We start from the raw sequence: 105,479 nt of genomic DNA, 5'->3' as shown, positions 1-105,479 counted from the left end.
GAACGGGACTATCCAGGACGGCTCCGACGCCGTGATCACACCAGCCACAGCAAGATCATCTCATCTGTGACCGGCAGTTACGGGACAACCCTTAGGCGCGGAACTCGTCCGGACCGGACACACCATCCAGCGGCCGCCTGCCTCGTCCCGGCCCGCGATCCCCCGCAGCCGCCGGCCCCGGACCCCCGTGCGCGCGCACCGCGTCCTGGACCCGCTGCTGCTGGAGGTCACCGACTGCGCCGCCCTGCCCGAGGGCGCCGCCTTCACCGAAAAGCTCAACAAGGCCGCCTACACGGCCGGAGGACTGGCGGCCGCCGGGCACCTCGACGAACACACCGCGCGCACCCTGCTGCGCGAGGCCGCCGAGACCGCGCGCCCCTGGCAAAGCACCCGCAACGAACGCATCATCAACGACGCCCTCGCCGCCGGGTCCGCCCGCCCGCTCCACCTCGAAGGACGCTCATGAGCAGCGCCGAGACGCCGCGCTTCGACGCCACCGCCGCTGCCCAGCAGATGCTGGACCTCGAACAGACACACCAGCCGCCGGCCGCCCTGCCCGCCCAGGCCCACACCTCCCCCCTCGCCCCGCCGACACCGTCCTGGGCCTTGCCGGCACCCCTGCCCGCAACCCTCACCGACCGCGGCAACGCCAAGCTGTTCGTCAAGCTCTACCGCGATCAGTTCCGCCACGTCGAAGGCCTGGGCTGGTTCTGCTGGGACGGCTACCGCTGGAAGCGCACCGGCGGCGAGAAAGCCGCCCTGTGGGCCGCGGGCGAGATGGCCGAAGACATGCCCGACACCGACCCCCGCGGACTCTTCAGCGACCGCGAGCTCCACCACCACAAAAAGCGCACCCTCTCGACCACCGGCATGAAGGCCCTCCTCACCCAGGCCAAAGCCTCCCCGGACCTGTCCGTCGACCCCGACACCCTCGACGGCGACCCCTACGCTCTATGCACCCCCGCCGGCGTCGTCGACCTGAACACCGGCCAGCTGCGCAAGCCCGATCCCACCCGCGACTTCCACTCCCGCGCCACCAGCGTCGCCCCCCAGCAGACAGGGACACCACGCTGGCACCGCTTCCTGTACGACACCTTCGGCGACGACGCCGAAGGCCAGGAAATGATCGACTTCCTGCACCTGCTGCTCGGCTACTCCATCACCGGCGATGTCGGCGCCCAGGTCCTGCCCTTCCTCCACGGCCACGGCAAAAACGGCAAGAGCGTCCTGCTGGACGTCATGATCCAGATCCTGGGCGACTACGCGGACGCCGCCCCGCCCGGATTCCTCATGGACCGCGGCGCGTTCTCCGAGCACTCCACCGAACTCACCGAACTCCACGGCCGCCGCCTGATCGTCTGCAGCGAGCTCAAGCCCAACGACAAGTTCGACGAAGCCCGCGTTCGCCTCCTGACCGGCGGAGACAAGATCAAAGCCCGCCGGATGCGGCAGGACTACTTCTCCTTCAGCCCCACCCACCACCTGTGGCTGCTCGGCAATCACCGCCCCGAGGTCTCCACCGGCGGGTTCGCGTTCTGGCGCCGTATCCGCCTGCTGCCCTTCGAGCGCACCGTCCCCGACCACCGCAAGATCGACAACCTGGCGCTCGAACTCGTCCGCGACGAAGGCCCCGGCATCCTGCAGTGGCTCATCGAAGGCGCCCGCCGCTACCTCACCACCCGTGACAACCTCGAAGGACCCGACCGCGTCCGCATCGCCACCAGCGCCTACGCCAACACCGAGGACCACATCGGCCGCTTCCTCACAGAATGCTGCACCCGCGACCTCGAGGCCCAGCCCGACCTGCGCGTCGAACAGGGCCTCCTGTACGCCGCCTACGCCTCCTGGTGCAGCACCGGCGAAGGCATCCGCCCCGCCGGAACCCGCGCCTTCGCCACCCGCGTCAGGCAGGAAGTCGGCCTCGCCTCACCCACCGACATGATCAAATCCAACGGCCGCAAGTACTACCCCGGCCTTGCCCTGCTGGACACCCCCTCATGAACCAACTCCCGCCCCCCTCACGCGAACTGCCACACACCAGCCCCGGCCCCCAGCCGTCTCTACCCACCCGCATGCGCCCCACCTACCATGGAACCGCAGGGCCACGTCCAGAAGCGGGCGGAACACCACACCACGAGGCGGGCCGCCGGCCGGCCCAGCAGACGAAGGAGGGGCAACAGCCATGAGCTCGCTACTGACCGAGGGCGATCTCACCCACGAAGAACACGTCGTGTGGCTGGAAGACCCCGAAAACTTCGACTACGTCCGCCAGGCCCTCGACAAGACCCGCCGCCGCAACACCAAACCCCCCTACGCGCGCGACGGCCGCATGGTCGGCTACGCCCTCCTCGACGACCAGGCCGAACCCGACCCCGACAGCGGCCTGTACAAACGCCGCGTCTTCTTCCTCCTCCCGCACGACCGCGACAGCCTCCCCGGCGGCCTCTACCGCGAAGGCGCCCCCGGCGAAGCCGTCGACCCGCGCACCATCGAGGTGAAGAAGGTGGGGGAGAAGACCCCACGCTCCCAGAGCGGACCGGCTGCCATAACCAGCTCCCGCTCCTGACCGATCGCGGACGGGTACGCGGTCGCCTTACTGATGGTCAAGCCCTTCAACTGCCCTGGGTCGAGGTCCATGGTCGGCGCGTCTACGGGTGCTCGGAGACCAAGCTCGGCGACAAGTTCGACGAGGGGAGGGCGAAGTTTCGCGACGGTCCGCCGACTCCGTCGGCGGAAACTTCGAGGTTAACGTTTAGGTCAGCGCGGCCAGATGAGACCACCAGGCGCCGTCATAGGTCCGGCGCGGCGGGCGGCCTTCCGGACCGGGCGATGCGACGTCGACCGAGCCACGGCGGACCGCTCACGCCTCGCAGGTCACATGGCAGGCGTACGGCTATGACGGCGTCAGCATCAGGGAGCGGGAGACCGGCCGTAGCCCGGACGCATGTCAGGTGGCCTGTGGCTTTGTAGGTGAGAGTCACCGACCAGAGCCACCCGGCCCAGATATTCTCCTGCCAGCAGGCAGCGCAATGGGGGAGGGCTGGTCCGCATGCGGTTCATCTTCGTTCACGGGACTGGAGTGCGCCGGGAGCGCTTCGACAAGTTGGCCCCCATCGTGGCGTCGGGCTTGACCGCGCGCTTCCCCGGCTCAGAACTCGTGCCCTGTTACTGGGGGGATGCTTTTGGCGCGGACCTTAGTGCCGGTGGTGCTTCGATACCGGGGGTGGACGGGACGCGTGGCGTGGCGGCGGTCGGCCCGCTCGACCATGAGATCGCAGAGTGGCTGCTCCTGCTGATGGACCCGCTCTGTGAGTTGCGTGTCCTGGCGACGACCGCGCCGGCGGGCGACGAAGGGCTGCAGATGCCGGGCGTCCGAGCTGCGGGGGAGGAGATCGCTGACCGGGTCGCCAAGCTGCAAGGCGACCCTCCGCCTGGCGAACTGACGTTGTTGCTCCAATCCACCGGTATCGCGGCGAGCTACCCGGCAGCCGTCGAAACAATTGCAGGTTCGTCGGAGTTCGCCGGCGCATGCGATGTGGCTTCCGATGCCCTGGCCGTCCGCGAACTCGCAGCGACCGCATCCCGCGCGGTCGTCGCCCAGGCGCTCAGCGCAGCCGGGAATGAGGCTCTGTGTACCGGTGATGAGCGAGACAGGCTGGTGGACCTCGTTGGCGCTCAGCTGGGCGGCACTGGGCGCTTCCCGGGCGGCCGCGTCGCGGCCGTACTCGGCGGGTTGGCCCTGCGGCTGACCACTCAGCCCGCACTCGATCATTGGAGGGCGCCGCTGACCACCGGATCGGCACCGGCGCTTGGCGACATCCTGCGGTATCAGACCCGTGGTCGCCCCCTCCGCGACTATTTGGAAAGTGTGATCAAGGAGAGCTCTGAGCCGACTGTTGTGATCGGGCACAGCCTGGGCGGCATCGCTCTGGTGGACCTCTATGCGCTGGCGGCCATCGACCGGAGACCGCTGCCGGAGGCTCAACTACTGGTGACTGTCGGCTCGCAGGCCCCCTTCCTGCATGAACTGGGCGCCCTCACCGGATTGCCACCGACTGCCGGACTGCCACCTGGTTTCCCGCGTTGGCTCAATGTCTTCGACCGCAAGGACCTCCTCGCGTACCGGGCCGAACCGGTCTTCCCGGGAGACCCCCGGGTCATCGACCATGAGGTGAGCAGCCGGCAGCCATTTCCCCTCAGCCACAGCGCGTACTGGAAACTCGATGCACTGTACGACCGGATTGCGGAGGAGATTGAGGCGCCACGGTGATCTCCGACGGGAACGAAGAGATTGATCCGCACCGCGTCTTCGCACTGGTCGTGGGCATCGAGTCATACGGCATCAGCCACCAGTGGGACCTGCCCGGCGCGGCTCGCGACGCCATACGGTTCGCCGAGTGGTTAACCGGCCCCGCCGGCGTCCCAGCCGAACAAGTGAACCTGCTCCTCTCCCCCCTTGACCGGACCCGGCAAAAGACAGCGCACCGGAGTTACCTCTCGCCGACTCAGGAGAACGTCGAGCGAATCCTCTTCAAGGAACTGCCGGCGTGTGACGGCGATCTGCTATGGATCTACTGGGCCGGACACGGCTACCTCGACCAGACCCACCAGATGCTCCTCCCGTACGCGGACGCGACCCGTGACTGGACTGCCCATCTCAATCTTGAGGCGGCGCTGCGCTGGTGGAAGGGATCCGGACCAGCCGACGACCGGTTCCGCCGCCAGATAGCGATTGGCGACGCCTGCCGGGTCGACGCTCGCGCGGCGCGTGGGCTCAACTTCGGCGAGAAAGACTACGGGGCACGCCCACCGGCCCCGGAGCGCCGCCAGCTCACGCTATACGCCTCGCACGCCGGTGAGGTCGCACAGAACCTCGCCGACCGGGGCGCCGGCCAGTTCACTGACACCCTGATGCGGCGGCTTACCAAGACCACCCTGCACGAGAGCGTGCACGGACTCGTTGGCATCGCCCGCTCCGTACAGGCCGACTTCCAGCTGCTGCGCACCCAGGGACTGGCCTGGCAGCACCCGCAGTTCGTTATCGGCCGCGACTGGAGCGGTTCCACGATCTTCGGGGATCGCTGGACCGATCCCGACTTGGCGGGACCCGGAGCCCCGTGTCTCGACCAGCTTGCCTGGAAGGAACTCGTACCGCTCCTGCGCGGGCGCATGCCTCCCGCCCACACATACGACGCCTACCGCTGGGCCTTCGACATCACAGGCTGCGCCTTTCCCGCCCACCGCGGCCTCCCGTCCGGCGGCCTGATGGCTATCGCCCACGACCTCGACGCCCGGCAGGGCAGACAGCGGCACATGCCCCTGGCTCTGCCCTTCATCCGCTATCTCGCCGCCCGTTCGCTGGAACCTGCATGGACACAAGCGGCTGATGCCTGGGTCGACACCACCCACGAACGCCTCGGCTCGGCACCCGTCCCAGCTCCTCCCGAGCCAGATCCGGAACCTCCGGGTCTGCATGTACAGCTGACGGAGGACGCGGAAAGCGATGGCGCCCACTGGGTATGCATGTGGCTCCACCGTGAGGGAGCCTTCGAAGCTGTTTGGGAGTCCGACCGGCCCCTGGTGCTGACGGAGGTGCAAGACCGCCTGGCCCATCAGTTGCTTGCAGAGCATGCGGTTGGGCCGGTGCGCATCGAATTCCACGTACCGTACGGGCTGCTGGAGGAGGAATTCGAGTGCTGGCGGCTGCCCATCGGCAGACGAGGCAAGGAGATCGAACTCGGCTGTCACTACGAAGTCCTGGTGCGCTGCCCGGACGAACGCAACGGTGTGGCGGGGGAGGCCTGGCGGCGCAAGTGGCAGTGGTTCAAGACCCATGGCGGCAGTGATCCGAAAGCCGTGCACGAGCTGGGCGACGGCGATGTCTGCGACAACCTGGGCGTGGTTCTGCAGGCCACTGACCCGCCGGTGTGTGTGCTGGCCGAAGTCTCCGAGAGCCACCTGGTGGACACGCTCGACGCTGTACTGGACGCCGGAGTGCCCATCGCTGTCTGGCCACGCCGCGGATACGCAACACCAGCCCGCGGCGGTCTGATGACGGTCCTTGCCGGCACAGAGCGAATGGACGTCGGCAGGCTTCCCGGCTTGCTGAGGGCACTGCGTATTGCCGTGCCCGGAGGTCAAGCGGACGGGGTGCGACAATCCTCGTTCTCCGTGGCACTGATGTGGGACGACCCCGAACGCGTACCTGAAAGGCGGCCGCTGTCGTGACAGCGAAGGAATGGTGGATCTACCAGGGCCCGGGAACCATCCAGCAGAAGAACGAACGACTGGCCGACCAGCGACCCCCCTGGCGGGACTTCATGGGAGTACGGGATCCCGACTACACGCCGCCGGGCGTCGACGACCCCGCCTGGCAGGAGACGCACCACCGAGGCACTGGATATGTGCCGGACACTGCCGAGAAGGACGCGGTCAATACAGCCCTGTATCTGCGACGACCGCTGCTGGTCACCGGAAAACCCGGCCTCGGTAAATCCACCCTCGCGTACAGCATCGCCGCCGACCTGGGACTCGGCCCCGTACTGCACTGGCCGATCACCAGCCGCACTGCTTTGCGCGATGGCCTGTACCAGTACGACGCCATCGGCAGACTTCATGACGCCAATCTCCGCAACCTCCAGCAAACACCTGCCATCCCCATCTCCCCGTCCATCGCGCCTTACCTCCGCCTCGGGCCGCTGGGAACTGCGCTGCTGGCGCAGGACCGGCCCCGGGTGCTACTCGTCGACGAGATCGACAAGAGCGACATCGACCTGCCCGGCGATCTACTCACGGTCTTTGAGGAGGGCGCGTTCGAGATCCCCGAGCTAGCGCGGGTTGCGGCACAGCAGCCGGAGGTGAGGATCAGCACTCACGACGATCCACAGGCACGGGTGCGAGTCGAGCGCGGCAAGGTGCAGTGCCGGTCTTTCCCGGTTGTCATCCTCACCAGCAACGGAGAGCGGGATTTTCCGCCACCCTTCCTGCGCCGCTGCATCAGACTGCACATGGAGCCGCCAGGAAAGGAGAAGCTGACACAGATCGTGCGGCAGCGACTGGGGCTGGACTCCACCTCCGACCAGCACTACCAGGAACTCGTCGACGCCTTCATCGACCGACGCATGGACGGCGACCTCGCCACCGACCAACTGCTCAACGCAGTGCAACTGCGCCTGAAGGGAGCATGGCCCGACTCGGACGACCACACACAGTTCCTGGAGACCGTATTGCACCGGCTCACAGGACCCTCGTCAGCGTGAGGACCCTCTGGTGATCGAGGAACTGCTCACAGCACTGGTCGAATCGGGCGCCGACGCAGGTCCGGAGGAACTGGCAGACATCCTGTGGCTGGCCACGCACATCAGCACCGAAGGGCGGCAAGCCCCCACGACTGCCAGCGAACCGCCGCCCGATAACGCACAGTTGAGCGCTCCGCCAGCCACTCCAGATCAGGCCGACAGCAGATCCCAGGCCAGCGAACGCCTCTACAGCGCCACGCCCAAGCAGCACGCGAGCGCGGCCGATTCGAATGCTCTCAGCGGCGAAGCAGTCCTGGTTCGGCGAGCCATGGCCCTGGATAACCCTCTCGGCGTTATGCGGGCACTGCGCCCCCTTGGCCGCCGAACCGTACCCGGCGTCACCAGGATGGAGCTGGACGAGGAACTCAGCGTCGACAACAGTGCCGAACAGGGCATCGTGGTGCCGGTCCTGAAGCCGCAACGCGGTCGCTGGCTCGACCTAGCCCTGGTCATCGACACACACCATTCGATGCTGCTGTGGCACGACCTTGTCAGCGAGCTGTGCCGCACCATCGCTCAGACGGGCATCTTCCGCGACGTACGGGTGTGGTTCCTCAGCGGTACCGAGGCGGGAGGCACGCCGACTGTCGCCCGCGCGGCCGGCGGTGACTCCCGCCGCCCGCAGGAAGTGGCCGATCCGTCCGGACACCGTCTGGTCCTGGTAGTCACGGACATGGTCGCTCAGGGCTGGAGCGGCGCCAACCTTGAGGCTGTCCTGCGGCAATGGGCAGCGCACAACCCGCTGGCCCTCCTGAACGTGCTTCCCCGCCGTCTATGGAGCCGGGGCGCGGTGCCCCCTTCGGGACTGCTCGTGAGAGCCGCTCGGCCAGCGGCCCCCAACGTATCGTGGCGCCTGGCTGCTACAGCGCCACGCGGTGGTCGCGATCGGTTGAGCAGCAGGCGCCGAGACCGCGAGCGGCTCGCGGGCAGCATTGCCATCCCCATGCTGGAAGCAACCCCGACGGGACTCAGGGCACTGGCATTGCTGGTCGCCGGCGAAGGACGCTGGAGCAGGCTGCCAAGTCTGACGATCAGCCGGACGCCAACGAGTGTGGAGCCAGCAGCGGCTCCAGTCCTTTCCTCATCCCCGAAGCCCGACGTGACACAAGCCCTTCGCCGCTTCCAGGAGAGCGCGTCGCCCATCGCCCAAGAGCTGGCGGGCTATCTGTCCGCCGTTCCGCTGACCCTTCCCGTGATGACGCTCGTGCGCCGGGCCATGCTCCCGCACTCCGAACACGGCCACATCGTGGAAGTGGCCCTGGGTGGGCTCTTTGAACCCTGGCAGGGCGGACACCGCACGCTCGACATGGCGCACCATCAGTTCGAATTTTTGCCCGGAGTCCGCGAGGCACTACTCGGCGCCCAACTCCGCCAGGAGATCACCACCGTTCAGGAGCTCGTCCGCCGGGACGTAGCTGAGTACCTCCAACGGCTGCCACAAGGGCTCGGCGGTGACTTCCCGGCCCTGCGCACCACGGCCGATGACTCGGGAACGCGGAAGATCGGCCTGGGAGCCATCCCCTTCGCACAATCAGCCTCGCCCCGCGGGACGCCGATCTCGCAGACACAACCACTATCGCTGGGCATACACACAACAGCGCTTGCGGGCGATGAAGCGGATCAGATCTCAACATACGTAGAGCGTGAGCACGATGCTCCCTTGCGAGACATCGTCCACGCAGGCCCCTGGCAGGAGCGCCGCACAGTCCTTGTTCTCGTGGGCAATGAGGACTCGGGTAAGACGCGCTCTGCCTGGGAGGCAGTCCGCACTCTTCCGGAGGGCTGGGTTTTGTGGGCGCCTCCTACAGCCCAGGATCTAGAGATGGGGATGCCGCTGATCCGCCCAAGGACGGTGATATGGCTCGACAACCTGGAGCGATTCTGGGGGGTCGACCTTACTCAGTACGACGGCACGCAGCCGCCAGTCATGATCGTGGCTACCATGCGGTCCCATTACTGGGAACGCGCGAATTCGGACGTTTTCAAAAGACGTGCGATTGTCATCCACGTCCCCGACCGCGTGAGCGAACGGGAGGCAGCGAACCTCGGCCGCCGGCCATCCCGAAGCACACTACTCCAAGAGGCCAAGGCGCAGTTCGCATTTAGAATCCCCGGCGGTGCCATGGCAATGGCTTCTTTCCATGTGCCCGGGGACCATGCGCACCTTGTAACGTACAACCGCACGGACGCGATGGCACGAACTTGGGATGTGGAGACGGGCCGTACGGTCGGCACACCTTTTAGATTGAAAGCATCTGGAATCGTGGCAATCGCCACTGTCCCGCAGCGTAAGGGCTCCCCACTCATCGCGGGGATCAACTACGCGGGGGAAGTGCGTCTATGGGATTCACGCGACGGAAGTTCACTCGGCATCCGATACGTTATTCATCCTGCAGGCGTTCTGTCGATGACAGGATTCCCGAACGCAGATGGATCCCCGCTGCTTGTTACAACCGGATACGGCGGGAGGGTTCACCTCTGGGATGCAAGGAACGGCACTCCATTCGGCAGAACAAACTGGACCGGCACATTCCCCGGACGCGCCATGACTTCCCTTGTTGATTCAACTGGGCGACGGCACCTAGCAACAGCGGACTATAGCGGTGCCGTGTGGCTATGGGATCTGCAATACCAACCCCCAGCTCACCGTGAAATATGCGCCATCCGCCCGCCAGAGGTATTGGCTATGGCTGGCATCGACAGGCCCGGTCAGCACAGTCTTCTCGCCACCGTCGGATATGACGATGTCATTCGGGTGTGGGATCCTCTCGCAGCGCCTAGTTCTAGCCGACCCAAAGCTGATGATCCCTCTTTAACGAGTGATCGTGGGTTCTGGTCGTACAAGGAGATCGCGGCGCTCATCGAGGTGCAGCCAGACACCGTGCGGTCGTACCGCAAGCACGGACTGCTGCCGCCGCCCGACCACGTGGAGAGCGGAAAGCCCTACTGGTACACGGACACTGTCCGGACCTGGGTGGCCTCTCGTCTAGGAAGCCGCGACCCCAGAGCCGACTGAGTCGTAGCGGGAGAGGGGGCCCAGCTGCCCGATGATCCGCGCCTCCCGCGCCAGGTCGTACGGCGCCCGGTCGACTCTCCCGCGGGGCACGGCCCGCCCTCGCTCGCGGCCCCCGACGGGGGCATGCCCCCGCTGACCAACAGGGGCGACAACGTGGCCAATGCACGTTCGAGGGCGGCATAGTTGGGAGATGGCCGATGACACAAGAGGCAGTCACGTCGTGTGGATTTCGCTGGCTTCGTTGCTGAACGCCACGCATGCGCTCGTCCGGTCGCTCACAGCGCGGGACATCAGCCGACTCAGAGTCCGATCCGGTGAACACCTGGCCGCGATCCTCACCACCGCTTTCTTCGGCCGGCCTCCCACAGGGATCGAGCCGGGGGATGGGCCAGACCTGGTCTTCGCCGCGACCGAGGAGGGCAAATCCCCGGCCGTTCTTGTTGAGGTCAAGTCCCTGCCCGGTGAGTTCCGCCGGTACGAGGCGAGGTTGGAGCAGGCCGGAGATGAGGCGGAGCAGGCACATCAGGTCTCGGTCACCTCGGTCAACGATGTCCTGACCGACCATTGCCTCCACTGGATCGAGGAGGCGAAGGGCCAACTCGCCCGGAAAGCGGCTCTCGGAGCCCACGTGGCCAAGCACGTCTTTCTCATTGCGCACTTCCTCGACTACCCGACGGTGGAGTGCCTGGAGAACGAGGTCTTTTTGGCCCACACCCTGGCGCCCTTGCCTGATCTTGGCGATGTGGACGTGGTGTGGCTGCTCTTTGCGCCGACCCATCTCGTCGTTTGGTCGGTGCAGGACGGGCAGTGGTCGGATTCAGTGTTCACCGGCGCGGACCCGGCTGATGTGGACTTGCTCCATGGTGTGGGCGGACACATGACGTTCCTTCAGGATGTCGAAGCGCTGTTCCTGGAAGAGATCGGATATGACAAGGGATCGCCGTACCTCTTCGCCCTGGACGCGGGACCCGCAGAGGAATGAGACTCGGTCTACCCGGCGCCGGAGAACGCGATGGGACACGAGGCGACTGGGGTGACGGACTCGGCTCGGGAAAGGTCGACGATCATGGCGACACCGTCAACCTTGACCACAACCGCGCCCCGGCGGGCCGAGACGACCTCCCCGCACAGTGTGGTGGTGCCTTGCCGGATCATCAGCCCGGGAGGGTCTCTGGGAGGGGCGTACCAGGTCACGCCGACCGCCGTGACGAGCAGGGCTGTGCACAGGCACGTCAGGGTGATCCCTGTAGGGCCGCTACGGGATCTTGCTTCTGCTCCGTCGGCCCTTGTACGAGTAGAAGGTGATGACGCCCGCGGCTGCTTCTGTGTCGGCGGCCGCCTAGTGCGGTGATCCGCCGGTGCCTGATGATCACTGCACGAGTCGGCGGTCCTCACTACCCGGCCGTGATCAGCCACGAAGGGTTTCTGCGTCTCGCCGCCGACGGTGGATCAGCTCGTCAGCGTGGGAAGTCGCGGTGGTACCGATGACGCCACTCGGCGAGTTCGGTGAGTGCCTGGTCCACGGTGATGTTCCGGAAGGCTGGTGCCAGGCGGGCGCGTAGGTCCGTGTCTGCGGAGATCTCGGCGAACAGTCCGCAGTCGTCTTCCCCCCAGCGGCCTACGAACAGGTACCGCCCTGGCCAGGGCATGATGGCACGGCGACGCGGGGCGGCGCTGTCGTAGGCGAACAGCGATGCCAAGAACTCGAAGCGGTCGCAGGCGGCATCGACGGCTTCGTCGTTCGGCTCGACGCTGCGGAGGACTTCCGCCGTTTCTTGGCGCAGGTAGTGGGAGGCGGGGTACTTCCACGCTTGCTGGGGGTCGAGCCGGCAGAATCGGTCGAGGCTGTTCTTGGGCAGTACATCCCAGGAGTTGAGAAAGATGGCTGCCTCTTCGGGGTCCTGGCGGAGGGGTGATTTGAAGACGGGTCTGGTGAGGATGGTTCCGATGAATTCCTCGCGCCCGGCGATCACGGCTGCGACGCCCATGGTCCAGACAGCGAGAAGCGCGGGGTAGTGGCGGAGTGCTTCAAGGGCTCCGTTGTGGCTGGCGGGGAGTGTCTGGCGTAGGCGGGCGAGGCGTTGGACGGTTCGTACCCACAGGGCGTCGTGTGTGCCGTCGTCGTGGAAGGCGCCTGCGGCTAGGAGGTGCAGGAGGGTGTCGGCGTCGCGTCGGTAGCCGGCGGCGTTCTGCTCGAACACGTCACCGTGCAGCGGGTAGTTGTTATGTGTGGCACGACTGATCACCAGGTCGGTTGCCCGGGTGACGAGATCGTGTGCGGCGTACTGGGTCGGCCAGGGAGCGCTTGAGCTGGGCGACGGCCATCTCGCGCGTAGGCGGGACCTCGGCGAGTTTGTCCAAGGCGTCGAGGCGCCGTACGAGGTCGGGGAAGAACTCGTCGGCTGTGGCACCGGTGATGACGGCCGCGCCGTGACGGGCTGCCAGATCTTGCGCGTTGGCGCCTGTGGTGCCGTACTGCGACCAGAACATCGGGTAGCGGCGGGAGCGGAGCCCGGTGATGGCTTCCACCAGGGCCTTGTCCCAGTCGGCGGACCAGCCGCAGATGATCAACCCGTACTCGTCGAAGACGCGCTCGAGGAAGGCTGCCTGGTCCGCGGGGTAGGTGCCGAGTTCCTCGTCGGTGTTGAGCGACTCGTAGTCCAGGTAGTCGCCGTGCACCTTGATGACCGTCACGGCCCGGTGCTGCAGGGGTGCTGCGCTGGCGTACTCCTCCGGCCGGTGGATGACTTGCGGGGTGATGCCGGCCTCCTCCAGCGCGCGCTCGGTGAGCCGGTCGAAGTTGGTGGTGATGATCACCCCGATGCTCCCGCGGCGCACGAGTTCGGCGATGGCGCGGTGCGCTGCGCCGGGCCGCTTGTCGTCCGCGTCGTCAGGATCGGCGTCGAAGTATCCCGACAACAGCGCCTGCCGCGCGGCGGGGGTGCTCCCGAGCGAGGCGAGGAGCGTGGAGTACCCGAGGGGGCCGGTGCCGTGGGCGTCCCACCAGGCCTCGGGATCCTGCGCGGCGTCCTCGCCCGCTGTGCCGGATTCCGGTTCGTCCGCGGTGGCTGCCCTGCGGACCAGGTCCGTGACGACGCCCCAGCCGGTCTTGATCCCGGCGCCCATCGAGACGCCGGCGCCCAGGAGAAGGGCGTACACGCGCGGACTGGTGTGCACGCTGGTGGCCAGTGCCACCATGGGGTCGAGGGCGTTTCCCGGCGGAACCACCAGTGCGGCAGGGCTCGTTGGTGTACTGCTCGACGTCATGACGGCGGTGCCCCTTCCCGGACCGTAGCCGGGCCCGGGGCCCGGTGTTTCGGAGGCCAACTCTATCAAAGTTTACGTCACTCTGACGATAATGGGAGGGTCTGCGGTATCCGGCCCTCGTCATCTGGTGGGTAGCCACTTCATGTGACAAATCCGCGAAGGATCACTGTATGAGTGATGCGTTGCGCTGCTGGTCTAGTGATCGTTGCGGGATCTCTAGTCGTCGTGGCGAATTGACCTGAGCTGGGATTTCCGTGGAGGTTGAAGAGCCAAGGGGCCCTCTGAAGTGCTAGTTCAGTGATCGTTCCGGAATCCAGTGATCGTCGAAAGATTCGCTATTGCCGGGTGGAGTAGGCGGAGCGAGTCTGTGCTGGTCAGAGGGGTGTGGGGGAGTGAGGTGGGCCGAGAGCGCGGCTGTGGGCATGGTCGGTGGTGACAAGCTGGTTGGCTGGCCTCGTGCAAGGTGTCCGTCGTACCGTTTCCCGGTGTGTGTCAGTGCCAGCTCCTGGGCTGTGGACATGACGTCAGCGAGGCCCGAGCGTTCGGTCGGTGAACTCCTGGGCGATCTCGCCCGGTTGCATCTGGGCGCCTGGGTGGCCGGCGACGCGGCGGGCTTGGACGAGGCCTGGACCGACGGCATCCTGCCCGACCTGGGATTCCGGTACGGGGCTTACGAGTTCTGTACGAGTGGGGCTGCGCCGCCTGACCGCACGAGCTCCCGCCCGCAACACCGTGCTGTCTTTCACCGTCTCCACGGCATGGCAGAGGGCCGACCTGGTCGCAGGTCGGCCCTAAGGGTTGGGCCGGGTGCTGCCACGCACGCCGTGCCCGAAGGTTCTGTCCCGATCGGTAGGGAGGAGTCCGCAGCCGCCGGGGGAGTTGGAACCTGTCATTTGGAGCGTCGCATCCCTGCCTGTAGGGGTGCAAGCGCGCCGTGCCGAAGCTGGGTCGCAGGCGCATCAATCGTACGGAGCTCCGTACACCGCGCGAGAACATTGCAGGTCAGCGGGGCTGATCCGCGTGGATTGCTTACGGAGCCTGCCAACAGAACTGCCAAGGGGCCCGTAGACGCATCAACTGCTGGGTCCCTGCAGGCGGTAGGGCACCATGGCACATAGACCCCTTGGACGTGCCACCGTCCAGGTGTGGTGAGGAGTCCGCAGCCACCGGCGGCAACACGCACGAGTGCAGCCGCCTGATCAACAACAGGGAGTTCGCATGAGCCGCAAACGCCATGCCGCGGGGGGCCGTACGCCCGCCCCGCACCGTCTCACCGGAACCGAGACCGCCGTCATCATCGTCATCGTCCTGACCAGCATCGCACTCGCGTGGGGCGGCATGGATCCGGGCACCGTCCTCCAACCGCTCGCCGGTGCCGGTCTGATCGCGGTGGGGGCCGTGGTGACACTGCGCTTCGGCCGCCGGGTCCCGTTGTCCCTGCCGATAGTGTGAGGGGGCGTCATGGGACGTCCTGAGAAGCCGATCGCCACGCTCAACCTGGGTCTCCTGACTCTCGCCGGGTGGCTGCGAGAGATCCGTACCAACGCCCAGCTCACGTATGTCGAGCTCGCGGCGAGGACGGGCAACGCGTACTCGGCCACCACGCTGCAGCGCGCTGCGAGCGGCAAGCGCGTCCCGCGCCTGCCGGTGGTGGAGGCGTATGCCGTTGCCTGCGGCGGATCGCTGGAGCAGGCCCGTCGCCGCTGGCGCCACGCGCGCGCCGTGGAGCACAGCGCTGCGCTTGCGTTCGGTAGCGCGCCCCGACCCCGACTGGTCGAGAATGCGGCGGAACTACGTGCCGCTCTGCGCGAGATGTACCACCGGGCTGGTGCGATGCCACTGCGCGAGATGGAACGCCGGGCGGGCCTGGGGCGTCTGCCGCGCAGCACGATGCGCCGCATGCTCGAGGGCACCACCATGCTCAGCAAGGACCAGATGTTGGCCTTCCTCACGGTCTGTGACGTGCCCGAGCGTGAGCACCAGGACTGGTTGGACGCTCTGTCCCGGGTGTGGGACAAGAGGCACTCCTGGTACGACAACGAACTCTTCAAGAACCTGCACAAGCCCAACGAGTGGAACCATCGGATCGAACGCAAGCCCCCGTCAGGCCGGGGCCGCTCGACGAGCAACGCGGACGCGCAGCGTTCGCAGATCGCTCGCGGCCGCCCTGCCAACAAGAACGGAAGGCGGCTGAAGCTCGGTGTCGCGACTACCGGGTAAGAGCGATTGAGCACGCCGGTGGGCGGCCTCGACCTAGAGGCCGCCCACCAGCGAGGCTGAACGCGACCGTCAGCGGCGGTCGGTGGGTGCGGCCGAGTCCGCAGGGGGCAGCTGGCGCCCCCGCCGTGGTCCAGGTGGCCGGAGACGAACAGGGGGACTGAGAGGTCCTGCGAGTCTCGGCACGCCTTCTGATACGTCGTAAAATCGGAGAGGCGGCCGGGTGAACCATCCGCTCAATCTTCGAGTTTCGAGGAGAGCGTTTATGGCGCCGAACATACCCCCCGCAGCAGCTCGACAGGTTGCCGATGCCCACGGTGGGCACCTCTCCGCCTTCATCCAACGTCGCTCGCAGGGCATCGGGCAGCAGTGTCCCTGGGATCTAATCACCTTCGATGATCCGACGGACGAGCGTCTGTCTGCCGCCGCCTGGATCATTGCCGACGCGATCATGAGAGCCCGTACCGGTCTAGACACCCCCGCATATGATCTTTGGCGCAACGCCACCCTGGCCGGTACGCCTCTGGCTGAGCCGAGCAAGTCGCATGTGTTGTCCTACGCCAAGCCCGTATTCAGGCCGAGCCCGGGGAAACTGAAGGGGAAGAGCCACGGCGTGCCCGGATACGTCAGCGAATGGCTGTGGTACCTCCTGACCGCCGAGCTCCCGCCGGAGACGGACCGGACCGTCGAGATCCTCCTGGTGCCCTCGACCACCGTCACCGACAGCGGCGTCGACGGTTTCATCATCCACCGTCTCACAGGCACCCCGGCGCAGTTCGAGTACCGGATGTGGGAAACGAAGAAGTACACCGGAGCCGATGATGACGTCGACCCCACCATCCGCGGCGCCTGGCAGCAACTGCACACCAACGGCGCTGACTATCTGGCAGCCATCGCCTGGGGCGACAAGCACCTCGCGCCGGACAGCCGCGGGTTTATCAGCACTCTGGTACCACGATGGCTCAACGCTGACCCGAGCAGTAATGGCGGCGTCAGCGTCGCCATCAACGAGAGTGCCACCCCCGACAAGGCATTCCACACCTCGCACGACCATCTGCCCACCCATACTCACCCAGGAGCCTTGAACGGCCTGATCGTGGCCGTTGACGACTTCGAGGCATTCGCCACCACCGTCCGGGAGTATGTGTGGACCGCACTGTAAACCGAGATGTCCTCGCCGCGGCACTCGGCGACTACCGCGCGGGGCTACTTCCGACCGCCGACGAGCTGATGTCCCTGATCGCAGGCGCCGAGATCGCCGCTGTGCGTTCCAAGTTCGACATCTCCGACGAGCTGTTGCGCACCGCCTGGTTCCTCCACGGCATCACCGCCGCTGCCCCCGACACCCCTCAATACAACGCCCGCCAACTGCGCGAGGCCTTCGCCGTCAGCGCACACATCTTCGACCTGGCTTTGGCAGACGAGCGCCGCGACATCATCGAACGACTGCGCCTGGCCTTCGCCGCGCAGATTGGATACCGGCGCTGTGAACAGGACCCCAACGCCACTGCAATCTTCCACCGCGTCGCCCGCTTGGTGCGCATCGATGAGGATCTGCCCGACCACATCGACACGCTTGCGGTCGAGGCCGGGGTCGCCTTCCTCGGCATGCAGCGTGCCCAACTCAACCTTTCCTTGCGCACATGGCGGCGCCAGCTTGCGGACTTGCGCCGCCTGACTGAGCGCCCTTCTCTCAGCGGCACAATGTACGGTCCCGCTGAGGCTGTCATCGAAGCCGTTTACCACCTCAACCGGTTCCTCTCATTCGGCTGGAGCGACGAACTCGATCGCGCACGGGACCATCTGTGGTCGGTCGTCGACCACCGTGTTGGCGGCGGTGACCTGTGGGCCCGCTGGATCGCATCCCACCTTCTGGAACTGCTCGACGACCTGGCTGCCAGCAGCCTCTACACTCTGCTCCCTGACGGAACGCCCCCCGCCGTCGCCCGTACCTTCGCTCTGTCTGATCCGGCCGTGCTAACCCTGTGGCCACCCCAGCGCAAGCTCCTTCATCTCGAACACGGCAACCCGCTCGACCCAGCCACCAGCCGCAGCCTTATCAGTGTGCCTACTAGTGCAGGCAAGACCCTCATGGCGCAGCTCGTGGTCTGCTCCCATCTTGCGCGCTCACCGGGCCGGGTCATCTACGTGTCTCCACTGCGCAGCCTTGGCCGTGAGATGCGCCAAGCCCTCCGCGCCCGACTGCGCCTGCTCGGGCGCCGCCTGGCCGCTGAACAGCCCGACTTCCCCGCGGCCGACCGCGATACCGACATCGCCGCAGACCTGGAGATCCTCACCCCCGAACGTCTGATGCATGCTCTGCGTCACGACCCCGTGCAGACCCTGCAGGACGTAGGTCTGATCGTCATCGACGAGGCTCACCAGATGGCGCAGGACCGTCGCGGCTTTCTCCTGGAAGGCATGCTCGCCTACTGCCAGGTTCACCCGGCAGCTCCGCGCATGGTCCTCCTGTCCGCTGCGATTGGAAACCGCGCGGCCCTGGCTACCTGGCTGGCCCCTGATCTGGCAGAGGGCCACGTGGTTTTCAGTGACGACTGGCGCGGTCCCCGCCGATTGCACGGCATGCTGTCACCGAAGTACATCTCTGCCGACGTCGTCCGCACACCCCGGACAGCCAGCAAGAATCATCCGGGCACCACCCGTGCCACCGTGCCCGTCGCTATGAGGATGAGCCTGCGGCCCACCGCTACCGCGCGGCCCACCGAACTCGTCACAGGGCCGCTCGGGACACGCAGCTTCGACGAGGGGAACCCGCCGAAGTGGAACCGGGAGACGAGGCTGAGCGGGACCGCGGACTACAGCCTGTTCGCCGCCGGCGCCGCATATCTCACCGGTGCCGGCAGCGTCCTCATGATCGTCGGAACACGCAGGGACGCACGCAACACCGCCGTGGCCATCGCCGAGCACCTGCCTGAGCGACCCCAGGCCGCTCAGATCACCGCCTACCTCGCCGATACACTCGGCCCTGAACACCCCCTGGTCTCCTGCGCCAACAAGGGCGTTGCCTACCACCACGCTGGCCTGCCCGACGACGTCCTGTATGCCATAGAGGAGGCCCTGCGCGCCGACCAGATCCGCGCCATCGCCAGCACCAGCACGCTCACCGACGGCGTCAATCTCCCCGTACGCACCGTCATCATTCACAGCAAGGTCGGCGAGGACTTTCTGGCCTATGCCGGCCAACGGCGTATGTCATCGGCTCAACTCCTAAACGCGGTGGGCCGGGCCGGACGCGCGGGGCGCGAGAGCGAGGGCTGGATCCTGCTGACCCGGCCGCGGAAACCCACCAACAACGACTTCGATCTCATGACGCCCGGCGACGACTACCTAGACGTCACCTCAGCCTTGGTGGACGAGAGTGCACTGACCCAACTTGCTGAAGCCGAAGACCTCCTGCGAGAGAGCGCTGACGCGATCTTCGATCTCGCCGGCACGCTTGTAGCCGACTTCGCCGCCTACGTCTGGTTCACCCTGGACGCCCTATCGGCTCTACCCACCCTGGTCGCACCGGACGAACCATTGCGGGCCGTGCACCGCCTCCTCGCCATGCAGCAGCTTGACCCGGAGATCCGCGAACGCTGGCTGAACCTGGCCAACCACGTCGCCGACCAGTACCGAACCGCCGACCCAACCACGCGCCGGTGGTGGACCACGACCGGCACCAGCCTGGGCACCGCCCGCACCCTGGACCACCTGGCCGAGACCCTCGCCGGCGAACTTCTCTCCCAGGCCGATCCTCTCGAACGCGAAACCAATGCTCTCCTGGCAGCCCTCGGCCTGTCTGAGGAATGGACACTTCGCCAAACCCTCGACTTCCTCAACGAGCACCGCGTGTACGACGAACTGATGGCGCTCCCGGAAGCCGAGGGCTGTTGGTCCTTCACTCATCGCGAGGTTCGAGGCGATTCAGTCCTCGTCGACATCTCACGAGCCATCAACGACTGGATGGAGGGCGGCACGATCCCCGCCCTTGCTGCTGCCTGGCTGCCCGACATCTCCCGCGAATGGGCACTCGAACAAGCCGTTGAGAACATCAGCCAGACTTTTGAGCACGTCCTGTCGTGGACGCTCGGTGCGCTGATTAACCTCGTGAACAACCGTCTTCTGGCCGGTGGAGCGCCCATGCGTCTGCGCAGCGACGCCGCCTGGTACCTGCGCCACGGCGTCGACACCGAGCAAGCCATGGCCCTGCTCACCGCCGGAATCGCCTCCCGGCGGCTGGCATACCTCATCGGTGAACAGGCCCAGCTTGAGGACATCCCCGCTACGGAGCTGCGCCCCTGGCTCACGGACCTGCACATCGACGGCTGGAAGCGGGAGTTCGCCGCAAACGAGAACGAGATCGCCGACCTCCTTGAGTACGTACGTCAGCGCCGAGACCTGTTCACTGAACTCCTCGACCACAACCAGACGAGCATTCCCGTGACCGTGGTCGAGGACATCGAGGCCGTCTACCCAGAAGTCACCGTCACGACCGCGGGACCTGGCTCCGTCCCCATGGTCGTCAGGTTGCGTGAACGGCAACTGGCGACTGTCCCAGCCGACAGCCACACCGACGTCGCTGCGGTCCTCGAAAGCGGCCTGGACATCGCTTTTGCGCTCCGTGAGAACCACCTACTCCTGCGGCGGGTCCAGAGCTGAGGAAAATCGATGGCTGCTGTGGCTGCCCTTTCCTTCATACCCTGCCTGGCCTTCGTCCGGATCACTGTCGCCGACTTCCCGCACGGGTCGGCGACAAGCTCTCCGTGTCGACGGTGAACACCAGGGTGAGGACCAGGCGCTGTGCTCAGGTACTCCACCGGACTGAGCACGCCCAGGGTGGAGCGAGGTCGCCGACCAGTACCGAACCGCCGGCCCAACCACGCGCCGGTGGTGGACCACGACCGGCACCAGCCTGGGCACCGCCCGCACCCTGGACCACCTGGCCGAGACCCTCGTCGGCGAACTTCTCTCCCAGGCCGATCCTCTCGAACGCGAAATCAATGCTTTCCTGGCAGCCCTCGGCCTGTCTGAAGAATGGACACTTCGCCAAACCCTCGACTTCCGCCCCGCTGACAGGTGGCTGGCAGAGCAGGGCGTGGGCGAGGCAGGCGCCGTTGGGCGGTCCGCGTGCTGGGGCCGTACCCGGTCCTCCTCGCTGGCCCGGGCCAGGCCGGGATGTGGCTGGCACCGGCACCGGGGGAGTCAGATGGTGTTGAATTCCGCTACCGCCGCCGTGGCCCGCTGGTCTGCCTCTGCTTGCAGGGTCTCCCAGTCGGCGGCTGCCTGGCGTGTTCCCGCCGCGAGGACCGCGGCGCGTACTGCGGTGCGGACATCGCCGGGACCCACCCGCAGCCCGGCCTCCCTGAGGCCCTGGATTTCCGACAGCGCCTGCGCGGCGTCCTGGTCGAGGTCGGGGGCTGCCCCGGCTGGCGGACCCGCGGCGTCCCGGCACAGCACGATGACGTCGATGCGGTTGGGCTCCGCCGCTGCGGTCTTGGAGAGACTGGTCGCCACTTCGGCGATCACGGCGCGGGTGGTGGTGACGGTGAAGCCGGCGTCGGACAGCGACCGCATCAGAGCGCACCAGCCCGTGGTCTGCGACTGATGGAAGCTGAACAGGAGGCAGCCGCCGGGTTTGAGGACGCGCCGGCACTCTCGCCAGACGCGGGCTGCGGTGGCTTGGAATCCGTCAGGGGCGGCGTTCTGTACTTCTTGGACGGCCCGGGTGCTGGGTATGTCCGGGTAGCCCTGGTAGGGGCGCATGGCGCTGAGCCAGGCGTGGAAGAAGTCGGCAAGTTCCGAGTAGTGGACGTTGTCGACGTAGGGGGGGTCGGTGACGATGAGGTCCACGCTGTCGTCGGGGATGTCCGTGCGCGAGGCGTCGCCGGTGGTGGTGTAGGCCGTTGTGGGATTTCGTACGAACTGCTGCCACGTCGTGCTCAGGGGGCGGGCGACGGGCAGCGAGGACTGGTCGGTGGTGAGGATCCGGTTGGCCTCGGCCTTGAAGTCCAGGGGGGTGTTCTTGTACTGGGCCGCTTTGTGCAGCCGGGTGAGGACCCCGGAGAACCCGGCCGATCCCCCCTGGGCGCCCCAGGGGTCTCCTTCGACGCTGCACCGCTCCGGTCGCAGTACGTGGTTGTGGAAGACCGAGCGGACCGGGCCGGTGCCTTCCCCTTTGTAGGAGCAGAAGAGGTTGTGGTGTTCGACGGTTCTGCCGAACGATGCGATGAGCGCCTCGCGTTCCGCGGAGCCCCCGGGGAGATCGCGCAGCGCCGCGCCGATCAGTCCGAGGCTGTAACGCTGGCGTTCGTTGAAGAACCGTTCCCAGGAGTCGTACCCCCAGCGCAGCGCCTGGACGGTGCTGATGCCTTCCTCCAGCGCGCCGAGCGGGCGTACGAGCTCATCGGGGGATGTGTCGGCGAGGGACTTCGCCGCCTTGTCGTACAGGCAGAGGTCGAAGTCGTCGATCGCCCGGTACTCACGCTGGCCGTCGGCGCGCAACACCAACTTCGCGTACATGCGCCGCTCCGGGACGGCGCCGTTCAGCGCAGCAATGACAGGGGTGCGGTGCCCGTGACGGCATGTCATGAACCTTCCGCGTGCGGCCCCTTGGAACGGGAAGGTCAGGCTGCAGGCGGGGCAGTGCCCCCTCTCGTCCTTGCTCAGGTCGGTGACGCAGATGCCCCGGCAGCCCGGGCATACGGCTTGGGCGCGGGGGAATCGGCGCGGGTACGCATGGCGGGCGAAGACCCGGGTGGTGAAGAGCTCCACGTCCTCGCCGCACTCCGGGCAGTACGCGAGGGCCACCCAGAAGTAGTGCAGGACCGGTTCGTTGGAGACGGTGCGGTGCAGTTCCTGGACGGGACGGGCGCACTTTCTGACGACCTGCCCGAAGAGGTCCGCGAGCACCTCTAGATCCCATGGCTGCAGCGCCTGCCGCTGGGTGAGCGTCGCGACGGGGTTGATGTCGCGGCCGACGAGGGCGGCCCCGAGTTTGGCCGCCTCGACAAGAGTGGTGCCCGATCCGGCGAAGGGGTCATAGACGACGAGCCCCCGCAGTCTGGCCGCGGCGTCGGCAACGGAGTCGTCCGGTCCGGACACGGCAGCCAACAGTAAGTGGCGTGCGACGCTGCCCAGGCGCCTCGCCCACCACTTGTGCACGTAGGTCGCGGGCCGGTGCACCTCCTTGCGCCACGACTCGTGCTCGGCGATCCGGCTCCACTCCACTGGCGCCGGCCCGGCCTCGAGGAGTGAGACCGGGGGGATGCCCGCCCCTGGCTTCTCGTTCATGTGTACGCCCCCGGTGGTCCGAACCCGGATCCACCGCCCTCGGATTGGGCCAGGAGCAGGTGACGGCCTGTCAACGTGCGTTACTGTAACGGCAGGTAGTGGGGGGATACCAGGTGGGTGATGGCGCGCGTGACGTATCTGGACTGTCTCGTCCCTCCCGACGCAGACCCGGCCGACTTCTTCGAGCGAGTGCAGGCCCTTCGCATGACGGACCGCGGCCGCACCGTCGATCTCGGCCCGCTGGACCGCGCCACCCTGACCCTGTTGTCCCACGCATTATCGAGTGATCAACGCAGCGTGTACCTGAGCCTCCCGCGCGGGCGCCACGACATGGCCGTGCTGATCGGGATCTACCTCCAGCTCATACGGCGCGGGGCAGAGCTGACCGGCCGATCACCTTGCCCGGTCCCTGACGGACCGGTGGTGATCGTCGGACTGCGCACCAACGTCACCGTACGGCTGGCACAGCTGGCGATCGGCAGGCAGAACCTCTCGCGAGCCCTGCGCATGCAGAGAATCCGCGGTGACGGGCGGGTCGTCGACCTCCAAGGAAAGATCACCAGAGCTGTCGACTCGCCCTCGGGGCTGTTCTACCTCAACACCGCGCTCGGCAGGCCCTCGCTGGGGACCAGCGTCGGCACTGTCGTCATCGACCGCACCAGCATGGCCAACGACCAGTCCTGGGAACGCGCGTTGGCCTGGGCGAGTGAGCACGACGCCGCCCGCGTCGTGGCCGTGGCCGACCTGGGCACCCAGCCGGGCAGCAGCCGGGCCTGGACGCAGTGGCCGTGGACTCCCGCGCTGCGCACCGACGTGCGGCACACTCTCGGGCACCGCCCCGCATACGGCCCCCTGACCAGCAACGCCCTCCTCGCCCACCGCCCGGCAGCCGCACCAAGCGCGGCGGTATACCGCCACGAGCAGCTCGCCGAGCTGTACCGGACGGTCGTGATGGGTGTGGTCGCAGCACGGCGTGTCCACACGTTGGAGCCCTGGCCACAGCCGATCGCCGACGCTGTGCGTCTGCTCAACCTGCTGTGGTCCAGCTGGGGCTCGATCGGGAGGCAAGACGCCTGGCAGGTGCTGATGGGGCGCGGCAGCGGCGCACGGGCGCTGGCCCGCTCGGTGTCCCGCGGGACATTGGAGGGCCGGGCCGGGCCGTGGGGGCTGTTCCGCGAGACCCAATGGCCCGACCTCCGGCGCGCCGTGCTGGACTTGTATGAACTGCTGTACGACGGCAATCCGCGCTGGGACCTGCTGCTTGCGCTGATCGATTGGGCGCGGGCCGATCGGGCAGGCGTCCCCGTTCTCGTCCGCACCCGCTCCCGCTCGGCCGCCGCGGCTGTCGCCGAGGAGCTGGCAGACGCACTCGGCGGTGATGCCGACTCCCTGCTGCTCGCCCCCCGGCCCGGGCCCGCCGCCGGCGGGGGAGCCGGTGCGCTGCACGTGATGCCCTATACGGAACGCCTGGCCTGGGACGCCTCGCCGAGGTTCGAGCTTCACCTCGGTGTCCCCTCGACCTTGCGCACCGGCGTGCTGTTCTCCGGTGCTGCCGATGAACACGTCGCCGTGGTGGAGCAGAGCGAGTACACGTGGCTGGAGCGTTCGGCCGGCCGCGCGCTGCACGGCTGGCACGAGCAGATACGCCAGACTGCCGCGGTGCTGAGGCTGGGTGAGGTACCGCAGCTGGCGACGCCCCCGCTGCCCGTCCCGTACGGCCCCGTCGACCTCTCCGGACCGTCCTCCGCATCAGACGATTCACCCCAGCGTGACAGCCGGATCGCCCTCGACCTCTCGGCGCTCTTCGAGGACTACGACGCCCCGGCCAGGGCCATCAGCACCCCGGCGGCCCCCGGCCGCGGTGCCACAGCGGTGGCGGCGGACGGCCCGGTGACGGCCACGGCCGTGCTCACCGAGCCCGAAGGGGCGGTGCTCTGGCTGCGCAGTGACGAGCAGGTCGACGTCCTCATCGGCCAGCGCTACGCCAGGGTGCCCGTGGCCGCACTCACCCCCGGCAGCCGGCTCCTGCGCGCACGCGGCGACGGGCAGTCCAGACTCCACGACCGGCTCGTCATGGTGATGCACGACAGCGCCGAGGTGACCGCCATGGACACGATGATCGGCTTCTTCCGCCAAGCCATCATCGCCGTGCACGAGCAGCGAGGGTCGTGGCCAAACGTGCTCACCGCCCTGAAGAACCTCGGGAGCGAGGTCTCGTCATGGCAGGCGGTGAGCAAATGGGCCGACGGCAGCGTCATCGCCCCGGAGGACCCCCAAGACATCCACCGGGTTGCCCTGCTGGCCCGGGACACCCGCCTGACCTCGGGAGGCACGTGGCAGCGCCTGGCCCGCATGGCGGAGGAACTACGCCGCTTACACCGGGCGCTGGGCCACACCGCGGCGGCGGCGATGACCGAGGCCGCACGGGGCACGGAAGGCCCCGCGCTGCGCCAGCTGAAGACACTGTGCTCCGGGATCGACGTCTCGGAGGTCCTCGAGGAGTTCGACCTGGTCGTCGTCCGCCGCGTCGGCGGCCAGAAGAGCGTATCCGCGGCCGCCCTGGGCCGCGTGCCAGGCCCCCGCAGCGCAAGCAGCTCACCACAGGAGGCGCCGTGAACGATGCCCGCAACAACCCGCTGGCGCCGCACCCCGACAGTGCTGCGGACAACCAGCGGGAGACGGTGCTGATCGACCACCTGACGCACGTCCTCGCCGACAGGCTCGCCGACCGCAACGGCGCCCCGCACAAACCCCCGTGGACACCACGCGACCACGTGGTCGTCGGAGTGCTGCCCGCCGTCGCGGTCCCGCCGCGACACCTGTCTGCACCAGACGAGGCGACGGCCGACCCGAGCCGCCGGCCCGTCGAATCCCTGCGCGGCACACAAGCGCCCCCGGTCCTGGCACTCGACTTCCGGGTGCACACCGCCCCCGGCCGTAGGACCGCGCAACTCGCCGTCCACTGCCGATTCGCCCTCTACCTGGAAGACATCGCCAGCTACGCCGAGCACATGGAGTACCTGCGCGGCGACGAAGACCCCTCCGACGCACAGACCCGGACAGGAGAGCTGCTGGGCGTCTGGCGCCGCCACGACGTCCACGTGCCCGACCTGGTGATCGACGTGCCGCTCGGGGAAGGCGACCTCGATCCGCACGCGCTCAGCGAGGCCCAGCAGGAGCTGGACCAGGCGGTCCGCCGCGCGGTGGACGCGCACTTCGCCCGCCCCGAGGCCCGTCGCCCGCTCACCGCGGGGCCGCAGGGCCGCCAGGGGCGGCGCAGGCGCAACGTGCTCCCCGCGGAGGCCATGGCCGACGAGGAGGCATTCCACCACCACGTCGCGGCACTGCTGGACCGCGACGCAGCCCCTTGCGCACCCCAGCTGGTGCTGTCCGCGCACGCCCAGGCCCTGGACGGCGGCGACCACCTCATACGCGTCTCCCTGCACAACCAGAGCGACACGGCGCAGAGCGACTGGCAGGACCTCTCCGTGTACGACTGCCGCTTCGCTGTCCTTCCCGGGGACGGCATCAGCATCGTGCCTCAGCGCTTCCACCTCGCCCCCCGCGACTACCGCCTGGAGGAGCTGGCGGAGGTGATCGGTCGCGGCACCGGCTGCGCAGCAGTTCCCCACGGCGTCGGCCTGCGGACCGAGACCCTGCCCGTCCACGTCCAACGCACCGTCGTGCCTCGCCAAGCCGGGGTGCGGCACCCGCGGTGGCATGAGCTCGCCGACGACCCGGCCCCGATCCTGGACTCCGTCGAGGTCGCGATGGCCCGCTACTCCCGGGAGTTCGCCGCCGCCTGCCGTGCAGCTCAGCAGCTGCCGCACCACAAGGCCATCGAAGCCGACCGAGCCCAGTTCGACGACGAGGCCAAGCGGTTCGGCCTCGGCCGCGAGTGCCTGGACCTGGACCCGGACCTCAAACTCGCCTTCCAGCTCGCCAACGAGGTCTTCGCCCGCGTCAACGACGGCCGTCCATACGACAGTTGGCGTCTCTTCCAGCTGGTCTACATCGTTTCCCACCTGCCGGCCCTCGCCGTGCGCGAACACCCGCAGCGGGCAGACCTGCGCGCTGAACTCGACCACACCGACGTACTGTGGTTCCCCGCAGGCGGCGGGAAGACCGAGGCATACCTGGGACTGATCCTCACGGCCCTGTTCTACGACCGGCTGCGAGGAAAACACGCAGGGGTCACCGCCTGGCTGCGCTTCCCGCTGCGCATGCTCAGCGTGCAGCAACTCGACCGCACCCTGCGCATGCTGATCGCCGCCGAAGAACTCCGCGCCGAACGTCGGATCGGATCCCCCCACGACGACCCTTTCGCGCTCGGCTACCTGGCCGGCGGGGCGGGCAGCCCCAACGACCTCCACTGGGAGCGGGGCTGGTGGCGCGGCTGGGAGACCGAGGCCGCCGCCACCCGGACGGGGACCTTCGCCGAAGACCACCTGCGCGACCGGCTCGTGATCACCTGCCCCTACTGCGAGCGCGACAGCGTACGGCTGCGCCTGGACACCGACGCGGTCCGTCTGCACCACGAGTGCGCCGCCTGCAAGCGGATCCTGCCCCTGCACGTGAGCGACGTCGAGGTCTATCGCACCCTGCCCGCGATCGTCATCTCCACCGTCGACAAACTCACCGGGCACAGCTGGTTCCCCGAGTTCACTGCGTTCCAGCACGGACCGAGACACCGCTGCGCCGAGCACGGCTACTTCTCCTTCCCGCGTTTTGGAGCCTGCCTGGCCGGACCGAGCCACTGCACCGCGCCGAGCCAGGGCTACCCGCCAGCCCGCCCGATCAAGGACCCGGTACCGGCACTGACAGTGCAGGACGAGATGCACCTCCTCAAGGAGGAGCTCGGCGCGTTCAACGCGCACTACGAAGGCATGATCGCTGAACTCCAGTCAGGAGCAGGCAGCGGCCTGCCCAGCAAGATACTGGGCGCCTCCGCCACCATCGAGCAGTACCAGGACCAGCTCCGCCAGCTCTACGGCCGCCGCCCCCGCGCCTTCCCCGCACCGGGATGGACACTCGGCGAGAGCTTCTACACCACCACCCGGCCCGACTTCCGGCGCGTTCACATCGGCGTGCTCCCGCACAAGCGCCGCAAAGCCGACGTCGCCGCGATCGTGCAGGGCGAGCTCCTCACCGAGATCGCCCGGCTCCAGGAAGAGCCCAAGGCCCTGCGCGAGCGCCTCGCCCTGCACGGGCTACCCGACTCGGACCTCCCACGGCTCCTCTTCCCGTACGAGGTCTCCTTGGCCTATGTGAACAGCAAGCAGCACGGCACCCAGCTCGACGAGGAGCTCGGCCAGCTCTCCGACGACCTGCAGCACGCCGGACTCGACCGCGTCGAGCACGCAGTGCTCACCGGCGAAGTCCCGGTCCCCGACCTCGCCGCGGCCATCGCCCGGGTCCAACGCGAGCACCTGGACACCCCGCGAGGAGAGCGGCTGCGCGCCCTGGTCGGCACCAGCGTGCTCAGCCACGGGGTGGACCTCGAGCGTCTCAACCTCCTGGTCCTGGCCGGCATGCCGCCGACCGCCGCCGACTACATCCAGGTCACCGCCCGGGCCGGGCGGACCCACGCAGGCCTCGTCGTCACCGTCTACGACCCCGTCTCGCGCCGCGAACGCTCCATGTTCTCCAACTTCCTGAGCTACCACCGCCTGCTCGACCGCATGGTCACCCCCGTGCCCGTCAACAAGTACGCCTACTTCGCAGCCCGACGCACCCTGCCTGGCATCGTGCTGGCGCTGCTCCACGACGCCGCCCGCGACCCCGCGCTGAAGCCACCACCGGAAGGAGCTGACTACTCCAAAGACTTCAAGCGCTGGTGGAGCGCCCAACGACCACTTCTCGACCCCTGGCTGGAACGACGCATCCCAGCCTGCTATCGCGAGCGTGTGGAGGGCGTCAACGGGCGCGGCCTGGAGAACGACCTCGTTGCGCGGATCATGGACACCTGGCGGCAGGAGGAACGCCCCAACCTCAACAAGGGCGCAGAGGAAAAGCGCACCGCCTACCTGTTCCTCCAACAGCCGCTCACCAGCTTCCGCGACATCGACAAGAGCACAGAGTTCCAGTCACTGACCAGCAGCCAGGACGCCTTCAAAGCGCTCGCCACCAACACCGCCGACAGCAAGGGGGGCGAGGATGAACCGCAGCCGTAGCCAGGCCATGACCGCCTTCCTGCCCGGTGCGGTCTTCCGCCACGAACAGCGGCTGCGAGGCAGGGTCCAGGCAGTCGACGGGGACGTGGTCAAAAAACTCAACGAAGACGTCATCTACGACGAAATCTCCCGCTACCTGGAGCGCTGGAGCGAAGACGCCAGAGCCGCCCTGCCCGTGCCGCAGGGCCGACTACGGCAGAATTTCGTCCTGGTCAGTCCCGACCTCGTCCGCTTCGAGGTATTCCCGCTCGTCCTCGAATGCGTCCGCCGCTCCTGCCGCCGCGTGCGCACCTACGTGAAGGCCCAGCAACTCGCGGCCGACCCCCGGTGCCGCACCTGCAGCGCACCGCTGCGGCAGCTCCCGTACTTCAACGCACACAACTGCGGACGCATCCGCCCCATGTACGTGCCCAAGTGCCGTGTTCCCGCGCATGGCTACGACCACATCGTGTTTGAGAACACGGGAAGCTTCGTCACCGCCCTCTGGCGCTGCGTCGGCCCAGGCTGCGGCGGCGCGAAGCTCCAGGGCACCTCGCAGTCCCCCTGCGGCTGCGAATGGAAGGACGCCGCCGGCCGAGCCATGATGCGGGCAAGGACGTTCAACGACACCCGCGCCTACCAGGTGCACGCCCTCCAACTCGTCAACATCGACAACTCCGAGTTCCGGCAGTACCAGCGCCACCCCCAGCGCGGCCGGATCGCGGCCGCCCACTATCTCAACCTGATCGACTCCACGGCCCAGGGCCTCGGCGACGCCGCCCAGACCGTCACGGTGCCGCGCCTGTCCCCGCAGGAATGGCAGCAAAAAGAACAACAACTGCGCCAGATCCATATGGGGGAGGAGGCAATCGAGCAGATCAGAAGAATGATGGGCCCCGAGGAGAGCGGCCTGGCTGCTCTGCCCAGTACGGACGCCGATAACGCGCGGTGGGAACTGCTCGGTGCAGACCGCCCCTTCGTGGAACGCGCAGCCGTCTTCGACCCCGCCCAGATCCAGCGCATCACCCTCGACGACCAGTGCGCACGCTTCGCCGAGCTCCAAGACCGGCTGGCCCAGCAGACCACGGAACGCGCCCGCGAGCAGGCCCGCACCTTGGGGATCGCAGAGATCGCGGTCACCTGGGAGTTCCCCGTAGCCCGAGTCGCCTTCGGCTACACCAGAGAAGAGCACGAGCCCGAGCGGGGTGTCCTGACCGGCTTCCACAACAAGTACCACCACGACGGAAAGTACCCGGTCTATGTCGCAGCATCGGACACCGAAGCCCTCCTAGTCACCTTCTCCGCACGTTCCGTCCTGTCATTCCTGAACACCAAAGGACTCGCCGTCGGGACGGCCGAAGACGAATCGGCGGCCCGCCGACGGCTACTGGAACTGTTCACAGACCAGGACAACCCGGAAGCCGCCCGCGCGGCAGCAACCGTACACACGGTCATCCACACCCTCGGCCACCTCCTGCTTCGGTCCCTGGACGACGGCCAAGTAGGACTGGCCGAGAACACGCTCGCCGAATGGGTTGTCACGAAGGCACTCACCGTCGCCATCTACGCCGACAACGTCCGTGAATTCACCCTCGGATCACTATGGACCCTGCTCAGCAACCGCGTGCTCAGCTGGCTGGAGAGCACCGCCGACTCGGTGCTCAGCTGCGAGAACGACCCGCTGTGCCATCAGTCCTCACCACGCTGCTGCGAACGCTGCGTCTACCTCACATTCGGCTGCCAGCTGTTCAACGACGACCTCGACCGGGGCCTCGCCGCAGAGTTCCTCCGCCACACCGCCGCCTCGAGCCACACATGACCGACGACCTGCGACCGCTGGTCCCGCTCGCCCAGCTCCTGGAGCGCCTCGCGGGCAGCTACGCGGCAGCCGCCGAATGGACACGGGAGATCGCTAGAGCTGACACCCTTGACGCCCTCCGCGTGCACGGGGTCGCAGACGATCACGCTACCGCCGTACGCCAGCTCGCCGCCGAGTGCGGCCTACTGGGCTCAGACCGGCAGGCAGGGCTCGTCCCTGCCCGCCTCTCCCAACTCCAGGTGCTCCTGGACGTCCTGGACGGCCTTGATCCACCGCCCGCAGCACCACCATCCGAGCGCCCCCTGGTGTTCACCACCCCCCGAGCAGCCGCCCATCTGGTGACGCCCCCCGTCCGGCGCCTGGACCTGCTAGTCCAGGACGTCATCGCCGGAGCCAACAGCGAACTCCACATCGGTGGCCCCTTCTGGAACCGCTACGGCTGCGACCTGCTGCGCGAGGTCCTGCTGCCCGCTGTCGCCGAGCGCCAAGTCGCCGTCCACTTCTACGCCCACGACCCGAGCAGCCGGGCCCAACCCCTGACCGACCTCGTCAAAGACTGCGCCGACTACGGAAGAACGTCCTTGTACTGGTGGACCGGGGCCAACCCCGGCATCATGCACGCAAAGTTCGTGGTCGCCGACCGCGCCACCGGCTACTTCGGCAGCGCGAACCTGTCCTCCCTCGGTCTTCAAGAGCACTTCGAGATCGGCATGGAACTGGGAAGCACCCAGGCATCCTCACTGGTGGACCTGTGCGCCCGGCTGCGCCAGGAAGGCTTTTTTGCCCAGGTCACCGAGGGGCCGGGACGCGCACCGGACCCGCTCGTGCTCGTGGAGACCGCAGACGGGAAACGCCGCTTCGGCCAGCTGCGGTCCTGGCACACCACCAGTGACGGCCGTCGCGAAGCGGACGTGCTGTGCCGCCTCTCGGACGACGCTCCGCGGCCAGCCAGAGTCCGCGTCGATGAGAGCCGCATCCGGCTCTTTCCCGGGGTCGATTACGCCAACGTGCCGGCAGACGGCGCTCGTGCGGGCGGCGGCGAAACCGGATCCACCGGGTAGTTCATGACACGAGACGAACGGCCCGCTGCCCGCCATGGCTCGTTTCAGGGGTCGAGGTCGGCCCGGCTTCACGGCTGGTTTGCGGCTGGTTGCCAGGGGCCGAGCTGGGTTGTCGCGGCTTTGAGCTCTCTCTCGGTGATGTTCTCGCTGCCGCTGTGGATCGCGATGACGGCGGCGGTGGAGATGACGTAGGTGAGGGCTTTGAAGTAGCCGCCGGTGAGCTGGTGCAGTTGGGCGGCGTGCTTACTGAGGGCGTTTTCCTCGAGCCGGTACAGGCTCAAGTCGGCCTCGAAGCTCGCCAGTACGCGCCGGAATACCTCCTGCTCCTTGACCTTGGTGCCCAGGGGCAGGGGGTGCAGCCACGTCACCGGCAGCAGCGCGGTGGGGGAGGGCGAGACGGGATCCGCCGGGCGGCCCGCCTGTTCGAGCCGTACCCGGTTCTCCGCGCTGACTCGGGTCAGGTCCTGGGCCAGGATGCGGGCCTGGTGCAGGAGGTGGCTGGCACCGGTGCCACAGAAGATGAGCGAGATGCCCAGCTTGTCGCGCAGGTAGTCGAAGTAGGGCAGTACGTTGGCCAGTTGCTGCGGCGAGGCGCGGTTGATGTCGTCGAGGAGCAGCAGGCGGGTCTGCGCCGTCTCCAGGACGTAGTTGACCGGCAGGGTCACGTCCTGGTGCCTGCGCATGTCCAGGACTTCCGCGAGGCTCTTCGGCTCGGGGTTGAGACCCAGGTACGAGCCGATCTCCCAGATCCAGTTCACCCTCAGCTCCGGGTCCGCGGGGGTGGTGATGTGGACCACCGGGATCGTGTTGGGCTGCCTGCCGTTCGTGGTGGTTTCGATCTCCTGCTGGGCGGTGCGTCCGATCGCCCGCAGCAGACAGGTCTTGCCGGTGCCCGCGGGCCCGTCGATGACATGGTCCATCAGGCCCTCACGGCTCCCGCTGTTGCGGTGGACCGCCTCGACGACCGTCTTCTGCATGTGCGTCATCGCGTCGGTGGGCACCATCCGCAGGTGCCGGTGGTAGGCGATGGCCTGTTCATCCGTCTTCCTGTCCTCGGTGGGACTGCTGCCCGCCGCCAGGACGGGCGGGTTCACCTCCTCGTCGACGAAGTGGGTCCAGCCGGTGAGCTGGAACAGCGGCAGAGGCCGCATCGGGGTGTCCCTCAGCTGCTGGCGCAGGCGGGCTTCACGCTTATCACGCAGTTCGACGGATGCCTTCATCACTTCTCCCTCATCACAGTTCCTGCCTCGACACCGGCAGACCGCCCCCGGGCCGGAGGACGCAGTCCGCCCCCACGAGTGCCGGACTGCGGCTGCGTCGGCCTCTGCCACCCGTCGCCTACATCTCCCATACGTCGCTCTCGTCCTCGTCACTGTCATCACCATCCGGATCGGGGTCGTCGAGGAGCTCTGCGTCGACGATCTCGCCTACAGATGCCGGTGCTTTGGCCGTGAGGGCCTGCGGCCCGCTGCCGTCGCCGTCGTCGGGGAAGAGCGCTGCGAGCGGATGCGGAGCCTGCCCGCTGTCCGAATTCGGCCCCACGTCGTCGTTGCCCGCGGGCAACGACGACGTGGCGGGTGCAGAGGGGGGCGCCATGGGGGAGATGGGCTGTGCCGGGTAGGGCCGCAGGGTCGACAGGTCGAACTCCTCCAGACTTGCGTACGGGTCCTGGGACGGTTGCTCGGTCGCCAACTCCAGTCCCTGGAAGAGCGGTTCGGCCCCGGTGCGCTTGGGCGGCGGTCTGCGGCTGCGCCGCCTGCGGTCGCGTTGCGCCAGGGACAGGGCGATCGCCTCCTCGTCCTTCGCGCTTCCGCCTGCCGCGCGGTGCTGCTCGGCGTGTTCCTGCCACATGTCCGCGGTCCACGGATCGTGCAGCAGGTGCCGGAGCCGGAAATCGCAGGTCACCCAGGTGTCGGCCGTGTGGTCGTACAACCACACCCGCTCGGGACGGTAGGGGTTGAAGCGGCATTCCCGCTGCTTCTCCCGGCCGGGCAGCTTCGAGTCGCCACGCAGGAGGATTTCCCGGTAGTGCCCGGCGTCCTGCGCGATGGGCTGATAGGTCCGATAGTCGATCATGAAGCCGCCCTTGCCGGGGATGACCCACTGCCGCAGCAGGAAGAAGCGGTTCTGGGCGGGGGAGAGCGGCACCGCACGGTAGCCGCTGCGGGCCACCTGGACTGCGTACATCTCGTTGGGCGACAGCACGACGCCTGGCCGGAACGGGTCGCGCAGCCCCGCGTCGGGGGTCTGCTGGTACTCCAGCGCCACCCACTCCTGGGCCATCTGCTGGAGCTCGGCGATCGTGTACAGCGGCATCCGGTCGATGCCGCGGCCGCGTTTCTTGTGGCTGCGGCCCTGCCAGCCGTGCGTGACGTGCTGACTGAAGCGGTGCGCGAGGGTGACGAAGAAGTGCTCGGGGAGCGGCTTGTCGGTCGGGGTCTTCTTGCGCGCCGGGCGGCGGGCGATGCGCAGCCGGTCGCAGACCTCGGTGAAGTGCTCGCTCACATAGGGGCTGCCCTGGTCGTAGATGATCAGCTCGGGGCGGATGACAGGGCGGGCGGCGGTGGCCTCGGTGAACCGCTCGTCCGCCGCCCGCAGCGCTCCGAACGGCAGACTGGAGGCGGCGGCCGCACTCAGCGGGTCCCAGCCGGGCATCACCGGCCAGGGCGCGAGAGCCTGGGCCAGCATCAGGGTCAAGTCGATCGCCCGGGTCGCCTGGCCCGCCTGCCCGCTCTCGGCGTCCCGGGGACGGCTGGGTGTGATCATCAGCGCGCACGCGCTGTGGTTGGCCACATCGATGAGCGTGGTCAGCTCCGTGGCGGTGGGCCGGCCGTCGTCGCCGCGGGCCAGAATCCGCAGCGGCGTGGTGTCTGCCTGGGTCACCTGTCCCGGCCGCAGCACGACCTCGCGCCCGCCATGGGGCAGCGGCGGCGTGGAGGCCAGAGCGGCTCGGGCCCGTGTCGGCTGGTCCAGGGCATCGGCCAGGCCGGACTCCTTCATCCGCAGGTAGAAGGTGGAACGGGAGGGCAGCAGAGCCGCCACGGCAGCCGAGCCGAGTTCCTCGGCGTACCGCGAGTGCAGCAGGTCCTCGACTTCCTCGCGGATCACGTCGATGGTCACGTCCGACGCGTGTGCGCGCCGGGCCACCACCTCCTGCATGGCGGTCAGACACCGCGGGTCGGTGAAGCCCCCCGGCCGTTTGTCCCGCGGCCCGGGCAGCAGGACGACCGGGTTCTCCCCGGCCGCTTTCCACTTGCGCCGCTTGTCGGCGAGGGTGTGGGCGGAGCAGCGGACGCCGTCGGCGGCCAGCCGCGCCGACATCGCGGCGCACCGCTGGGCCAGCGTCGTGCCCGGCCCGAATCCCCGCGCATGCTCACTCCTGCCCGGCGCCAGACCGGTGTCGATCTCCACCATGCGCGCCTGCCACAGCGCGGCCTCCTCCTCCCGGCCCTCCTGCCGTCCCCACCCGCCAAGGGCCGCACCGTCCGCGACCGGTGCCCCACCGCCGCTGACGACGGCGAAGTCCTCCGCGCCCACCAGCCACCGGTACGACACCGCCCGGGGCACCTCCTGGCCGCCGTCCTGCGGCACCAGCGTGACCTGCGCCCCCTGCCACGCCACCACTTCCCACTCGCGCCCCTGCCAGCGCACCCCCGCCCCGATGGACAGCGACCCCGCAAGCCGGCCCTCACCTGACCCCGCCATGCGCCCCCTTCCGCCTTCAGGCCGTCCAGGCCGCGGCGTCGGGCAACAGCGGCCGCGCGATATCGAACAGCAGCCGCCGTTGCCACAGCATCCGGTAGGCGAGGTCCAGACCCGTCAGCTCGTCCAGCCCGCTCGCCGCCACCCCCGCCCGCAGCCCCATCGGCTCCCTGAACGCCTCCAGCAACGCCCGCCCCTGGCCGTCCTCATCGCCTTCCGGGAACCGGTAGCCGGCCAGCCACCCCAGATTGCGTCCACGCACTCCCGACGGCTCCCGCACCTGCCGCACCCGCCACCCGGCCGCCCGCGCCACCTCGTCAATCACCTGAAGCCTCACTGAGGGCAGGCTCTCCCGGCCGGACGGCCTCAGCACCAGCACCTCGCGCACGCCACCGGCCGTGCGGGCGAGGAAATCCGGGCGCCACCGGCGAAGACGGCCCCCCGCCCGCCACCGCAGCTCCACTGGCCCGGCACTGAACGCCGCCCAGCCCGGCTCGAAGTCCAGTTCCACCGCCAGCCGCCACTGCCGCAGGCTGCCGCACACCACGGTCTGCTCCCGGGTCGCCACCGGCCAGTAGGTGATGATGCCCTTGCGGCCCCGGTAGGGCACCGGCTCGCTCACCGGCCCGAACTCCTCCAGCGCCACCCCCCGAAGCCCGGCCGCGCCGCACGAGTGCACCGGCCCGTACGGCTCGCGGTACAAAGCCACGACGCCCTGCCCCGCGCCCGGCACCGTCTCACCGTCCACCAGGTCGCCGGGGGCGCGCACCGTGCTCACGCCGCCCACCTCTTGTCGCGCCGCAGCGCGGTCCCGCGGGCCTGCCCGGCCGCCAGTTCCTCCGGTTCCAGTCCCTGACCGTGCATCAGTCGGCGCCCGAATCCGCCCGCCACCATCGGCCTCCGTACCGGCAGCGGCCGACGAGAGCCGGATCGCCAGTCCTCCTCCACCTGTTCACCCACCCCTCTGGCCTGTTCCGGGTGATGCCGCTTGCGGCAGCCCGGTATCCCCATGCTGCGCCGCGCCGCGCTACGAGAACGTCACCGCCCGCCGGATACGCCTGAAAGGGTGAACAGGCTGGCGAATAGGGAGGGCGCCGGGTAGTGGCCGCCCGCGTCGTGCGTGTCGGTGTGGCTGTTGAACTCGCCCGCCAAGAAGCCGACTTGGCTCTGCGGGAGGTCTCCTGCGCCGATCAGTCCCGGGAAAGAGAGAAGAGGTCCAACTACGGGCGAACGCGCCTGCGGTTCCCGGTCCAGGGCGTGTTGCCTGGTGTGGCTGAGACGGCAGGTGTATGCAGACAGGAAGCCTGGTTCACGCGGTCCGGGCGGGTCGGGGGGTGAGCCGGTGACGGGTGGAGCGTACGAAGAGCTGTCGCAGACGGGCGAACCCGGGCCGAAGACGCTGGAACTGCTGCTGCGCATGGTCCACCAGGTGCGCCGTGCGTCGGGGTTTCCCCCGCCCGAGGGATACACGCAGTGGAGCGACGACGCGGCCTACGACGTGATCACGGCCATGCTGACCCGCGAGGGCGCAGGCCAGAAGTTCGTGACCGCCTGCTTCGCGCTGGCCATCAGCGAGGCCACGCTGGAGCGGCTGTTCCTCGCGTCGATCAAGAACTTCCTCATCGACGAGGCGAAAAAGACCCCGCGGGGCAAACTGCGGCGCCGCATCGCCCGGCTGATGAGCGAGGACACGTCCTTCCGCCGCAGGCCGGGCTCCCCGCCGCGGTGGGCACTGAACGGCCTGCCCGAGGACGCGGTGTGGCAGGGCGACCTCGACGATCTCATCGCCGAGGCCTCGCGCGTGGACGGCGTCGGGATCACCCGCTGGAACCGCTCCGGGCCCACACCCCGTAAAACGGTCCAGGCCCTCATGACCGTTCTCATGCAGGTCCTCCGGCACGCCCAGGGGGCGGTGCGGGAGGAAGACCTCGCCAAGGTCCTCGAGTCACGGTTCGGGCTGTTGGCCCCGGCCCGTTTCGCCACGCTCTTCGCCGACGACGGGGCATTCGTCGATCCGGCCGAAACCGGCACGGTGGCGACCCTTGCCGACTCCACGGGCGCCGGCGGCGACGCTGAAGACATCTGGCAGCGGCTGACTGCCAACGAGCGGCTACTGCTGCCCTACCTGGACGAAGACGCCCATCATGCAGCGCAGCTGCTGGAGATCGGACAGGCCCAGGCCGGGGCCGTTCTGGCAGGGCTGAAGGAAAAGCTCCGGCTTGCCCTGTCCGAGGACAGGGACCGAGAAGCGGTCATGCGAGCGCTGCTACGACGCTGCGAGGACCCACCCCCTGAGCCGCCCCTGTGACGTCGTCCGTATCCAGTGAGAAGAGAATGCGCAGATGGACCACAGCCGAGGAGAGGGGGAGACACGATGAACCCTGCCCAGAGCAGCGCCTACGAGCGGCTGGTAGCTGCTGCGGCGGGACTGAAAGTGCCCGCCGCCGTCCGGGAGGTCGCCACTGCGCCGCCCCGGGATCCTGAGCCCAGCCAGATCTGGAGAGCGGTCTGGGCCGACACCATCCAGCTGCTGGTGATCACCGCGGTCGCAGACGACACGGTGCAGGCTGTTCCAGTCTCCTTCGAACGCTACGCCGACACGGACACCCTGCTGCTGCCCGCCGGCGCCTCCACACTGGAGCAGCCGCTGGCCCTGTGGTGGGGACTGCAACTGTCCCTGCCCTGGTACGTGCTGGACCGCCAGATCAGCCAGTTGACCCTGCCACTGCCCGCCTCCACGGGCCCGACCCTCCCCCACGAGGTGCCGCCGGGCGCGACATGGGGGAGCACCACGCCGCACCCCACGGCCGCAGCGGCCGAGTACCGGGCCGTCCTTGCTGACGGCCTCGCGGAACTGAGCGGCGCACAGTGGGTGCCACACGGATCGGGGGTCCTGCCCGAACTGCTGCAGCGCCGAGGCATCACCATCAAACAGCTGGCCTCACAACTGGGCCTGCAGCCCCCCCACGCCCTGGCGGTGTGGCGGGGACAAGCACCGCTCGCGCCCGAGCAGGCAGAAAGCCTCGCCGCAGTACTCGGTGTTGGCGCCGATGAGGTCCTGGCGGCCAATCCGGCCCTGCCCGCCCCCGTGATCCACGAACTCGGCCGCCCCTCGCGCCGCCCCCAGGTACGCGCCCTCGCCACCCGCACCGCGACGAGCGAACCCGACGCCCGCCGCCGAGCCGCCTTCGGAATCTACGCCCTGGCGGCACGCCAGGAAGGCAGCACCACCGACTGGGGTGCGAGAACGGACCGCTACTTCGAACTCCACCTGCACTAGCGAGGTCAGCTGTGGTCAACTACGTACTCGCAGCCACTGCACGTCACCAGGCCACCGCGATGCTGGCGGAACTGGAGACGCACACCCCGGGCGCAGCGCAGCGCCTGGCGCGCTCGGCCTTCACCGAACTGCAGACCTGGCCGGAGCTGACCGTCGACCTTGTCCCCGAAAGCCAGGCCGGTTCCCGCTGCAGTGTGGCAGGCGCCTACGACGTCGGGCCGCCTGCGCGGATCTCCGTCGCCGAGGCGGCCAGTCCCGCCCGCCGGGACTTCACCGCCCTGCACGAGCTGGGCCACCACCTCCAGAAGAACAGCTTCGACCTGATGACGGCCTTCGAGAGCCAGTCCGACGGCGGCCTGCAGCTGGAGGACGCGGCCTGCGACGCCTTCGCCGCCGAGATCCTGCTGCCCACCCCGCTCGTCGACCACCACCTGGATGCCGCCGGCCCCACCGCTGACACGGTCGCCGACCTGTGGCGGGCGGGAGCCGCCTCCCGCATGGCCGTATGCGTGCGCGCCGTCCAGCATCTGCCCGCCCCCGGACACATCCTCCTGCTCGATGACGGCGGCCGAATAGCCTTCGCCGCCTCCCACGGCCTGCCACCCCTGCGCCGAGGAAGCTTCCAGGGCGACATCCCGGTCATCGACCGGGCCCGCGCCTCCGGCCCCGGACGCGCGCAAGGGCGCACCCAAGTCCGCTACCGCGACGGCATCCTGGGACGGGAATTGCACGCGCAGACCGCGCCGATGGGCGGCTACCTGGTCGCCGTCCTCGTCACCGACTCCGCCCCCTGGCGCCGCTTCACGCCCCCCACCAAGGACACCGGCCCCCAGGCAGGCGACTACCTCTGCGCACACTGCGACGAGGAGTACCGCTCCTTCGATCCCGCCTGCTCCGCATGCCGCGTCCCCCACTGCCCCGAGTGCGGCCGCTGCGCATGCACACCGCGCGTGAACGAACGCCTGTGCCCGGGATGCTTCATCAAGCATCCGCCCGCGATGTTCGCCGACGGCAGCGACCGCTGCCTCGACTGCTCCTGACACCCCGCCAGCCCCTCCAGGACACTCCCGTTGCGCTACCCGCGAGTTACGTCGTCCGTCCCAGGCGAAGCACCCCGCACCCGGGGTGACGAGTCCCGGCGCCGGCTCCGGAACTCCGTCGGGCAAGGCCGGCAGAAGAGAACCATGGCCATCCAGATCACCGCGGTACGCCTGTCCGGCGGCACCATGCACGAGCACATCACCCACCTGTGGTGGACCGACCCGGCGGACGGCAAGACCGGCGACAACACCCGGGCGCAGATCGTCACCTGGATCGAAGATAAGAACGGCCAGGCCTACACGAGCGATGCGGGCGGCCACCGGGCGGAGGTCGTCGTGGTGACCCCGCCGCGCGGCGAGAAGTACCTGCAGACCCGCGCCGACGGCCGGTTGACCAACAACCTCCTGGCCCTTCCCCGCCGCTGAGCACTCCCGCCCTGGGGCGGAGGAGAGGGCCGGCCGGGCCGCTCCTGGGGTGCACTGCCCCAGTAGTGGCCCGGTCTTCCGAAGAACTTACGGGCCGTCACGGACTGCTTCTCGGCTGCCGTGAGAAGGCTTCGGATCGTGCGGCGTCTTCGCCGCGCGGAGAGTGCGCGGGCAGCTCCCACCGGACCTCGCCGCTGTCGTGATGATGGTGCCAGGCGGTCACGAGGCGGGTGCGGACCAGTTGGTCGAGGAGGTCCTCCAGTTGCTGGGGCGGCTGCCCGCACTGGTGGGTGAGGGCATCGAGCTCGCCCCCGCCCGCCCCGGCAGTGCTGTGAGCGGCGAGGGCGAGTGCGGTCAGCCGCAGGGCGGAGGGCAGGGCGGGCGAGAGGGCCAGTGGAGCGGGTTGCAGGGCCCATTGGGCGGCGCGGACGCGCCCGGTGCGTCCGGGGGCCTGGTGGAGGACGGCGGCGTCGAGCAGCTGTGCCTGGACGGGGGAGCATCTGCGGCTGGGGCGGTGCAGCCAGCCGGCGTGCTCCAGCTCGAGCCACAGCTCCGCGCGGCCATGAAGCCGCATGCCGCGCAGGAACCCGTGGGGCAGGCGGATCTGCCCGTGGCGGTCGGCGCGCAGTGCGCACTGCAGGGCGAGCAGCCGGGCGGCGGGGGAGGAGAAGCGGGGCAGCGCTGTGGCGAGGTAGGTGAGCATTTCGCGTACGCGCTGCTGTTCTGCCGGGCCGAACGCGGGCGTGTTGCGCGCAGGGCGCGCCCTGCCGGCGGCCGGCAGGGCGCGGCCGGTGCCGAGCAGCGTGGGCGGCACGACGGCGGTGTGGCTCATCGCCGCCGCGCAGGCGGCGCAGGCATCGGCCAGCCGCCATGCGCGCCCGCTGCGGTCGCAGGTCAGGGCGAGCAGGACAGGTCCCGCGCAGCCGCGGTGGCGGGGGTGCCAGTGGCAGCCTCTCGTCCGGCACTGGCAGGTGCGCAGATGCCCGGGCAGCGCGTCGGCGCGGGCGTGGCGGGCCAGATGGGTGAGGGCGGCCGAGCGGGCGGAGGTGGCTGGCAGGACAGGGCTGTGTGCGCAGCGGGGACAGGTCAGGGCCGGCCCGCCCGTCTGCGGGCGCAGGTGCACCGTCCAGATGCGCTGCACCGTGGCGTGTGTGCTGGCAAGCCGCATCGGCTCGTTGTTCCTCCGTTCTGGTCCGCGTCGGCCTCGCGCGGTGGCCTCCCGGACGTACGCGGGAGCCGCCCGCACCGTAGTGCAGATCCCTGCACTCGCGCAGAGCGGGCGCCCGGCGCGCCCACCTGCACTGATAGTGCAGAAATCCGCACTGACAGGGCAGGTGTCTGCACCGTCGGATGGTGGGGTGACGATCTTGCCGCCCGACCCGGACCGCGACGCCCTGCGTGTGACGCTGGCGCGGCTGAGGAACGCGCGCGAGTGGACCTTCGACGAACTCGCCGGCCGCAGCGGCCTGGCCCGGCGCACGCTGATCGACCTCGAACACGGCCGAGCCGCCGGCACGGTCACCACCTGGCACGCCCTCGCGCACGCCTTCGACGTCCCCATCGAGCACCTGCTCGGCCCGCTCTGCGACAACCACACCCCGCCCGGATCCAAGGGGGCCTGACCTCCACCGCGCCAGGCCCGGCGCGCGGCGTAAATCACCCGGACCGGCGAACACGTGCAGAACGCGCGTGCGGTGCATCGTGCTGGCGTTCGGTATCGCTGGGCCGCTCGGGGGACTGTCCGCCCGCCTGCCCCGCTCCAGGGGCGTGTCGCTTGGCACCGTCCTCGCTATGCGCCCCAACTCCGCCCCCACTGGCTGCCACTGGGACGGCGGCCCCCGCACGGTGCCGGTACGCCGTCCGCTGCGAGTGGCCGCCACCAGCCCCAGCCGTCTGCTGCGCGCCGGCCAGAGCGGCCGCTGCCGCCGCTGCGGCAACCGCATCGACTTCTACCAGCGCGCCGACGGGCGGCCCATCGCCCTGCATCCCGCCGAACTGACCGCCGTTCACGTCCCCGGCTCCTGCCGCTGGCACCTGAGCTCCGGCATCGCCCACCCGCACGGCGACGGCAGTGCATGGTGCCGCATCCCGCACGCTGTGCTCTGCCCACGGCGCACGCTCACCTGCCGGATCGGCCCGCCTCTGGAGTCGGTGCGCCGCCAACTCGCTGTCCGAACCCGCCGTCTGATCGACACCGGCGCCTTCACCCCCACGCTTCCCCCCGCCAGTGCGGCGCCCGCCGACACCGACCGCCCCGCCCGGCCGGTCGTGCGGATGCTGCTGGGCTGCTACCTCGCTGAGGGCCCTGTGGAGGCCATCCGCTGCGTAGCCCAGACGAACCACCGCCACCGTTGCCTCCGCCCCGTCCTGGCCCCGGACAGCCCGGCTGGAGCCTGGAGACTGCTGTCCATCGGCCCTCGACGCGGCCAACTCGTCCTGCCCGCACAGACGATGGCTGTCTACGACCTCAGCTGGCTGCCTCACGCCGAGCAGCGGCGCTGGCGTATCCAGCGGTGCCCCGCACACGCCGTCACCCACGGCGCCGCCGACCTGACGCTGGCCGGATGGCAGGTCTTCGATCCCCTCCGGCACGCAGTGCACATCCGCACCCGTCTCCCGCACGACCCCGGAGGCGCGGCATGACGATGGCGCACCACGCCCTGGAAATCGCTCTGACCCGATCCCTCACCGCGACCGAACTCCATCACGCCGCCCGCACGATGCCGCTCGCCGCCAACCACGACGCCACCCGGCTCATGACCGTCGTACGCGCCAAGACCCCGGGAAAGGCCCTCACCCGACTGCGCCGCCGGATCGGCACACAGCTGCCCATCGACGTCATCACCACGCACTACCCCGACCGAAGCGGCAAGATCCTCCTCAACGTGGCCTTCCCGCGCGCCGCACACACCGCTATCGCGGCGGCGGCCGACCGCGCAGCACAGACCCCTCAACGCTTCGTGGAGCTGGCCCTTTACCGGGCCCTGGCCCAGCACGCCAGCGATGAGGCCGACCGCCTCGACTGTGCCGTGCAGCAGCTGCTCGCCCACACCACCCCCGCCCATCTCGTCGCGGCCGTCGGACACGCCCTGACCCGCACTTCCGGAGCCGCGCCGTGCTGAAGCCGACCGACGAACAGGCCGCCGCGGCCGACGCCTTCCACGCCGGCGATCACCTGGCCCTGCAAGCCGGCGCGGGTACCGGCAAGACCACCACGCTGGCCCAGCTCGCCCACGCCACGCGGCGCCGCGGCCGCTACCTCGCCTACAACCGGGCCATCGCACAGGACGCCACTGCCCGCTTCCCCCGAAGCGTCCTGTGCAAGACCGCCCACGCCCTGGCCTACGCCGCCGTCGGCCACCGCTACGCCCACTGTCTCAACGCCCCCCGCCGCCCCGCCTGGCAGACCGGGCAGGCCCTCGGCATCACCAAAGCCATCCGGATTGGCGAACGCGATCTGTCACAAAGAACGCTCTCCAACGCCGCTCTGCGTACGGTGGCCCGCTTCTGCCACAGCGCCGACCCCGTCATCACCCGCCACCACGTCCCACGCCTACGCGGGCTGGAAGACCGCGGCCTGCACGCCGAACTCGCCGCCCACATCGTGCCCTTCGCCAGCAAGGCGTGGAACGACCTCCAGCACCCCGGCGACGGCGCGGTCCGCTTCGACCACGACCACTACCTGAAAATCTGGGCCCTCACGGCCCCGAAAATCGACGCCGACTTCCTCCTCCTCGACGAGGCCCAGGACACTAACCCCGTCGTCGAACAGATCTTCCTCAATCAGCGCAGCCACGCCCAACTCGTCATGGTCGGCGACTCCGCCCAGGCCATCTACCACTGGCGCGGCGCCAAGGACGTCATGACCGGCTTCGACGGCACCCAACTCGCCCTGTCGAAGTCCTTCCGCTTCGGCCCTCAGCTCGCCGAGGAGGCCAACCGCTGGCTGGCCATCGCCGACGCCCCGATCCGCCTCACCGGCAGCGAGAGCGTGCCCACCGACCTCGGCCCTGTCACCCGGCCCGACGCGGTGCTGTGCCGTACCAACGTCGGTGCCATGGCCCAGGTCATGGACCTCCTGGCCGCCGGATACCGGGTGGCCCTGGTCGGGGGCGGAGACAGCCTGCGCGCCCTGGCCCTGGCCGCCCGTGACCTGAAGGAAGGTCGCCGCACCACCCACCCCGAACTCGTTCTGTTCACCGCCTGGGGCGACCTGCAGGACTACGCCGCCCACGACCCGGCCGGACGTGACCTGCAGCCGCTGGTCGACCTTGTGGACACCCTCGGCACCGACGCCATCCTGGCCGCCGTCGCCCAGCTCGCCCCCGAAAACCAGGCAGAGGTGACCGTCTCGACCGCCCACAAGGCCAAAGGCCGCGAATGGGCCCGCGTGAAGATCGCCGACGACTTCACCCCGCCCCCGGACAGTGACCAGCAGGACGACACCGGCTGTGCTCTTCCAGGCCCTATCGATGACGGTGAAGCCCGCCTCGCCTACGTGGCCGTCACCCGCACGCGCAGATGCCTCGACCTCGGCGGCCTGTCCTGGATCAACCAGCATCCCGACGGCGGTGGCGTATCAGGCGGCCCCGCGCCGGTCCCCGGTCCTCTCCCGGAGGCGTTGACGCCCCGATGTGTCGCACAGCTCCGGTAGGCATTTCGCTCCCCGGCCCATACCCACTGCCCGGTGTCGGCGAAGCCCAGTGTGGCGAGATGGCGCGCGGCGTCGAGGCCGTCCGCTGTCCACAGACGGCCCCGGGCAGGCTCTTGAAGTCATGGACATCAGTTCGCAGGGTATCGCCCGGAACAGCAGGAAGACGCCGCGTTGCGAGCGTCACGATGCCTTCCTCCACCCGGAAGAGCAGGCCGAGTTGGCCGCACGATTCCCGGCCGGTCACCAGGCGCAGATGACGTTCCTTCTGGCCTGTTATGCCGGCAACGCTTCTGTGGTCGCTGCGCTCTTGGGCACCCGGGCGCGTACGGTGCACCGTCACTGCCGCAGATGGCCGCCACCGCCCATGCCTCGGCTGCGCCGGGCCCTGCGCCGCCGTGTCCTGGATCTCGTGTGCCCGCGATGCCTGTCCGATCGTGCGGTGGAAGAGGCGCGTTGGGCGAAACGGGAAGCCCGGCGCGCGGCCCGACGGATTCCGCGTGATCGGGGTGGCCTGGATCGCTGCCACCCACGTGCCCGAGAACCTTGAGCTCCCTCAGGAACTGAAAGCTTTCCTGCATTATTAGTACTGAAAAGCTTTCTTAGATGCGAAAGTTGCATCAGATCAGGTAGGCTGGAGGTATGGGACTGGCCTTGGAGGAGTCGTTGCGGCTGACGGTGGCCGCATTGATGCAGGTGACGGGTGACTCGCAGCGGTCGGTCGCGGGGGTGCTGGGACTGACGCAGACGCAGGTCTCGCGCCGGCAGTCGGGTGCCGTTTCATGGAGTCTGCGCGACGTCGACGTCCTGGCCGCGCACTACGGCATCAGTGCGCTGGACCTGCTGGCGGGTCCGACCAGAGCGTGCGAGGTGCTGCCCGCCGACCGGCGCCGTTCCGCCCGGGCCGAGACGAAGGGGACAGGCCGGTGAGCGACTTCGACGCGATCGACTCGCTGCTCGACGCCGTCGGCCCACAGGCCGAACTCCCGCCCTGCCAGGTACGCCGCGAGCTGCGGGAGCGGGCCCGGCTGTCCAAGGCGCAGGTGGCACGCGCGCTCGGCGTGAGCCCGTCCACCCTCAGCGGGTGGGAGAGCGGCCGCGACCCGGCCGGCGAGGTCCGCACCAAATACGCCTACCTGTTGGAGGGACTGAAAGCCAAGCTCGCCACCGCCACCGAGAACACGGCGATGCCGGCTGAGGAGCAGCCCGTGGCGTCGGGCACTGCTGCGGCGGCCGTCGCCTCTTCGTCTTCGCTGGAACCCGGCCAGGACGAGGACGAGGTGGAGCTGCTCGCCGTGCCCGAGCCGTGCGTACTGTGCGGCCGTCCCGCCGAACAACGCGTGGCGGGGTTCGCTCAGCACCTAAACCCCTCCGAATGCCAGGCAACGCCCACCGAAACCCCGAAGCATCCGCCCACCGCGCCATCTACCCAGGCCCAAGAGCCGCGTACAACACGCCCGCCCCGCTCGTCCGGCGGGAAAGATGCGGCCCCGCGCGGACGGTCGTTCCAAGAGCCGTCCGGGCCGGGCGACGTGATCCACGAAGCGGTTCGCGCCGCGCTGGCCGAGCACCAGGGCGATATCGAAGCCGCGAGCACCGCCCTGCTGAAGCGGGCCATCCCGGACGCGATGCGCCTGCTGGACGAGACCCGCAAGGGCGCCCGCTACGACGTGATCGCCCACCCCTGGATCCCCGACATCCTCAAGAAGCAGACCTCCAAGGGCGCCGACCAGATCTGGGAGGCGCGCCCCAAATGGACCCGCACCGCCCTCCCGCCCGGCCAGAACGAGGTGACCGCACTCGACATCAACGGCGCCTACCTCTCGGCGCTCAAGACCCACCTCCCGCTCGGCCAGCTGGAACACTCCACGGGCTTCGCCCACGACCGGCGCCGCGCCGGAGTCCACCTGATCACCCCGCCCGCCTGGGAGCACGACGCAGTGCTGCCCAACCCGATCGGCCAGCGCGACGAACCAGGCCCCCTGTGGGTCACCGAGCCGACCCTGCGCCTGCTGCTGCGCCTGTCCGGCCCGAAGCACCGCCTGTGCGAGCCGCCCGAGATCCACGAGTCGTACACCTCGGGAGCCACCGAGAACCTCCTGGAGAAGTTCCGGATCGCCCTCAAGGACGCCCGTGACACCGCGATCGCTGACGGCGACGGGCTGACGCTTGAATACGTGAAGGCGATGTACTCCAAGTTCGTGTCCACGATGGGGGAGTCGAACTACAACCGGGAGCTCTACCGCCCGGACTGGATGCACATCATCCGCTCCCAGGCCTTCGCCAACCTCTGGATGAAGGCGCTCAAGGCCCATGACGCGGGACTGACGGTCGTACGGGCGATGGGCACCGACGAACTCCACGTCATCGGAGACTGGCGCCGTGTCTTCCCTGAAGGCCGCGGTGTTACCGAGGTCAAGGTCAAGGACACGTACACCGCCGGCACCGAAGCCGGCGCAGGGCAGGAGCAGTAAATGCCGGAGAAGAACATCGACTTCGGGAAGTTCGGCGCGAGCGGGATCAAGGGCAGTGAAGCCGTCGCCCGCCAGCTCGACTGGCTCGCCGCTCACATCGCCACCCCGGTGACCGCCAGGCGCGGCCTGATGGCACGACTGCACTACCTGACGACGTCGGACAGGGCCTGGCAGGCAGCCAAGGACGCCGGACTGACCGTGAGCGACCGGACGCTGAAGGCATGGCTGGAGGGCACCCGCCGTCCCTCGAAGGCCAACCTGGAACGCATCGACGCCGCCTACCAGGCGGTGCGGCGCCGCAACGTCGCCCGCCACCTCACCGCCCGCCTCAACCGCGAGGGCCGCGGCACCCGGGTGGAGATCCACCCCCTCGACCAGTCCGGCGTGGCGCGCCAGCTCCAGCGGGTGGTGGCACACCGGACGATGAACGTGCGCCGCTGGGACAAGATCGTCGCGTCCTGGGCGGCCGGTGACCACCAGGGCCTGGACGACGCCTGGACCGCCGATGTCCTGCCCGATCTCGGCTCCCAGTGGGGCCAGTACGAGTACGTCAAAAACATCGGCTTCGCCGCGTAGACGCCGCCCATCTCTCGGGCCGGGGGGAGGGATGCCGGACGCTTCACCGGGGTGACCGGAGCGGTCATCACGCGGTGGGCAGGCCCGGAAGCCGGTCGTAGGCTGGATCGCCGGGGAAGACGACGGACTCGATGTGCTGCGGCGGGATCGCGTTGCGGTAGAGGACGTCGGCGTTGGCAGGGGCGTAGCCGATGGCCTTGCCGACGAAGGTGTGCACCACCGATTTGAAGACGAGGTGCCTGCCGGGACTGGCGAGATCCACGTAGGCGGTGACCAGCGTGGGTCGGCCCAGGCTGCGCAGTCTCTGAGCAAGACCGGCAGGGTCGTCGCAGTGCTGCCAGTAGATCGCCTCGCCGCCCCAGAAGGACAGCAGCCGCCACGCCCCGTCGATGTCGTGGGCGGTGGCCTCGGCCGAGAGAGTCAGGCAGACCTGACCCTCTCGACTTCCCATCCTCTGCCTCCCCGGGGCGACCATGCTCTGGGAGCGCAGTACCTCCCGCTCAGCGGCGGTCAGATAGCCCCGCTCATGGGCCTGGTTCAGGCGGTCATCAACGAGAGCGGCATCCAGGGGGCGCAGGCCATGGGCACGAATCGCATCGGCCTCGTGGTCGAGCAGCCTGGTGCAGTGCTGCGCCCGCAGCAGGTGACCGCGGAGCAGGTCGAGGATCTGCGCCTCCCTGTCCTCCAACTCCAAGTCGACGTACAGCTCCGGCTCATCCAGTTCGGCTTCGTCGGCGATCTTGTGGATGAGATCTGCCAGCGGCCCGGGCCAAGTGGCGGGGCTGTCCACATCCACGACGGGCCGGCTGGTGGCGGCGTGAGCCAGTGTCATGGCGAGCCAGTATCCCATGCCGGACCAACAGGCTCCGGACCGGGAAATGAGTCACGAGACCCGGACGATGAGCGGGGCCAGCGCGCCGGACGCCGCAACTACGGCCAGGTCAGGCCGACCTCGAGGGGCCAGAAAGATCCGGAACACACGACCCCGGCCCATAATGGTCTCCAGCGCCCGCCGCCCTGACGTACGGTGGTGTTCACCGACGCGGGGTGGAGCAGCTCGGTAGCTCGCTGGGCTCATAACCCAGAGGTCGCAGGTTCAAATCCTGTCCCCGCTACTGCAAGGTGGAGGGCTCACAACCGTACGGTTGTGAGCCCTCCACTCTTATGACGCCTACATGTCGGCGGCCGCCATGCCCAACTGCCAGGGCAGGCACGAGCGTTGGCTCACCGGACCGGTCCGTGACGCGATCCGGCTGTGCCCCGCCCCAAGCAGCAGCCCGCTTCCGCCCGCCGGACCGGACGGCGCGGGCACCCCCCTACGGTGGCGCCCCAGCCACATCAGCAGCGCCTGACGCCCTTCAGCCACGTCCACCCCCCACCCGGCCATCAACTGCTCCACGCCCGCAAGCCATCGGGACCGGTCCGCCGTATCCCGCCGCCCCGCCCGTTCGAAGTCCAGCATGGCGCCCGCGAGTTCCGCGACTTCCGGGTAGATCACCAGTGGGGCCGCCCGCATCTCCCGCGCGTCCAGCCCAGCCGTCCAGGCCCGCCGCACCCAGCACACCGTGTCCGGCATCCGCGTCCACCAGTACACCGCCACCTGGAAGGCATCGGCGAACAACTCCTCACCGGGCCGCCCCCACTCTGCGGCCAGCTCCTGCCGTACGCGCTGCGCGGTCACCGTCTCGGGCAGCTCGGCAAGCCGCACGAAGTCCGGACCACGACCGCGGGAGTCGTCCGACCAGTAACCGTGCCGCAGACAGACCTGCCAGCTGTCCGGCGACATCAGCCACACCGTCTCACCGACACCCAGGGCATCAGCGCACAACGGGCAGTACCGCACGAGGTGCCCCGCCACAGGCTCCCAGCGCCACCTCCACTGCGCCGCCTCCAGGCCGGGCAGCAGGTGTTCCGCGCCCAGGCTGGGCAGATCCTGCTGCAGAAGACCAGCTGCCCGGTCAGCAAGGACAGCCAGATAGCGCAGCCCAGCCTCGTTCATGTACATCTCGGTGGACTGCGGGTACTTCTCCACCCGCTCGGGGTACGCGGATGCCTCGCCCTGCCCGACGCGGTCGAGGAAAGCAGCCAGGCTCAGGCAGTTGGCGTGCGCGAGCCGGTTCACGAACGACCCCGTCGACTCACCCGGCACCGGCCTCACACGCAGCGGCAGCGGCCAGCGAGGCCCGTACAGACCGGGATCGTCCAGCACCGCTGCCCTTCCACCGAAGCCGCCACCACGGTCACCGTGACCGGCCCGCCAGGGGCTGGTCAAGAGCACCAGCACTCGTTCGGGTGAACCCCGGCAAATGCCCAGTCATCGCCCAGCACACCCATCTCACCCTGTGAACCAGGTGCACGTGCACACCGTCACCGGGGGAGGACCATGGCCACGACGACGCGCATCCGCCCGGACACGACCGCCCCCGCGACCGCCTCGCGTCTGAAGACCCGCCTGCGCGGAGGCCAGCAAATCGCCGTCGACACCTCCGCCAGCAGCTTCATCGAGGGCTACCGCCGCGTCGGCGTCTACATGGCCACCGGCACCGGAAAGACCTTGGTAGCCCTGCATATCGTCCAGGAAACCGCGCCTCAAGGCGCCTCCCTGGTGGCAGTCCCCTCCCTGCGACTCCTTGAACAGACCGCCGCGAAATGGCACAGCGAAGGACGTCCCGGCCGCTACCTCGGCGTCTGCTCCTCAAGCCACCCGGCAGACCCGTACCTGGCCGGCATCCTCACCATGGTGGGCACCGCCGACGACCTGGCCTGGCAGGCAGCCGACACCCCAGGGCCGCTCAACGTGTTCTGCACCTACGACTCCCTGGACAAGGTCGTCGAAGCCCACCGCGACTTCCACCTGCCCCGCTGGGACGTCGTGATCGCCGATGAAGCCCACCGCACCGCCGGTGACTACAACAAACCCTGGGCCCGCATCCACCACGACGACCAACTGCCCGCCCGCCATCGCCTCTACATGACCGCGACGCCCCGCATCTTCGACGAGAAGAAAGCCCGCGAAAAGGGCCTTAGCGCCGACACCGTCATCGCCTCCATGGACGACGTGAGCATCTACGGGCCCGTCGTCTACCGCATCTCCCTGAGAGAGGCGATCGACGAGGGGCTCCTCGCCGACTACCGCATCGCTGGCGTCGTGATCAGAGACGAAGACCTGCGAGGCCTCCTCAACCGGCTCCCCGCACACACCTGGACCGGCGAAGCCTTGCGTGCCGCAGCCGCCCAAGTCGCCCTGCTGGTCGCCCAGCACCGCTACGACCTGCGCCGCACCCTGACCTTCCACCCCTGCATCGCCGCAGCGGACGTCTTCGCCGAAACACTCCACGAGACCGCGGCCCTCATGCCCCCGGCCTACCACGCCCCCCTGCAGGTCGGCACCGTCAACTCCCGGCAGAGCCCCTTCGAACGCCACAAGAACTACACCGACTTCGCCTCCGCGCCCCTCAACACCCCCGCCTCACAGCAGCCGCCCCGCCGGGCCGTCCTCACCAACTGCCGCTGCTGCGCCGAAGGCGTCGACATCCCCGCCATCGACTCTCTGCTCTTCGCCCACCCCAAGACCAGCAGCATCGACATCGTCCAGTCCATCGGACGCGCACTGCGCCAGACCCCAGGCGACAACAAGATCTCCACCATCGTCATCCCCATCTACATGGCACCCGGCGAAACCCTCGAGGAGGCCGTCAAGAAAACCGCCTTCCACCTGATCTACAAGGTCCTCATCGACCTCGACGTCTACGACGAGCACACCTTCCACCTCGTCGACCACTTCCGGTACCCGGCCGACCCCGCCGGACCCCAGATCGCCCCGCCCCCGGAGCGCGCCGACGAGATCATCCCCGTTCTCGACCTGAACGACGTCATGGCCCCCAACCGCGTATGGGAGGCCGCCTTCGAAGTCGCCACAGACTTCCACCTCCAAAACGGCCACCTCGACGTCCCCAGCCGATACCTCCACGACGGCCGCTTCTACCTCGGCTGGTGGATCGGCGCACAACGCTCCATGCGCAACAACGGCCTGCTCCTGCCCGAACGCATCGCAGCGCTCGACACCCTCGACATGATCTGGGAGCACCCCCCGCACAGCATCGAGCGCAAACTCCTCATCGCCCGCGACTACGTCACCCGCCACGGACACCTCGCACCCCGGTGGGCCGAACACCACCAAGGCCTGCACCTGGGCCGCTGGCTCGCCGACAGCCGAAAGGAAGCCAACACCCGTCGCCTGCCCCACTGCTACCAGCGGGCCCTGAACGAGATCTACCCCTGGTGGAACGCCAAAGGCAGAGCCGAATGGAAACGCACCTACGCCCGCGCCCACGCCGCCGCCCGCGACAACACCCTGGTTTTCCCCGGCCCGCACCAACTCACCGGCGCCGCCCCTGTGCTGACCCAATGGCTGGCCGAACAGATCGACAACCTCGACAGGCTCGAGACCTACCAGCGCAACCTCCTGGGCGACCTCCCCATCGAGCACCCCCTGGCCCTCCTGCTGCGCCGCCCGCGCGGCGCTTCCCAACGGGCCTTCGCCCGAGGATTGCAGGCCGCCTACGCCTACCGCCGCCGCCACCATCACCTGGACGTTCCCTACAACTACACCTGTGAGGACGCCGCCGCCTTCGCCCTGGGAAGGTGGCTCGCCGAGAAGCGGCGTTTTCCGCAGGCCCTCTCGCGAGAACAACTGGATGCCCTGGAAGCCCTCGACATGCGCTGGATCTCACGCCACCGGCACCGCACACCCTGAACCCGCCGTACCAACCGGCAGACCACGGGACCACGGGCGTCCCTCCGCTCCGGCCCCCCCGCACGAACAGCTGCACCGGATCCTCCCGGCAGCGCCCGCCGCCCCGGGACCCGAGCCCCGGCTGACATCACCAGACGTACCGCAGCCCAAAAGCACGAAAGAACCGAACGACCTCAATCAGGAGTACTCCGGCATCATGACGACACCGCCCCACTCGCCCGGCCGGCTGCCTGTCTTCAACATCGGCCTCACCCACGTCACGCTCCCCACCTCACAGGTACAGGTCAACCGCCTGACCAACCGCAGCAACGAAATCACTCTGGGCACCGACGTGATCGTGATCGTGGTGAGCCCCGCCACCCACCTGGCCGAGACCGACGTCGATCCAAGCCGCTTCATCTGGCCGACCTGGCGGGGAGAGACCATCCCCGAGGCCCACCAAAAGTGGAAGGCAGTCTTCGCCACCCAGGACCGCACCTTCAGGGGCCTCTACTACGAGGACCCCACCCAGGAAGAGACGCAGACTTTCCGCGTCCCCAATACCGTTCTGTCCGACGCGATGTGGAAGATGCTTCAGAACGAGCCCTGCGCGGTCCTGTGCACTGGCCTCACCGGGGACCCCTCGGCGGCCGAAATCACGACCGCCCTCGAAGCAGGAATGCTCCAAGCAGTTCTGGTGGAAGCCCTGTTCGCCTAGCCTCCAGACCAGCCCCGCGGCATCCCCTAACGTTGCACGACACGACCCCCGCCCGACCGGTCCAGCCCGCAAGCCCCCGCAACACCACTCAGCGAAGGACACCCGACACGATGGATCTCGCCGGCCACCGCTCCATCGCGCACTGAGGATCTTGTTTCATGCCCTCCGAGGAGCCCATCGCCGAGATCGCCGCCGTCACCGCCTCCCGCACCCGCCCCGCCCGGCTCCCCCTACGCCCGGACCAGCAGCGGGCCGTCGACAGCGCGGCACGTCATCTAACACGCGCACACACTCGCGGGCACATGGTGTCGGCCTGCGGCACAGGAAAAACGCTCACCGCGCTGCGGACCGCCGAAGCCCTTGACACCCGACACCTGCTGATCGCCGTGCCGAGCCTGGACCTCATCTCGCAGTGGGCCCGCACAGCCCGCAACGACGGACGCCCAGAGCCGATGATGGCCGTCTCGTCCCTGGCTGCGGCCAAGCACCCCGTCCTGGCCGGAGCAGCGGTCCACAGCACCAACAATCCGGAATTCCTGGCGACCTGGCTGGCCCGGCACGAGCAGGCCACCGTCTTCGTCACGCTCGACTCCCTCCCGAAGATCGAACAGACCCAGCACACCCGCGCTCCCGCCCCGACCTTCGACCTGCTGATCGTGGACGAGGCACACCGCACCGCAGGCAGCTGGGACAAGGACTGGACCGTCCTGCACGACCACACCCGCATCCGAGCCCACCGCCGGCTCTACCTGACCGCCACCCCCTACGAATGGGACCCGCCCCGCCTGACAGAAGCACCCACCACCCGCCCCCAGCCCAAACGCACCGCCACCACCGCCCCCGCATGGGACACTCCCGCCCTCGTCGCCTCCATGGCAGACACCAAAACCTTCGGCACCCGCCTGCACACCTACACCCACGCGGACGCCATCGAAGACGGAGTTCTGGCCGACTACCAACTGGTCGTCCCCACAATCACCGACACCCACCTGCGCACCGTACTCACCACCCCCCGGGCACACTCCGGCTTCGGCCCGACCGCACGCCGCACCACAGCACTGCACCTGGCGGTCCTCAAAGCGATGACCGAACACGACCTCCACCACGTGATCGTGTACTTCCAGCAGGTCGCCGACGCCACCGACTTCGCCCGCCAGTTCCCCCACACCCTGCGCACTCTCTCCGAAGACCAACGGCCCGCCTGGGCTAGCGACCTGGTCGTCCAGTCGATCAACGGCACCCACAACCCTGGCCAGCGGCACGACATCCTCACCGACTTCGCCACCGCCGACCGCGCCGTGCTGACCAACTCCCAAGTGCTGGGGGAGGGCATCGATCTGCCGGCCGTCGACGCAGTCGTCTTCGCCGACCGCACTGCCAGCGTCCGCCGCATCGTCCAAGCCCTCGGCCGTGCCCTGCGTAAACCCCCCACCCAGGCCACGAAGACCGCCAGCCTCGTCATCCCCGCCTACATCCCCCACGGCGCCGACCCCACCGACCTCCTCGGCACCCCCTACGAAGCCCTCTGGCTCGTCACCGCCGCCCTGCGACACCACGACCAGACCATCGCCGCCCGTGCCCCCCGCACCACCGCCAAACGCCGCCTCGAGCAGGGCACCCGCACGCTCCTGGCCCGCCGCTTCCGCTTCGACTTCACCCTCGACCCCGATGCCATCGCCCGGGCAATGGACCTGATCGCCTGGCCCGCCGACAACGCAGCCCTCTCCGCCCCACGCCGCGCAGGCCTGGCGGCCGCCACACGCTTCCACACCGAACACCACCACCTGCGCGTCCCCACCGACTACGAGGACGCCTACGGCTACCGGCTCGGCACCTTCATCGCAGGCCAACGCACCGCCCGCAGGCAAGGCATCCTCACCGAGGACTGGATCACCGAACTCGACGCGCTCGGCATGATCTGGGACGACCATGAAGCCGTCTGGCAGGGCCACCTCACCACCGTCACCGCCTTCCACACCGAGCACGGCCACCTCGCCATCCCCCTCGACCAACCCGGCGGACAGTTCCTCGTCAGCCAGCGAGCCCTCGCCCGCAACAACCGCCTCCACCCCGACCGCCAGGTCCAGCTCGCTGCCCTGGACCCCCACTGGACCCTTCCGCACGGTCCCGACTGGCACCGCAAATACCACGTCCTGCGACGCCACATCGAAGCCGGTCACAGCCCGACCACGCTGCGCCGCGACACGGTGATCGACGAGGTGAAGGCGGGAAGCTGGCTGCACCGCCAGTTCTCCACCTGGAACCAGCTCGCCCCCGGACAGCGCGACCTCCTTGCCAGCCTGCAACTGACGCCAGCCGCCGCCCCTCTGCTTCCTACGCGACAGATGAGGCAGCCCCCCACGAAGCGGCCTCGTCGTTCCTTCGAGAAGACCGCGCAAATCCTTCGGCTCTTCGTCGAGCGCTGGAACCGCCCGCCGGGCGCCCGGGAATGGGTCGATGTCGACGGAGAGCGCATCATGATCGGACCGTGGCTCTGCAAGGCCCGTGCCAGAGCGAATGCCGGCCGGCTCAGCGAAGAGCAGGACCGGTTGATGGCCGAGATCCTCCAGGCGGACTGGAACGGCTGCGCCCCCGAATAGCACTCCGGCGCTGCTGAGAAGCCGCCGAGGATCCGCTGATCTCGCTGCGGCACTCCCGCACAGGCTTCTCCTTTCGCACAGCCGAGCGAGAGGTGCGCCTTGACGGGGTCGGCGAACCGGGGCGCGAAATTCGCCGCCTGCCGCGCGAGGCCGACACCGGTCACGTCGGACTCGCGGCGGCTGTTCGAGCCTGCCGATGGGGCCGTGCGAGTCGTGCTGCGGCCTATGTCCCGCTGCTCTGCGCCACCGTGTGCGCACACGCGCGGGCCGCGGCGGTGCGACGGCGCAGGAAGCGGGGGAGGGGGAGGGTGACGAAGCCTTCGGCCTGCATGGCGGCGAAGCCGATGCGGGGCAGATCGGCGGAGGCGCGGTAGACGACGAAGCGGGGCTCCCAGCGGGGCTGGAACTTGGCGTTGAACTTGTAGAGGGACTCGATCTGGAACCAGCGGGAGAGGAAGACCAGCAGGCCGCGCCAGGCGCGCAGCACCGGGCCCGCGCCCAGCCTCTCGCCGCGGGCGAGGGCGGAGCGGAACATGGCGAAGTTCAGCGACACGCGCGTGATGCCGAACTTCGGTGCGGCCTGGAGTGCGGCGACGATCAGCAGTTCGTTCATGCCGGGGTCGGCCGAGCGGTCGCGTCGCATCAGGTCGAGGGAGGCGCCGTCGGGGCCCCAGGGCACGAAGTGCAGGATCGCCTTCAGGTCGCCGTACTCGCCGGGGGCCTCGTCGGCCTTGTGGGCGGTGGCGATGAGGCAGTCGGCGTCGGTGGCGTCGCCGACGCGGCCGAGGGCCATGGAGAAGCCGCGCTCGGTGTCGGTGCCGCGCCAGTTCTCCGCGGCATGCCGGACGCGCTCGAGTTCGGCCTCGCCCAGGTCACCCACGCGCCGTACCCGGGTCTCGTAACCGGCGCGTTCGATGCGTTTGACCATCTGGCGCACGTTGCGCATCGCGCGGCCGGCCAGGGAGAAATCCGCGACGTCCACCACCGCCTCGTCGCCCAGTTCGAGGGCGTCGAGGCCGGTCTCGCGGGTCCAGACCTCGGCGCCGGTCTCGGAGCAGCCCATGACGGCCGGGGTCCAGGAGTGGGCCTTGGCCTCGTCCATGAAGCGTTCGATGGCGCCGGGCCAGGCCTCGACGTCGCCGATGGGGTCGCCGCTGGCGAGCATCACTCCGGAGACGACGCGGTAGGTGACGGCGGCCTTGCCGCTGGGGGAGAAGACGACGGCCTTGTCGCGGCGCAGCGCGAAGTGTCCGAGGGAGTCGCGGCGGCCGTGCTTGTCCAGCAGGGCGCGCAGCCGGCTCTCGTCGTCCTCGGTGAGGCGGGCGGCCGGGTGCTCGGGGCGGAAGGCGAGGTAGATGGTGGTGACCGCCGTGAGCAGGCCGAGGGCGCCGAGGGAGAAGCCCACCGTCCAGGAGGTGGTGGGGCCGGTGTATTCGACGGGGCCCTCGAAGCCGGACAGTCCGTACAGCACGTGCGTGATGCGATCCGTGAGGCTCGGGTCGCCGACCATTCGCCGGCCCTGGACGCTGACGATGACCAGGCCGAGCAGCATCGAAGCGGCACCCCACAGAATGAAGTTGGCAAGGGCGCGCCAGCGGCTGCGCGGGTCGGGCAGGGCGGCGAACTCACGGCGATGGCGGATCAGCAGCGTCAGCAGAACCAGTGAGATGAGCATGCCGAAGGCAGAGTGCCGGTCGGTGAACTGCGACACGGCGCCGACCGGAAGCAGTACGACGGCGGCCCGCCAGGCGCGGCGCTTGCGGCGGCGCAGCCCGTGTGCGAGCAGGAGCAGCAGAAGACCGGCGCTGAGGGAGAGGGCGGCGGCGAACGGACCGAGCGCGCCCGGCAACACCTCCGCGACCGTGTGCACACGGCTGTGCCGGAACCGTGCGAAGACGCCGGCCAGCACGTCCAGTACTCCGATGAACGCACAGGCCTTCGCGATCAGAGCGGGAACGGCGTCGGGGCGGGGACCGCGGACCACTCGCCGCAGCCGGGGACGCGACGGCGTACGCGACCTAAGCGCAGCGCGGATCTCGGACAGAGCGTTCACCGGCTCACTCCGTCCCGTGTCTGCTGCTGGTCGTCGGGGCAGACGCAGGGCCGTTGCAGCTGCCAGACGTTGGCTGGAAGCAGGTTGGCCCACACGGTCCGGCGGCCGGTGGCGTAACTGCACTGGTAGGCAGTCATGACTTCGTTCACGGCGGCGCGGCGGCGTGCCTCGGCGCGTGACGTGGTCAGGGCACGGACTGCGTGCGCGCCCACGTGGGTGAAATAGGTCAGGGTGCCGCCCGGATGCAGCAGTTCCATGGAGCGGGCCATGATGCGCTCGACCTGTACCGGGGTGAACGTGCTCAGCGGCAGACCGGAGACGATCACGTCATAGCGGTCGTCGGCGTCGAGGTCCTCGACGCACGCCCGGCGGACGGTCACGGGCCGGGGTCCGCCTGCCGGGGCGGGGTGCGTGGCGACGAGGTGGCGCAGTTGCGCGGCGACGCGCGGATCGGTTTCGACGACGTCCAGGCGGCTGCCCCGGGACAGTTGGGATATCAGGGAGCGAGTGACCGCTCCCGTGCCGGCACCGGCTTCCAGCACGGCCAGCGGGCGGGGTGCCTGGACCCGCACGGGTTCGGTCAGGGCCCGGGCCAGCGCGTTTCCGCTGGAGGCGGCAGCGCCGGGCCGCAGATCGCGGGCCGTTTCGATCAGGAACATCCAGCCTTCGGCGTGGCGCTGCGCCAGGACTCGGTCGTGGGAGGTGGTCCAGCCGTTCATGGGTTCGACGGTAGAAGCTGGCCCTCCCCATCGGATCCGTCGTTCTGCGACGTTCTCCCCCTACGAAAGTAGGGGCCGTCGAGCAGATGTTGGACAGACAGCCGCAGCGCTCAGCGGTTCCTCTCGGGTGCGGCCCGTCGTCGTTGATCAGGTTGCTCTGAAGCGTTGCTGGGACGGCACCTCGTGGCGCTCCGTACCCGGGAACACCCCCCGTGCTTGCAAAATCCCTCGAGTCGGACCGCAGCCACGGCGGCCCCGCCGAGGGAACCGCAGGCGCCCGCGAGGCATGGCTGCCCGGCCGTGGAGGCGTCCGGCTCCTCGGCGAGCACCCGCGTCCCTGAAGAGGTGAAGGCCCCCGCGAGTCACCACGGGCTCGTAGGGCACACACCACCCACTCGTGACTCGCGTTCATGACCGACAGTTCCCCGGGGGCCGGGTTCCCCGGTGGGCGCCTTCGGCCCTCGCGTCAGATCGGCCAGTTTCGGGGTTGCGATGACGGCCGCAGCGCAACGGACTCGGGAAGAGGGGTCGCCGCCGCCGGTGACAGCCCGTCGAGGATGAGGGAGAGGTAGCGGCGCCAGCCGTCGCTGGCCGGGTCCATGGTCCACAGCAGGCTGAAGAGCATGGCCATGATCCTGGGCAGGTCGTCCGGTACGAGGTCGGCGCGGATGCGTCCGGCCTCCTGGGCGCGCTGGGTGAGGAGGGTCAGCGATGCGTAGTACGGGCCGATGGCGTCGGAGATGACGGCGCCGGCGTTTCTCGCGGCGGCCAGGGTGTTGTGCTCGCGGGCGGCCATCGACATGGCGGCATCGATGACGGAGGTGAGGGCGAGTAGCGGGTCGTCATCGAGGAGTGCCTGTTCGATGGCGGGAGCGATGTACTCGGCGATGCCCTGCTCTAAGGCGGCCTTGGCGAGGACGGCCTTGTTGGGAAAGCGCCGGTAGAGCGTTCTGATGCCCACTCCGGCGTGCTGGGCGATCTCGTCCAGTTGTGCGTCGGGGCCGCTCTCGGCGAAGACCTCGCGGGCGGAGCGCAGGATCCGCTCGGCGTTGCGGGCTGCGTCGGTCCGCAGGAGTCGCTCGGAATCGGTGGCCACGAGGACAAGATACCAAGAGGCAGTTGACTGCCACTTGCATCAGGGGCACCATGGAAATGGCAGTCAGCTGCCAGTTATGACATGCCGACTCGCGGACGATCCGGTGAGTGGCGGACTCGGAGCGCTGCGCACGGCCCCACGCGTAGTGCCTCTGCGCTCCTCGAGCAGTCACGACAGCCCGCTCACCAGTACCTCGGCGCCTTCCCACGACGCTCCAGGAGGTTTCATGTCCACCACTACCGGCACCGATGACGCCATCGGTCTTCCCGAGTTCCCCGCTGACCGCGACGCGCGCTGCCCTTTGGCCCCCGCCCCCGAGTACCGGGAGTGGCGTGAGACGTGGGGTCTGCGCCGCGTGAACTTCAGGGGCCACGCCGCCTGGGCCGTGAGCCGGTATGAGGACGTCACGGCCGCGATGACGGATCCGCGGATCAGCGCCGAGGTCCCGATACAGCAGATCAGCATGGGCCCCGCCGCCCAGATGTTCGTCCGGATGGACGATCCCGAACACGCCCGGCTGCGCCGCATGCTGACCAAGGACTTCACCGTCAAACGGGTCCAGGCCCTGCGCCCGCGGATCGAGGAGATGGCGAACGAGTTCATCGACACCATGGTTGCCTCCGGCAGCCCCGCGGATCTGGTCCAGGCGTACGCGCTGCCCATTCCCTCCCTGGTGATCTCGATGCTGCTGGGGGTGCCCTACGACGACCACGTCTACTTCCAGGACATCACCTCCGTCCTGATGAGCCGCACCGCCACGGAGGAGGAGAGACAGAAGGCCAGAGGGTCGCTCTTCGGCTATCTGCTCGACCTCATCGGAAAGAAGGAACACGAACCGGACGACGCCCTGATCAGCCGCGTCACGCGCGAGCACATCCAGCAAGGGCAACTGAGCCGCGAAACCTTGGCGATGAACAGCTTCATCCTTCTCAACGCCGGGCACGAGACGTCCGCGAACATGATCGCGCTGGGCACCCTCGCGCTGCTGGAGAACCCGGCCGCGCTCGCGCGGATCCGCGACACCAACGACCCGAAGGTGGTCTCGCGCGCGGTGGAGGAACTCCTGCGCCACCTCACGGTCGTGCACAGCGTGGTCACCCGCATGGTCACGGAGGACATCGAGATCGGCGGCCAGCTCGTCCGCGCCGGTGATCTCCTGGTCATGAACCTCTCGGCGGCCAACTGGGATCCCGGCTTCGTCAGTGACCCCGAGCGCCTCGACATCGACCGCGACGCCCGCGGACACGTGGCCTTCGGACACGGCGTGCACCAGTGCCTCGGACAGGTCCTGGCCCGTGCCGAACTCGAGATCGCCCTGCCCGTGCTCCTGCGCCGGCTGCCCGGCCTGAGGCTCGCGGTGCCGCCCGAGGAGATCAGGTTCCGCAATGACATGAGCATCTACGGCGTCCACGCGCTGCCGGTCGCATGGTGACACAACCCGAGCGCCCTGCCGCACGAAAATCACGGTCACCTGCTCCCCACGGGCGACCGAGCATGACCCCACCGGCCCCTGGCCTCTCCCGGCTGCCCGCACCCGGCCTGCACGCTCGATTCGTGGAGGGAGCCGCACACCGCATCGGGGTCAACGCCGTCGCCCCGGTCGCCGCCACCCGCATGCTCGCGGGAGCCCTGGCGAACGCGCGGACCGGCGGCGCGGACAGCCGCCCCGTCGATCCGGCGGACCTGGAGAGGATGAACACCCTCCCCTCACCCGCAGCCTCGATCCGGCGCCGACCTCGCCCACGGTCGCCTTCCTGGCCCGAGAGGACTGCCCGGTGTCCGGCGAGATCTGCACCGCGGGCGCCGACCAGACCGCGCGGTTCTTCGTCGGCCGGACGCGGGGCTACCACAACCCGGCACTGACGGCCGAGGACGTACGCGACCACCTCGACCTGATCCGGGACGAGACCGACTCCTTCGTCCCCGCGGACCCCGGCGCGGAGATGGCCCATCTGCTGCGGCGTGCCACACATAAGCCATGAGCAGGCGCCTTGCACGCCCTGCTCCGCGATTCCCGCAGGCCCCCACTGCGCCTGCGGCGAACCGTGCTCGTCCACACATCCCCACAGGAGTAACCATGACCACGGACACTGAACAGGCCCAGCCGAACGACGATACCGACCTTCCCGACTACCCTGGCACCCGTTCCCCCGGCTGCCCCTTCGATCCGCCCCCCGTACAGGCCGGTTGGCGGCGCGCCGACGGGCTGACCCAGGTGCGGCTGGGCAACGGCCGCATCGCCTGGGCGGTCACCCGGTACGACGATGTCAAGCAGCTACTGGGCGATCCGCGGCTCAGTGCCGACGGACGTCGCTACCCGCAGCTGATGGAAACCCAGCAGCACGGCAAGCAGCCGCAGACGTTCCCGCGGATGGACGACCCCGAGCACTCCCGCATCCGGCGCACGCTCACCGGCGAGTTCACGGTCAAGCGGGTCGAGGCGATGCGGCCGCAAGTCCGGTCGATGGTCGACAGGTTCCTGGAGGAGATGATTGCCGCAGGATCGCCGGCGGACCTCGTGCACGCGTACGCCCTGCCGATTCCGTCCCTGGTGATCGCGCTGCTGCTCGGGGTGCCCTACGACGACCGTGCCTTCTTCCAGACACGCAGTGCCGTCCTGATGCGCAGGGGAGTCCCACAGGAGGAGAGGCAAGCGGCGAGCGGTGAACTGTTCGACTTCCTCCTGGACCTGGTGAAGCGCAAGGAGCGCGAGCCGGAGGACGACCTCATCAGCCGGATGGTCACCGAGCGGGTGGTCACCGGAGAACTGACCCCTCTCGACGTGGCCATGAACAGCATGATCCTCCTGCACGCAGGGCACGAGACCACCGCCAACATGATCGGGCTGGGCACGCTGGCCCTGCTGGAGAACCCCCGGCAGGCCGCCCGGATCCGCGACACCGATGACCCCAAGGTGGTCGCTGTCGCCGTCGAGGAACTCCTGCGGTACCTGACGATCGCCCAGGACATGCTCGTACGCGTGGCGACCGAGGACCTCGTCGTCGGCGGTCACCTCGTGCGGAAGGGCGAGATGCTGGTCTCCGGTCTGCCCTCTGCCAACCGGGACGGCGTCTTCGAAGGCGCCGACGCCCTGGACCTCGACCGCGACGCCCGCGGACACCTGGCCTTCGGATACGGCGTCCACCAGTGTCTGGGCCAGTCCCTCGTCCGCGTGGAACTGCAGGAGGCCCTGCCCGCGCTGCTGCGCAGGCTGCCGGATCTGCGTCTGGCCGTACCGCTGGAAGAGGTGCGTTTCCGCCACGACATGGTGGTCTACGGGGTGCACGAGCTGCCGGTTGCCTGGTAGCCGCAAGGCCACTTCTGAGGAACCACGTCCTGAAGCCTGAAGTCCCCACCCCCTGAAGAACCGAGGACAACAACCATGCGTGTGGAGCTGGACGAACCGAAATGTGTCGCGGCCGGGCAGTGTGTGGTGGCCGCCCCCGCCGTGTTCGACCAACGGGACGAGGACGGCGTCGCCGTGGTGCTGGAGGAGCACCCCGCCGCCGAACTCCTCGACAGCGTGCGGGAAGCCGTGGCCGTCTGCCCGGCTGCGGCGATCCGCCTGGCCGAGCTGTGAAACGGATCGTGGTCGTCGGTGCCTCGGCCGCCGGTCTGGCGGCGGCCGAGACACTGCGCCGGGAGGGCTACGACGGCAGGCTGACTCTGGTCGGCGACGAACCCCACCCGCCCTACGACCGGCCGCCGCTGTCCAAACAGGTCCTGTCCGGGGAATGGGACGCGGGCATGACGGCCCTGCGCACTCAGGAGGACCTCGCCGCCCTCGGCCTCGACCTGCGGCTCGGCGTCGCTGCGACCGGGCTCGACCCCGCCACGCGTGTGGTGCGGCTGGCGGACGGCAGCACCGTGCCGTACGACCGCCTGGTCATAGCGACCGGCGTACGGCCACGGCGCCTTCCCGGCGACCGTGACGCCCACGTCCTGCGCACCCTCGATGACGCGCTCGCCCTGCGGGAGAGGCTGAAGCCGGGCAGCCGTCTGGTGGTGGTCGGCGCCGGATTCCTCGGCGCCGAGGCCGCAGCCGTGGCGTGCCGGCTCGGCGTGGAGGTCGCCCTGTTGGAGCCTGCCCCGGTGCCGCTGGCCCATGCGGTCGGCACCGACGTCGGGAGGGTGCTTTCGCAGGCCCACCACGACCATGGTGTGCACCTGCGCACCAGGGTCACCGTGACGGAGGTGACCGAGCGCGGCGTGCGCCTGGCGGGCGGCGAACTAGTCGGCGGGGACGAGGTGTTGGTGGCCATCGGCTCGCTTCCCAACACCGAGTGGCTGGGCGGCAGCGGACTGCCGGTGGCCGACGGCGTGCTCTGCGACGAGTACTGCCGGGTCGCGCCGAACGTGTACGCGGCCGGGGACGTCGCCCGATGGCACAACCCGCTCTTCGGCACACCGATGCGGATCGAGCACCGTACCAACGCGGCCGAACAGGGCATGGCCGCCGCCCGCAACCTGCTCCACCCCGAGACACGCAGACCGTTCGCGCCGGTGCCCTACTTCTGGTCCGACCAGTACGGCATGAGGATCCAGGCGTACGGATATCTGCGTGGCCACGACGAAGCGGCCGTCATGGAAGGCGACTTGAGCGAGCGCCGGTTCCTGGCCGCATACCGCACCGGCGAGACGCTGACCGGAGTCCTCGCCATCGGCATGCCGCCCAAGGTCATCCGCCCGTGGCGCCAGGCCATCGCCACCGGCACCTCCTGGCGCGCAGTCCTGGCCACCAACGCGCTCTAGGTCGGCGCGCACGGGGCCACCGCCCGAAAGAGCACCCCCACCTGCTCATCCGGCTTTCCGACCTCACGGACGTCAGCCCATTCCGTTGCGGCCACTCTCCGCCCGCACCCCCCACAGGGAAGGCTCACTCATGTCCAGAACACACCCGTCGGCCGCCCAGGCGCAGAATCCCCCGCCGCCACCACTGGGTGTCGTGGTGGCGACCCTCGCCTTCACCGGGATCGCCGGCGCGATGACCCAGACCCTGGTGCTCCCGATCGTCCCCCTCCTGCCCCGGCTGCTGGACGCCCAGGCCTCGGACACCGCCTGGGCCCTCACGGCCACGCTGCTGTGCGGCGCTGTCTCCACCCCCGTGACGGGCAGGCTCGGCGACATGTACGGCAAGCGGCGCATGCTCCTGATCGGAGTCGGCCTGCTCGTGCTGGGCTCGGTGATCTGCGGGCTGAGCGACTCCCTGGCTCCACTCCTCGTCGGACGGGCGTTGCAGGGGCTGGCGGCGGGCGTGGTGCCGCTGGGCGTGAGCATCATGCGTGACGTACTGCCCGCCGAGAAACTGCCCGGGGCGACGGCGGCGATGCTCGGCTCCCTCGGCGTCGGCGCCGCCCTGGGCCTGCCCGCCGCCGCGGTCATCGCCGACAACTTCGACTGGCACATGCTGTTCTGGGTGTCCGCAGCCCTCGGCGCGGTCGCAGCCGGGCTCGTGTTCCTGCTGGTGCCCGAGTCGAAGATGCGTACGGGCGGGCGTTTCGATCTGCCGGGTGCGGTCGGTATGGCGGTGGGCCTGGTCTGCCTGCTCCTCGCGGTCTCCAAGGGCGCCGACTGGGGATGGGGAAGCGGTACGGTCCTGTCCCTGTTCGCCGTGGCCGTGATCGTGCTGGTGCTGTGGGGCTGGTTCGAACTGCGCGCCCCGCAGCCCATGGTGGACCTGCGCACCACCGCACAACCGCAGGTACTGCTCACCAACCTCGCCGGACTGGCGCTCGGTCTCGCCCTGTTCGCGATGAACCTGGTGCTGCCGCAGCTGCTCACGATGCCTGAGGCCACCGGCTACGGTCTGGGCAAGTCCCTGGTCGTCACCGGCCTGGTCATGGCTCCGCAGGGTCTGACGATGATGGCGGTCTCCCCGTACGGGGCGCGCATCACCAAGAGCAGGGGGCCGAAGGTGACCCTCATGACCGGATCCGTGATCGTGGGAGCGGGCTACCTGCTCACCATGGTGATGATGTCCGGCATCTGGCAGGTCATGGTGGCCTCCTGCGTCGTGGCGACCGGAGTGGGCTTCGCCTACGGCGCGCTGCCCGCACTGATCATGGAAGCCGTGCCGGTGTCCGAGACCGCCGCCGCCAACGGCCTCAACGCCCTCATGCGTTCCATCGGCACGACCGGCTCCAGCGCCGTCGCCGGCCTGATCCTGGCCCACATGACCACCGACTTCCACGGCGTGCACATCCCGACCGAGAACGGCCTGCGTGCCGTCCTGGCCCTGGGCGTCGGCGCCGGTGCCCTCACCTTCGCTTTCGCGAGCTCCATCCCCCGCAGGCCCCCAAGGGATGTCACCGTCCCGGTGGAGTCGGTCGCCGTGAAACCCGCGGGTGCGGAGTAGGAGGTGTCGTTCGGCCGACATCCAGCCGGCGGCGACGTGAAGGTCGGTTGGTCCCGCGCTCGGCGCGTAACCAACCGACCCGATGGGCGACCGCGACGACCGTTCGGATCGTCGGCCGGATCAAATCCACCGCCTACTGTCACTGCGCACGCCAGCCGTTGGTGACCGCGCTTCCGTGACAACAACGCCCCCGCCTTGTTGGACCTGTGCCCGCCGGTGTCGCGAACGGCGTCATGCCGTCGTGGCCCCGGTTGTGCGGGGTGTCTGGGTTTTCAGGCACCCCAGTGCACTTTGAAGACCCACGCGTGCTGTCCTGCCTGGCGTGCGGCTTGGGGGACGTCGATCACCAGCGACCCGTTGCTCAGGGTCCAGGTCAGGGGCCGGCCGTGGCCGAGCATCGTCACCTTGTCGCCGTTGCGGATCGGGATCGGTGCTTCGACGGTGAGTTTGGCGCCCGGCCTGGCCAGGGAGTGGATGTAGAAGGCCTCGTCCGGGCGGACGGTGAACCGCAGGTCCTCGCCGAGTTCGGCCATCCGGGACCAGTAGGTGGTGTCGTAGATGGCCTCGCCGTTGGTGCGCAGCCAGTGGCCTGTCTCACGCAGCCGGGTCTGCATGATCTCGGGGATGGTGCCGTCGGCGCGCGGGCCGATGTCGAGCAGGAAGTTGCCGTTCTTGGAGACGACGTCGACGAGGCTGTGCACGACTTCTTCGGTCGTCATGTAGGCGTCGTCGGGGGTCGCCTGGTTGTACCCGTAGCTGAACGGGTCCAGGCCGCGGCTGGACTCCCACTTGGCGACGACCGTGTTGTCGTACGTCGTGTACTCGGGGGTCGTGAAGTCGTGGAAGCCGATGCCCGAACGGTCGTTGACGGTGACCTCGATGGGCCGGGCGCGGTTCTTCGCGTGGTTGAAGTACTCGGCCAGGACATGGAGGCTGTCGTTGGCGCCGCCGATGTCGCACCAGATGAGCTCCGGGTCGTAGCCCTGGATCAGCTCCAGCATCTGCGGGGCCTGGTAGTCCTTCACGAAGTCCTTGCCAGCGGTGTAACCCGTGTAGGGCAGCGGCTGCTGGGTGTACGGATTGCGCGGGGCGTGGCCCATCCAGGGGTTGTCCGGGTTGAACCACTCGGGCATGGAGAAGTAGAGCCCGCGGTGGAGTTCGGGGGTGTACCGGCGGGACGCCGCGAAGAGTTCCTTGACAAGGTCCCGCTTCGGGCCCATCTTCACGGAGTTGCGGTCGGAGACCTTCGTGTCCCACAGCGCGAAGCCCTCATGGTGCTTCGAGGTCAGCACGTGGTACTCCGCGCCCGCGTCCCGGAACAGTTCGACCCAGGCACGCGGATCGAACTTCGACGCCGTGAACATCGGGATGAAGTCGTCGTAGGCGAAGTTCTCGCCGTACTTGTCGCGGTGGTACCCGTAGACGGCGTTCGCGGGATCCTGCATGTGGTTCCAGTACCACTCGGCGTACTGCTTGCCGACCGGCGACCAGGCCGGCACCGAGTAGACGCCCCAGTGGATGAAGATGCCGAACTTGGCGCCCTGGAACCAGTACGGCGCCTGGTGGCCGGAGAGAGAAGTCGCTGTGGGCTGGTAGTCGGCGACGCCGAGGGTCAACCGGCTTTTCTGCGCGGCGGCTTGGGTTCCGCGTCCGGTGACGGTCACCGAGCCGTCGCGGACCGTACCCGGGGCGGTGCCCGCACGGTTACGGATACCCACGCGGACACGCGCCTGCTCACCGGGGTCCAGGCGGCGGACACGGGCGGCCTCGACGGTGCGGGCCCCCGGAACCTCGACCCCCACCGAGACGCCGTCCGCGGCCAGCACGGCGACCGTCCCCGCGTTGACGACGGTGGCTTCGACGCTCTGGGCGCCGGACGACTCCAGCAGCGAGTTCGTGGACCGGGCCGCGCGCAGGGCAAGCGCTCGTCCCTGAGCGGCAGGTTGCAGGGACAGCGCGAACACGTGCAGCGACGCCTTGTTCGCCTGCGCCGGGTTGGTCACCGGGAGCGTGATCGCTACGGCGTCGCGCTGTGGGTCGAGCCACAGCTCGGACGTGCCGATCCCCACACGGTGTTCGTCCCTGGCGCCGTCCGGTCCGTAGCGGTACGGCACCGACAGGGATCCGCCCGCGGAGTACCAGTCGGATCCGCCGAGGGGGGCGGCCGTGGTCGAACCGTCCGCGTAGTGGACCGTGGCTTTGCCGGAGGCGTTGCCGTAGCTGCCCGCGGTGAGGAAGACGGCCGAGAGATAGCGGCCTTGGGGCAGTTCGACGCGCTGGCCGAGTGCGACGACATTGTTCTTCGCGCCGGCGGGCGAGGCCGGGAAGACGAAGGGCACGCCGTCGACCTGCACGCGGCCCGTGGGGAGCTCCTCGCCCGGGAACGTGTAGCCCGATCCGTCGAAGTCACCACCCCGTGCGGAGGCCGTGTCGACGCCGTCGTTGTCGTAGAGGGAGTCGAGCGGAACAGGGACGGGGTCGGGGACGGGAGCCCACGGTCCGGCGTACTCGGCGAGTGGTTCGGCGGCGTGTGCGGCGGTGGCTGAGGCGAGGGGAAGCGCCGCGACGGCGGCGACTCCGGCCGCGGCGCCCAGGACCTGGCGTCTCGGATACGTACCCATGAGCGGCTCCATTCATCGGATGTCTGATGATCGAGGGGAGTAGCAAAGCTGTCAATGGTGCGCACAGAGAGGCGATTTGGAGAAATACATCGGATGACAAGTAGGGAGGCTTGGCTGTATGCCCTGTTCGGCTGGCTTCCGGCGGATTTCAGTTGCATCACCGTGCGCCATGACGGAAGGTCCTGCATCCGGGCGAGCAGAAGCGGGCCGCTCCCATCCGGACCTGCCTCTGGCGATTTAGGAGTTCCGTCATCTCTTCAGGGGCGGGCCGGTGGTCGCACGCTGGGTTGGCAGATCCCCGCCGAGCCGGTGTTTTCGCCGCTATGCGGAGCGCAGCCGCGATTCCGCATCGGGCAGGTTGTGCGGCTGGCCCAGTGAGGTCAGGTCGACGGCGCGCAGTGCCTCGCTGTCCAGGACGGCGGCGACCGCCCGGTCGCGCGCCTCCCGTACATGACGGGTGGCCAGGTCTCTGGCCGCTGCGGAGTCCCCGGCGGCGATCGCCTCCACGAGGCGCCGATGACCCGACTCCGGGCCACCGGATCCCGCCGCCGAATCGATCACGTCGAGGGCGTGGTAGCGCTCCATCTTGAGGAGGGCCTCGTCGAGCACCCGCTCGAGCTCGGCGTTCCCGCCGAGGACCGCGATGCGGCGGTGCGCCCGGTAGTGGTCGGTGAGCCGGGCGGCCCGGTCCTCCGTGCCGCCCTCCTCCTCGCGGGCGCAGAACTCCTGCAGCGCCGCGATCTGCTCGGGCCGGCGTGCGCCGTGCCGGGCGGCGAGGGCTGCCGCCTCCGGTTCTAGCCACAGGCGCAGCTCGAACAGGTCCTGCATCCCGCGCAGGGTGACCGGGGGGACCCGGTAGCCCGAACGCGGGATGACCTCCACCCAGCCCAGCCGCCGCAGCACCGCCAAGGCCTCGCGTACGGGTGCTTTGCTCATCTGGAGGCGCTGGGCGATGTCAGCCTCGGAGAAGGAGGCGCCGGGCGCCAGGTCGCCGTGGATGACGCGCTGGCGGATCTCGCTGACGGCGCGATCGCTCATCGATCCGCCGCCGCTACCCGAGTCCATGAAAGGCTCTCCTTCTAGTATGAGCAGCACACGGTTCTGCTTGGGCCAGACCCTATCGCGAGACCGTGATGTCGGACCCGCTGCGCGGGTCGAGCTCGCCGCCGCTTCCGCTCGCACCGGGTGCTGCCTCCGCAGTTCACGCGGCCCCGGAGTGTCGATATGTCATGTCCTGGTACGTGCGCGGCGCTCCCGGGTGGCCAGACGCCGGCGGCTCCGTGCGAGGAAGAGTAACGGGGGCCAAGGTCCTCCCCGGCACCCTCCAAGAGTCCGGTCGTCCCCGCAGGGAGAAGTCCGTCCGGTCGCAGCCTGACAGCCGTCGCACGGCACGTGAACAGCCCTGAAGGACCCTGAGGCGGGCACTTCCGGCCGTCCGGTCAGTCGGCGTTCAGCGCGTGCTGCACTGCCTGCGGCGCGACCCAGACGCCGTTGATCCTGACGGAGGGCAGTGCGCTGCGCAGGCGGAGATACGCGGCTTCGCTGACGTTCGCCTCGCCGCCAAGGCCCAGTGACCGCAGTTCGGTCAGTGTCGCCAGGGCGTCGACCACCTCGTCGTCGACGGGGGTGTCGGCGAAGTCGAGGGTGGTCAGACGGGACAGCCCCGCCAGGCGGCGAAGTCCGGCGGGCGTGACCTTCGGCGCGGTGACGTGCAGGACCTTGAGGCCCGTCAGCCTCGCCACGTGACCGAGTCCCTCGTCGGTCGTCTCCGGCGCACGGAGCAGCAGGGTGGTCAGCTCCGGGAGGCCGGCCTCGACGATCTCCGCCAGGCCGGCGTCTGAGACCGAAGGCGTGCCGAGCATCAGACTGCGCAGGCCAGGGGCACGGGCCAGCTCGGCCAGCCCGGCGTCGGTGACCCCACCGGCGTTGAGATACAGCTCCTGGAGGAGCGGCAGGCCCACCACCTGCCTGACGAACGCGTCGTCGGCCTCCGGAATGGTCACATGCACCTCGTCGAGTTGCGTCAGGCCCGCCAGTGCCGAGGCTGCCTCGGCGGCGGAGCCGACCAGGCGCTGTGCGGTCACCGAGAGCCTGGTCAGCCCGGTCAGGTGCGCGATGTCGGCCAGGCCGGCCGTGCTGATGGCCGGGACCACGATCATCAGCTTGTCGACGCCGTCGGCCGGGAGCCGTCGCAGGAACCCGAGGTCGACCGGGTCGGCCGGGGCATCCGGGTTCTCCTCGTCACCGGTCTGGTGGACCATGAGCCACACGACCCGGCCCTTGGCGACCTCGATAGTGCCCTGCGCGGGGAGGACCTCGCTCTCGCCGCGGTCGGGGATCCATCCGTCGAAGACCGCGACCTTGCCGGGCAGGTCGTCGGGGAAGGCCAGGACACGGGGCCCGCGGGGGGTCCAGTTGTCCGGGACCAGGTGCTCCGGGCCGTCTTCCTCGGGCGGCCCGACCACGGGGCCCTCTGCCTTCGGCCGTACTTCGAGCAGCGGGCGGATCTGCGCCATCAGGTTGTCGGCGTCCCGGCCTCCGACGAGCCTGGCCACCAGTTCGCCGCCCGTGAACAGGAGCAGGACGGGGATGCCGCTGATGCCGTACTTCTCCTGCGTTTGCGGCGATGCGTCGAAGTCGATCTTGACTACGTGCAGGCCGTCCCCGAGTTCGGCGGCGACCTGCTCCAGGTGTGGGCCGAGGTACTGGCACGGCCCGCACCACTCGGCCCAGACGTACACCAGGACGGGAACCTCGGACGTACGCATGACGTCGTCGAGTGAGCTCTCGTCGATCAGAGGGATGGCGGCTGGGTTCGACATGCGGTTCTCCAATGACAGGGGGCGTCAGGTGGTCGTGAAGGAGGTCGGGACGGTGTGCTCGCTGCGTTCGATGGCGGTCACGCTGCCGCCGAGGTAGGCGTCCGCGACGCGCTGGTCGGCGCGGATCTCCGGTCCGGTGCCGCAGCACATGACCTGCCCGTCGACCATCACCGCGATCCGATCGGCGAGAGCCATGACCAGCGGGATGTCGTGTTCGATGACCACGAGTGTGAAGTCGAAGTCCTTCTTGAGGTTCCGCAGCATGACGCCGAGAGCCTCCGTCTCACGCTGCGCGATGCCGGCCGACGGCTCGTCGAGCAACAGCAGGCGTGGGCGGAGCGACATCATGCAGGCCAGCTCGGTGATCCGACGGGTTCCCGTGGACAGTTCGTGGATGGTCCTGCCTCGGTAGTCGCCGAGACCGAAGTAGTCGATCAGCTCGTCGGCGACCGCTTGGCGCTTGCGGGCGGTACGGTCGATGCCCAGCACTGAGGCGGTCACGGGGGTCCGTTGCTGCCGCTCGAGGGTGAGCGCGAGGACCTCTCGCACGGTCATGGTCGGGAACAGCGACGAGTCCTGGAACGAGCGGATCAGTCCGCGTTGGGCGCGTTGCTCGGGGGCCAGGCCGGTGGCATCGGAACCGGCGAAGTGCACGGTCCCGCCGTCCGGCACGACGAAGCCGCTCAGCATCTCGAAGGTGGTGGTCTTGCCCGCCCCGTTCGGTCCGATCAGGCCCAGGATCTCGCCTTCGACGACGTCCAGGGTGACACCCCGTACGGCGCTGACTCCGCCGAAACTCTTGACCAGGCCGTCCGCCCTGAGCAGCACCTGCCCAGGTACGCGGTCCGCCACGTCGGGCACCCTCAGTACGGGCGGTTGAGGGCGCGATGCCGGCGGCCGTTCGGACAGGGCGGTCCGCCCGTCATCGGCCTGGGCGATGTGGTGGTGGGCAGGGGGCGCTGCGGCGAGCGGGATGCCGTACATGCGCCCGATCCGGCCGGCCGTCCAGTCGCGGACCGGGCGCAGCAGCGACACCAGACCTCCGGGCAGGCACAGGGCCACGACAAGGACACCGGTCGTGGTGGCGGTACTCGCCAGGCCGGAGGACGGCAGGAGCAGGGGGGCACCGATCACCCAGAGGCTGCCGATGAGCGCCCCGCTGAAGGACGAGAGCCCGCCCACGATCAAGGCGAGGGCGACACCTACGGACAGCTCGGGCGGGAAGGTGGCCGCGTCGAGGGTGAGCTGGAAGTGCGCGTAGACGGCGCCGCCGAGCCCGGCCAGCAGACCGGCGACGACGAACGCCTGGATCCGGACGCGGGCCGGACGCACCGTGAACGTCCGCGCCGCCGACTCGTTGTCGCGCACGGCGCGCAGGAGCCGTCCGAAGCCGCCCCGCCACACGTTGTGGGCCAGCAGCAGCACGAGGCAGAACACGAGCGCCGCGTACCACAGGTACGGCTGTCCGGCGGAGAGTGTGTGACCGGCGACGACCGGCTGGGCCGGGGTGACGCCGTCGCCGAGCAGCCACGAGTGCGGCAGGATCACGTCCGAGGCCAGCATGGCGAAGCCGAGCGTGGTGACGGTCACCATCAGGCCCCGACTCCGCAGCGCGGGCAGGCCCAGCACCAGCGCGCAGGCACCGGCCGCCGCAGCCGCGGCCAGCAGACCGAGCGGGAAACTGGCGGTGCGCTCGACGACGTAGTAGGACGCCACCCCTCCGATGCCCGCGACGGCGTACTGCCCGAGGGTCAGTTCGCCGGCCAGGCTGGTCAAGATGCTGGCGGAGGCCGCAACCATGGCTCCGGAAAGGATCACGGTGACGTTCACCGCCTGCGCCCCGGAGGTCAGTCCGAAGCCGACCAGGGCACCGGCGACGGCGAGCAGCACAAGCTTCGGGCCGTGGCGCACCGGCCACAGCCGGGCCAGGTCGGGCGGCAGCGGCGGCATCGCCGCGACGCCGACCCAGCTGCCCGTGGCCTCGGCACGTCCCCCGGCGCGCGGTTGCATCATCAGGGCGACGAGCAGGACGACGAAGACGACGACCTCGGCCGCGTGCGAGCTCGGGTCCTTCCACAGCACGACCTGTTGGACCACGCCGAGGAAGAGCCCGGCGGCCATCGCACGCGACAGGTTCTGCATGGCACCGACCACCGCGGCGCCCAGGGCGGGAAGCAGCAGGACCGGGGCTGTCGTGCTGCTGTTGGCCGAAGGGGCCGCGGTGAGGATCGTGGTGACGGCCGCGATCGATCCGGCGATCCCCCAGGCCAGGGTGGACATGCGGACCTCGGAGATGCCCGCCATGCGGGCGGCGTCGGGATTGCACGCGACGGCGCGGATGGCCACGCCGTACCGGCTGCGGGTCAGGAACACGGTGAGCGCCGCCACCAGCACCGGGCCGATGACCAGCAGCCCGGTGTAGCTCTGGGTGACCAGCAGTGGGCCGATGCTGAATTGGGGAAGGCCGGCCGGCAGTGTCGGCTCCCGCAGGTTCCCGCCGGCGTCGTAGGTGAAGTGCAGCAGCTGGCCGGCACCGTCGGACAGCAGTACCCCGGCGCCGATGGTGGCCGCGGTCACCATGCCGCGCGGTGCCTTCGCCAGCCGGCGCACCACGCCCAGGTTTACGAGGGCGCTGGCCGCGAAGCCGACCGCGGCGCTGAGCGCGAACGACGGCCAGTAGGGCAGTCCGGCCACTTGTACGAAGACCGGCAACGATGCCGCGGCGAAGATCCCTATCTGCGGCAGAGCGAAGTTGATGACCCGGCTGGTGCGGAACACCAGGACCAGGCACACGCCGAGCAGGCCGTAGCCGATGCCGATGATCGCGCCCAGGACCACCACGTACGGGGGCGTCGCGTACCCGAGTGCGTGCGCGAACGGCAGCCCCAGCGCCAGGACGGCGCCGCAGCCGAGCGGCAGTCGCGACCGGGCGGGCAGGCGCCGCAGCAGCCCTGCCATGGTGTCCCGCGATGTCATGAGCGCTCCTCGGTGTCCGCGCCCGGCACGTCGCCGGCGCTCGCGCCGGACAGGAAGACCGCGCGAAGCAGGTCCGTCTTAGCCAGCAGGTCACGGCTGCTGCCGTCGAACCTGATCTGGCCCTTCTCCATGAAGTAGGCGTGCTCGGCCAGGTTCAGCGCGACGTTCACGGACTGCTCGACGAGAACCACCGCGGTGCCGGCCGCGTTGATCGCGCGGACCATGTCCAGGAGTTCGCCGACCACCACCGGCGCCAGGCCCAGCGACAGTTCGTCGATCAGGAGCAGCTTCGGGCGCAGGATGAGCGCCTTGCCCATGCCGAGCATTTGCTGCTGTCCACCGGACAGGGTGCCGGCCTTTTGGCTGCGCAGTTCGGCCAGTTGCGGGAACCCGGCGAAGACCTGGTCGATGGCCGCCTCGCGGTTTCGGCGGGACCGGCCCGCGGTGTAGCCGAAGCAGCGCAGGTTGTCGGCCACGGTCAGGTCGCCGAAGACGGCCTTGCCACCGGGGATCTGAGTGATCCCCAGTTCGGTCCGGCGCTCGGCGTCGATGTAGGTGATGTCGTGGCCCTGGAAACGGACGCTGCCCCGGTCGGGCAGGCCCAGGCCGCTGATGGCCCGCAGGAGGGTCGATTTGCCCGCGCCGTTCACGCCGAGCAGGGCCACCATCTCGCCTTCGTCGACGGCGAAGTCGACGCCGAACAACACCTGGGTCTGGCCGTAGGAGTAGTCGAGTCCCCGGCACGCCAGGGTGGGCAGCCGTCCGCCGCCCGCGTGGATCCGCTGGACCGTCTCCTCCTCGATCACTCCCTCGATCATGCTGTCGAGGTCCGCGCGGACGTGGCGTCCGGCGCGCATCGTGAGCAGGACGCCGATCACCGACGGGACCGAGCCGATCGCGACCGCCAGCGGTATGCCCACACTGCCGGCCAGTCCGCCGATCAGGACGGTGCCGATCGCGACCCCGCCGAGCGAGAACAGCGCCGTGACCGCACCGACGTGCGCACGCAGGTTCGCCGGTACCAGCGACATCGTCCCGACCGCCATCGCCGGGCCGCTCAGGCCGCCGAGCGCCGTGCCGACCAGGCTGAGGACCACCATCAGCGAGACCGTCGAAGCGAACACCTGCGCGGCGGACAGGACGATGCCCAGCAGCGAGACCGCGCCGGAGGCGTAGAAGATGAGCTTGGGGTCACGCTGGTACATCCGGTCGCCGACGGGAGCCAGGATGACGAAGGACAGCAGACCGACCACCGAGGTGGAACCCTGCAGCAGGGCCCGCTGAGCGGCGTCCAGACCGAAGCGGTCGGTGTAGTAGAAGACCAGATAGGTGGAGATCGGCGTGGCGATCGCACCGACCATGCCCGCAGTGAAGAGCAACCGCATCGACCTGATCGCCAGGATGCGGCGCAGCGCTTCGAAGACCGTCAGCCTGGGCGGCTCGACGGTGCGTGTGTCGTCGACGGCGCCGGCGTTCTCCCGGACCGCGGCACGGATCAGTTCGGTGTCCCTGGTGCCGTACCCCGGGTCCCGCAGACCCAGGGACAGCAGGAAACAGACCAGTGCCAGCGCCGCCAGCACGAGGAACGCTCCCCGCCAGGTCAGAGCCAGCGGCCCGGACAGCAGGTACACGATCCCGGGAGCCACCAGCCCCGCCGCGATCGCCCCCATGGACAGCACGGAGAGCACCCGCACGCGCGCCCGGGGCGGGTACAGGTCGACCATCAGCGACCCGCTCACCGTGCCGTTCGCCGACGTGGTCGCGGCGTCCAGCAGGATCACCCCGGTGAGCATCAATGAGCCGGGGACGACGGCCGTGTAGCCGGTCAGCACGCACCACAGTCCCGCCGACACCAGCATCACCAGGGCCCGCGCGGGCCTGTTCTGCACATACCGGGCCACGGTCAGTGGTACGACCAGGGCGATGACCTGCGTGATCAGGCTGACAGTGGTGAAGAACTGCGGGCCGAGCCCGAAAGTGCGGGCGATGTCCGGCTGGTACACGCCGAACGCCTGACCGTGGAGCAGGTCGCTCAGGCTGAGCAGGAACAGCGCCACCATCGGGTACAGCGGCGCCTTCTCCTCCCGGAGCATGCGCAGCAGGGAACGCTTGTCGACCTCGCCGTTCACTCCGGCGATGTCCCTGCCCTGCTCGGCCATCGCCGCGGTCGACCGCTCGATCTCCTCCGTGAATCCCGCCACCGAGAACGTGGTGGCCTTCTCGGCGGTCTCGGGACCCTGTTCCGTGGCGGTCATGACGCGGCTCCCGCGACGGTGAAGCTGGTCGTCCAGGAGGAGTCGCCGATACGTCGGCCGGCCCCGTCGACGAGGACGATCGTCAGGTAGTGCGAGCTGCTCCCCAACGTCCCCGACGACGGGACGGCGTCGATGGTGTAGCCGGTCCGGGAGGTGACGAAGACGTTCAGGCGCTGAGCGAGGTAGGCGGCGTCCGGACATCCGCTCACGCCGGCGCAGTCGCCGTTGGTGACCAGTGAGCCCAGGCTCTTGCCGGGAGCCATCGGGTACTTGTCGAGAAAGACCGCGTAGTACCCCGTTCCCACCCGTGCCGGGCTGCCGGGGCGGACCGCGGTGAAGTCGCGCATCGTCCAGGAGACCTTGACCGGCAGCCGCACCGCCGAGCCGGTGCCCGGGCTCACGATCGTCAGCCGCTTGTCCTGCCGGAAGCTCATCTCGGAACCACTGGCACACCCCGCGGTGAGCAGTGCGCAGCCCAGTGCGATGAGTACGCGAGGTCGTATCGCCACGTGCCCTCCTGATCTCTTCCTGGACGTCCGAAGCCTGACCAGGCAGCGCTCGGTCCAGGCGGCACGCCATGCTGCATGGCTGTGGAGTTCAGAGTCAAGACTTGTTCTTCTCAGTTTCACCTGCTGGTCTTAGCACCTTCGATCCCTGTCGGGCCGGGGAGCCGACCGCCGCCGCCGAACCCGGCGGCGGGGACACGATCCAGGAGGAACCGTGAGAACACGCAGGTCACTGCAGAAAGCTCTGGCGGCAGGCGTCCTCGCCGTCTCGCTGGCCGGCTGCTCGGCCACGTCCGCCGGCACCACGAAGTCCTCGTCGTCGCCGACGGCGGCCACGGCCATCCCTGCGCACAACGGCCCAGGGGTGAGCGCCGACAGCATCACCGTCGTGGACAACTACTACTTCGACGCGACGGCGCCGGTGGACAAGGCCGTCTTCGACGCCTACAACGCGGCCGGCGGGATCGCCGGCCGCAAGCTCATCCGGGCCGATCAGGCCCAGGCCAACGTGTCGGCCACCGCCACGCAGGCCGAGCAGGACCAGGCGATATGCCTGGCCTACAAGCAGCGCAAGGACAGGGTCTTCGCCGTGCTGAACGACGTGACCGGCTCCGTGAAGCTCAACTCGTGCCTGAACCAGCAGGGCACGGTCGTCCAGGCGTGGTCCGGCAGCGTCGTCGACGCGAGCATGTTCCAAAAGGCGCCGTTCACCGTCGGCCCCGGCGCGCTGACCAGCAAGCGGCTGGCCACCGCCTGGCCCGCCCTGCTCAAGAGCACCGGCTTCCTCCAGGACACCAGCAAGATCGCCGTGGTCTCCGACGGCGTCGGAGACGACGACGAGATCGCTGCGAGCACGTTCGTTCCCGCGCTGGAGAAGGCCGCCGGCTCGACACCCCGGCTGTTCACGTACGACACCACCTCGAGCGACCAGAAGGCGCTGCAGGCCCAGGCGCTGAGCATGGTGCTGAAGCTCAAGCAGGCCGGCATCGACCGAATCGTGTTCTTCGGATCCGGCTCTCTGGGGCCGATCGCGATCACCGCCGCCAAGCAGGGACTGGATGCGCGGTACGCGTGGCCGTATTCGGGGATCCCTGCAGGTAACGGCGTCACGCCGGCCATGCAGGCAGCCATCACCGGTTACGCGTGGAGCCTGACCGACTTCGGCGTCCCGGCCGCTGCGCAGCAGGAACTGCTGGCCTCGAACCCGGCGGCCGCCAAGTGCCTGTCGATCCTGACCAAGGCGCACCTGGACCTCGCCCAGAACGCGAGCACCGCACTGCGGCTGTGTGACGCGCTCAACCTGCTCAAGCAGGCGCTGGAGGGCAGCGGCAGCAAGTACGTCAACGCCCAGGCCTTCATCGCGGGCGTGGAGAAACTCGACACCTTCGACTCGGTCACGACCTTCCGGAGCGGTTTCGGTCCGGGTCGGCACGACGGGGTCCTCGCCATGCGCAAGTCCGCCTACCAGCCGTCGTGCAAGTGCTTCCGGTACACCGGGCCGAGCCTCCCGATCTCCGAATGAAAGAGCTTGCTATGTTCAAACACTCAGACTGGTATCTTCAGAACGGGACGCTGTCGGTGATGACACATGACTGAGACCTCCACGGGCGAAATCGTCGAGGAACGGCTGGACAACGGACTGCGGGTGCTTGTCGCCGAGAACCGCACGGTCGACGCCGTTGCCGTCAACCTCTGGTACGGGGTCGGCTCACGGGACGAGAGCCCGGGCCGGACCGGCCTGGCCCATTTGTTCGAGCACCTGATGTTCCAGGGGTCACAGAACGTGGCCGCCGGGGAGCACATGGCCCTGCTCGAGTCGTTCGGCGCCGATCTCAACGCGACCACCTCGTTCGACCGCACCAACTACTTCCAGACCGTGCCCACCCGGGCGTTCGAACTGGCGCTGTGGCTGGAGGCGGACCGGATGGGTGGCCTGCCCGACGCTCTGGACCAGAAGAACCTGGACAGCCAGCGGGACGTCGTACGCAACGAGCGGCGCGAGCGCATGGACAACCAGCCCTACGGTGACGCCTTCGAGCGCATACAGTCGCTGCTGTTCCCGCTGGGGCACGGCTATCACCACATGCCCATCGGGTCGATGGAGGATCTGGCCGCCGCGTCACTGGACGATGTCCGCGCCTTCTTCCACCAGCACTACGCGCCGGCCAACGCCGTCCTGACCATCGCCGGCAACGTCCGTACCCGCGACGCACTCGACAAGGCGGCCCTCTACTTCGACGCGGTCGACGCGGGAGACCGCTGGCACCGTGGACCGGCTGCCCGCATGCCCGCTCTGAAGCCACTGGACGAGCAGATACGCACTGAGATGAGCAGCCCGGTCCCCGCCGACGCGCTCTGGTGCGGGTGGCGTATCCCCGCTGACGGCACCGAGGACTTCGACGCGGCCGTAGTCGCACTGCGGATCCTCGGCGGCGGCGCGAGCAGCCGCCTGGTCGAGCGTCTGACACGGCACAGCAGGCTGGCCCAGTCGATCAATGCCTTCCCGAACGACCTCACCGGCGGGACGGCTGCCGCCATGCTGGTCGTGGCGGCGCAGCAGGACGCCTCCCTGGCCGAGATCGAGACGATCCTGGACGCCGAGCTGGAGCGCTTCGCGGAGGAAGGCCCGAACGAAGCGGAATTCGCGGCGGCCCTGGCGCAGGCCGAGCGAGAGTGGCTGGAGAGCACCGCGACGCTCGCCGGCCTGGCCGACGAGGTCTCCCGGGCCGCGTGTCTGTTCGGCACCGCCGACCGGGTCTCCGCTGCAGTCGCACGGATCCGAGCCGTTACGCCGGAGCGAGTCCGCTCCGTCACCCAGACCTGGCTGCGCCCCCATCAGCGGGCCCAGCTCATCTACCGCAAGGAGCAGTCATGACCCTGTCGGCCCGGGTGCCGCGCCCGGCCTCGGGGCCGGCGGCAGCATGGAAGTTCCCCGCCGTCCACCGCAGCACACTGCGCTGCGGCCTGCGGGTCGTCCGCTACGACCTGCCCGGCCAACTCCTGGCGTCCGCCGCCCTCGTGCTGGACGTGCCCCCGGAAAGCGAACCGGAGGACCGTGAGGGCATAGCGACCATCATGTCCCGCGTCCTCGACGAGGGGACCGCACGCCGCGACGGCTCCGCCTTCGCGGCCGAAATAGACCGGCTCGGCGCCTCGTACTCCGCGTCGGTGAACACCTCCGGCATCCAACTGAACCTGGAGGCCCCGGCCCGGTTCTTCGGCCCCGCCCTCGGCCTGCTCGCCGAGGCGGCCACCGAGCCGACGTTCCCGGCCGCCGAGGTCGAACGGCACGTCCAGCAGCGTCTGGGGGAGTTGGAGCAGGAGCGGGCCATCGCGTCGAGCCTGGCGGGGACGGAACGGCTGGCAGCGTGCTTCGAGCCGGACAGCAGGTACGCGCGCCCGGTCGGCGGCCGTGCCGAGACCGTGCGCAGGATCGAGCGGGACGCGGTCGAGCTCTTCTACCTCCGGTGGGCCGCCCCTGACCGTGCCACCCTCGTACTGGCCGGTGACTTCAAGGGGGTCGACGTCGAAAGCGCGGTGGAGAGCGCCTTCGGCACCTGGAGCAGGAAGGCTTCGGCTGCCCCCGTCCCGGACCAGCACCCGCGTGCCGCCGCACCGAGCCTGGTGATCGCCGACCGTCCGGGCGCGGTACAGAGCCACCTCGCCTTCGGCCTGAAGGCTCCGGACCGGCGCGCGCCCTACTGGGCGGATCTGCTGGTGGCCGCGCGAGCTCTCGGCGGTGGCGTCAGCTCCCGGCTGTCCGCGTCGCTGCGCGAGGACAAGGGCTACACGTACGGCATTCACGCCGGCTTCACAGCGTTCCGACGGGACGGCCTGTTCACCGTCGACACCGCCGTGCAGACCGACGCGACAGCGCCCGCCGTCACCGAAGTCCTGGCGGTGACCGAGAAGTTCTGCGTGGACGGCCCGACTCGGGCCGAGTGCGCCGAGGCCATCGACTACATGACCGGCGTCCACCCGCTACGGCACGAGACGGCCCGGGCGATAGCGGCGTCGGCCGCGATGCAGGCGGCGTTCCACCTCGGCGACAGCTACCTCGACGACCTGCAGGACGCATTGCGGGCCGTGACCCCGGCCAGCGCCGCCGCCGCGTTCCGCGACCACGTCGACCCCACCGACCTCACCCTTGTCGTGGCCGGTGACGCGGCTGTCATCAGCCCCGCGCTGAGCTCCGCCACAGGCCGTGAAGCCAAGGTGATCTCCGTATGACGAGACCGCGCGGTTCGGACCACGTGCACGCCACGTTGCGAGCCGTCCGCACGGCGCCGGGCCGGGTCCGGGCCACGGTCGAGGTATCGGTCGACCCCCGATGGCATGTGTACGGCCCCGACTCCTCCGAGGGGAAGCCGCTCGCGCTCACCGCTGACGGCGAACGCGGCCATGAGCTCGAGAACGTCCGGTTCCCGCAGACCGCCGACGGCCTGCTGTCCGGAAGCTTCGAAGTGGGGGCCGAGCTGTCCACGACGGACCCGGACGTCACGCTCGTCCTCGCCGTGCAGGCCTGCAACAACGTCATCTGCGAAGCGCCGGGGGCGCTGCGGTTGGCAGCCGCGGTCGAGGCCCCGGACAAAGTCCCGGGCCAGTAGTGAGCTGCTCGTGGTGCTGCGGCATCCGGTCGGTCGACACCGCCCACCGGATGCCGCAACCAGCGGACAGCTCCCCGCAGTTGTCCGTCACCGATGCCACAGCGGCCTTGGAGGACGCGTCGATGTCGGCCCTCGTCCGGCCGGAGCCGGTCAGGAAAGAGCGGTCCCGAAGTCCGCGCGCTGCGAAGGCCGGTCCGGTGCCTGCGGCGCGAGCGGCAGCCGGGAGGCGTCAGGGCGTGTGCAACGGTCGGGCCCGACCGTTGCACACGCCCTTGACCGGGTCAGACGCATTCGCCGTCGACGCAGAGCTTGTCCGGATCGCAGTCGAAGTCGGACAGGCATGCCAGCCGCCCCCGCGTCCGCCACGGCTGGATGCGCCGACACGGCACCTGGCTCTCGGCGCGACTTCTGATGGGCACCACGTCTGCCATGGGTGCCTCGTCCGGGCCGACCGAGTCGGGGAACGGGGCGGGAGAAGTCGTCAAGTTCGCACCTTCCGGGGGCTTGTTGGGGCGGGAGTTTCCGCGGGACGGGTCAGGCGGCGGTACTCAGGATGTGCCGCACTGCCTGCGGTGCCAGCCAGACACCGTTGATTGTGATGTCCGGCGCCGCGGTGCGGAGCCGTAGCCAAGCGGCATCGCTGACCTGCGAGATGACCTCTTCGGTGTCGTGCACGATATTCAGGGAGGTGAGTCCGCAGAGCGTCCCAAGAGCGTCCAGAACGTCGTCGTCGACGGGCGTGTTGTACAGGTTGAGGGAGGTCAGATTCCGCAGCTGTGCCAGGGGGCGCAGGCCCGCGGAGGTGACCTTCGGCGCGGTGACGGTCAGCGACCGCAGCCCGGTGAGCGTGGCCAGGTGGGCGAGGCCGGCGTCCGTCGTTTCGGGCAGGCAGATTCCGAGATCCGTGAGTTCGGGAAGATCTGCACAGGCGAGCTCGGCCAGCGCCGCATCAGTGGCCAGGTGAGTGTCCAGGTACAGGCTGCGCAGGGCCCTGGCACGGGCGAGTCGGGCCACTCCGGCATCGGTGACGGCCTCGGAGCAGAGGTACAGCTCACGCAGCCGGGGCAGGCTCACCACGTCGGTGACCATCCCGTCGTCGGCTTCCGGCATGTCCAGCCTGAGCTCGTCGGCCTGCCGGAGCCCGGCCAACTGCCCGGAGTAGGACGCGGGTTGGGACAGGCGTTTCACATGAACGGAGAGTCTGCTCAGACCGGTCAGGTGCGCGAGGTCGGCCAGGCCGGACCCGGTGACGGCCGAGGCCCGGACCGCCAGCCTGTCTATGCCGTCGGCCGGGAGTTGCCGCAGAAACCGCAGGTCCGCGGGGTCTGCCCCGGTCTGGTTGATGAAGAGCCACACGATCCGATCGGCGGGCACCTCCACGGTGCCGCGTGCGGGGCCCACCAGTTTCTGGGCGGGGATCCAGCTCGGAAACACACCGATTCGGCCCGACAACGTGTCGGGGAAAGTCAGCACGCGGGGGCCGCGGGCGGTCCAGCCCCGAGGCGTCGTGTCGGCGGCCTCGGGTTCCCGAGGACTCGTCGGCGGGCCCTCACTGACCGAGCGCACACTGAGCAGCGGGCGGAGCTGGGCGAGCAGTTCGTCCTTCTCCATGGCGCCGAGGATCCTCGCGACCGGTACACCGCCAACGGTCACAAGAAGCGTCGGGACGGCGTCGATGGCGTACTTCCTGCGGGCCTGCTCGGCCTGGTCGTAGTCGAGTTTCAGTACGCGCATCCTGTCGCCGAGTTCAGCGGAGACTTCTTCGACGATCGGTGAGAGGGCCTTGCAGGGCCCGCACCAGTCGGCGTAGACGTACAGGACCACCGGAACCGGCGAGGCAGTGAGGGCGTCGTCGAGTTCGTGCTCGGTGACGGTGGTGGTGAGGGGCAAGGTGCGTCCTTGAGGTTCCTTGGTGACGAGGGAGTCTTCAGGCGGGCCGGGGACGATCGTTCAGCGGCAGCGTGGCCGACGCCGGCGTCCATTTCCCCTTTCGGCGGCGGGTGGACGCTCACCTGAATGGGCTTGGCTCGCCAGGTGCGGTCGAGGCACCCGGCCCTGGGCGGGCTCGATCAAGGTGCGGGCGAAGGCCTTGCCGTAAAGAGCGATCGTTCCAGTGGCCCGCGGTCACGGCTGGCTGTGATCAGGAACATCCAGCCTTCGGCGCAACGCTGCACCAAGACGCGATCATGAGAGCCAGTAGTTCGAGTGTTCACGAGGCCGAGGCTAGGAACGTACGCCGGCCGTTGGATCGGCCGTTGTGTGATGGCCTCCCCCTACGAAAGTCGGGGGTCTGCCTGGCAACTGGTCGGCCCCTCGTTGTCGGAGGCGGACATTGGTAACCGACGCCCTTCTCTGCCAAGCCCTGGCGGTGCTACGTCGCCGTCGCGGAGGCGATCGCCGCATGTGAGGCCGCCACGGCCCACACGCTTTCGCGCGACCGGGGGTCGCCGCGAGCTTGGACACATGCGGTGTGACGCGCCCTGACTGTTGGCCCACCAAGGCTCCGCCGGTGCATCACGGTGGCGAGACACAGCGGCGGACACCGACAGCCGCGACACCGCTTCGAGGCGTCGAACCTCGCCTTGTGTGTCTGCAGTCTCCGTTCGTCAGGCTGTGAGTCCCGCGTCGCGGGCCAGGAGGGCGGCCTGGACGCGGTTGGTGACTTCCAGGGAGGTCAGGATGCGGCTGACGTGGGCCTTGACGGTGCTCTCGCGCATGGCGAGACGGGTGGCGATGTCGGCGTTGGTGTCGCCCTGGGCGAGCAGGGCGAGTACGTCGCGTTCGCGGGGGGTGAGCTGCTCCAACCGGGCCTGGGCGGCTGTGACCTGGGGTTGTTTCGTGGCGTGGTAGCGGTCGATGAGGCGCCGGGCAGCGGTGGGGTGGAGCATGGCCGACCCGGCGGCCACCAGGTGGACGGCGCGCAGTATTTCGGCGGGGTCGGTGTCCTTGAGGAGGAACCCGTCGGCTCCGGCGGCGAGGGCGTCGTAGACGTATTCGTCGAGGTCGAAGGTGGTCAGGGTGATCACTTTCGGGGGGTGCGGGAGGGCCCGTAGCCGGGTCGTGGCGGTGATGCCGTCCATGCGGGGCATCCTGACGTCGACGAGGGCGACGTCGATGCGGTGTGCGGTGGCCAGCTCGAGGGCCTGGAGGCCGTCGGCGGCCTGGGCCACGACCTCGATGCCGGGGTCGCCTTCGAGGAGGTCGGTCAGGCCGAGGCGGACCAGGGCGTCGTCGTCGACGATCATGGCGCGGATCATGTGGGGGTGCCGTTCTGTTCGGTGCCGAGGGGGTGGGGGATGCGGGCGGCCACGCGCCACGCGCCCGCGCCGGCCGGTCCGGCGTTCAGATGGCCGCCGAGGGCGGTGACGCGTTCGCGCAGGCCGACGAGTCCGTAGCCGCTGCCGACGGTGTCCGTGCGGGGAGTGCCGGCGGGGTTGGCGACCTCGACGAGGGTGGCGGGCGGCCGGTAGTCGACGCGTACGGTCACCGGGGCGCCGTCGGCGTGCTTGCGGGCGTTGGTCAGTGCTTCCTGGACGATGCGGTACACGGCCAGGCGGTGGGTGGTGGGAGCCTGTTCGGGACGGCCGTCGGTGGTCAGCTCGATGTGCTGGCCGGCTGCGCGGGCCTCGTCGGCCAGTTCCCCGACTTCCCTGATCGCCGGCGTGAGGGTGGTGCCGGGCGGTGTCGCGTCGGGGTCGCGCAGAACGCCGAGAACGTCGCGCAGATCGGTGAGGGCTTCGACGGACGTCGTGCGCAGCAGTCCGAGGCGTTCGGTGACCGGCGCGGGCAGTGTGTCGTTCCTGGTGGCCAGGACACCGGTGTGCAGGGCGATCAGGCTGAGGCGGTGGGCGAGGACGTCGTGCATCTCGGCGGCGATACGGGACCGTTCCGCGACGCGCGCCGCCTCCTCGCGCAGCTGCGACTCGATGTGCAGGTGTTCGACGTGGGCTGCCAGTGCCTGGATCAGGCGGCGCCTGCTGCCCAGCCACAGCCCGACGAGCACGGCCAGCACGGGCAGGAGCACCGTGGATGCGTAGGCCTGGCCCGTCCATAGGGAGGTGGCTCGGTAGCTGAGCAGGTTGGCGCTCAGCGCGGCGACGGCACATCCCACCGCCACTCGCGCCCGGCGGTCCATGGCCAGGTCGAACAGGGCGACCGTCAGCAGCGGCAGTAACGGCCATCCCCACCACGCCGTGGCCACGGTGACCAGCAGCGGCGCGAACGGCCAGCGCAGCCGGGGCACGAGCAGGGCCACTCCGCACACCAGCGCCGCGGTGACGACGGGGGCCAGGTGGCGCCCGTCGAACGACAGGTCGTTCAGCGCGGCGGCCACCACGCACAGCGCCACGAGTGCGCCCCGTCCGCAGGCCGCCCATCTGCGGCCTTCTCTGCTGCTCACCTGGCCCATGCTAGGCAGCCCGGTGCGTGATTCCGTCTGATGATCGGCCACGCCTATCCCCTACTTTCGTAGGGGGAAGCCGTCGCAGAACGGCGGATCCCATGTCCGGCGCGAATTTCTAGCGTCAATTCCATGAACGACCAGACCACTTCCCACGGCCGTGTCCCGGCGCAGCGCAACGCCGAAGGCTGGATGTTCCTGATCGAGGCAGCCCGAGACATGCGTACGACGGGTGCCATAGCCCCCAGTGGCAAGGCCTTGGCCGGCCTGCTCACCGACCCCGTACGGGCTCAGGCGCCCCATCCCCTGGCGGTGCTGGAAGCCGGCGCGGGCACCGGCCCGGTCACCCGGGCCCTGATACCCCAGCTGTCCCGGGGCAGCCGTCTGGACATCGTCGAGGCCAACCCGCGTTTCGCCTCGCGACTGCGCACTCTCGTCACCACACACCCGCACCTGGCGGACAGGCCCTCTCAGGTGACCGTGCATCAGACCTATGTAGAGCAGCTCGACACCGACCAGCGCTACGACGTCATCGTGTCCGGGCTGCCGCTGACCAACTTCACGCCCGTACAGGTCGAGCTCATCATGGCCCGCTACATGGAACTGCTCCACCCCGGCGGCACGCTGACCTACTTCGCCTACCTCGGCACCCGCAGGGCCCGCGCCCTGACGGCATCGCGAGCCGAAGCCCGCCGCCACGCCGCTGTGGACGAGATCATGGCCACCTACCAGCGCACCTACGCCACGGGCCGCTGGACGGTGTGGGCCAACATTCCTCCCGCCTACGTCTGGCATCTGCGACGCCCCCTCGTCTCCGCGGACCAGCCCGGGCCGCATGAGCCGCAGTCCGACGGAGCGAGTCGGTGAACGTGCTCTCCGACCTCCTCGGCCACATCCCGCCGACCGCGGCGTACGCGGTGGTGGCCGCCGCGGTCCTGGCCGAGTCGATCCTCCTCGTCGGCGCCTTCATCCCCACGCTCACCCTGCTCCTGACCGCCGGCGCCCTGGCCCGCACCGGCCACATCAGCCTCCCCCTCGTCCTCGCGGCCGCTGCCGGCGCCGTGGTCACGGGTGACTTCCTCGCCCACCGCACGGGCAGATTCCTCGGCGACAGGCTGCGCGGAGGCCGTTTGGGCCGTCGGATACCAGACCCCGCCTGGCGCCAGGCCGAGAAGCTGATGACACTCCACGGCGGCAGGGCGGTCTTCCTGGCCCGATTCCTGCCCGTGGTGCGCACCCTCGCCCCCCACCTCGCAGGCGCCACCCGCCTGCCCTACCATCGCATCGCTCCCTACAGCGCTGTCGCGGCCTGCGTGTGGGCCACGGCGGAAGCCGGTGTCGGATACGCCGCCGCCACTTCGCTCGAGCGCGTCCTTACGCTGGGCGGCCCTGCCTTCGCCCTCGTCGCGCTGACGGCGATCGGTGTGGCTGTGCTGTGGCGACGAAGCCGCCGCCCGCTTGTCGGAGCTGAAGCCCAGCAAACAGCGCCCGAGCCCGCTCCGCGGTCCTGCGCCCATGATCAGGCAGGCCTGACGAGGCCGGTGTCGTAGGCGAAGATCACGGCCTGGACCCGGTCCCGGACCCCGATCTTGGTGAGGATGCTGCTCACGTGTGACTTGACGGTGGATTCGGCGAGGGAGAGCTGCTCGGCGATCTCGGTGTTGCTCCAGCCGGTCGCCATGGCGGTGAGCACCTCGCGTTCGCGGTTGGTGAGGCGGGCCAGCTGGCGTTGCTGTTCGGGTGTGTGGCCCGGCAGACGGCTGCCGAAGGCATCGATGAGCTTGCGGGTCAGACCGGGGGAGATGACGGCGTCCCCGGCGGCCACCGCGCGGATTCCGGCGACGAGTTCGTCGGGCATGGCGTCCTTCAGCAGGAACCCGGAGGCTCCGGCGCGCAGGGCGTCGTAGGCGTATTCGTCGAGGTCGAAGGTGGTCAGGACCAGGATGCGGGAGCGGCCGCCGGACTGGACGATGCGTCTGGTGGCCTCGATGCCGTCCATGCCGGGCATGCGGACGTCCATGAGGACGACATCGGGCTTGAGCTCGGCGGTCTTGCGGACGGCTTCGGCGCCGTGGGTGGCCTCACCGATGAGGGTCAGGTCGGGGTGCTGTTCCAGGAGCATGCTGAAGCCGAGGCGTTGCAGGGCCTGGTCGTCGACGATGAGCACGGTGGTCATGTGCGGGGGTGCTCCGTTGTTGTCGTAGGGGTCGTGTGGACGGGCGGGGCGGTCAGGAGGCGGGCGTGGACGCTCCAGCCGCCTTCGCGGTTGGGCCCGGCGGTGACCCGGCCCTGGTAGATGGCGGCGCGCTCGCGCATGCCGACCAGACCGCGGCCGTTTCCGGTGCTCCGTCTGCTGGAGCGGGGTGCGCGGAGGGGGCCGGTGTCCTCCACGCCGACGTGGACCGTGCCGGCCCCGACGGCTACCCGGACGCTGACGGAGGTGTCGGCGGCGGCGTATTTGAGGGTGTTGGTGAGGGCTTCCTGGACGATGCGGTAGACGGCGAGCTGGAGGCCGGGGGCCAGCGGGGTGAGGTCGCCGTCGGTGCTGAGGGTGACGCTCGGGCCGGTGGCGCGGACGCGTTCGATCAGCGGGGTGAGGTCGGCGAGGCCGGGCTGCGGGGCGAGCGGGGCCTCGTGCGGCCGGTCGTCGTCATGGCCGATGACGGTGAGGAGGCGGCGCAGTTCGGCGAGGGCGCTGCGGCCGCTGTCGGCGATGATCCGCAGGGTCTCGGCACCGCGGTGCGGCTTCGCCTCGGTCAGGCCCGCGGCGCCGTCGGCCAGACCGACGATCACGGCGAGGGTGTGGCCGAGGATGTCGTGCATCTCCTTGGAGACGCGGGCGCGTTCCTGGGCGACGGCGAGGCGGGCCTGTTGGTCCTTCTCCTTCTGCAGGGCGGCGATGACGACGTTGACCAGGCGGGTGGCGAGGCCGAGGCCGGCGATGGCCGTCACCGTCACCACCCCCAGCAGGATGAGGATTTCCGGCCGTGCGGCGTACTGCAGCTGCCCGTCGCGCCAGAGCGTGGCGGCCCAGGCGACGAGCTGCGTCAGGGAGACGGCGACGGCGATGAGCAGCCGGCCGGGGGTGGCGAAGCGGCCGACGTTGAACAGGGCCACGATGCGGGCGACGTCGGCACTGGCGTTGGCGCCGTGGAAGGACCCGGTGGTCTCCGTCAGCACGGCGCCGGCGGTGATGAGCGCGAAGACCAGCATGGGCCTGCGCTCCCGCCACAGCAGCGGTACGGCCACGGCGACGGTGAGGACCAGCTCTTCGGCGACCCTTGATCCGCCGACGGGATGGAGTACGGACGGCAGTCCCAGGGCGGCGCAGAACAGCGGTACGCCCCACCTCCGGACCCGGGGGTGGGCCCGGTCCGCCCACCGCCAGGCCGACAGCTGCGCGAGGATCGACACGATCACGCGTTGCTCGGCATCCTTCGTCAGCGGGTCGGGCAGCTCGGGCCGCATGGGGACGTGCCGGCCGGGCCTGGAATCCTGTGGGGGAGTGGTGGGGGTCAAGGTCCGTGCCCTTCGCGGTGCAGGCGAGCAGCTCGCCGGTCCCGGGGGGCGGGCGGACGAGCGGCGACTGAGGGAGAACGCGGGCCGAAAAAGACCGCTCTTTCGCGATCGTACGGCTGACGATGGCCCGGGATCCGCCATCGTGCCGGCCTGGTCAGCGCCCGCGCCGCCGGAACTCGGCGCCGAACCAGCAGGGAGGGCGGCCATGGAAGCGGTCTGCTGCGTTTCGGGCGCGCGGCGCGCCCCTGGACGGGCGCGTCCAGGAGCCAGAGGAAAAGCGGCACCGTGGCCGGTCCGGTCACCACGAGTGAGCGAGACCCTGACCGGCTGGAAGCGGTGGAGGACGGTTGCCACCTGTGTACTCCCGCCAGGAAACAGGTCTGTGTGGGAACGGACGGGCCTGACCGGGCCCGGGCTTCAACTTAGAAGCCGAATCAGCGGTCGTGACGGCACTGTGGGAGGGAATGCGGCGATGCCGACTAGTACTGGGGTACTAGGGTTCCTCCTCACGGCTGCGCGGAGCCTCCGCGCTCTGCTTTATGGGTTCGGACGGGTACGGCCGGGCGCAGGGAGCGGAGAGTGAGCGGTGTGCTGCGTGGTCAGGCCCGACTCGTAGGCGAAGGCAACAGCCTGGACGCGGCTACGGGCGCCGATCTTGGTGAGTATGCGGCAGACGTGCGACTTGACGGTGGTCGGGGCCAGGGACAGATGTTCGGCGATCTCGGCTGTGCTCCGACCGGAGGCGAGGGCGGTGAGGATCTCGCGTTGGCGTCCGGTGAGTGCGCCGAGCAACTGTGCCGGGAGGGCCGCGGCGGCGGGCTGCCGCCTGCGGACCGTGTCGATGAGCCGACGGGTGAGATCGGGAGGGATGACGGCGCCTCCGGCCGTCACCGCGCGGATCGCCGCAGTCAGCTCGTGCGGGGAGACGTTCTCCGGGAGCAGCGCGTCAGCGCCTGCCGCCAGCGCGGCCCAGGGGTACCCGTCGAGCCCGACGGGGACAAGCACCAGGACGCGGGGGTGGGGCGGGCTGCCGTCGCGTGCGAGGCTGCGGATGATGTCGATCGTGTCCGTGCCGGGCTTGAGGATGTGCATGAGGACGGCTTCCGGTCGGAGCGCGGTGGTCATGCGGACCGCCTCGGCACCGTCGGCCGCCTCGCCGACCGGGATCAGGTCCGGCTCGGAATCCAGCAGGAGGCGGTAGCCGAGGCGTTGCAGCTTCTGGTCATTGACGATGAGAACAGTGGGCATGCTGCCGGGGTTCTTCCTGCGTGGGGGAATGCCGGCGACGAGCGCGTCGGGCGGGCGCGGTGGATCGGACGGACCGGTCGCCGGCGATGGGAAGTCCCCTGTCTCCTGTCGGCGTTCAGTGGCCCATCGTGTGGAGCACGGCGTCGGCCATGCCCTGCTCGCCGTGCGCGTTCGGATGGACGGCGGCGGCCGGGCTGCTGGGTTGGAGAGGCTCGATCCAGCGGGTTTTCTCCGCGGAGCAGGCGTCGTGGCCCACGGACGGGGAGTAGGTGTCCGCGTACGTCGCTCCGGCGGCCAGGGCCTGCCCGCGCAGCATGGTGTTGAGCTGCTTCGCCTTGTCGTACAGATAGGTCGCGTCACCAGGCGCGAGGGGCAGCTCCCTGCCGCAGCCCTTCCCTTCGGCGGGCAGGATCGCCGGATAGCCGACGACGTAGACCCGGGCCCGTGGCGCACGCCGTTCGATCTCTGCCAGCGCAGCGGAGAGCTGCCGACCGGTCGCCTGTATCTTCTGCGCCACTTTGTCGGTGCTGCTGTCGACGTACTGCTTCCTGCAGGGAGCCCCGTCGGTGTTGGAGAAGAGGCGGCCGCTGCCGGTCGCGCGGTACATCGCACCCATCGTGACGCACTTGGTGACCGTCGAGCCGAAGCCGATGTCGTTGCCGCCGATGCCGAGGGTGACCAGCCGTGTCCGCGTCGAGAGGGCCGAGAGCTGGGCGGGGTTGGTGCCGTTGGACGTCTGCTGCGGCGCGGTGAGGGCGGTGATGGTGGCGCCGCTGCAGCTGACGTCATGGAAGTCGGCGGCGAGCACGCCGAGTTGGCGTGCCACCAGGGCGGGGTAGTTGTGGTCGGAGCGTTCGCAGCCGGCCGGGGTTCCGGACTGCCTGGGGATTTTTGGGCCGGAGGTGTAGGAGTCGCCGAGAGCGACGTAAGGCCCCGGCTGAATTCGCTCGTCCTCAGCACCGTCGTGGTTGCCGTCCGGCCGCCCGATGAGGACGGCGGTGAGCAGAACACCGCAGCTCACGACCCCTGCCAGACTTGCGCGGGCATACGCTCCCATGGGTTTTCTCCTGTCGTCGTCACAGATGACCAACTGCTGGGCGGGCACCGCGGCGCAGGGGATTGCGGGAGATGGAGGCGGTGCCCTGAGCGAAACCGGCAGGGCCGGCTGTGGAGGTGGAAGGCTTGCCCGGATAACAGCGGGGGCGAGGGCGTGTGCGAACCTTCCGCCAAACTAGGCGGGTAAACGCGCTTGTCGTCGGTACCGCGGGACCGAATACAGCAGTGCCGAGTGGTACTGCGGTAGGAAGGCGCGTCGACTCGGGACGGAGGTGCGGTCGGGGTGGCCGGGCGGACCCGTGTCATGAGGCGCGCGCCGACCGCTGGCCATGCGGCGGTATCGGCGGGCAGCACGCTCGTGCCGGTCAGTCGGGTCGGCGCCTGGCTTGGGCGAGGCGATCGGTGCGGTGACGGTTTCGGGCAGACGGCGCGTAGTGGGGGGCGCGAACACGGCGTGGCAGCGGCGCGAGACCTCCCTTGCCTACGCGAGCAGTTCGGGCCGGCGAGCACCCTTGAGGCGGAACGCGTCGGCTCCGGCGCGCAGCGCATCGTAGGTGGACCGGTGTTGCCGGTGATCCCGACGCCGTCCACGCAGGGCAGGCGGACATCCGTCAGGAAGGCATCGGGGCGGAGCCGACAGTCGTACGCAATGCTGCTCAGCCGTCCGCGGCTCGCCGACGGCGGTAAGGGCGGGCCGGTGTCAGGCGGGTTGCTTCTCCAGGGAGTTGACCGGCGGGTTGGTGATGAGGAGGGCGTGGACGGTCCAGCCGCCGTGTGGGTTGGGGCCGGCGGTGACCTCGCCCCGGTAGAGGGCGGCCCGCTCACGCATGCCGACCAAACCCCGCCCGCTGCCCTTCCGTCCGAGGCGTGCACGCGGGGCGCGGGGCGGGCCGGTGTCCTCGACGGTGATGCGTACGGTGTCGGGGTCGGCGGCGAGGGAGACGTGGACCGAGGTGGTGGAGGCGGCGTACTTGACGGTGTTGGTCAGGGCTTCCTGGATGATGCGGTACGCGGACAGCTGGAGTCCGGGGGCCAGTTCGGTGAGGTCGCCGTGCGCGTGCAGGGCGACGGTGGGGCCGGCGGCGCGGACTCGGTCGAGCAGCGCGTCGAGGTCGGCGAGGCCGGGCTGCGGGGCGAGTGGGACGCCGTGGGAGCGGTCCTGGCTGTGGCGGTCGTCGTCGATGACGGCGAGCAGACGGCGCAGTTCGGCCAGGGCGTCGCGGCCGCTGACGCCGATGGTGCGCAGCGTCTGGGCGCCGCGTTCGGGCTTGGTCTCGGTGAGGCCGGCGGCGCCGTCGGCGAGGCCGACGATGACGGCGAGGGTGTGGCCGAGGATGTCGTGCATCTCGCGGGAGACGCGGGCGCGTTCCTGCGCGGTGGCGAGCCGGGCCTGCTGGTCGCGCTGCTTCTTCAAGGCGTCGATGTAGGCGTAGGCCAGCCGCAGCAGCAGCCCGAGTGCCGCGAACGCCGCCACGGCGACCATCACCATCAACGTCACGGGCTCCGGACGCGTGACGTACTCCAGTTGCCGGCCGCGCCAGAAGAAGTAGGCCCATGCGACGAGTTGCACGAGGGTGATGCCGGTGGCGACCGCCAGTCGGCGTGGTGTGCAGTGACGGCCGACGTTGAAGAGGGCGACCACCCGGGCGAACTCGGCGCCCGTCAGCACACCGAGAGGGAGGGACACGATCGAGACGGCCGTGGTGAGGGCGAAGACCAGCAGGGGGCGTCGTTCCCGCCACAGCAGCGGGATGCAGAAGGCGAGGACGATCGGCAGCTGGGGGTCGCCGACGTTGTGCGGGTTGGCGTAGGCGTCGCTGCCGACCGCGAGGCAGAACACCGGGACCCCCCACCGCCGGACCCAGGGGTGGGCCCGGTCGGCCCGCCGCCACGAGGCGAGCCGGGAGACCACCGACGCGATCACCCGCTGCTCGGGATCGCTCGTCAGGGCCTGGAGGAACTGGCGTTCGTCCGGGGGTGGGGCGGGCGCGGGGGCACTCGGTGCGGGCACGGGGGTGGGCCCTTCGCAGGGTCGGGCCGCCCGCCGACCCGGGGGGATCGGGCCGGCGAGCGGGGCGGGGAGGACGGCCGGTGGGTCGGCCGCCACGTCAGGAGCCGGTGCTCGAGCCGGTGCTGCGGGTCGCTCTCGTCAACTCCTGCGCAACGGGTTCTTCAGCGGCTTCCGGCGGGCCGGTGCCTGCGACTCCGCCGAGTCGGCAGGGGCGGTGGCGGCGGCGCCCCGTGCGAGACGCTGCTTGAGCCTGGACAGCCCCCGTGTCTTCTCCGGGGCGGCCTGCCGGGCAGGTACCGGCGCTTCCGTGACACCAGAAGAGTGGTGGGGGTCGCCATAGGTGTGGGGGACGCTGTGTCCGTCCGACCCGGCGGCGACACCGGCGAGCACGGGTTCGGGCGCGGAGTCCGGCTGCTCGGCTTCGAGCGCGTGGCGCAGTTTCTCGCCCTCGACGTCCACGTTGGGCAGGATGCGGTCCAGCCACGTCGGCAGGGTCCAGGAGCGGTGGCCGAGCAGGGCCATCACCGCGGGGACGATGGTCATCCGGACGACGAAGGCGTCGAAGAACACGGCGGCGGCGAGCCCCAGGCCGATCGACTTGATCAGTACCTCGTCGTCGAGGAGGAATCCGGAGAAGACGGAGACCATGATGACCGCGGCCGCGGTGACCACCCTCCCGCTGTGCCTGAATCCCCCGACGATGGCCTGCGTGGGGTCGGCGCCGTGGACGTACTCCTCGCGCATCCGGGAGACGAGGAAGACCTCGTAGTCCATGGCGAGTCCGAACACCACGCCGATCAGCACGATCGGCAGCAGGCTGACGATGGGGCCGGTCTGGTCGACGCCGAAGACGTCCTTCAGCCAGCCCCACTGGAAGACCGCGACCAGGACCCCGAGGGTCGAGACCACGCTGAGCAGGAAGCCCAGGGCGGCCTTGAGCGGGATCACGATCGACCGGAAGACCAGCAGGAGCAGGATCAGGGCCAGGCCGACGACGATGGCCAGGTAGGGGATGAGGGCGTCGGAGAGCTTGGTGCTGACGTCGATGTTGACGGCGGTCAGTCCGGTGACCATCAGATCGGCACCGGATTCCTGGTGCAGGGCGGTGCCGTGGTCGCGGATCTCGCCCACGAGGTCCTTGGTGGCCTCGCTGGTGGGGGCGCTCTTGGGGACGGCGCCGAGCAGGGCCACGTCGCCGGCCTGGTTGAAGGAGGGGGGACGGACGGCGGCGACGTCGTCCAGCTTGCTCAGCATGGTGTACGCGTCCTGGGCTGCTGCCTTGGGATCGTCGCTGCCCCGGGCGTCGACGACCACGGTGAGCGGGCCGTTGAAGCCGGGCCCGAAGCCCTTGCTGAGGGTGTCGTAGGCGATGCGTTGGGTGGTGCCGGGGGGCTTTCCGGAGTCGTCGTTCAGGGCCATCTTCAGGGACATCGTGGGGATGGCCAGCAGGGCCAGGGCGGCCACCGAGACAGCGAGCACCTTGACTGGGTTGCGGGTGACGAACTTCGCCCAGCGCACGCCCATCGACTCGCCCTCGCCGCGTTCCAGCGCCTTCATGCGGCGGGTATGCAGCCTGCCCTTCATGATCCGCAGGCCGGCGAAGCCGAGGACGGCGGGCAGCAGGGTCAGCGCGATGATCACGGCGACGGCGACGGCGAAGGCGGAGGCCAGGCCCATGGAGGTGAGCATGCCGATGCCGATGACGCTCAGGCCGCTGAGCGCGACGATCACGGTCAGGCCGGCGAAGACGACCGCCGAGCCGGCGGTGCCCAGGGCACGTCCGCACGCCTCTTCGGGTTTGTGGCCGTCGCGGATCTCGTTGCGGTAGCGGGAGACGATGAACAGGGCGTAGTCGATGGCGACGGCCAGGCCCAGCATCAGTGCCAGGGTCGTGGAGGACGAGGCCAGGTCGAAGAAGTGCGTGGCGAGCGTGACCGACAGGACGGCCGCGGCCACCCCGAGGATCGCGGTGAGCAGGGGCAGTCCGGCCGCGATCATCGAGCCGAAGGTGATCACCAGGACGACGGCGGCGACCCCGACGCCGATCAGCTCGGCGGCCTTGCTGGTGGCCTTGTTCTCGACGGCGTTGCCGCCCAGGCTCACCTTCAGGCCGGCCTTCTCGCCCTGGGCGACGACGTCGGTCTGGACGGTGTGGGCCGCGGCGCCGACGTCGGCCTGGGCGACCTTGTAGGACACCTGGGTGTAGGCGATGGTGCCTGATTTGCTGACCAAGCCGCTGGCGAAGGGATCGGTGACGCCCGACACCTGCGGTGACTTCTCCAGCTTGGCCACCAGGGACTCGACCTCGGCCTTGTTGGCGGCGGAAGTGAGCTTCTGCCCGCTGGGCGCCTCGAACACCACACGCGCGGTGGCGCCGTCGGCGGAGGCCTGCGGGAACTCCTTGCGCAGCAGGTCGATCGCCCGCTGCGACTGGGTGCCGGGAACGCTCAACGCCCCGGAGGAGGTGCCGGGCGCGGTCATGGCGCCGATGCCGATGGCGGCCAGGACGGCGACCCACAGCATCACGACGACGCGTCGTCGCCGGAACGCCAGCCGGCCGAGCCGGTAGAGGAAGGTGGCCACGGAGTACTCCCACCAGGAGAAGAGATCATTGGGTGAGCCGGTACTGACTGACCCGCGATCTCAACCTAGGAGCGGTACCGGGCGACCATCCCGTACCGGGGAACCGAATCCGGCGGGGCCGATTAGTACCCCGGGACTAGGGCAGGACTAGGGCCTGTCCTCCTCGCGGCACGCCGGCCCGCGATGCCCCGATTGACGAGAGCGGTGATCAGCACGCCGCCGAAGATGGCGCGCGGCTGCAGTTCGTGAACCCGGCGAGTCCTGGTCGACGGCCCGGGGCTCGCCGTAGCCGGCAACGTGGGGTCGGTGAGCGGTGGGCGTGTGCCTCGATCCCGCTCGGGTCGTCGAGGTCGGCCTGGACGTAGCGCCACCCATGTCTGTTGAGTTGACTGAACCATCCACGGTCGGGCGAGTGAACGTAGCGCTTAGCTCCAAACCGTGCGGTATCGGTCTCGTGCTTCAGGCAAGCCTGCGACCTGACCGCCCCTGCGGGAACTGGGCGTGGCTACTTCGGCGCCGGCCGAAGCTGTCTGCCTGTGCGGCCGCTATTCCATTCCGGAACAAAGAGCCGTATTTCGCATCTACTTTGGTAGAGGCAAGCCGTCGCACAACGGCGGATTCGAAGATCGGCGCGGGCTTCTAGCGTCGGATCCATGAACCTTCGGACCATCCCCGACGACCGTGTCCAGGTCCCGCGCCGTGGCGGGCGCTGGGCATCCCTGGTCGAAGCGGCCCTCGATCCGCGGACGATCGGGACGAACTTCGCTCCTTCCCATGCGGAGCGGATCATGTCGCGCTCCAAGGAACTACCCAGTCCCGGTGGGACTCTGATCAACTTCGGCTACCTGCGCGCCCGCCAGGGCGGGACGCTGACAGCGTTGCGGGCCGGGAGGTACCGGGGCGCGGCGGTGGACGACGTTCTGGCCGACTACCGGCGCATATACGCCACCGGCCGATGGGCGGTGTGGGCCAACCTGCCCCCCGCGGATGCCGGGCAGCTGCAGCGGTCCTGCCTTCCCGTGGCTCTGTCACCCGGTGGAGGTGTGCGGTGAGTGCCCTTTCCGTCGTCCTCGCTCATCTGGCGCCTGCTTCGGCCTACGTGATGCTGGCCGCCGTCGTCTTGCTCGAGTCGGTCATGCTGGTCGGAGTCTTCGTCCCCTCGTTCATCCTGCTGGCAACCGCGGGGGTGCTGGTCCGCACCGGCCACCTCGACCTCCTCCCGGTCGTGGCCGCCGCAGCCGGCGCCGCGGTGGCGGGTGATTTCCTCGGTTACCGCACGGGCCGACTGCTCAGCGGGCAACTGCGCGGCAGCCGGGTGGGGCGCCGGATCTCCGATTCCGCCTGGCAGCGGGCCGAGACGCTGATGACACGTCACGGGGGACGGGCCATCTTCGTGTCACGTTTCATACCCTTCGTCCGCACGCTCGCTCCCCACTACGCGGGCGCGCTCCGGCTGCCCTATCTCCGTATCGCCCCCTACAGCGTCAGCGCGGCCTGCCTGTGGGCCGCGACCGAAGCCGGCCTGGGGTACGCCGCTGCCGTATCTGCCGAGCATCCTCTGACCCGTGGCGGTCCGGTCATCGCCGGCCTGTTCCTGGTCGCCGTCGTGGGGGTCGTCGTGTTCGCCAAGAGGCGTCGTTGGCCGCTTACGCCAGATCGCTCGGTTGGGACTACCGAACAGTAAAGAGAACCGCCCGCTATGAGGCCATCAGATGTCAGTCAAACCGGGCTGCACGGCGTCGTGATCCCGGACGCGCACAGCACGACTGACACGGGACGACGAGGTGCGCCTGCGTGCCCTCCTCGAGAAGCACGGCCGCCGTGACTCCCTCGGACACTTCGCGCTGCGCCGCGACAAGGCCGTCGTGTTCTCCCCCAGCGGGAAGGCGGCGGTGACCTACCGCGTGGTCTCCGGTGTGATGCTCGCCAGCGGTGACCTGATCGGTGATGTCGAGGCCTGGCCGGGCGCCATCGAGCGCTTCATGGACGAGGCCAAGGCCCACTCCTGGACGCCCGCCGTCATGGGCTGCTCGGAGACCGGCGCCGAGGTGTGGACCCGCGAGACCGGTCTTGACGCCCTCGAACTGGGCGACGAGGCGGTGGTGGACGTGGCGGATTTCTCCCTGGCCGGCCGCGCGATGCGCAACGTGCGCCAGATGGTCAAGCGCATCGAACGCGCCGGTTACGAGACCCGGGTACGGCGCGTGGGTGACCTGGGCGAGGCCGAACTCGAGCGCATCCGGCGCGCAGCGGAGAACTGGCGCGGAAGAGCATCGGCTGGAACAGCTTGCCCCATGCCGCCACAAGCGTCCTCCTCGTCGAGATCACACGCGGGAGAAACACCTTCGGATTCGCCTACGGGGCCGGCTCGCAGATGACAACGGGGATCTGCCGGTCGGTCCACGCCTGGTACTTGTCGAAGTCGGCGTACATTGCGACAAGTCTCGGCCAGAGCACTGCGCGCTCGGCAGGATCGGCTGTACGCGCCCGCATGCGACGCACACTGCTGCGGATCTGGACGGTGATTTGCGGATCTGCTTGAAGGTTTCGATACCACAGGGGGTTTTTCGGTAAGCCGCCCTGCGACGCCACGAGAATCACACGATCACCATCACCCAAGCAGAGCAGGGGCTGGGTCCGTGGTAAGCCGCTCTTGCGCCCCTTGGTGGTCAGGAGACAGACGGGCACACCGCGAGGGAAGGCGCTCCCGATCCTCCACTTGCCGCCGATCCGCCCGCCCGTGGCGCGATAGACGGCGACATTGAACCGGGACGCCAGTTTGATGATCTTCGGCACGAGGGGCGAATCCAGCCCTTGCGGGCGATCGAAGGGCGTCGGCGCGGTGGGTGGAGTGTCGGTCATGTCGTCTCACTCTCCTTCGGCTTTTCACGGAATCGCCCGCCTCGCTACGGAATCCGCCGCCTCAGCCCGGCGGTAGTGGAGCCGCGATCCTCTGGCTGTCGAGGGAACTGGTGGGGGCACCGCGAAGAGGCTCACGCCTCCTTGCTGGCAGAGGCCGTTGAAGCTGGGCTTCCTCAGGGGATCTGCGAACGACCGAACATCGGGAAACCAAGAACCAGAAGACGCGCACAGTGAAATGGAAGGCAGCAAAGACCGCAAGAGGCGTGCCACTGGTCATGGGTGGAATTCGAGGTCGTGCTGGCCGACTGGGGACGCGTCCGGCCGGATCCTCGCCGAGCGCGAGGCGATCTTCTCGGCACTGGCGAGCCATGACGCCCCTCTGGCGCAGGCGGCGACGCTGCTGCACGGCAGCAACACTGAGCAGTGGCTCGCCGACCGTTTCCGGTCATCCGGCCAGGGCGCCACCCCATCCCATGCAGCCCAGGTAACGGGGCTCTTTGCCTGCCCACATGCTGTCGGCCATCGCGGATGCCACCGCCCTCAGGGCGGTGGCATCCGCGATGTCTGCGGCAGTTCGGGCTACACGCTGACGATCTGCCACTGCTCCCGAGCGGCGTTGGTGTACGTGTACTGGTTGACGTTGGCCCCGTCGGCGGTGGAAGCGCCGTCTACGTTGAGTGAAAGACCGCTGAGCCGGTTGGTGAGGAAGTAGTAGCCGTCGCCTGTGGGCGTCAGGGCCCAGTGCTGCTGGGGCACGTTGGCATCGGCCCATATGGCGACGTTTCCGCCGTCGGCGCGGGAGAGCCCTGCGACCTCCATGAGCTTGCCGCTGTTGACGTTGCGGATCTTGAAGTACCCGTCGCCAGTGCTCACGAAGGTCCACTTCTGGGCCGTGTTGTTCAGCCAGGGCCACTGCTGGATGTTGGTGCCGTTGGCGGTGCCGAAGCTGTACACGTCGGCCACCTCTCCGCTGTGGCGGTTGACCAGCTTGTAGACGGTCGAGTCGCCGGGGAACGTGCTGGAGACCAGGGCGGGCTTTGCTGACCGGCCGCCGATCCTGACGCCGCCGATGTTCGCGTAGCCGCCGGTGGCGGCATCGACCTGGATGGGTTGGTGGTAGGCGTGGAAGGGTGCCAGAACCAGCCGTTGCTGATCGTCTGTCCCTGGACGGAGGCGTAGGTGTTTCCGGTCGGCGAGGTGACGCCGAGCGGTTCCTCGAAGTAGATCGCGTCGCCGAGCCACGGTTGCGAGAGCCCGCCGTGGTCGACCATGACGATGTTCGGCTGCAGCGACTTCACGTGTTCGCGGATCCGCTGGTAGGAGACGGCCTGCTGGCCCATCTGCCAGGCGTAGCCGTCGGTGATGAACATGTCGATGGTGCCGTAGTTCGTCAGCAACTCGGTGATCTGGTTGAGGATGAAGGTGAGGTCCCCGGGCTGGATCGCCTCGTTGGCGGCAACCCCCTGCCGCGGGTTGTAGGCCTGCACGTTGTAGGTGCGGTCCCAGATCGAGTAGTACAGGCCGACTCTGAGGCCCTGAGCGCGGAACGCGGTGACGTAGGCCTGCACGATGTCGTGCTTGTAGGAGCTGTTGGCGACGTTCTGCGTGCCGTAGGCGCTCGGCCACAGGGCAAAGCCGTCGTGGTGCTTGGTCGTCAGGATCCCGTAGCTCATCTTCGCGGCGGCGGCCGCGGCCGCCCACTGCGCGCAGTCGACGGCGGTGGGAGCGAACAGCGTAGGACTCCAGCATGAACAAGCGCGTCATCGGCATGACCACCGCCGGCACGCTGGCCGCCACGGCGGCACTGGCCTTCACGGCCGGCCCGGCCCAGGCGGCGACCTGCAACGCTTCGGCGGGCAGCTCCTGCGTCAAGGTCATCAACTATGCGAGCGACGTCCAGAGCATCAACGTCGGCCCGTGCAAGGACATCGGGGGGCACCTGATTCCGTCCAACCAGGAATTCGCCGACCTGACCGTGGCCTCGACGGGGGCACCGTTCCTGCTGACCTACTCCACCGTCCAATGTCCGAAGCGGGGACAGAACTCCAAGAGCGTCAGCTGGAGCGCCCCGGACGCAGGCAACTTCCGCACGGTGACCATTCGATAGCCGAGCCTCCCGAAAAAACCGCAGCTCAGAGACATTGTCAGTGATGCCTGAGCAGAAGCGTGCTGAGATCGAGCCTTCCACCCGATGAGCACTCGGCAAGGCGTGCCAATTGGCACGCCGGTGTTCGAAGGTGAAACGGGGGAGTGTCTCGTAGGTGGGCACGGTGTCCTCCGGGCAGCACGACGAAGCCCCCGGCGGAGGCGAATTCCAGGGGTCGTTGCAAAACAGCTGATCAACTGGCCGTGACCAGGAGCTTAGCGAGGCGCTCGGCTGGGGTTTCCCAGCCGAGCGTTTTGCGCGGCCGTCTGTTGAGTTCGGCGGCCACGGCCGCAAGGCCGCGGGTGGTGTGGGCGGCCAGGTCGGTGCCTTTGGGGAAGTACTGCCTCAGGAGGCCGTTGACGCTTCTATGCCAAGCGGCGAGTGGATGTTGGGTGATGTGGTGCTGCCAGGAGGCTCTGCGGGCCGCGGGGAAGCTGGACTGGTCGCGGGCGGTGATCGACTCCTCCCACTTCAAGGCGGCGCGGCCCAAAAGCGGGCCCAGCCCGGTCGACCGTGCACGGCGGGCAGCAAACACCACATCCTCACCGACGGGTAGGGGATCCCGCTCGCGGTGTCGCTGACCGGCGGCAACCGCAACGACGTCACGCAGTCGCTGCCGCTGCTGGACAAAGTTCCGGCGGTGGCAGGCGTCGTCGGCCGGCCCCGACGCCGCCCCGACGCGCTCCTCGCCGACCGCGGCTACGACGACGACAAGTACCGCCGCCTGCTGTGGCAGCGCGGCATCCGCCCAGTCATCGCCGAACGAGGCGTTGAACACGGCTCTGGCCTGGGCATCTTCCGTTGGGTGGTCGAGCGCACGATCGCCTGGCTGCACGGCTTCCGCCGCCTGCGGATCCGCTGGGAACGACGCGACGACATCCACGAAGCCTTCCTCGGCCTCGCGACCTGCCTCATCACCCACCGACACGTCCAACGCCTTTGTCAGGACCTCTAAGCGGGCCCGGCCTCAGTCAGACGCGACTATGCGGAGTCGCCTCTGACCCGCCCACATCGCACAAGCGTCCGTGCCCCAACGTAGTTCGGGACCGAGCGAGACTCGACGCTGGCCACGGCGCTCGCACCCGAGCAAGCGGCTGCTCCGCCCGAGTTGAGCACTTCAACGAATACGCCGACACCACCCGCCGGACAGCGAACCACCACAACTCCCACCGCGCGGTGGGCTCTCCGCAACCGGTGGAACCGCGAAGTTGATCGTTCTGATCAGGCCGACGGACTGCCGCCCGTCACCGAGCACCACGGGGTTCCAGCTCCAGCAGACCGTGCAACTCCAACACGCCGTCCCACAACGTCGCCACGCAGATGTCACCGCCGAGAGCAGCTGTCTCGGTCCAGCCGTCGTAAGTGTGGCCTGCGTTGCGCACAGGCTTCCAGTCCTGAGCCCGCCACTCGGCGAGGATCTCCCGCTCCAGCCGCTCGGCGTCACGGCCACGCGTGAAGGACAAAGTCTTGTACAGCTGCCAACCCCGGCCGCGGTGCTTCTCGATCCGACCGGTCCTCAGGTTGCAGATCCCGACCTTCGCTGCCTGCAGGCCCTGGTGGTGCAGTAGATACACGAGGGCGGGCCGGTCACGCTTGAATCCGTATTCGGCGCACTCGGAACAACCCGTGCCACGGCTGTTCACACTGCCCAGGGTGGGAAACACCTCTGCCCCGCACACCTGGTTCATGCATCGGCACTTCCAGCGCTCGCGCACTCCCGGATACGGCTCCAGTGGCTCCAGACCTGCTGCCACCATGATGCCGTGCGCCTCATCGCCAGCGATGACGACACCGGCGCACCACTTGCACGCCTGGGCACCGCGCCGGACCCATCCAAGCCGCGGATAGATGATCCGCTCTGGCGGCCCAGGGCACTCGGGAGCCAGACACCGGCTGCGCCAGCGCTCGTTGACCCCCGGGTACGGCTCAAAGGGCTGGGCACCGGCGGCGAGGAGCTCGCTCACGGCCTGCTCCTCGGGTACGCGCATCCTCCCACCGCAACGCTGGCACCCTCCCTGTCCGGTGAGGACGACGTTGGCGTAGCTGGGGGCGATGTCGTCCGCCCCGCACTTCAGGCAGACACAGGGCCAAGGCCTGCCGGCCGCCTTGTACGGCTCCTGGGGCTCCACGCCGCGCTGGATCATCTCAAACACCGCACGTTGGGGCCGTACAGCAACCCGGGCACAGTACTTGCACGCTGACACCCTGCTCAGGCGTGCGTCCGACAGACGCGGCCGGATATCGGCCGGATCGCCCTCCCACAGCCCAGGACACAGCGCGCTCAAACACCGGCTGAGCCAAGGAGCGTCCACCCCCGGATATGCCTCCAGCGGCTCCACTCCGGCAGCTCGCATCTCAGCCGCGGCCTGATTCTCCGGAACCTTACGCAGGGCAGCCCCTCGAGCACGGCCGCACGGCCTGCAACCGCCGCTGTTCGGCCGCATCACATTGCGGTAGATCGGATCGACGAATTCACCGCAGTCCATACAGACACTCAGCCACCGCTCGCCGCTCCCGGGCCACACGGAGATCGGCCAAACCCTCTTGGCGATCATGTTCGCCTTGGCGGCCTCGGGATCGAGATAGCGAGGCATGCGGCCTCCAAAGGGCTGACCTCACGCTGGAGTTGGCGCGGCAACTGGTCCATCTCGCGTATGCGCGTTCGGTGTTGGACGACGATTCATTCGAGGCTATCTCCTCGCGCGTGCATGATCGCGAGCAACTCGTTGGCCCGCGCGGCAGGCGTGCTGGTGACGTGTTGTGCCCCCGGCTCGGGCCGCGTCCATCTGACGAGGCACGCCCGACGTGAGGCATGCCGGAACCCGCCAAGCACGGATCCCACAGGCCTGATACTCAATCAATTCCTCCTGAAAGCCAGCCCTGTAAGGCTGGCGGCGTGGCGGACTTTCGAACAGACCGTTATACATATCGTCCCGACCGAGGAGACGGGGGAGGGCCAACATCACAGAAACTTACATAGTTTTCTGCTTCCATGAAGCGACCAGGAGGCACCACACTGAGTGCCGCAGAGGAAAGGCGAAGCGCCGGAGGTCCGCAGCCAGCCTGAAGCCGACCGCGGAGCGGGCGGCTTCCCAATCAACCTGCGCTACAAACCAAGTTGGCACGTACCGCTTACATAAGGCGGGGTGGATGCCGGATCGCGGAGCGATCAGGACTCCACCCCGCCGACCTTGATGCCCTTGACTCGCGGAGCGAGTCGAGGAAACCGACTGCGGAGCAGTCGGCGTAGCCGCGGAGCGGCTACGGATCTTTCCGCCGCGTAGCGGCGGCGCGTTGTGTCTGCGGAGCAGACCGCGCGC

The 105,479-nt window shown here is 69.2% G+C and carries 75 protein-coding genes, 1 tRNA gene and 4 pseudogenes; 48 read left to right on the top strand and 32 right to left on the bottom strand.

Going from position 1 to position 105,479, the window contains the following annotated elements; translation table 11 throughout:
• Positions 1–187 precede the first annotated feature (187 nt).
• The 8 genes from ACZ5SK_RS41895 to ACZ5SK_RS41860 all read left to right on the top strand — a co-directional run bounded on the left by ACZ5SK_RS41895 (position 188) and on the right by ACZ5SK_RS41860 (position 11,296).
• Positions 188–466: a hypothetical protein gene (locus ACZ5SK_RS41895; protein WP_468577572.1), complete on the top strand. Its 279-nt coding sequence runs from the start codon at positions 188–190 to the stop codon at positions 464–466.
• Positions 463–2,001: a DNA primase family protein gene (locus ACZ5SK_RS41890; protein ID WP_468577570.1), complete on the top strand. Its 1,539-nt coding sequence runs from the start codon at positions 463–465 to the stop codon at positions 1,999–2,001. Before ACZ5SK_RS41895 ends, ACZ5SK_RS41890 begins: the two co-directional genes overlap by 4 nt.
• Positions 2,002–2,182: 181 nt before the next feature.
• A complete protein-coding gene (locus ACZ5SK_RS41885) occupies positions 2,183–2,566 on the top strand; it encodes a DUF6009 family protein (protein WP_468418065.1) in 384 nt (127 codons plus the stop codon).
• A gap of 483 nt (positions 2,567–3,049) precedes the next feature.
• The gene (locus ACZ5SK_RS41880; RefSeq protein ID WP_468418066.1) at positions 3,050–4,270 is read left to right on the top strand and encodes a hypothetical protein; all 1,221 of its coding nucleotides are present in this window, start codon (positions 3,050–3,052) and stop codon (positions 4,268–4,270) included.
• Positions 4,267–6,228, top strand: a complete 1,962-nt coding sequence (locus tag ACZ5SK_RS41875) for a VMAP-C domain-containing protein (protein WP_334581486.1) — start codon at positions 4,267–4,269, stop codon at positions 6,226–6,228. Before ACZ5SK_RS41880 ends, ACZ5SK_RS41875 begins: the two co-directional genes overlap by 4 nt.
• Complete coding sequence (locus ACZ5SK_RS41870) at positions 6,225–7,259, top strand: AAA family ATPase (RefSeq protein ID WP_334581485.1); 1,035 nt, start codon at positions 6,225–6,227, stop codon at positions 7,257–7,259. The genes ACZ5SK_RS41875 and ACZ5SK_RS41870 overlap by 4 nt, the downstream gene beginning before the upstream one ends.
• A 10-nt stretch (positions 7,260–7,269) precedes the next feature.
• A complete protein-coding gene (locus tag ACZ5SK_RS41865; RefSeq protein WP_334581484.1) occupies positions 7,270–10,314 on the top strand; it encodes an SAV_2336 N-terminal domain-related protein in 3,045 nt (1,014 codons plus the stop codon).
• A gap of 190 nt (positions 10,315–10,504) precedes the next feature.
• Positions 10,505–11,296, top strand: a complete 792-nt coding sequence (locus ACZ5SK_RS41860; RefSeq protein WP_334581483.1) for a hypothetical protein — start codon at positions 10,505–10,507, stop codon at positions 11,294–11,296.
• A gap of 475 nt (positions 11,297–11,771) precedes the next feature.
• On the opposite strand, the gene ACZ5SK_RS41855 is transcribed toward ACZ5SK_RS41860, so the two are convergent.
• Both ACZ5SK_RS41855 and ACZ5SK_RS41850 read right to left on the bottom strand, forming a co-directional pair.
• On the bottom strand, positions 11,772–12,560 hold the full coding sequence (locus ACZ5SK_RS41855; RefSeq protein ID WP_334581481.1) for a hypothetical protein: 789 nt from the start codon (positions 12,558–12,560) through the stop codon (positions 11,772–11,774).
• Positions 12,538–13,581 carry an SIR2 family protein gene (locus tag ACZ5SK_RS41850; protein ID WP_334581480.1) on the bottom strand — a complete coding sequence of 348 codons (1,044 nt, stop codon included), beginning with the start codon at positions 13,579–13,581 and terminating at the stop codon, positions 12,538–12,540. Before ACZ5SK_RS41850 ends, ACZ5SK_RS41855 begins: the two co-directional genes overlap by 23 nt.
• 1,218 nt (positions 13,582–14,799) lie before the next feature.
• Between ACZ5SK_RS41850 and ACZ5SK_RS41845 the strand changes: the two genes are divergently transcribed.
• The 4 genes from ACZ5SK_RS41845 (at position 14,800) to ACZ5SK_RS41830 (ending at position 20,460) form a co-directional block, all read left to right on the top strand.
• Entirely contained in the window at positions 14,800–15,033 is a 234-nt protein-coding gene (locus ACZ5SK_RS41845) for a hypothetical protein (protein ID WP_468158795.1), read from the top strand.
• Between the two features lie 9 nt (positions 15,034–15,042).
• Positions 15,043–15,801, top strand: a complete 759-nt coding sequence (locus ACZ5SK_RS41840) for a helix-turn-helix domain-containing protein (protein ID WP_468158796.1) — start codon at positions 15,043–15,045, stop codon at positions 15,799–15,801.
• A 262-nt stretch (positions 15,802–16,063) separates the two neighbouring features.
• On the top strand, positions 16,064–16,960 hold the full coding sequence (locus ACZ5SK_RS41835; RefSeq protein ID WP_468158797.1) for a hypothetical protein: 897 nt from the start codon (positions 16,064–16,066) through the stop codon (positions 16,958–16,960).
• Positions 16,945–20,460 carry a DEAD/DEAH box helicase gene (locus ACZ5SK_RS41830; RefSeq protein WP_468158798.1) on the top strand — a complete coding sequence of 1,172 codons (3,516 nt, stop codon included), beginning with the start codon at positions 16,945–16,947 and terminating at the stop codon, positions 20,458–20,460. The genes ACZ5SK_RS41835 and ACZ5SK_RS41830 overlap by 16 nt, the downstream gene beginning before the upstream one ends.
• Positions 20,461–21,003: 543 nt before the next feature.
• On the opposite strand, the gene ACZ5SK_RS41825 is transcribed toward ACZ5SK_RS41830, so the two are convergent.
• Positions 21,004–23,091: a DNA methyltransferase gene (locus ACZ5SK_RS41825; protein ID WP_468577565.1), complete on the bottom strand. Its 2,088-nt coding sequence runs from the start codon at positions 23,089–23,091 to the stop codon at positions 21,004–21,006.
• A gap of 120 nt (positions 23,092–23,211) precedes the next feature.
• Here ACZ5SK_RS41825 and ACZ5SK_RS41820 point away from each other — a divergent pair, with 120 nt between their 5' ends.
• The 4 genes from ACZ5SK_RS41820 to ACZ5SK_RS41805 are packed head-to-tail and all read left to right on the top strand — an operon-like array spanning position 23,212 to position 32,123.
• A complete protein-coding gene (locus ACZ5SK_RS41820; RefSeq protein ID WP_468577563.1) occupies positions 23,212–25,707 on the top strand; it encodes a DISARM anti-phage system protein DrmE domain-containing protein in 2,496 nt (831 codons plus the stop codon).
• The gene (locus ACZ5SK_RS41815; protein ID WP_457495588.1) at positions 25,704–29,264 is read left to right on the top strand and encodes a helicase-related protein; all 3,561 of its coding nucleotides are present in this window, start codon (positions 25,704–25,706) and stop codon (positions 29,262–29,264) included. Before ACZ5SK_RS41820 ends, ACZ5SK_RS41815 begins: the two co-directional genes overlap by 4 nt.
• Entirely contained in the window at positions 29,248–31,062 is a 1,815-nt protein-coding gene (locus ACZ5SK_RS41810; protein ID WP_404129792.1) for a hypothetical protein, read from the top strand. The genes ACZ5SK_RS41815 and ACZ5SK_RS41810 overlap by 17 nt, the downstream gene beginning before the upstream one ends.
• Positions 31,059–32,123, top strand: a complete 1,065-nt coding sequence (locus ACZ5SK_RS41805) for a phospholipase D-like domain-containing protein (protein WP_468577560.1) — start codon at positions 31,059–31,061, stop codon at positions 32,121–32,123. The genes ACZ5SK_RS41810 and ACZ5SK_RS41805 overlap by 4 nt, the downstream gene beginning before the upstream one ends.
• A 68-nt stretch (positions 32,124–32,191) precedes the next feature.
• On the opposite strand, the gene ACZ5SK_RS41800 is transcribed toward ACZ5SK_RS41805, so the two are convergent.
• The 3 genes from ACZ5SK_RS41800 to ACZ5SK_RS41790 all read right to left on the bottom strand — a co-directional run bounded on the left by ACZ5SK_RS41800 (position 32,192) and on the right by ACZ5SK_RS41790 (position 36,603).
• Complete coding sequence (locus ACZ5SK_RS41800) at positions 32,192–33,343, bottom strand: AAA family ATPase (protein WP_230193449.1); 1,152 nt, start codon at positions 33,341–33,343, stop codon at positions 32,192–32,194.
• Positions 33,344–33,461: 118 nt separating this feature from the next.
• The gene (locus ACZ5SK_RS41795; protein WP_457495591.1) at positions 33,462–35,828 is read right to left on the bottom strand and encodes a transposase; all 2,367 of its coding nucleotides are present in this window, start codon (positions 35,826–35,828) and stop codon (positions 33,462–33,464) included.
• Positions 35,829–35,844: 16 nt separating this feature from the next.
• Positions 35,845–36,603: a TnsA-like heteromeric transposase endonuclease subunit gene (locus ACZ5SK_RS41790; protein ID WP_457495592.1), complete on the bottom strand. Its 759-nt coding sequence runs from the start codon at positions 36,601–36,603 to the stop codon at positions 35,845–35,847.
• A 564-nt stretch (positions 36,604–37,167) separates the two neighbouring features.
• Here ACZ5SK_RS41790 and ACZ5SK_RS41785 point away from each other — a divergent pair.
• The 4 genes from ACZ5SK_RS41785 (at position 37,168) to ACZ5SK_RS41770 (ending at position 40,571) form a co-directional block, all read left to right on the top strand.
• The gene (locus ACZ5SK_RS41785; protein ID WP_468577557.1) at positions 37,168–38,133 is read left to right on the top strand and encodes a hypothetical protein; all 966 of its coding nucleotides are present in this window, start codon (positions 37,168–37,170) and stop codon (positions 38,131–38,133) included.
• Between the two features lie 66 nt (positions 38,134–38,199).
• On the top strand, positions 38,200–39,105 hold the full coding sequence (locus ACZ5SK_RS41780; protein ID WP_468577555.1) for a helix-turn-helix domain-containing protein: 906 nt from the start codon (positions 38,200–38,202) through the stop codon (positions 39,103–39,105).
• A gap of 11 nt (positions 39,106–39,116) precedes the next feature.
• Positions 39,117–40,145: an ImmA/IrrE family metallo-endopeptidase gene (locus ACZ5SK_RS41775; RefSeq protein ID WP_468577553.1), complete on the top strand. Its 1,029-nt coding sequence runs from the start codon at positions 39,117–39,119 to the stop codon at positions 40,143–40,145.
• Positions 40,146–40,289: 144 nt separating this feature from the next.
• Positions 40,290–40,571: a DUF3892 domain-containing protein gene (locus tag ACZ5SK_RS41770; protein ID WP_457495596.1), complete on the top strand. Its 282-nt coding sequence runs from the start codon at positions 40,290–40,292 to the stop codon at positions 40,569–40,571.
• A gap of 97 nt (positions 40,572–40,668) precedes the next feature.
• Here ACZ5SK_RS41770 and ACZ5SK_RS41765 read toward each other — a convergent pair whose 3' ends face one another.
• Positions 40,669–41,739, bottom strand: a complete 1,071-nt coding sequence (locus tag ACZ5SK_RS41765) for a hypothetical protein (RefSeq protein ID WP_468577551.1) — start codon at positions 41,737–41,739, stop codon at positions 40,669–40,671.
• Positions 41,740–41,929: 190 nt separating this feature from the next.
• Between ACZ5SK_RS41765 and ACZ5SK_RS41760 the strand changes: the two genes are divergently transcribed.
• The 7 genes from ACZ5SK_RS41760 (at position 41,930) to ACZ5SK_RS41730 (ending at position 48,272) form a co-directional block, all read left to right on the top strand.
• Entirely contained in the window at positions 41,930–42,193 is a 264-nt protein-coding gene (locus tag ACZ5SK_RS41760) for a helix-turn-helix transcriptional regulator (RefSeq protein WP_230193441.1), read from the top strand.
• 169 nt (positions 42,194–42,362) lie between these two features.
• Entirely contained in the window at positions 42,363–43,214 is an 852-nt protein-coding gene (locus ACZ5SK_RS41755) for a DUF6083 domain-containing protein (RefSeq protein ID WP_468577549.1), read from the top strand.
• Complete coding sequence (locus ACZ5SK_RS41750; protein ID WP_468577547.1) at positions 43,211–43,693, top strand: hypothetical protein; 483 nt, start codon at positions 43,211–43,213, stop codon at positions 43,691–43,693. The genes ACZ5SK_RS41755 and ACZ5SK_RS41750 overlap by 4 nt, the downstream gene beginning before the upstream one ends.
• Positions 43,690–45,225, top strand: coding sequence for a UvrD-helicase domain-containing protein (locus ACZ5SK_RS41745; RefSeq protein ID WP_468577575.1), 1,536 nt, complete (start codon positions 43,690–43,692; stop codon positions 45,223–45,225). Before ACZ5SK_RS41750 ends, ACZ5SK_RS41745 begins: the two co-directional genes overlap by 4 nt.
• Positions 45,226–45,864: 639 nt before the next feature.
• Positions 45,865–46,152, top strand: coding sequence for a helix-turn-helix domain-containing protein (locus tag ACZ5SK_RS41740; RefSeq protein WP_338674639.1), 288 nt, complete (start codon positions 45,865–45,867; stop codon positions 46,150–46,152).
• On the top strand, positions 46,149–47,696 hold the full coding sequence (locus ACZ5SK_RS41735; protein WP_468577545.1) for a helix-turn-helix domain-containing protein: 1,548 nt from the start codon (positions 46,149–46,151) through the stop codon (positions 47,694–47,696). The genes ACZ5SK_RS41740 and ACZ5SK_RS41735 overlap by 4 nt, the downstream gene beginning before the upstream one ends.
• Entirely contained in the window at positions 47,697–48,272 is a 576-nt protein-coding gene (locus tag ACZ5SK_RS41730) for a transcriptional regulator (protein WP_457495600.1), read from the top strand.
• A 67-nt stretch (positions 48,273–48,339) separates the two neighbouring features.
• Here the strand turns inward: ACZ5SK_RS41730 and ACZ5SK_RS41725 are convergent, their stop codons facing one another.
• Positions 48,340–49,104: a hypothetical protein gene (locus tag ACZ5SK_RS41725; RefSeq protein ID WP_457495601.1), complete on the bottom strand. Its 765-nt coding sequence runs from the start codon at positions 49,102–49,104 to the stop codon at positions 48,340–48,342.
• 209 nt (positions 49,105–49,313) lie between these two features.
• Between ACZ5SK_RS41725 and ACZ5SK_RS41720 the strand changes: the two genes are divergently transcribed.
• Positions 49,314–49,387 (top strand) — tRNA-Met (locus tag ACZ5SK_RS41720).
• Between the two features lie 56 nt (positions 49,388–49,443).
• Here ACZ5SK_RS41720 and ACZ5SK_RS41715 read toward each other — a convergent pair.
• A complete protein-coding gene (locus ACZ5SK_RS41715; protein WP_457495602.1) occupies positions 49,444–50,550 on the bottom strand; it encodes a TniQ family protein in 1,107 nt (368 codons plus the stop codon).
• Between the two features lie 105 nt (positions 50,551–50,655).
• Here ACZ5SK_RS41715 and ACZ5SK_RS41710 point away from each other — a divergent pair, with 105 nt between their 5' ends.
• The 3 genes from ACZ5SK_RS41710 (at position 50,656) to ACZ5SK_RS41700 (ending at position 56,325) form a co-directional block, all read left to right on the top strand.
• Positions 50,656–53,028 carry a helicase associated domain-containing protein gene (locus ACZ5SK_RS41710; RefSeq protein WP_468577542.1) on the top strand — a complete coding sequence of 791 codons (2,373 nt, stop codon included), beginning with the start codon at positions 50,656–50,658 and terminating at the stop codon, positions 53,026–53,028.
• Between the two features lie 196 nt (positions 53,029–53,224).
• The gene (locus ACZ5SK_RS41705) at positions 53,225–53,725 is read left to right on the top strand and encodes a hypothetical protein (protein WP_457495604.1); all 501 of its coding nucleotides are present in this window, start codon (positions 53,225–53,227) and stop codon (positions 53,723–53,725) included.
• 158 nt (positions 53,726–53,883) lie between these two features.
• Complete coding sequence (locus tag ACZ5SK_RS41700) at positions 53,884–56,325, top strand: helicase associated domain-containing protein (RefSeq protein WP_468577540.1); 2,442 nt, start codon at positions 53,884–53,886, stop codon at positions 56,323–56,325.
• 223 nt (positions 56,326–56,548) lie between these two features.
• Here the strand turns inward: ACZ5SK_RS41700 and ACZ5SK_RS41695 are convergent, their stop codons facing one another.
• From ACZ5SK_RS41695 to ACZ5SK_RS41685, 3 genes are all read right to left on the bottom strand, one after another.
• On the bottom strand, positions 56,549–58,318 hold the full coding sequence (locus tag ACZ5SK_RS41695; protein ID WP_468577574.1) for a phosphatidylglycerol lysyltransferase domain-containing protein: 1,770 nt from the start codon (positions 58,316–58,318) through the stop codon (positions 56,549–56,551).
• 56 nt (positions 58,319–58,374) lie between these two features.
• Positions 58,375–59,097: a class I SAM-dependent methyltransferase gene (locus ACZ5SK_RS41690; protein ID WP_457495606.1), complete on the bottom strand. Its 723-nt coding sequence runs from the start codon at positions 59,095–59,097 to the stop codon at positions 58,375–58,377.
• Between the two features lie 466 nt (positions 59,098–59,563).
• Complete coding sequence (locus ACZ5SK_RS41685; RefSeq protein WP_457495607.1) at positions 59,564–60,193, bottom strand: TetR/AcrR family transcriptional regulator; 630 nt, start codon at positions 60,191–60,193, stop codon at positions 59,564–59,566.
• A gap of 226 nt (positions 60,194–60,419) precedes the next feature.
• On the opposite strand from ACZ5SK_RS41685, the gene ACZ5SK_RS41680 reads away from it, so the two are divergent.
• The 6 genes from ACZ5SK_RS41680 (at position 60,420) to ACZ5SK_RS41655 (ending at position 66,548) form a co-directional block, all read left to right on the top strand.
• On the top strand, positions 60,420–61,625 hold the full coding sequence (locus tag ACZ5SK_RS41680) for a cytochrome P450 (RefSeq protein ID WP_468577538.1): 1,206 nt from the start codon (positions 60,420–60,422) through the stop codon (positions 61,623–61,625).
• Between the two features lie 343 nt (positions 61,626–61,968).
• The gene (locus ACZ5SK_RS41675) at positions 61,969–62,175 is read left to right on the top strand and encodes a hypothetical protein (RefSeq protein WP_399708230.1); all 207 of its coding nucleotides are present in this window, start codon (positions 61,969–61,971) and stop codon (positions 62,173–62,175) included.
• 95 nt (positions 62,176–62,270) lie between these two features.
• Complete coding sequence (locus tag ACZ5SK_RS41670; RefSeq protein ID WP_457495609.1) at positions 62,271–63,500, top strand: cytochrome P450; 1,230 nt, start codon at positions 62,271–62,273, stop codon at positions 63,498–63,500.
• A gap of 75 nt (positions 63,501–63,575) precedes the next feature.
• Positions 63,576–63,773, top strand: a complete 198-nt coding sequence (locus tag ACZ5SK_RS41665) for a ferredoxin (protein WP_468577537.1) — start codon at positions 63,576–63,578, stop codon at positions 63,771–63,773.
• Positions 63,770–64,945: an NAD(P)/FAD-dependent oxidoreductase gene (locus ACZ5SK_RS41660; protein ID WP_468577536.1), complete on the top strand. Its 1,176-nt coding sequence runs from the start codon at positions 63,770–63,772 to the stop codon at positions 64,943–64,945. The genes ACZ5SK_RS41665 and ACZ5SK_RS41660 overlap by 4 nt, the downstream gene beginning before the upstream one ends.
• 130 nt (positions 64,946–65,075) lie before the next feature.
• Positions 65,076–66,548 (top strand): MFS transporter, encoded by a 1,473-nt coding sequence (locus ACZ5SK_RS41655; protein ID WP_457495611.1) that lies wholly within the window; start codon positions 65,076–65,078, stop codon positions 66,546–66,548.
• 272 nt (positions 66,549–66,820) lie between these two features.
• Here the strand turns inward: ACZ5SK_RS41655 and ACZ5SK_RS41650 are convergent, their stop codons facing one another.
• The 6 genes from ACZ5SK_RS41650 to ACZ5SK_RS41625 all read right to left on the bottom strand — a co-directional run bounded on the left by ACZ5SK_RS41650 (position 66,821) and on the right by ACZ5SK_RS41625 (position 77,731).
• Positions 66,821–69,169: an alpha-L-fucosidase gene (locus ACZ5SK_RS41650; RefSeq protein WP_457495612.1), complete on the bottom strand. Its 2,349-nt coding sequence runs from the start codon at positions 69,167–69,169 to the stop codon at positions 66,821–66,823.
• Between the two features lie 321 nt (positions 69,170–69,490).
• The gene (locus ACZ5SK_RS41645; RefSeq protein ID WP_399708238.1) at positions 69,491–70,234 is read right to left on the bottom strand and encodes a GntR family transcriptional regulator; all 744 of its coding nucleotides are present in this window, start codon (positions 70,232–70,234) and stop codon (positions 69,491–69,493) included.
• A gap of 374 nt (positions 70,235–70,608) precedes the next feature.
• Positions 70,609–71,991: a thioredoxin domain-containing protein gene (locus ACZ5SK_RS41640; RefSeq protein WP_399708240.1), complete on the bottom strand. Its 1,383-nt coding sequence runs from the start codon at positions 71,989–71,991 to the stop codon at positions 70,609–70,611.
• A 24-nt stretch (positions 71,992–72,015) separates the two neighbouring features.
• Positions 72,016–74,967, bottom strand: a complete 2,952-nt coding sequence (locus ACZ5SK_RS41635) for an ABC transporter permease subunit (RefSeq protein WP_468577535.1) — start codon at positions 74,965–74,967, stop codon at positions 72,016–72,018.
• Complete coding sequence (locus ACZ5SK_RS41630; protein ID WP_457495615.1) at positions 74,964–77,222, bottom strand: ATP-binding protein; 2,259 nt, start codon at positions 77,220–77,222, stop codon at positions 74,964–74,966. Before ACZ5SK_RS41630 ends, ACZ5SK_RS41635 begins: the two co-directional genes overlap by 4 nt.
• Positions 77,219–77,731 carry a hypothetical protein gene (locus tag ACZ5SK_RS41625; RefSeq protein WP_468577534.1) on the bottom strand — a complete coding sequence of 171 codons (513 nt, stop codon included), beginning with the start codon at positions 77,729–77,731 and terminating at the stop codon, positions 77,219–77,221. Before ACZ5SK_RS41625 ends, ACZ5SK_RS41630 begins: the two co-directional genes overlap by 4 nt.
• Positions 77,732–77,942: 211 nt before the next feature.
• Here ACZ5SK_RS41625 and ACZ5SK_RS41620 point away from each other — a divergent pair, with 211 nt between their 5' ends.
• From ACZ5SK_RS41620 to ACZ5SK_RS41605, 4 genes are all read left to right on the top strand, one after another.
• The gene (locus ACZ5SK_RS41620; protein WP_468577533.1) at positions 77,943–79,250 is read left to right on the top strand and encodes a type 1 periplasmic-binding domain-containing protein; all 1,308 of its coding nucleotides are present in this window, start codon (positions 77,943–77,945) and stop codon (positions 79,248–79,250) included.
• A 66-nt stretch (positions 79,251–79,316) separates the two neighbouring features.
• Positions 79,317–80,603, top strand: a complete 1,287-nt coding sequence (locus ACZ5SK_RS41615; RefSeq protein ID WP_468577532.1) for a M16 family metallopeptidase — start codon at positions 79,317–79,319, stop codon at positions 80,601–80,603.
• Entirely contained in the window at positions 80,600–81,958 is a 1,359-nt protein-coding gene (locus ACZ5SK_RS41610) for a M16 family metallopeptidase (protein ID WP_468577531.1), read from the top strand. The genes ACZ5SK_RS41615 and ACZ5SK_RS41610 overlap by 4 nt, the downstream gene beginning before the upstream one ends.
• The gene (locus ACZ5SK_RS41605) at positions 81,955–82,335 is read left to right on the top strand and encodes a hypothetical protein (protein ID WP_457495620.1); all 381 of its coding nucleotides are present in this window, start codon (positions 81,955–81,957) and stop codon (positions 82,333–82,335) included. Before ACZ5SK_RS41610 ends, ACZ5SK_RS41605 begins: the two co-directional genes overlap by 4 nt.
• A 281-nt stretch (positions 82,336–82,616) precedes the next feature.
• On the opposite strand, the gene ACZ5SK_RS41600 is transcribed toward ACZ5SK_RS41605, so the two are convergent.
• The 4 genes from ACZ5SK_RS41600 to ACZ5SK_RS41585 all read right to left on the bottom strand — a co-directional run bounded on the left by ACZ5SK_RS41600 (position 82,617) and on the right by ACZ5SK_RS41585 (position 86,743).
• A complete protein-coding gene (locus ACZ5SK_RS41600) occupies positions 82,617–82,820 on the bottom strand; it encodes a hypothetical protein (protein ID WP_468577530.1) in 204 nt (67 codons plus the stop codon).
• 49 nt (positions 82,821–82,869) lie between these two features.
• A complete protein-coding gene (locus tag ACZ5SK_RS41595; RefSeq protein WP_468577528.1) occupies positions 82,870–84,225 on the bottom strand; it encodes a thioredoxin family protein in 1,356 nt (451 codons plus the stop codon).
• A 716-nt stretch (positions 84,226–84,941) separates the two neighbouring features.
• The gene (locus ACZ5SK_RS41590) at positions 84,942–85,592 is read right to left on the bottom strand and encodes a response regulator (RefSeq protein WP_468577526.1); all 651 of its coding nucleotides are present in this window, start codon (positions 85,590–85,592) and stop codon (positions 84,942–84,944) included.
• Positions 85,589–86,743 (bottom strand): sensor histidine kinase, encoded by a 1,155-nt coding sequence (locus tag ACZ5SK_RS41585; RefSeq protein WP_468577524.1) that lies wholly within the window; start codon positions 86,741–86,743, stop codon positions 85,589–85,591. The genes ACZ5SK_RS41590 and ACZ5SK_RS41585 overlap by 4 nt, the downstream gene beginning before the upstream one ends.
• 123 nt (positions 86,744–86,866) lie before the next feature.
• On the opposite strand from ACZ5SK_RS41585, the gene ACZ5SK_RS41580 reads away from it, so the two are divergent.
• Both ACZ5SK_RS41580 and ACZ5SK_RS41575 read left to right on the top strand, forming a co-directional pair.
• Complete coding sequence (locus tag ACZ5SK_RS41580; protein WP_468577523.1) at positions 86,867–87,601, top strand: class I SAM-dependent methyltransferase; 735 nt, start codon at positions 86,867–86,869, stop codon at positions 87,599–87,601.
• Positions 87,598–88,284, top strand: coding sequence for a DedA family protein (locus ACZ5SK_RS41575; protein ID WP_468577522.1), 687 nt, complete (start codon positions 87,598–87,600; stop codon positions 88,282–88,284). Before ACZ5SK_RS41580 ends, ACZ5SK_RS41575 begins: the two co-directional genes overlap by 4 nt.
• On the opposite strand, the gene ACZ5SK_RS41570 is transcribed toward ACZ5SK_RS41575, so the two are convergent.
• The 6 genes from ACZ5SK_RS41570 to ACZ5SK_RS41545 form a co-directional block, all read right to left on the bottom strand.
• Positions 88,254–88,910: a response regulator gene (locus ACZ5SK_RS41570; protein WP_468577520.1), complete on the bottom strand. Its 657-nt coding sequence runs from the start codon at positions 88,908–88,910 to the stop codon at positions 88,254–88,256. The genes ACZ5SK_RS41575 and ACZ5SK_RS41570 overlap by 31 nt on opposite strands.
• A complete protein-coding gene (locus ACZ5SK_RS41565; protein WP_468577519.1) occupies positions 88,907–90,253 on the bottom strand; it encodes a sensor histidine kinase in 1,347 nt (448 codons plus the stop codon). Before ACZ5SK_RS41565 ends, ACZ5SK_RS41570 begins: the two co-directional genes overlap by 4 nt.
• 537 nt (positions 90,254–90,790) lie before the next feature.
• On the bottom strand, positions 90,791–91,501 hold the full coding sequence (locus ACZ5SK_RS41560; protein ID WP_468577518.1) for a response regulator transcription factor: 711 nt from the start codon (positions 91,499–91,501) through the stop codon (positions 90,791–90,793).
• Between the two features lie 115 nt (positions 91,502–91,616).
• Entirely contained in the window at positions 91,617–92,558 is a 942-nt protein-coding gene (locus tag ACZ5SK_RS41555) for an SGNH/GDSL hydrolase family protein (RefSeq protein ID WP_468577516.1), read from the bottom strand.
• 699 nt (positions 92,559–93,257) lie between these two features.
• On the bottom strand, positions 93,258–94,568 hold the full coding sequence (locus ACZ5SK_RS41550) for a sensor histidine kinase (RefSeq protein ID WP_468577514.1): 1,311 nt from the start codon (positions 94,566–94,568) through the stop codon (positions 93,258–93,260).
• A 138-nt stretch (positions 94,569–94,706) separates the two neighbouring features.
• Positions 94,707–97,151, bottom strand: coding sequence for an MMPL family transporter (locus ACZ5SK_RS41545; protein ID WP_468577513.1), 2,445 nt, complete (start codon positions 97,149–97,151; stop codon positions 94,707–94,709).
• Positions 97,152–97,804: 653 nt separating this feature from the next.
• Here ACZ5SK_RS41545 and ACZ5SK_RS41540 point away from each other — a divergent pair.
• The 3 genes and pseudogenes from ACZ5SK_RS41540 to ACZ5SK_RS41530 form a co-directional block, all read left to right on the top strand.
• Positions 97,805–98,203, top strand: coding sequence for a hypothetical protein (locus tag ACZ5SK_RS41540; RefSeq protein WP_468577511.1), 399 nt, complete (start codon positions 97,805–97,807; stop codon positions 98,201–98,203).
• A complete protein-coding gene (locus ACZ5SK_RS41535; RefSeq protein ID WP_468577510.1) occupies positions 98,200–98,835 on the top strand; it encodes a DedA family protein in 636 nt (211 codons plus the stop codon). Before ACZ5SK_RS41540 ends, ACZ5SK_RS41535 begins: the two co-directional genes overlap by 4 nt.
• A 76-nt stretch (positions 98,836–98,911) precedes the next feature.
• Positions 98,912–99,418: pseudogene (locus tag ACZ5SK_RS41530) on the top strand (phosphatidylglycerol lysyltransferase domain-containing protein); the annotation flags it as partial.
• A gap of 88 nt (positions 99,419–99,506) precedes the next feature.
• On the opposite strand, the gene ACZ5SK_RS41525 reads toward ACZ5SK_RS41530, so the two are convergent.
• Positions 99,507–100,013 (bottom strand): nitroreductase family deazaflavin-dependent oxidoreductase, encoded by a 507-nt coding sequence (locus ACZ5SK_RS41525; RefSeq protein ID WP_457495635.1) that lies wholly within the window; start codon positions 100,011–100,013, stop codon positions 99,507–99,509.
• A gap of 579 nt (positions 100,014–100,592) precedes the next feature.
• Positions 100,593–101,755 (bottom strand): annotated as a pseudogene (locus tag ACZ5SK_RS41520) (RICIN domain-containing protein); the annotation flags it as partial.
• 5 nt (positions 101,756–101,760) lie between these two features.
• Between ACZ5SK_RS41520 and ACZ5SK_RS41515 the strand changes: the two are divergent.
• A complete protein-coding gene (locus ACZ5SK_RS41515) occupies positions 101,761–102,120 on the top strand; it encodes a hypothetical protein (protein WP_457495636.1) in 360 nt (119 codons plus the stop codon).
• 232 nt (positions 102,121–102,352) lie between these two features.
• Here the strand turns inward: ACZ5SK_RS41515 and ACZ5SK_RS41510 are convergent.
• Positions 102,353–102,544: pseudogene (locus ACZ5SK_RS41510) on the bottom strand (IS30 family transposase); the annotation flags it as partial.
• A 31-nt stretch (positions 102,545–102,575) separates the two neighbouring features.
• On the opposite strand from ACZ5SK_RS41510, the pseudogene ACZ5SK_RS41505 reads away from it, so the two are divergent.
• Positions 102,576–103,114 (top strand): annotated as a pseudogene (locus ACZ5SK_RS41505) (IS5 family transposase); the annotation flags it as partial.
• A 289-nt stretch (positions 103,115–103,403) separates the two neighbouring features.
• On the opposite strand, the gene ACZ5SK_RS41500 reads toward ACZ5SK_RS41505, so the two are convergent.
• Positions 103,404–104,123, bottom strand: a complete 720-nt coding sequence (locus tag ACZ5SK_RS41500; protein ID WP_457495637.1) for a hypothetical protein — start codon at positions 104,121–104,123, stop codon at positions 103,404–103,406.
• Positions 104,124–105,479 lie beyond the last annotated feature (1,356 nt).

This window comes from Streptomyces sp. NPDC031474, assembly GCF_055581185.1.
This window is presented reverse-complemented; position numbering and strand designations above follow the sequence as displayed.

Coding starts and splice junctions, on each gene's coding strand:
- ACZ5SK_RS41890 (WP_468577570.1), top strand. CDS start 463: ATGAGCAGCGCCGAGACGCCGCGCTTCGACGCCACCGCCGCTGCCCAG.
- ACZ5SK_RS41885 (WP_468418065.1), top strand. CDS start 2,183: ATGAGCTCGCTACTGACCGAGGGCGATCTCACCCACGAAGAACACGTC.
- ACZ5SK_RS41880 (WP_468418066.1), top strand. CDS start 3,050: ATGCGGTTCATCTTCGTTCACGGGACTGGAGTGCGCCGGGAGCGCTTC.
- ACZ5SK_RS41860 (WP_334581483.1), top strand. CDS start 10,505: ATGGCCGATGACACAAGAGGCAGTCACGTCGTGTGGATTTCGCTGGCT.
- ACZ5SK_RS41850 (WP_334581480.1), bottom strand. CDS start 13,581: ATGACGTCGAGCAGTACACCAACGAGCCCTGCCGCACTGGTGGTTCCG.
- ACZ5SK_RS41845 (WP_468158795.1), top strand. CDS start 14,800: ATGAGCCGCAAACGCCATGCCGCGGGGGGCCGTACGCCCGCCCCGCAC.
- ACZ5SK_RS41840 (WP_468158796.1), top strand. CDS start 15,043: ATGGGACGTCCTGAGAAGCCGATCGCCACGCTCAACCTGGGTCTCCTG.
- ACZ5SK_RS41835 (WP_468158797.1), top strand. CDS start 16,064: ATGGCGCCGAACATACCCCCCGCAGCAGCTCGACAGGTTGCCGATGCC.
- ACZ5SK_RS41825 (WP_468577565.1), bottom strand. CDS start 23,091: ATGAACGAGAAGCCAGGGGCGGGCATCCCCCCGGTCTCACTCCTCGAG.
- ACZ5SK_RS41820 (WP_468577563.1), top strand. CDS start 23,212: ATGGCGCGCGTGACGTATCTGGACTGTCTCGTCCCTCCCGACGCAGAC.
- ACZ5SK_RS41810 (WP_404129792.1), top strand. CDS start 29,248: ATGAACCGCAGCCGTAGCCAGGCCATGACCGCCTTCCTGCCCGGTGCG.
- ACZ5SK_RS41805 (WP_468577560.1), top strand. CDS start 31,059: ATGACCGACGACCTGCGACCGCTGGTCCCGCTCGCCCAGCTCCTGGAG.
- ACZ5SK_RS41800 (WP_230193449.1), bottom strand. CDS start 33,343: ATGAAGGCATCCGTCGAACTGCGTGATAAGCGTGAAGCCCGCCTGCGC.
- ACZ5SK_RS41795 (WP_457495591.1), bottom strand. CDS start 35,828: ATGGCGGGGTCAGGTGAGGGCCGGCTTGCGGGGTCGCTGTCCATCGGG.
- ACZ5SK_RS41780 (WP_468577555.1), top strand. CDS start 38,200: ATGAACCCTGCCCAGAGCAGCGCCTACGAGCGGCTGGTAGCTGCTGCG.
- ACZ5SK_RS41770 (WP_457495596.1), top strand. CDS start 40,290: ATGGCCATCCAGATCACCGCGGTACGCCTGTCCGGCGGCACCATGCAC.
- ACZ5SK_RS41765 (WP_468577551.1), bottom strand. CDS start 41,739: ATGCGGCTTGCCAGCACACACGCCACGGTGCAGCGCATCTGGACGGTG.
- ACZ5SK_RS41755 (WP_468577549.1), top strand. CDS start 42,363: ATGCGCCCCAACTCCGCCCCCACTGGCTGCCACTGGGACGGCGGCCCC.
- ACZ5SK_RS41750 (WP_468577547.1), top strand. CDS start 43,211: ATGACGATGGCGCACCACGCCCTGGAAATCGCTCTGACCCGATCCCTC.
- ACZ5SK_RS41740 (WP_338674639.1), top strand. CDS start 45,865: ATGGGACTGGCCTTGGAGGAGTCGTTGCGGCTGACGGTGGCCGCATTG.
- ACZ5SK_RS41730 (WP_457495600.1), top strand. CDS start 47,697: ATGCCGGAGAAGAACATCGACTTCGGGAAGTTCGGCGCGAGCGGGATC.
- ACZ5SK_RS41725 (WP_457495601.1), bottom strand. CDS start 49,104: ATGACACTGGCTCACGCCGCCACCAGCCGGCCCGTCGTGGATGTGGAC.
- ACZ5SK_RS41710 (WP_468577542.1), top strand. CDS start 50,656: ATGGCCACGACGACGCGCATCCGCCCGGACACGACCGCCCCCGCGACC.
- ACZ5SK_RS41705 (WP_457495604.1), top strand. CDS start 53,225: ATGACGACACCGCCCCACTCGCCCGGCCGGCTGCCTGTCTTCAACATC.
- ACZ5SK_RS41700 (WP_468577540.1), top strand. CDS start 53,884: ATGCCCTCCGAGGAGCCCATCGCCGAGATCGCCGCCGTCACCGCCTCC.
- ACZ5SK_RS41690 (WP_457495606.1), bottom strand. CDS start 59,097: ATGAACGGCTGGACCACCTCCCACGACCGAGTCCTGGCGCAGCGCCAC.
- ACZ5SK_RS41680 (WP_468577538.1), top strand. CDS start 60,420: ATGTCCACCACTACCGGCACCGATGACGCCATCGGTCTTCCCGAGTTC.
- ACZ5SK_RS41670 (WP_457495609.1), top strand. CDS start 62,271: ATGACCACGGACACTGAACAGGCCCAGCCGAACGACGATACCGACCTT.
- ACZ5SK_RS41665 (WP_468577537.1), top strand. CDS start 63,576: ATGCGTGTGGAGCTGGACGAACCGAAATGTGTCGCGGCCGGGCAGTGT.
- ACZ5SK_RS41655 (WP_457495611.1), top strand. CDS start 65,076: ATGTCCAGAACACACCCGTCGGCCGCCCAGGCGCAGAATCCCCCGCCG.
- ACZ5SK_RS41650 (WP_457495612.1), bottom strand. CDS start 69,169: ATGGGTACGTATCCGAGACGCCAGGTCCTGGGCGCCGCGGCCGGAGTC.
- ACZ5SK_RS41645 (WP_399708238.1), bottom strand. CDS start 70,234: ATGGACTCGGGTAGCGGCGGCGGATCGATGAGCGATCGCGCCGTCAGC.
- ACZ5SK_RS41640 (WP_399708240.1), bottom strand. CDS start 71,991: ATGTCGAACCCAGCCGCCATCCCTCTGATCGACGAGAGCTCACTCGAC.
- ACZ5SK_RS41635 (WP_468577535.1), bottom strand. CDS start 74,967: ATGACATCGCGGGACACCATGGCAGGGCTGCTGCGGCGCCTGCCCGCC.
- ACZ5SK_RS41630 (WP_457495615.1), bottom strand. CDS start 77,222: ATGACCGCCACGGAACAGGGTCCCGAGACCGCCGAGAAGGCCACCACG.
- ACZ5SK_RS41615 (WP_468577532.1), top strand. CDS start 79,317: ATGACTGAGACCTCCACGGGCGAAATCGTCGAGGAACGGCTGGACAAC.
- ACZ5SK_RS41610 (WP_468577531.1), top strand. CDS start 80,600: ATGACCCTGTCGGCCCGGGTGCCGCGCCCGGCCTCGGGGCCGGCGGCA.
- ACZ5SK_RS41605 (WP_457495620.1), top strand. CDS start 81,955: ATGACGAGACCGCGCGGTTCGGACCACGTGCACGCCACGTTGCGAGCC.
- ACZ5SK_RS41590 (WP_468577526.1), bottom strand. CDS start 85,592: ATGATCCGCGCCATGATCGTCGACGACGACGCCCTGGTCCGCCTCGGC.
- ACZ5SK_RS41585 (WP_468577524.1), bottom strand. CDS start 86,743: ATGGGCCAGGTGAGCAGCAGAGAAGGCCGCAGATGGGCGGCCTGCGGA.
- ACZ5SK_RS41580 (WP_468577523.1), top strand. CDS start 86,867: ATGAACGACCAGACCACTTCCCACGGCCGTGTCCCGGCGCAGCGCAAC.
- ACZ5SK_RS41570 (WP_468577520.1), bottom strand. CDS start 88,910: ATGACCACCGTGCTCATCGTCGACGACCAGGCCCTGCAACGCCTCGGC.
- ACZ5SK_RS41560 (WP_468577518.1), bottom strand. CDS start 91,501: ATGCCCACTGTTCTCATCGTCAATGACCAGAAGCTGCAACGCCTCGGC.
- ACZ5SK_RS41555 (WP_468577516.1), bottom strand. CDS start 92,558: ATGGGAGCGTATGCCCGCGCAAGTCTGGCAGGGGTCGTGAGCTGCGGT.
- ACZ5SK_RS41540 (WP_468577511.1), top strand. CDS start 97,805: ATGAACCTTCGGACCATCCCCGACGACCGTGTCCAGGTCCCGCGCCGT.
- ACZ5SK_RS41525 (WP_457495635.1), bottom strand. CDS start 100,013: ATGACCGACACTCCACCCACCGCGCCGACGCCCTTCGATCGCCCGCAA.
- ACZ5SK_RS41515 (WP_457495636.1), top strand. CDS start 101,761: ATGAACAAGCGCGTCATCGGCATGACCACCGCCGGCACGCTGGCCGCC.